Genomic DNA, 115,343 nt, shown 5'->3' with positions numbered 1-115,343 from the left:
AAGAAGACGTTCATTACTTAATGAATGAGGATGAAGATCCCCATAAGGCATATGCTCAAAGCTACGATATTATCTTGAACGGTCTCGAATTGGGTGGGGGATCAATTCGTATCCACCGTCGTGATATTCAAGAAAAAATGTTTGAAGCTCTTGGATTTACTAAGGAAAGTGCCCAAGCACAGTTTGGTTACTTCCTGGATGCTTTGGATTACGGTTTTCCACCTCATGGAGGTCTAGCAATCGGTTTAGATCGATTTGTTAGATTGTTGGCCGACCGAGATAATATCCGAGATGTAATTGCATTCCCTAAGAACTCTAAGGCAGTTGAACCATTAACTAGTGCCCCAGCCCCAGTTGCTAACAAGCAATTGGAAGACTTAGGAATTTTGTTGCCGACAATGGTGATAAGGAACAAAAATAGCATCAATGAATTGGCTGATTAAAAATCGGCCTTTTTTATTACATAAATAAGCATATAATCAATATGAACAAATTCGAATGGGGATGGCTAATTAAATGGACGACGTTTCAAAGGTACTTAAGCGGCATGCATACATCACAAAAGCATCGACTTCTTTTATCTATGCAATTTTAGTATCAATTGCGGTGAATTTCTTCTGGACACCGGGACATATTTACTCATCAGGAATTACTGGTTTTGCGCAGTTGCTAACAACAATTTCTGAACGATTCTTACCAATTACGATTACCACTGGAATTGGCTTATTCATACTGAATATTCCGTTATTTTTATTAGCTTGGCGAGCAATTAGTCAGCAATTTACGGTCTTTACAATTTTCACGGTATTTTTATCAAGTTTAATGATTCAAATGATGCACCCAATACAATTGACGCATGATCCGATTATTTGTGCCATTTTTGGTGGAGCGGTAAATGGATTTGGAACGGGTCTTGCTTTGAAGAATGGAATTTCAACTGGGGGCTTAGATATTTTAGGTATTGTGATTCGGGATCGTACGGGGCGGTCCATTGGTTCAATTAACATCACGTTTAATGTATTTATTATTTTAGCTGCTGGATTAATGTATGGTTGGCCATATGCATTTTATTCTGTTTTGAGTTTAATCGTGAATGCTAAGGTTATGGATATGACATATACTAAGCAACAACGGATGCAAGTTATGATTATTACTTCACGACCAAATACGGTTATCGATAGTGTTCAAAATCATTTGCGACGAGGAATTACTATCGTGCACAATGCTGAAGGAGCTTATCAACACGATTCAAAGACGATTTTATTCACTGTTATTTCAAGGTATGAAATGGGTGAATTAGAGGAAGCACTGCTCGAATCTGATCCGAATGCATTTGCATCGTTGTCGGATACGGTTAAAATTGTCGGTCGATTCTACGATCCAATGCCTTAATTCTAAAGAATTATCTATGATTACAGTTGAGTAAAATATCGCAAACTCGATATGGTATAATACTCGGGTTAACGAATCTTAAAAGAAATTGGTGAGTATGGTGAAAGTGATTTATCTCTTTTTAATTAGGGTCATGTCGATTTTGAATCTATTTAAAAAAAGAGAAACATTGTTTACTTTATGAGTTTTGATAATAACGTAGACTTCATAAAAAAATTAGCTGCAAATAAGCCTAAGAACAGTCGCCTCATGGTATATTATCGTAGTAATACTGAGGCAGCGGCGACCGATTTGGCCGCATATGGAATCATTACTAGACCATTTAAAGACAATTTGAATTTTGTGGTTAGCAAGATTCCTAAGGTAATGAGTGCTAGGTTAATTTTTTGCGACAACTACTATGCTTTTTTAGGAGGGATTGTTAAGACTCCCAAAATGAAAGTCATCCAGCTTTGGCATGCAAACGGGGCAATTAAAAAATTTGGTTGGGAAGATCCAACAACTGATGAAAGAACTAATTCTGATAAGAAACGGTTCCAATCAGTATATGATAAATTCGATGATTATATTGTCTCATCTGAAGCGATGGGTAACGTGTTTCAGACAAGTTATCATGCTAAAGCAGAGCAAATGAAACTATTAGGTTACCCTCGTTCTGATGATTTATTTGATGAACAATCAAATGAGGCCTCTCGCGAAAGAATCTATCGTTCGGCGCCTGAATTAAAAGGTAAACGAGTAATCTTATATGCACCTACATACCGTGATGATGGAACGTTTAAATTACCTCATGGGGTCAGTAATGCCTTGACCAGTGATCCGGATTCAATTGTCGTCATTAAGCTTCATCCGGTGGTTCAAGACCGTGAGGATAAGGTTCGAGAAGTTCGAAATCCACGGATTCGCTTCTATCATCAATTTTCGACTAACGATTTACTAACGGTTACGGATACATTAGTAACGGATTACTCATCGGTGGTGTTCGACTTTAGTTTGCTTAAGAATGCCAAATCAGTTATTTTCTTTATGTATGATTTGGAAAGCTATCGAAAAAATCCAGGCATTCAAAATGATTTCTTAGATTGGTTACCAACTAAGCCAATTCTGACAGTTAAGGAACTTGCTGAAGAAGTTGTTGTTGACCAACCGTCAGATTTCCGGAACTTTAATAAGCAATGGAACACCTATAATGATGGGAATGCCGCTAACAGAGTGATTGAACATTATATAAAAATATTTTAATTCTTAAATTTAAGGAGAACTTGTTTTGAAAGAAGCATGGACATTAATTAAAGAGCAAATTCAGAATATTGGAATTATTTTCAGAATTTCGCGCTATGAAGATAAAGCAGAGTATCAAAGTCATTATTTAGGTTTAATGTGGGAATACCTTTATCCATTGATTCAAATCGGAATATACTGGATTGTTTTCGGGGTTGGATTGAAGCATGGAAATGCCACGCATGGAATTGGCTACTTACCATGGATGGTTATCGGAATTACTCCTTGGTTCTTCATGAACCGAGTTACTTTAGATGCTTCTAAGAGTATTTATGAACGGGTTGGAATGGTTTCGAAAATGAAATTTCCAGTTAGTATCCTACCTACAATTAAAGTGGTAAGTAACTTAACTACTTTTTGGACTATGTTAGTGTTCACTATTTTAATTGGGTTACTTAACAAAGTATATCCAACGATTTCTTGGTTTGAATGGATTTACTACTTCATCTGTATGATTGCTTGGTTAATTGCTTTTGGAATCTTTAATTCAACAATTTCGGTATTGATTCGGGATTACAAAATCCTCCTTCAATCTTTAATGAGAATGTTATTCTACCTATCAGGGGTATTGTTTAACTTTCAAACTAATGCCTTTCCGGCACCCATGGTCAGAGTGTTAGAGTTAAATCCGTTCTTCTATGTGGTTAATGGCTTTAGAGAAGCAATGTTTAATCAAGGTCATTTCTGGGAACAAGGAACCTTGAATCTTGTTTTCTGGGGATTCGTCCTGTTCTTCTTATTGGTGGGATCACATCTTCACTACAAGTTCCGATCACGATTTGTTGACCTTATATAGGCAGGTAATTAATATGGGTAATAAATTTAAACAACTATTAAAACTTATTGCTCGGCTAGTGCTCATCGTTATTAACGATGGGTTTCTTTGTATGCCGATAAAAAAGCGCCGCGTGGTCTTTGAAAGTTTCAATGGTAGGGACATTAATGATAATCCTTATGCCATTTACCAAGAATTGGTGAATATTGATGCTAACTATCAAGATAGTGCATATTTTAGTGTGAAACCCTCTGAGTATCGGCGCCTATCAGTGACTCACCCAGAAATTAAGCTAATTCGACGGTTTACCCCTGCGTGGGCGGTATTAATGGCCACCTCTGAATACTGGGTGATGAACTCACGATTGCCATTATGGTGGCATAAAAATCGTCGCACTCACTATATTCAAACTTGGCATGGTACGCCATTAAAAAAGCTGGGTCGAGATATTGATAATGTGGAAATTCCTGGAACCACCACAGCTAAATATCACGAACAATTTCAGCAGGAAGCCAACCGTTGGGATGCGCTAATCGCGCCTAATCAATATTCTCAAGATATCTTCAAATCAGCTTTTGACTTTAAAAATCAATTTTTAAACATTGGTTATCCAAGAAATGATGTATTATACACGCAAAATCGATCAGACAAGGTTGCTGAATTAAAGCAAAAATTATTAGGTAAACTTCCAAACACGGTTATCTTGTATGCACCAACTTGGCGTGATGATGATTATAAACAAAAAGGTGTCTATAATTTTGAGTTGCCATTTGATTTGAAGGACTTTTTTACTGAAGTTGGCGATGACACTCAGCTAATTATTAGACCACATTACCTAGTTAAGGATAAAATTAACATATCTGGTTATGAGGACCGCGTAACCGTATTAGCCGATAATGACATTAACGAATTATACTTAATTGCTGATTTGTTGATCACCGATTATTCTTCTGTAATGTTTGATTATGCTAATTTAAAGCGTCCAACGTTATTTTATGCTTATGACTTAGAGCACTATCGCGATGAATTGCGAGGCTTTTATTTTAATTATCAAGCGGATAATTTGTCTGGTCCGCTGGTGACAACCAGAATTGAATTATCCAAAAAGCTTGCCGAATTTAAAAAATATCGACAATTTCCAGGATATGAACAACACATGAACAAATTTAATGACCAATTTTGTGCTTGGGAAACAGGCCAAGCATCATCTAAGGTTGCGCAATTAATTTTGAATGGAGGAAAGTAGTCAATGGATAGTAATACTTTTTTAATTGGATCACATGTCAGTATGAACGGTAAAGAAATGTTTTTGGGGTCTGCTAAACAAGCGCATGAATTAAAAGAAAATGTGTTCATGGTTTATACAGGGGCTCCGCAGAACACAGTTCGTAAACCAATCGAAAAGTTAATGGGAGCAGAGGGCCAAGCGTACATGAAAGATAATGGGCTGGTGGCCTCAGTTGTTCACGCACCGTATATTATTAACTTGGGAAATACCCAAAAGCCTGATAGTTTTCAATTCGGTATTGATTTTTTACATGAAGAAATTAGACGAGCTCAGGCAATCGGGGCCAGTCAAATTGTGCTTCATCCAGGAGCTCATGTTGGGGCAGGGGCCCAAGCAGCAATTGCCAACATTGCTAAAGGTTTAAACGAAGTGATTGAGCCTGATCAAACCACCCAAATTGCCATTGAAACGATGGCTGGTAAAGGAACCGAGGTGGGCATTACTTTCGAACAAATTGCTGACATTATTGATCAAGTTCAAGACAACGATAAGTTATCAGTCACGTTTGATACTTGTCATACCAATGACGCAGGTTATAACGTGAAAGATGATTTTGATGGTGTGCTTGCTGAATTCGACAAAATTATTGGAATTGATCGTCTAAAAGTGGTTCATTTAAATGATTCTAAAAATCCAATGGGTAGTCATAAAGATCGGCATGAAATTATTGGGTTAGGAACGATTGGCTTTGATGCTTTGAACTATATTGCACATCATGAACAATTAAAAAGCGTTCCCAAGATTATGGAAACGCCAATTTTGAAGGACGAAAACGATAAAAAAATTCGTTATAATCCGCATGGTTATGAAGTTAAGATGTTACGTGAACAAAAGTTTAATCCAGATATTCTCCAAGATATGATGACCAACCAACCATTTTAATCGGGATTTAAAGCAGTTTCATCGAGGTCAAGGCTCTCTAAGATAATGGTTGAGGTTTCCTCGATGGATTTGTTAGAGACATTAATTGATAAACAGCCAAGGTCCCGATACAGTTTTTTAGCAAAATTTAACTCTTTTTTGATGTACTCAGGATCGGAGTATGGAGTATTAGCATCCATTCCGTATGAAATCATCCGTTGTTTTCTAATTCGGCTTAATTTTTCGGGAGTATTGATTAGGCCGAAAATCCGTTTAGTTTCAACCTGCTTTAATTCTTCAGGAATTTGCATAGTTGGGCCAATAGGTAGATTGGCTACTTTGAGGTTATGATTAGCTAAGTAGAGTGAGAGCGGTGTTTTAGATGTTCTGGAGACACCTAGAAGAACGATGTCTGCTTGGAGCAACCCCTTAGTGTTTTTGCCATCATCGTTTTCGACGGCAAATTCAATCGCGGAAATTCGTTCAAAGTAATTTTCATTTAAATCATGAATTAATCCAGGGACATGGGCAGGTTCTTCACCAGTGGCAAGGGCGAGCATATGCATTGGCTGTTGAACGCAGTCAAAGTTATACATGTTGTTTTGTTTACAGAATTCAGCCACTTGCTTGCTTAATTCAATGCTGACTAAAAGTATGAAAAATAATGGCTTGATTTTGTTTGGCCAGTTTTAAAATTCCTGCCAGCATTGATTCGGTTTGGACGAATGGGAAACGTCTAATTTCAGTAGTCAGATTTTGAAATTGTGACGCAGCAGTTTGAGCAATTGTTTGTGCAGTGCCACCACTAGAATCAGAAATAATGTAAATATTTTGTTTAGTTGTCATAGTTCTGCTCCCTTGAGATATTTAATAAATAAATTTTACCATGAAAAGGCTTTTTTTCAGAAACAATTGACGCAGTTTGATAAATTATGTATAATTATTTTCGAACCGTTTTGGTATTACAAAATATCAAAACTAAACTTTGAGCTCGGAGGGAGGGAATTTCACATGGCAAAGACAGTCGTTCGTAAAAACGAGTCTCTTGATGATGCTCTTCGACGCTTCAAACGTACAGTTTCAAAAAGCGGTACACTACAAGAATATCGTAAACGAGAATTTTATGAAAAACCAAGTGTTAAGCGTAAGTTAAAGTCTGAGGCGGCACGTAAACGTAACAACAAGAAGAAACGTCGTTTCTAAATTGCAACTAAGATAGATGAAGGCTAATATTCATTAGTCTTCGATCTTTTTTAATGTTAAAATTTAGGTATAATTTGAAAAGAGGAAATGCAATGTCAATCAAAGAACAATTAAATTCCGAACTTAAAGAAGCTATGAAAGCTAAGGATAAGGAAAAGTTATCCGTTATTCGGGGATTGAAAGCGCAGATTACTAACGCTGAAGTAGCAAATAATAACCAAGAGCTAACCGATGAACAGGTTGGTCAAATCGTCCTTAAAGAAATTAAGCAAATTAATGAATCAATTGCTGAGTTCAAAAAAGGTAATCGGGATGATTTGGTTGCTGAGCAGGAAAACAAATTAAAGCTTACTGAGGTCTATGCACCGGCACAGATGTCAGAAGACGAGGTAGCAAAAGTGGTTTCAGAGACGATTACTGAAGTCAGTGCAGAATCTATGGCTGATTTTGGTAAGGTAATGGGAGCAATTATGCCTAAGGTTAAAGGCAAGGCCGACGGGAATTTGATTAATAAGCTCGTTAAGGCACAGCTCCAAAGTTAATAATTGGAAAGGGAGCCGTAATTATTGGCAGAAGAACAAGTAGTAACTAAAGAATTTATCGTTGCGGATCAAAATAATTTATTAACAATTGTTGGCGCTCAAGATGAATACATTGCAATTATTGAGAGTGGCCTGAATGTTTCAATTAATGTATTTGGAAATAGTTTAAAGGTATCGGGTGATGAGACGGCGGTTGATACTTCGCTATTAATTCTTAAAAATATTTTGGGATTGATTGAAAAGGGCATCAGTGTTAATTCAAGCGATTTTGTTAGCGCCCTGAATATGGCTGAAAATGGCACGTTAGAGTACTTTAGCGATTTATATGACCAAGTCCTTATCAAAGATGCAAAGAACCATGCTGTGCGAGTTAAAACGTTTGGTCAGCGTCAATACGTCCAAGCTATCAGGAATCATGATATTGTATTTGGCGTTGGGCCGGCCGGACTGGTAAAACCTATTTGGCAGTGGTCATGGCTGTGGCTGCCTTGAAGAAGGGAATTGTCGACCGAATTGTGTTGACCAGACCAGCTGTTGAAGCAGGTGAAAGTTTAGGCTTCCTACCTGGTGACTTGAAAGACAAAGTCGATCCTTATTTAAGACCAATCTATGATGCATTACACGCGATTTTAGGAACCGAACACACAGAGCGACTCCTTGATCGGGGGATTATCGAAATTGCACCATTAGCGTACATGCGAGGTCGGACTTTGGATAATGCATTTGTGATTTTGGATGAAGCTCAAAACACGACTAATTCACAGATGAAGATGTTCTTAACTCGGCTAGGATTTGGTTCCAAAATGATCGTTAATGGTGATATCTCGCAAATTGACTTACCAAGAAATGCTAAGAGTGGCTTGGTTTCCGCGCAGAAAATCTTGGCTAACATTGATCAAATTGAATTTGTTAACTTTAGTTCCAAGGATGTTGTTCGACATCCAGTTGTTTCCAAAATTATTAATGCCTACGAAGATAACGCTGGGTAATCAAATAGGAGTATTCAATGGATTTAGAAATTTATGATAAGACTGCAGATAAAGTTGCTGAGGATAAATTAAAGTTAATTCGAGACGTTTTGAACTTTGCTGGTGAGTATATTCATTTACCAGACAACACTGAAATGTCAGTTACTTTGGTTAATAATGACGAAATTCAAAAGATTAATCGTGAATATCGTAACGTTGATCGGCCAACTGATGTAATTAGCTTTGCGATTGAAGATGAAGGCGATGAGGACTTACCAATTATTTTGGATGATGAATTAATGGCTGAAATCCCTCAAAATATTGGTGATATCTTCGTATCAGTTGATAAGGTTGCCGAACAAGCTGATTATTTAGAACATTCGTTTGATCGTGAGTTAGGATTCTTAGTAGTTCATGGATTTTTACACTTGAATGGTTATGACCACATGGAAAAAGCGGATGCCGACGTGATGTTCCCACTTCAAAAAGAGATATTAAATGCTTATGGGCTTAAGAGATAAGCGACAAATTGAAAAGAATAAGACATTTTTTCAATCGGTTGGTCACGCAATTTCAGGAATCTGTCGGCTAGTTCTGGAAGAACGAAACTTTCGGTTTGACCTAATTATCGCCACGTTTGTGCTAATAATGGGAGTTATCTTTCAAATTAGTTTGAACGATTGGCTGTGGCTATTTGCAGCGTTTTTTGCGGTAATTGGTTCAGAAGTCTTAAATAGTATCGTTGAAAATGTTGTGGATTTAATTGTTGGCCGTCAATATAACGAGTTGGCAAAGCGGGCTAAAGATATTGGTGCTGGTGGAGTACTGCTTTCGGCGCTATTCGCTGTTATTGTTGGTTGCTTAATATTCATTCCCAAAATAATCGAATTAATTAAATAGTGAGGTAAATTATGGATAATCCAAATTTTAAATCAGGATTCGTAGCGATTGTAGGTCGCCCAAACGTCGGTAAATCAACTTTTTTAAATCGAGTAGTTGGCCAAAAAGTCGCCATTATGAGTGATAAGGCCCAAACAACTAGAAACAAAATTCAGGGAGTTTACACTACTGATGAAGCCCAAGTGGTTTTTATTGATACTCCAGGGGTACACAAACCAAAGGATCAACTGGGCAATTTCATGGTTGATTCCGCTTTATCGACTTTAAAAGAAGTCGATGCCATTTTGTTCATGGTTAATGCAACTGAACGACGTGGAGCTGGTGATAATTTCATCATTGATCAATTAAAAAAAGTTGACCAACCTATCTACTTGATTATTAATAAAATTGATCAGATAACTCCTGATGATTTACTATCAGTTATCGAGCAATACAAGACGGCATTACCATTTAAAGAAGTCTTTCCAATTTCTGCCCTTGAAGGTAATAACGTTCCTCAAATGGTTGATTCTTTAGTTGGTGAGCTACCTAATGGCCCGCAATACTATCCAGCCGATCAAATTACCGATCACCCAGAACGATTTGTTATTTCAGAATTAATTAGGGAAAAGGTCTTCCAATTAACTCGTCAAGAAATTCCAACTTCTACCGCCGTGTTTGTTGAGCGAATTAAGAACGAAAATGATGTCTTGAATATTCAAGCAACTATTATTGTTGAACGTGATGGTCAAAAGGCAATTGTCATTGGTAAGGGTGGTACCATGCTGAAGAAAATTGGTACCCTTGCTCGTCAAGATATTGAAAATCTTATGGGAAATAAGGTCTATCTTGAACTCTGGGTTAAAGTGCAACCCAAGTGGCGGGATAAGCAATCATTATTACAATCATATGGTTATCGAAAAGATAATTACTAGCACGATGGAGGTAAATGATCGTGGCAAATATCGGCGCTACAGACTTACCGGCATCTTAATGTATCAAAACCCTATCGGGAGCGTGATATATTAGCTAAATTCATTACGAAGCAATTTGGTAAAAAGATGTTTATGGTTCGAGGGGCAAAACGCCAAAACTTTAAGAATCGAGCGGCGGTATTGCCATTTACTTATGGAACATTTAATGGGATTATTAAGCCAGAAGGATTATCTTACCTGAATGCTGGAAATACGATTGCTCATTATCAGAAGATTAGTGATGATATTGAGATTAATGCTAATGCAACGTATGTGATGTCATTGGTTGACTTTGCCTTTCCTGATAGTGTTCCAATTACGGATTGGTTTGATAAGTTATCGATGGGCTTAGCGTTAATGAACGATGGTTTTGATGCTAGCATTATTACGAATATTTTTGAAATTCAGCTGTTAGAAGCGTTTGGAGTGGCTCCTAATTGGGTGGATTGTGTTGTTTGTCATCGAAAGGATCTGCCATTTGATTATTCTGAATCAATGGGCGGATTACTATGTTCCAATCATTGGAACGATGATCCGTATCGGCTACACTTAGACCAACGGACGGTTTATTACTTGCGGTTGTTTTCTGTGGTTGATTTACGTAAGCTAAACAAAATTGATGTTAACGATGATACTAAATCGCGTCTGCGTCAGGTAATTGACCAAATTTATTCGCGAAGTGTGGGTTATGTACCTAAAAGTAAAAAATTTTTAGATCAATTAAGTAACTTTAAGCTATAGTGTCCGTTGACATTTAATTGACGGTAAACTATCATTATTTTAGTTAAATATTTCGACGTAAGAAAGAATTGAAATCGTGGTTTTTGAAGCGAGGTCAGGATAGTGTAAGCTGACTAAAAATCCTTGGCGCTTTCGGTAGTCGAAAATTAAGTGCTGGTATTTACCAGAATTAGGGTGGAACCGCGATAATATCGTCCCTATGTTGAGTGAGCTATATTTAGTTTACTTTTCATAGGGATTTTTTGTGGCTAAATTTAGGAGGAAATCGTATGACTGAAAAATTGTCTGTTCAACAAATTATTTTAAGATTACAGCAATATTGGTCTGCTCAGGGATGTATGTTAATGCAGGCTTATGATACTGAAAAAGGTGCCGGAACTATGAGTCCCTACACATTTTTGAGAGCAGTTGGGCCAGAGCCATGGAATGCTGCATATATTGAACCATCAAGACGGCCAGCTGATGGCCGATATGGTGAAAATCCTAACCGACTTTACCAACATCACCAATTTCAAGTTTTGATGAAGCCATCTCCTGAAAATATTCAAGAATTATATTTAGGTAGTCTTCGCGAATTAGGAATCAATCCATTGGAACATGATATTCGTTTCGTCGAAGATAACTGGGAAATCCTTCAATGGGTTGTGCTGGTGTTGGTTGGGAAGTTTGGCTTGACGGAATGGAAATCACACAATTTACTTACTTCCAAATCGTTGGGGGTCTCGAAATGGATCCCGTTGCTTCTGAAATCACATATGGTCTTGAACGACTATCCTCATATATTCAAGATGTTAACTCAGTTTTCGATCTTGAATGGTCTGATAACGTTAAGTATGGTGATATTTTCAAGGAACCTGAATTTGAACATTCAAAATATAGTTTTGAAGAAAGTAATCAAGAAATGTTAATGAACTTCTTCAACGAATATGAAAAAGAAGCGCATCGATTATTAGATATGAATTTAGTCCATCCAGCCTATGATTATATTTTGAAGTGTAGCCATACCTTCAATCTTTTAGATGCTAGAGGTGCAGTTTCAGTTACTGAACGTGCAGGATTCCTGTCTCGAATTAGAAACATGGCTCGGATGGTCGCTAAAGAATTTGTTGAGGAACGTCGTAAACTTGGCTTCCCGCTAATCAAAGATGAACAAAAACGTCAAGCTTTATTAAAAGATGGGGAGGAAAAATAATGGCTAAGAATTTCTTATTAGAAGTTGGGTTAGAAGAAATGCCAGCTCACGTTGTCACTCCTAGTATTAACCAGTTGGCAAAACGGGCCACAGATTATTTGAAAGAACAACGGATTGAATTCGGTGACATGCAGACTTTTAGTACTCCTAGAAGATTAGCTTTAAAAATTAATGGTTTAAGTGATAAGCAACCAGATATCGATGAAACCGTTAAAGGTCCCGCTAAAAAAATCGCTTTAGATGCTGACGGTAATTGGACGAAGGCAGCCATTGGGTTTACTAAGGGGCAAGGCGCTACTGTTGATGACATTACTTTTAAAGAATTAAAAGGTGTGGAATATGTTTATGTTGAGAAGCATATTGCTGGTAAGACCGTTGAAGAAATTTTAGCCGGTCTTAAAGATGTGATTATGGCCATGACCTTCCCAACCATGATGAAGTGGGGCGAATATTCTTTTGAGTTTGTTCGGCCAATTAAGTGGTTGGTGGCTTTGTTAAATGATAAAGTAATTCCAATATCAATTTTAGACGTCACTTCTGATCGGGTTACTCGGGGCCATCGATTCCTAGGCAAGTCCGTTGAATTAGCAACTTGTGACGATTACGAAGAACAACTAACGGCTCAATTTGTCATCGCAGATGCTGCTCGTCGGAAAGCTTTAATTCGCAAACAAATTGCTAAGATTGCTACTGATAACAACTGGACAATTAATATTGACGAAGATTTGTTGGAAGAGGTTAATAATCTGGTTGAATGGCCAACGGCATTCTTTGGTAACTTTGATAAAAAGTATCTAACAATTCCTGACGAAGTATTGATTACTTCAATGCGAGATCACCAACGGTTCTTCTATGTAACTGACAATAATGGGAAATTATTGCCTTACTTCGTTTCAGTTAGAAATGGTAATGATAAAGATATTCAAAACGTATCTGCTGGTAACGAAAAAGTGCTTACTGCCCGGCTCGAGGATGCAATGTTCTTCTATGAAGAGGACCAAAAACAAACGATTGACCAATTCGTCGATCGATTGAAGACGGTTAGTTTCCACGACAAGATTTCAACTATGTATGAAAAGATGCAAAGAGTTGAAGTGATCGCAAATTACTATGGTCAAAAATTAGGCCTGACTTCAAGTCAGTTAGACCATCTTAAACGAGCAAGTGAAATTTATAAATTTGACTTGGTAACAGGGATGGTTGGCGAGTTTGCTGAACTTCAAGGAATCATGGGCGAAAAGTATGCATTGTTAAATGGTGAGGATGCCGAAGTTGCCGCTGCAATTCGGGAACATTACATGCCAATTTCTGCCAGCTCAGCATTACCTGATAGCGAAGTGGGTTCAGTCTTAGCCATTGCTGATAAGCTTGATTCGATTATTACTTTCTTTGCTGCTGGGATGGTTCCAAGCGGTTCAAATGATCCATATGCATTACGTCGTCAAGCTTCAGGGATTGTGCGAATTGTTGCAGATAAGCAATGGAGCTTTGATTTAGAAGCCACTCTTCATGAAGTTATTAAATTGATGGGTGATAAGCAAGTTGCTCCTGAATTAGACATGGATGCTCAAGTAGCAATCATTACTGACTTCTTCAAGGATCGAATCCGACAATACCTAAATGATTTGGGAACTAGATATGATATTAGTGCGGCTGTTACAAGCGGTTCGGCTACCAATATTTTATTTAACATTGAAAGTGGTAAGGTGCTTACTGAACATGCAGCTGATGATCACTTTAAAGAAAGTGTTGAAGCTTTAACACGAGTTTTGAGAATTGCTCAAAAGGGTGATTTAGCTACTGATGATCGAAATGTTGATCATAATCTATTTGAAAATGATTCAGAGACTAAGCTAAATGATGCCGTGAACGGTATTGAAACTGATTTTATGGCTATTAGTGCTAACGAAGCTTTTGAGCGGTTGGTTTCATTGCGAGAGACCATTAACAGTTACTTCGATGAAACGATGATTATGGCTAAAGACGAAGCAGTTAAAAATAATCGTTTAAAACAACTCACGATTATTGCTGACCTCATTATGCACGTCGGAAATCTTGATGAACTGGTTGTTAAAGGTTAAGTCGTTTTAATTGTGCAATACTAACTAGTATGGTAATATTTAATATGTGTCGCAAAGATTAAGTCGCACTTTTTAAGTGCGACTTTTTCATGGATTAGAGAGCTTTAAAGATGGGAGGCGAGGTAATTGGCAATGATCCCTGAGGAAGTGATTGAGCAGGTTCGTTCACAAGTTAATATTGTTGATGTTGTGTCACAATATGTTCAGCTTACTCAATCTGGGAAAAATCTGTTTGGCCTATGTCCTTTTCATGAGGAACGGACCCCATCTTTTTCGGTATCCGAAGACAAACAAATTTTTCATTGCTTTAGCTGTGGTCGTGGTGGGAACGTATTTAAGTTCCTGATGGAACTTGAAAACTTAACTTTTCCCGAAGCTGTTCGTAAGGTTGCTGACCTTCAAAATATTCATTTAGATGAAAAGTATGCTAGTGATGGTAATCAGCAATCCAAGCGAGAAAATTCAGTTGCGTTCCAATTAATGGATATCCACGAACAAGCAGTAACTTTGTACCATCATATTCTGGTGAACACCGAGTTAGGACAACCCGCTTTAGAATATTTAAAGCATCGGGGCTTAACTGATGAAACGATTGAAAAGTATCATCTAGGATTTGCACCAGGGCAACGATTGTTGAAGCCGTTTTTTGATGAAAAGAAAACTGATTTCCAGTTGCTTAGAAAATCAGGATTGTTTTCGGAGAATGATAATGGCGATTTATATGATCGGTTTGTTGACCGAGTAATGTTTCCTATTAGAAACGATAATGGTAAAACCGTCGCCTTTTCGGGCAGATTGCTTAGTAAACAACCAGATTTACCTAAGTATTTGAATAGTCCCGAAACTGAGATCTTTAATAAGCGGAAAGTATTGTTTAACCTTGATTCAGCGCGACTGAGTATTAGGAAAAACGAACCTGCCATCCTGTTAGAAGGATTTATGGATGTTATCTCTGCTGATCAGGCGGGAATTCATTCAGGAATTGCTTCAATGGGGACTAGCTTGACGGATGAACAAGTTTACGACATTTCGCGAATCACTAATGAAGTCGTGGTTTCTTATGATGGAGATACTCCCGGCCAAAAGGCGATCAAACGTGCGATTGACAGTTTCGCTAATAACTCTAAAATCGCGGTTAAAATCGTTACAGTTCCTGATAATTTGGATCCGGATGAATTCATTCGTCAGCGTGGGACTGATCAATTCATGGAATTGGTAAAACATGCTGCTTCACCAATCGATTTTGAACTAAATTATCTAAAAAAGCAGTATAATCTAGAGTCAGAAGTTGATTCTGGAAACTATATATCTGAAGCATTGACGGTAATTGCTAAGGAAGCATCACCAATCACTCGTGATTTGTATTTGAACAAAGTTGCTAGTGAGTTTAATGTTTCAAAAGAATTACTTAGCAGTCGGCTAGAAACTCTAACTGCTACTAATCAACGCCAGCAGTCACACGATGATAATAATTACCAGCCAAATATTGCTGTTGCTCCGATGAACCGGTCTGAACAAGTTAGTCGCAAATGGAATTTGATTCAATTTGCGGAAGCGAGATTGTTAAATCGAATGTTGCATGATCATGATATTTGGTTGAAAGTTCAAGGGATCGAAAACTTCGCATTTGTTGACGAAGAGTTTCAAATGCTGTATCTTTTGTCGGAAGGTTATTTCACTAAATTTGACGAGTATAATGTTGCTACCATGAGTAGTTTCATTACTGAAAATGCCTTGCAATCGTTGTTAGTGGAAATCGACTCATTGGATTTAGCTGGTGATTCCACCGATAGTGAAATCGATGATTATGTAAATTTAATTATTAATCGTGCGCCAGTTATAGATAAGATTGCAAATAAACGCCAAGAATTACAGGAAGCGGTAACGATTGGCGATGTTCAACGGCAACGACAATTGACAATTGAGATTGTTCAATTAGAACAAAAAAAACAGGCTGGTAAACATGTTTAGCATACTGGGAGGCACTTTGAATGGCAAAAAAAGATGAAACAAAAAAAAGGCGCAAAAACCGCTGAAAAGAAATTACCTTACCAAACAGAACTTAATGAAATCATCAAACATGATAAGCCAATTGGCCACGTTACTTATGATGAATTAAGTGAAAAAATTATTGAACAATATGCACTTGATGAAAAGGGCATTGAAGAATTATTAGAAAACGTTGAAGATAACGGAATCAGTGTCGTTGATGAAAACGGGGATCCAGATCCTCGGGCTATTGGGGCTGCAAAAAAGGTAACTAAGAAGGAACTTTCTGATGTGTCTGCTCCTACGGGGGTCAAAATTAATGATCCAGTTAGAATGTACTTAAAGGAAATTGGTCGAGTTTCATTATTGAGTGCGGACGAGGAAATTAACTTAGCCAAACGAATTGAAGATGGTGATGAGGAAGCTAAGCAAGAGCTTGCTGAAGCCAACTTACGACTAGTTGTTTCAATTGCTAAGCGTTATGTTGGTCGAGGAATGCAATTTCTTGATTTAATTCAAGAAGGAAACATGGGCCTAATGAAGGCGGTTGAGAAGTTTGATTACCGTAAAGGATTCAAGTTCTCAACTTATGCAACTTGGTGGATCAGACAGGCGATCACTCGTGCCATTGCTGACCAAGCTAGAACTATTCGGATTCCAGTTCACATGGTTGAAACGATTAATAAATTAATCCGAATTCAAAGACTATTCTTGCAAGATCTTGGTCGTGAACCATTACCATTCGAAATCGGGGCTGAAATGGTTATGCCAACTGAAAAGGTTAGAGAAATTTTAAAGATTGCTCAAGAACCGGTTTCTCTTGAAACCCCAATTGGTGAAGAGGATGATTCTCATCTGGGTGACTTTATTGAAGACCAAGATGCGACTTCACCTGCTGATCATGCCGCATATGAATTGCTAAAAGAACAGCTCGAAGGCGTTTTGGATACTTTAACAGATCGTGAAGAAAACGTACTTCGTTTGCGTTTCGGTCTTGATGATGGTCGGACAAGAACCCTTGAAGAAGTTGGAAAAGTATTCGGTGTTACCCGTGAACGGATTCGTCAAATTGAAGCTAAGGCGCTTCGTAAATTACGGCATCCATCACGTAGTAAACAACTTAAAGATTTCTTAGAGTAATTTAGAAAACAGGGATAGCTTAACTAAATGTTGAGCTGTCCCTGTTTTTTTGTATGGGGATAAATTATAATTGAGTTACCAAGCACATTGAGGAGTAAATAATGAATAGTACACATTTATCAGTCCGCCTGGCAACGGTTGGACAGCACGTTAAACCTGGTAGTCGATTAGCAGATATCGGCTCAGATCACGCATATTTACCAATTAACCTTGCTTTAAACGGTATCATTAACTATGGGGTTGTAGGCGAGGTTCGTGAAGGACCGTTAGAAAATGCCAAACATGAAATTACTAAAGCGGGGTTGGTAGATGTTTTACAGCCACGATTAGCAGACGGATTGGCTGCCATTCAATCTAGTGACGATGTCGATCACATTACCATCGCTGGAATGGGAGGGGCTTTGATTAGCCATATTCTTGAATCTGGAAAGGATCGATTAACTGGCAAAGAAACCCTCATTTTGCAACCAAATGTTGGCGAAGAGAACGTCCGACGATGGCTAATGCAAAATGGATACACAATCACCGCTGAAGAGATTCTTGAAGAAGATGGACATATTTATGAAATTATTGTTGGTCAGCAAATAGGAGTGGTTCCTCCATACAATTCTGAAGACTTATTCCTAGGACCCTTTCTACGTGTTGAACAAAATCAAACGTTTATCAAGAAGTGGCAACGGGAACTAATTCAAAAACAGTCAATTTTAAATAATATTGAGCAATCTCAACACACTGATCAAGATAAAGTTACACAATTTACTCACGAAATTAAAATGATAGAGGAGATCCTTAAAGGTGAAAGTTAGGCAAATTATTGAGCGGTTTGAACAGTTTGCACCTAAATATTTAGCAATGGAAAAAGATCCAGTTGGGCTACAATTAGGCTCGCTGGACGCAGATGTTTCTAAGTTAATGGTTACGTTAGATGTTAGACCCGAAGTAGTTGAAGAAGCTATTAGTAATGGAGTCGATTTTATTTTTTCTCATCACCCAATGATGTTTCGACCGGCTAAAAATTTAGATTTGTCTGATCCCCAGAACCAAATGTACGCGCAGTTATTACAGCATAATATTACGGTTTACTCAGCTCATACTAACTTGGACTTTGCTGATAATGGAATGAATGACTGGTTAGCTGATCAACTCGGTCTTAAAAAGTTGGTTGGCATGGTGCCAGGGTATATTGATCCGGTTTATCGGCTAACTGTGCAAGTTCCTAAGGTTTACGCTGCTGCAGTGAGAATGTCGTTAGTAGATGCTGGGGCCGAGGTGAACAATAAAGAATATCGTGGTTACACATATGAAATTGATGGAACGGTATTCTATGTGCCGAAGTCACTTTCTGATCCAGAAATTGGTACCGTTGGTGAACCAACTGAACAAGGGGATGCCCGGTTAGAATTCGAATTATTTAAGAGTAAAATTGATGTTGTTTTAAAAGCACTAAATGATGTTCATCCGTTGCAGCAACCGCTATACAGTTTGCTCAAGTTGGAAGACAAAGGTCATCGCTATACTATGGGGCGTGTTGGCGAGCTTGAATCTCCAATAAGCTTGGCCGAATTCACACAATTGGTTAAGGATAAGTACGGAGTTTCGGGTTTAAGGGTAATTGCTAATGATGAACAGCGACAAATTCAAAAAGTGGCAATCCTAGGCGGTGATGGTGGCAAGTTTTACCCACTTGCTAAGCGATTAGGTGCTGATGTATATGTTACTGGTGATGTTTATTATCATACTGGTCATGATATGCTAGCGGCTGATATGCCAGTTGTTGACCCAGGCCATCACATTGAAAGTATTTGTAAACCTAAATTAGCTGGAATGTTCAAGCTGTGGAAAGCACAACTGGGATGGGACATTCAAATTAGTGAATCACAACTTAACACTGATCCATTTACATTCAAATAATACTGGAGGAATCACAATGGCAAAGTATGAAGAATTAATTCCTAATTTTTTGAGTTTTATAAAGGAAAACACCCAATCAAATCCAGATTCTGAGACGATTCCATCTTCTCAAAATCAAGTTGAGTTTATTAAAAAACTTGCAAACATGCTGTCCGACTTAAAGCTAAATGATGTGCATATTAATCAACAAAGCGGTTACGTGTTCGCAACTATGCCAGCAAATATTGATGATAAAGTACCGACTGTAGGATTTATTTCTCATGTTGATACAGCTGCATTTAACTCTGAAAATATTAATCCGCAAATTATTGAAAATTATGATGGCAAGTCGGTGATAAATTTAGATAGTGCTGGTGAATACCAATTAGATCCAAGAGTATTTCCCAGTCTAAAAAAATATCAGGGCGATACTCTGATTACCACTGATGGTTCGACATTGCTAGGCGCTGATGATAAAGCTGGCGTGGCAGAAATCATTTCAATGCTTACTTATTTCCGAAGCAATCCAGATGTTAAACATGGAACCATCAAGGTTGGTTTTGGACCAGATGAGGAAATTGGAACTGGGGCTGATAATTTTGATGTTGCCGATTTTGGTGCTGATATTGCTTACACCGTTGATGGTGGTCCACTTGGTGATTTGAATTACGAAACATTTAATGCTGCTGCCGCTAAGGTTATGATTACTGGAACTGATGTGCATCCCGCTGAAGCTAAGGGAATCATGGTTAACGCGATTCAAGTTGCGATGGATTTTCATAGTCAATTACCAGACTACGATCGCCCTGAGAAAACTTCTGATCGCCAAGGATTCTTTCATATTGACGATTTTCAAGGGACAGTTGACCATGCAGAAATGAGTTATATTATTCGAGACCATGATCGTGATCGATTTGAGGCTCGTAAACGTTTATTTGCTGGAATTGCTAATCAAATGAATCGCGATTTGGTGTTGACCGCATCAAAATTGAACTTAAAGATCAGTACTACAATATGGGTGAAATCGTGGCTAAGCATCCGGAAGTCGTTGAAATTGCTGAACAAGCAATGAAGAATGTTGGTGTTAAGCCAAATGTGTTCCCAGTTCGTGGCGGTACAGATGGCTCGAAAATTTCGTATATGGGCTTGCCCACACCCAATATTTTTGCTGGCGGTGAAAATATGCACGGTCGGTTTGAATATGTTTCAATTCAGACGATGGAACGTGCTGTTGACGTAATTATTGAAATTGCAAAATTATATGTAAAAAAATAAACGTCAGGATTGGTCAAACTAAAGATAATTTGTTAGAATATATGCAATCAAGTTTGGAATACAAAGTTATTTCAAACTTTTTTAATTACAAACAAAAAGGTGATAATTAATATGAATCCAGATAATTTAACGGAAGCAGTTTCAACTGCGATATCATCTGCACAACAAATTGCAGTAACTAGAAAACAGCAAAATATTACCGTTGCTCATTTATTTAAAGCATTGGTGCAACCTGGTGAATTAGCTCGACAAATTTATTCTGAATTAGGTTTGGACGTTTCAGCGGTTGAAAAGGAACTTGATGATGAAATTGACGCAATTGCGGTCGTTGAAGGCTCATCAGTAACTTATGGTCAATCGTTATCGGCTAACCTCTATGAACTATTGCAGGATGCAGAACAGGTTAAAAATAAACTTGATGATAAGTATATTGCGGTTGATACTTTAACAATTGCGCTAATGCGATTGCATGGAGATAAGTTTAAGGATTATCTTACTGGCCAAGATATTACTGAACAAAAAAGTCCAAAATGTGGTAGAAAAAATCCGAGGTGGCCAAAAAGTAGTTAATAAGAATCAAGAAGATTCATATCAGTCACTTGAAAAATACGGAACTGACTTAGTAAAGGCTGCTAGAGAAAATAAGCTTGGCCCAATTATTGGCAGGGATAAAGAAATTCTCGAAGTAATTACGATTCTTTCCAGAAAGACCAAAAATAATCCGGTGCTGATTGGGGCACCAGGTGTTGGAAAAACGGCTGTGGTGGAAGGCCTGGCCAAGCGAATCGCTTCAAACGATGTTCCTGAAAATTTAAAGGATAAGACAATTTACCAATTGGATATGGGTTCACTAATTGCTGGTGCAAAATATCGTGGTGAGTTTGAAGAACGTCTCCAATCGGTTCTTAAAGAAGTTCGAAAATCAGATGGGCAAATTATTATGTTTATTGATGAAATTCATAATATTGTTGGTGCTGGTAAAGCCGAAGGCAGTATGGATGCTGGGAACATTTTGAAACCAATGCTTGCTCGGGGCGAATTACATTTAATTGGTGCAACTACTATTGATGAGTATCGTCAGTATATGGAGAAGGATAAGGCCCTAGAACGGAGATTCCAACGAGTTTTAGTCGATGAACCAACAGTTCTTGATACCATTACTATTTTAAGAGGACTTCGTGAAAGTTTAGAAATTCACCATGGGGTTCGCATTCATGACAATGCGTTGGTGGCGGCAGCTCAACTGTCAGATCGGTATATCACTGATCGGAATCTTCCTGATAAGGCGATTGACCTGGTTGATGAGGCATCGGCTGAAATTCGGGTTGAGATGAATTCACAACCGTCGGAATTGGATTCTGCTAATCGACAGTTAATCAGATTAGAAGTTGAAGAGGCTGCGTTGAAGCAGGAAACTGATGACGCATCTAAAAAGCGATTAGCAAGCGTTCAAAAAGAACTAGCGTCCATTAAAGACCGGGTTAATGAGCTAAACGCTCGCTGGGGATCAGAAAAGAAATCAATCCAACACATTAGTGATGTTAAACGCCAATTGGATCAAGCGAAAAACGATTTGGTCAATGCTGAAAATAGTTATGACTTAAATAAAGCAGCAGTGTTACAACATGGGACAATTCCCGATTTAGAAAAAGAAATCAACGAGCTTGAAAATAGTGATCAACACGATGACTGGTTGGTATCTGAATCAGTTACTAGCGATGAAATTGCTGGTGTGGTTAGTCGTCAAACCGGGATTCCGGTTAATCGATTGGTTGAAGGTGAACGTCAAAAACTGCTTAAACTAGCTGATAATTTACATCATCGGGTAATTGGTCAGGATGAGGCAGTTACTGCGGTTTCCGACGCTGTCTTGAGATCGCGAGCAGGTTTAGCTGATCCTTCAAAGCCATTAGGTTCGTTCTTATTCCTTGGACCAACTGGAGTCGGTAAAACCGAGTTGGCTAAGGCGTTAGCCGAAGATTTGTTTGATTCAGAAGATCACATGGTTCGAATTGATATGTCTGAATATATGGAAAAGGAATCAGTTTCAAGACTGGTTGGGGCAGCTCCTGGTTATGTCGGTTATGAAGAAGGCGGTCAACTCACGGAAGCCGTTCGAAGAAATCCATATACTATCGTATTATTCGATGAAATTGAGAAGGCTCATCCTGATGTGTTCAACATCTTACTTCAAGTTTTAGATGACGGTCGGTTGACCGATAGTCAGGGGAGAACCATCAATTTCAAGAATACGATTTTGATTATGACTTCTAACCTTGGTTCAGATATTTTGTTATCGGGAACTGATGAATCAGGTAAGGTTAGTGAACAGGCTAAGGAACAAGTCAATGCCTTGTTACAGGCTAGCTTTAAACCAGAATTTTTAAATCGGATTGATGATGTAATTACATTTGCACCTTTAACTAAGGAAAATATTAAGCAAATCGTACAAAAAATCATTGATTATTTATCTGACCGAACTAAGGCTCAGTCGATAACTTTGAAGATTTCTGATGCTGCTAAACAATGGATTGCAGATAATGGATATGATCCCCAATATGGTGCTCGACCAATGCAACGATTTGTGACTAGCAGGGTTGAAACACCGATCGCTAAGATGATGATTGGGGATGAAATAGAACCAGATAGCACGGTCTTAATTGATTTAGAAAGCGATCAACTAACATTTAAAAGTTAATAAAAATGCATAAAAAAAGTGGACCAATAAGGTCCACTTTTTTATTATTAAGATTTAGATACTCTGCTAATTAGTAAAATACCGTTTGTTGCGATAAAAGCAGTTAATGCTGCAACACAACCGATTTGACCGATACTGTAAGGCATTAATTCAAGTGCGGAAGCAATATATCCAATTACTTCACCAAAGATTAATGCCCAAAAAACAGTTACAATATTACAAATAAAGAACCTTTTTAACATTTTGCCCACCTCGCTAACAAAGGTATAATAGCACAATTGGCGCAGAAAATAAATAAAATCTGCGCGGGATGGATATTGATTCCTCTGCTATAATTATAATAATAAAAAAGGAGGCGTCCCGTTTGAGTTTTGTTCCGCTACGAATTAAAACAGCATTTAGTCTATTAAGAAGTCCAATTCGACTTACCGATTTGATTGAACGAGCAAAAGAATTAGGATACAGTAGTTTAGGAATCAGCGATCTGAATGTCATGTACGCGGTCCCATCATTTTATAATTTATGCTTACAAAATGGGTTAAAACCAATTATCGGCTTGACGCTCGACTTACCAGGGATGATTTTGTCCGATCAAACATATCCGCTAAGTTTGGTTGCTGTTAACAACGAAGGGTATCAAAATCTATTAGCAATTTCAACGTTAGTTAACACTAATGACGCAATTACCATCTCCCAATTAAAAAATATGTTATCTGGAACGGTGATTATATTACCCGCTTTAGGAGAAGTTAATGACTTAATTGTTCAAGGTAAACAACAACAGGTTGCAGAGATCATTACTAAGTTGACTAATATGGGCCAATTGCCAACAGATATTAAGTTAGGAATTGACTTTCATCAATCAGCCACTATTGTTGACACTTTGAGTAAGCTGGCTGCTGATAATGGCCTTAAATTGATTGCGGATGTCGAAGTTGATTATTTGAATAGCGATGATTTGTTCTTAAGTCGGGTGCTGGAATCGATTGCTGCCGGCACTAAGATTGAAAATGTGTTTGAAGCTAGCCGGAAACGAGGAGAATATTTTCTAAGACCTGTCGAAGAAATTGAGCAATACTTCACCGATATGCATCTTCAAGGGGCATTACAAGAATTGAATCGCCTAGTTTCTGATGCTAACGTGACGATTGATGTGCAAGAGGCTAAATTACCAAGATTTACAACTCCCAACAACTTGTCTTCTGAGGATTATTTACGACAAATTTGTGAACAAGGCTTGCAAAAACGATCTAAAACAGATGGTATTCAAAATGAGACTAATTATACCGATCGTTTAAAACATGAATTATCAATTATTCATTCCATGGGATTTGATGACTATTTTTTGATTGTTGAAGATGTGATCAGTTTTGCTCACCGGAATAATATTATTACTGGTCCAGGTCGAGGATCAGCGGCTGGATCACTTGTAGCCTATGTGTTAAGAATCACCGACGTTGATCCTATTAAGTATGATTTACTGTTTGAGCGATTTTTAAATCCTGAACGGATGCAGATGCCGGATATTGACCTAGATATTCCAGATACTAGGCGAGATGAAGTAATTCAATACGTTGGTAATAAGTATGGTCATGAACGAGTTGGCCAAATTATTACCTTTGGCACATTAGCGGCGAAGCAAGCAATTCGGGATGTTGGCCGGACGTTTGGCCTATCAGTAACTCAACAAAATCAGTGGAGTCAAGCTATCCCTAATGCCCTTCATATATCTTTAAAGGATGCTCAAGTCAATTCTCAACGACTACAAAACCTAATTAGCGATTCGACAATTAATGCTGAACTGTTTAGAGTTGCTAGTCAATTAGAAGGGCTGCCACGTCATTATTCCACTCATGCAGCAGGGGTCGTTTTAAGCGACGATCCATTAGTTAATCATGTTCCTTTGCAAAATGGAAATGAAGGGTTATTAATGTCCCAATACCCTAAGGAGTATGTTGAAATTTCCGGATTATTGAAGATGGATTTTTTAGGATTAAGAAATTTGTCAATTTTAGCCGATGTTTTAGGTGAGGTTAAAGATAATTCAGGAATTGAAATCAACCCATCACAGATTCCGTTAAATGATCCAGCTACCATCAAATTATTTGCGGAAGCAGATACTACAGGAATTTTTCAGTTTGAATCAAGCGGGATTAGGAATGTCTTAAGAAAGATCGCACCAACAACATTTGAAGATGTGGCCCTAGTTAATGCTTTATATCGGCCTGGACCTATGGAAAATATTGATGAAGTAGTTAAGCGTAAACATTCTGAAGAACCCATTGACCACATTGATGATTCACTAAAAGACATTTTAATGCCTACGTATGGCGTGATCGTTTATCAGGAACAGGTAATGCTAGTTGCTAACACATTGGCAGGATTTTCGCTTGGACAAGCCGATATGTTGCGACGGGCGATGAGTAAGAAAAAAATTAACGTGATGGAAGAAATGAAGGTCGCATTCATTAATGGTGCTAAACAACGCGGTCATTCTGAAGTAGTTGCTGTTAGAACCTTTGAATACATTGAAAAATTTGCTAATTATGGATTCAATAAATCTCATGCATTTGCCTATAGTAAAATGGCGGTTGAATTGGCTTATCTGAAGGTTCATTATCCTGGCGAATTTTACGTTTCATTATTAAGGTCCGTTCAAAATAATGATGTCAAGGTTAAGCAATACATTGCAGATGCTAAAAAGCGTCACATTCAGATTGTCGCACCTAGCATTAATCTTAGTCAGGATAATTTTATGATTACTGATAAGCAAATTAGATTTGGTTTAAGCAGTATCAAAGGAATTCGGAGTGATTTTGTCAAGGAAATCATTTCAGAACGTCAAACCAATGGTAAATTTAAGTCCTTTCAAAAATTTTGTCAGTCGAATTGATGAAAAATTCAGGAAAATCGACGCGATTGAAGCCCTAATTTATACAGGTTGCTTTGACGAATTTGCTAACAATCGAGCTGAACTACTTGCGGCAGCACCGGAATATATTGATTCCATCAATCTGGCAGGAAATTCACTTAGTTTATTTAAAGCACTAGAACCGAAGATGCCTCATTTGGATGATTTGCCTCTTACAGATAAGCTAACTAAAGAAAATGAATTGCTAGGAGCTTATATATCTGGTCATCCAACCGAAAGGTTTCAAAACTTAAGTAAGTTCGTTAAAATCGTTTCAGTTTCGGAATTAACTGCCACTATGAAGGATATTAAGGTCCTATTATACGTGACAAGAGTTAAGGTGATTAGAACTAAGACTGGTAAGCAAATGGCCTTTATTTCAGGTACCGATGCGTTCGGCGAGTTATCCGTTACGGTATTTCCGCAATTATTTAATCAAATTCAATCATGGTTAAAAAAAGATATCGTTTTGTTGGTAAGCGGAAACGTTGAAAAACGGGATGCGCTTGAATTGATTGCTAATAAAATTGTTCCTGCATCAAATGCATTGTCAGATTTCCAACGTAATCAACCTAAAATTTGGTATTTGCGGTTAACGAATGGTGTCGATAAGCGTGAATTGTTTGACCTAATCAAGCAATTGTCAAATCAAGATAAAATTTCACCAGTAGTTATTTATGACGCTGAAACGAAAAAGCTCACTAAATTAGAGAGAAATTTATGGTTGCCGACTGGTGAAGCAGTTAGTGAAGCACTCATCGACATTTTAGGGATTGATAATGTTGTTTATAAGTAAATTTATAATTCAATTTCTAATGGTGAAAGCCTTTTCTTTGTTGCTATTTATGGGTTCATATTTTTAGCTGAATAATGGCTGTTAAAAATGAGCAGACATACCGGTTTAAAAGTGATAAAATACTGGTTGAAATCAATTTGGAAAACTAATTCGTGTTGGTTATTGATAATCCACGAATTGGGTGTCCATCAAACAAGGAGAGATATTTCTTATGAAGAAAACTAAAGATCGTAAGTACGCTTGGTCCCGCAAGTACTGACGTTGACACTATTGCTCAACTAATCGAAGCAGGCGCAAACGTTTTCCGATTTAACTTTTCACACGGTGATCATGAAGAACATGAAGGCCGCATGAACAACGTCCATGAAGCAGAAAAGAAGACTGGTAAGACAGTTGGATTTATGCTTGATACAAAGGGTGCTGAAATTCGTACTACTGTACAACAGGGTGGTAAGCTTGAATTCCATACTGGCGATACTTTCCGTATCTCAATGGATGACAGCATCGAAGGTACTAAAGAAAAAATCGCAATCACTTACCCAGGATTGTTTGATGATGTTCATGAAGGTGGTCACGTACTATTTGATGATGGTTTGTTGGACACATTGATTGAAAAGAAAGATGACGCTACTCATGAATTAGTTGTTACTGCTCAAAACGATGGTCTTCTTGGATCACGTAAGGGTGTTAATGCTCCAGGTGTTTCAATTAACTTACCTGGTATTACTGAAAAAGATTCAAGCGACATCCGTTTTGGTTTGGATCATAACATCGACTTTATCGCTGCTTCATTCGTGCGTAAGCCTGAAGATGTTATGGATATCCGTGAATTGCTTGAAGAAAAGCATATGGAACATGTTCAAATCTTCCCTAAGATCGAATCACAAGAAGGAATCAACAACTTTGACGAAATCATCAAGGTTTCTGATGGTTTAATGATTGCTCGTGGAGACATGGGTGTTGAAATTCCTGCTGAAAACGTACCTTTGGTACAAAAAACTTTAATTAAAAAATGTAACGCATTAGGTAAGCCAGTTATTACTGCTACTCAAATGCTTGACTCAATGCAAGAAAACCCACGCCCAACTCGTGCCGAAGCATCTGATGTTGCCAATGCTGTCTTTGATGGTACTGATGCAACTATGCTTTCTGGTGAAAGTGCTAACGGTGATTACCCAGTTGAATCTGTTGCTACTATGGCCAGAATCGATGTTAAGTCAGAAAATGCATTTGCTGACTTTGGTACTCCTCGTCCAAAATTCGATGCTAGCGATGTTACTGAATCAATTGGTGACTCAGTTGCTCGAGTTGCTAAAGAACTTGGTATCCACACTATCGTTGCGGCTACTCGTTCAGGATACACTGCACGTATGATTTCTAAGTACCATCCAGATGCAGATATCTTAGCAATCACTTTCGATGAAAAAACTCGTCGTGGATTAATGATTAACTGGGGTGTTCATCCAGTACTTGTTGACGAAGTTAAGAGTACTGATGAAATCTTTGAACTTGCTTCAAAGAAAGCCGTTGAAACTGGTTTAGCTAAGGAAGGCGATCTAATCATCGTTACTGCCGGTGTTCCAGTTGGCGAAAGTGGTACTACTAACTTGATGAGAGTTCAATTAATTGGCTCAAAGTTAGTTCAAGGCCAAGGTGTTGGTGACAAGACTGTTATCGGTAAGGCCGTTTTAGCTAAGAGTGCTTCAGATGCTAACAACAAAGTAACTGAAGGTAGCATCTTAGTAACTAGCTCAACTGACAAAGATTACTTGCCAGCTATTGAAAAAGCCTCAGCAGTTGTTGTTGAAAATGGTGGTTTAACATCACACGCAGCGGTTGTTGGAATTTCTATGGGAATTCCTGTAATTGTTGGTGCATCAAATGCTACCAGCAAGATTTCTGATGGTGAATTAATCACGGTTGACTCACGTCGTGGAGTAATCTACCACGGTGCTTCAAGCTCAATCTAAAGAACTGTTAGTTAAAACTAGAAAGTGGAACGGAGATTTTCTCCGTTCCACTTTTTTGTTGCCTATATGCTACAATTGCTTTAAAGTAGTGTAATTAGCACTCACATGAAAAAGCGTGTAGAATGAACTTAATAATGTCTTGAATGGAGATTTATATGAACGAATTATTAGCAAATGTTTTAACTGGCAAGGTAACTGATGAAAATGATGACAGCTATTTTGTCCAAATTGAGGGAACAACCTTCATGTTATCCAAGGAAGAGATCGAAAAGCCTCTTAAACTAGGTTCAATGTTTACCGGATTTACTTACGAAAATGAACAGCATAAATTACAAGTAACCCGACAGGTTCCGGATATTAGACGGGACCATTATGGCTTTGCTACCGTGGTGAAGCAACACCACGGTTTGGGAGTCTTTGTAAACATTGGTTTACCTAATAAGGATGTTGTAGTTTCTTTGGATGAATTACCAACAATGACTAATTTATGGCCTAAGGAAGGCGATAGATTGATGATTGATTTGGAAGTTGACAACAAGGGCCGGATTTGGGGTCACCTTGCTGATGAAGAAATTTTTCAGGCAATTTCTCAACAACCCAAAAAGGTGGTTAATAATAAACCCATCAAGGGAACTGCTTATCGATTAAAGATGGCCGGTACTAGATTGTTAACTGATAACTATGAACTAGCCTTTTTACATCCTGATGAGCGAGTTCAAGAACCCCGTTTAGGCGAGGTAGTTGAAGGCCGAATAATTGGCCAATTGCGGGATCAAACTGTAAACATGTCTACTAAACCTAAGGCATATAAGGCAATTGACGATGATGCCGCAATGGTGTTGGCCGTTTTGCAACACAGCACCAATGGAGAATTACCATATTCTGATAAGAGTGAGCCTGAATCAATTAAAACTTTCTTTGGCATCAGTAAGGGTGCCTTCAAACGGGCACTAGGGCATTTGTTAAAGGAACGGTTGATCACCCAAGAAGATGGAAAAATCATTTTAAAAGATAGGGATTAAGATGAATGAGTTAGTTCAAGATTATTTGCATTATTTGCGGGTTGAGAGAGGATTGTCAGATAATACAATCAACAGTTATCGTCAAGACTTAACTGAAGCCGTGACCTTTTTGCGCTAACCAAATCGCAGATTGGGGTAATCGATCAATATGATATCTTGAATTTACTTGAGGATTTGCAAAAGCAGCATAAATCACGGAATACGATTATCCACATGGTGTCTAGTTTGCGGAAGTTTTTTGCCTATCTATATCAATTTAATCAAATCGATAGTGACCCAATGACCAAGATCGACGCACCTAAGCAGGCTAAAACCCTTCCGGATGTGCTTTCGGTTGACGAGGTAAATAATCTTTTAGAGGCTCCAGATGTGACTAAAAAACTAGGCCTTCGGGACAGAGCGATTTTAGAAGTATTGTATGCAACCGGACTGCGGGTATCTGAATTAATTAATTTAAAATTAGTGGATCTTCATTTACCAATGAGTTTAATTCAAACAATTGGTAAAGGGAATAAGGAACGAATCATTCCAATCTCTGATATTGCTAAGGAGTGGCTTGAACGGTATCTTGATGAAGTGAGGCCAGGACTGCTCCAGGGTAGAACTAATACGGCAGCTATCTTTTTAAACGCTCGAGGTCATCAGTTAACTAGACAAGCAATTTGGCAAATGATTAAGAAATATGCTGCTATTGCGGGGATTGAACACCATGTGACTGTTCATACACTTCGCCATTCATTTGCAACACATTTATTAGAAAATGGGGCTGACTTGCGAATTGTGCAAGAATTACTTGGACATTCGGATATTTCAACCACCCAAATCTACACGCATGTTTCAAAAAACATTTGGCGAACGTTTATCGACAATATCATCCACGAAGCTAGGAGGATCAAAAATGCTTTATCAATATCGTAAGGACTATGAAAAAATTACGATGGGCTTACTTTCTCTGATAACGGAATTTCCTAATATGGATTTAGTCAATCAGGAAATGGACTGGTATGACCAGGCGGATCAACGGCAAATTTTTCTTTGGCAAAATGATGCTCGCAATTGGGCAGGGTTACTAGGAATTGAGGAGTTATCTAATCAAGTCGTGATTCATCAGCTATTGTTGACCCCGCAAAGTCAAAGCCAGGCTAGTTGTAATCGGATGTTAGATGAATTGGCCGCTTATTTTAATGATAAGCAAATCGTTGGTAGTTTTAGTACTCACAACATTTTAAAAAGTTGGGAGAAGACTAAAGTATGAGTGACCTAGGCTTACCTGAACTACACTTAACGGATTTCGATGGCCCATTAGAGGTGTTATTGCACCTAATTCAGCAATCTAAAATGGATATTTATGATATTCAAATTGCTGAAATTACAGATCAGTATATGGAGTACATTTATGATGCAAATCGCTTGGATTTAAATATCGTTGGTGATTACCTGATAATGGCTGCTAAGTTAATGCTGATTAAATCAAAGATGCTACTACCAACGCCACAAGTTGATTTTGATGATGATGAAGACGATCCACGAGAAGACTTAGTTCAACAGTTGCTTAATTATCAACGGTATAAAAAAGTAGCAACTTTTTTAGGCAGAGTGAATCCAAGCGACGGCAAAGTTATACTAGGTCATTGGTAACCGTTGACGAGCAACCTGCTTCTTTGCTTGAACCATCACCATTCAATAGATTAGATCTAATGGCAGCATTTGTGGATGCACTGAAACGTCTTCGATATAACCAACCAATGTCCACGGTTGTTCATGAATGGAAATATACTATCGAAAGTCAAACTGAGGCCATCAGACAAATTATGGGACATTCGAGTAGCATTACTTTCAATGAACTGACCGAACTGGCAGCCACTTCGGAAGAAGTAATTACTGACTTTTTAGCAATTTTAGAGATGGCCAAGTATCAAGAAATTAAATTATCGCAAACTAATCGATCTGATCCAATAAAAATAACCAAGGGAGATGTTTAGCTTGCCAACCACGTATGCGAAAATGCAAGCCCTGATCTATTCCGCTGGTGACGATGGTATTTCATTATCTCAAATTGCCCACAGTGTTTCCTCGTCTAAACCTGCTTGTCGTCAACGATTGACTGAAATGGGCGAGTCACTAGCAAATGATGATAATTCAGGGTTAATGTTAATTGTAAGTGACGAAGTTTACCGGTTTCAGACCAAACCTGAATTTGAAGAGTTTGTGGCTGACTTTATCATTGACAATAAGCCCAGAGTTTTGTCACAGGCCGCATTAGAAACAGTTGCAATTATTATGTATAATGAACCAATTACCAGAATTGAAGTTGATGAGATTCGGGGTGTGAATAGCTCTGCAATTATACATCGATTAGTAAACCAAGGATTAGTTGAAGTTGCGGGAATCAAAAAAGAAATCGGTAATCCCAAAACGTACCAGACAACTAATTATTGTTTGGATTATTTTGGGTTAAAGTCTAAGACGGACTTACCTGAATTACCTAAGGATGAGATATTAACCGAAGATACAAGTGATTCTTTAATGACACGTTTTAATCGGGAAATTGACAGCAAGTAAAGGTAGGAAATTAATAGATGGAAAGATTACAAAAAGCAATTGCTCAAGCCGGAATTGCCTCAAGAAGAAGGGCTGAAATGTATATCACTAATGGTGAGGTTAAGGTGAACGGAGTTGTTGTTAAAGAACTCGGAACCAAGGTCTCTGCGAGTGATACCGTTGTGGTCAAGGGAATTGAAATTCAAAAAGAAGAACCAGTTTATTATTTGTTTTATAAGCCTCGTGGCGTAATTACTACGGTTTCAGATGACAAGGGACGTAAAACGGTTCTCGATTTTTTTGAAGATGTTGAATACCGAATTTACCCAGTTGGTCGGCTAGATTATGATACATCGGGAATATTGTTGTTAACTAACGACGGTGATTTAGACAATAAGTTAACCCATCCTAAGTATGAAGTTGATAAGACGTATGTTGCTAAGGTTAAGGGGACCATAACGATTCCTGATCTTAAACAATTACGCGATGGTGTCATGATTGATGGAAAAAAGACTGCCAAGGCATCAGCAAGTTTGGTTAAACCTGGGGACGATGGCAAATCATCAATTGTGTCATTAACAATTCATGAAGGTCGTAATCATCAAGTTAAAAAAATGTTTGACGTTGTTGGGCATCCAGTCCAAAAGCTTAGTCGGACAGACTATGGATTTTTAAACTTAAATGGGCTCACGCCTGGTGAATATCGTCGGTTGAAGCCCCATGAAGTGGAACAATTAAAGAAACTTACAAATGATAAGTAACATTTGATTGACTTTAACGATAGATTTGATATATTTTAATTAATAAAATAATTTGGTTAGTCTTCAGGGCAGGGTTAAATTCCCGACCGGCGGTGATAGTCCGCGACCCGCAGCAATGCGGTTGAGCTGGTGTAATTCCAGTACCGACAGTATAGTCTGGTATGCAGAAGATTGTATTAATACAATTTGGTCCTGACATTCGTGTCGGGATTTTTTTGAAGATTGCCATTGTTAAAAGGGAGTTTTTACAATGGAAAGAAGTACAAAGCACCAAATGGTAATTTCACGAACGGTTCAGTTATCGGTCTTATCGGCCTTTTCGTATATTCTGATGTTCATTTCGATGCCGATTATTCCGTTTGTACCATGGATGAAAATTGATTTGAGTGATATCCCAATTCTAATGGCTACGGTGGTCTTTGGCCCCGTGTCAGGAATTATTGTTGCCGGAATCAAGGCTGTCTTATATTGGATTACTACGGGCGCTTCAATAATTAATTTTATTGGTGTAGCTGCGGCATTTATTTCATCACTCACTTTGATTTTGGGATATGAGCTGGTTGCCAGATTAACTCGTAAATTTAAAAAATGGGCCCAAAACTTAACTATGATAATCTCAATGACGCTATCAATCACGATTGTAATGACCGTCTTAAATTGGCTGTTTGTTTTGCCCCTATATATGCAATTGATGAATATGAAGTTATCTGTGCCACTTAATGTCGTTCTTCTGTATGGGGTAGCACCGTTTAATATCATCAAGGGAATTATTGTGACAATTATATTTTTATTACTAAAAGATCACTTATTACCAGCGTTTAAACGAAATCACTAATTACGCAAAACAATTACCCAAATAGGTAATTGTTTTTTTAGGAGAATTATGAAAGTTGAAATGCTAATTTTAATATTCTGTTCAGTCACGGAGCCGCGCAGAATTAAGGCCATTTTTAATGTCTTAATTGGTAAAAAACGGTCTCTAATTTGTACTGGGGTTTCAATTATGGTTTGTTAGACTATTTGGATGGGTTTCATGGTTTCAAAATTGATAATCTTGATGCTGAGATTAAACGAATGAAGCAGGCGGGGCTGATTTTTGAGCCAGCACAAAACTTTATTCAGTTAACTTCTGATGGCGAACTGAAACGTGAAGCTTTGCTTGAACGAATTGGCGACACTAATTTATTAATGATCGCCGGTCACTATGATGTTTCGTTATTTAAAAACGAATTATTTTAGCTACTCAAGTTGTTTCTGAGTATAGTTATCAAAATACCCATTACTATCCGCAATCGGTTGATTTATTGAATGATAGTTTGATTAAACGATGGTTTATTAATAACAAATCTACTGATTTGATTGAATTGATTAAACATGGGTGGCAGCGGACTTGAAATAATGCCTCCGCAATTGGCCAATCACTATGCGCAAACTTTAATTGGTCATGCTCGTTTCGGGCAAACAACTAAGCAAATTGCTGATCAAACAGGATTTGAGCCTGATGAGGTTTGGCTTTGGTTGTATATTGGTGATTGTTTGATGGTCCGAGAATTCGCTAACTTACATAATCCGGCCTTAGAACTATTGTTTCAAGGAATTGAAAAAGATCAACTTTCTCATAGTGCGTTATTAACGCGCGACATGTTTTTAAGATCGCGTAATCAATCATTAGCCGAAATTGCTAGTAAGCGACAGGTGAAAATTACGACCGTCAAAGAACATTTATTGGAATGCGCTATATTACTAACTGATCCTAGACCATTGTTTAAACTTGTATTATCGCGACAAACAATTGTCGAATTGGATAAACGAGCCCCACAATTAGTGACTGAATGGAAGTTTGATCAAACATTAGAAAAGCAATTAAACATTGATTTTTTTGAATTTCGAATGTATCAGATAATGAGGAGCCGTGAAAATGGCAGTTGATTTATTAAAAACATTGCATCAAGAATTTGGGTTCACGGATTTTCGTCCAGGACAGTTAGAAGTTCTTACTAAATTGCAACATGGAGATGATGTGTTCGCAATCTTGCCCACTGGTGGCGGTAAAACGCTGATTTATCAATTGTTTGGCAAAATTAATTCTGGCACGGTGGTGGTAGTTTCACCATTAATTTCCTTAATGCAAGACCAAGTTCAGCGCATGCAGTTCTTAGGCGAAAAGCGAGTAGTTGCGTTGACTTCAACACTTTCTTTTTTTGAAAAGCAGACGGTCTTACACCACCTTTCTCAATATAAGTACATTTATATTTCACCAGAAATGTTGTCAAATCCGAATGTACTTGAATTTTTCAAAAAATATCGATTGGATTATTTGTGATTGATGAGGCGCACTGTGTTTCCGAATGGGGACCTGACTTTCGACCAGAGTATCAAGATCTTGGCAGCATTAGGCAGCATTTAAAAACCCCGCTAACGTTAATGATCACAGCCACAGCAACAGCTGAGGTGCAACAGGATGTCATTGACAAGCTAGGATTTAATATGGGAGAGGTTGACGTGGAGGCCCAACCCGTCAATCGATCCAATATTTTCTTAGCTGCAAAGATTGTGTCCAATGAGCAGGCCAAAATTACGACTTTAAAAGACTTCTTAGCCACAGTCAAGGGCAAGGGAATTATTTACTTTTCAAGTCGGTCCAAGGCTGAAGCGGTTGCAGCACAGTTGACAGCAGCTACTCGGCTAAAAGTGTTAGCGTATCATGGAGGAATGAGTAATGAAGACCGTTACTCAGTCCAACAACAATTTATGAATGATCAAATTGATGTTATTTGTGCCACTAGTGCTTTTGGAATGGGAATTGATAAACCAGACATTCGGTTTGTAGTGCATTTTCATATTCCTGCTAACTTACAGAGCTATATGCAAGAAATTGGTCGATGTGGTCGAGATGGCAAGAAGGGGATTGCATTGGCGTTATTTAGTGATGATGATCGTTTTATTCACTTGGGTTTACTTGATAAGACTATTCCAACAAATAATGAAATTGAATATGCGTATGCACACCCAGATATAGAATTTAATGATGATTCCTATCGGGTTCTTCAATATTATATTCAGCATCAGGTCCCCTTAAATAAAGTTAAGGAGATTTACGAACGTCGAAAAAATCAGCGGCTGGTCGAATTGAGTCAAATGATTGATTATATTACGTCAGTTACGTGTCGACGGGAAAAATTATTAGCGTCATTTCAAACCGGCTTCACTGCGGAATCGGATTTTTGTTGTGACTTAGATAGTGAATTCTGGGTGAACAAGCAACGATTTGTTAACGACCATTTAATTAATGTCACTAAACCTACCTTGGATTCATCAGTTGAAAATTGGCATCAGGTTATTGAACAACTATTTTTATCAAAAAATTAATTACAGCTTTGATTTAATTAATGATAAAATTTGTTATAGACATCTAAAGGAGGAGAAAATATGGGGCTTAAAAAACGAAAAGCCATCCGAAGAAAAAGAACCGTGGAATCAAACTTTTTCTGAAGATCGTGATGAAGATGGTAATCTTTCAAGAGTCAAACTCCGTAAGGAAAACAGTAACCATAATTTAATTACTATTATTGTAGTTGCATTGATTGTCATAATTTCATTAATTGCACTAACCTATGGAATGTTTAGACAAAATGCTATGGGTAGGAATGATAATGGAAATACTAATTCATCTTCTGTAGCAATGATTTCCAAGGCTGAATCAAAAAAAAATCAACTTCAGCTAGCAAAAGTGAATCAAAACCTCGGGTAACCAACAAAGAAACGACAACTGGTAACAAGTCAAAGTCGAGTTCCAACGCTAATACAACAACGACTGCCAATGCTTCTAGTTCTCAAACTAGTCGTTCAACTTATCCAAATAATGATCAAACAAGTCAAAGTAATGCTAGTTCGCAAAGAAATTATAATGTTGACAATAGCGGCCAAACGCAGCAAAATAGTCAGTCGGGGTCAAATAGTTCATCTACAACTGATTCGACTAACTATGGAAACACTGCTAGTAATTCACAGACTAACTCAGGTAGTAATTCTAGTAGTTCAAATAGCGATTATGCCACGGTTCAAGCTGGCCAAGGAGTTTATCGAGTAGCTGTTAATCATGGCTTGACTGTAGATCAGCTAATGAAGATGAATGGCTTGAGTTCAAGTTCCCAATTACACCCGGGTCAAAAACTACGGGTAAAATAATTAAGGATTGGAAAATTAAAAATGCACAAAAATGGGTTACAAGTAGCAATTGATGGACCGGCATCAGCTGGTAAGAGCACCGTTGCCAAATTAGTTGCTAAACAATTTGATTACATTTATGTTGACACTGGAGCAATGTATCGAGCAATCACCTATAAAACAATTAAGAGTGGAATATCTTTAGACAACGAAGCCGCCATTTCCGAAATCGTCAAATCAACTGAAATCAGTTTTTCTCCAAGTGAAAACGGCCAATTGGTTTTTATTGATGGTGAAGATATTACCGAAGCCATTCGTCAGGAAGACGTCACTAACTCAGTTTCGGCAGTTGCCGCAATTAGTACAGTTAGAGAAGAACTAAGTGCGGATCAACAACGAATTGCGGCCAATGGCGCAGTTGTTATGGATGGACGCGATATTGGTTCAACCGTTCTGCCTAACGCTGAAGTGAAGATTTTTTTAATCGCCAGTGTTGAAGAACGAGCTCAGCGTCGTTACAAAGAAAACATCGAAAAAGGAATCAATACTCCGCTCGATGAGTTACAATTAGAAATTGAAGCACGGGATTATAAAGATTCCCATAGAAAAATTTCGCCATTAACTAAGGCGGAAGATGCAGTGGAAATTGATACCACATCACTTTCCATTGAAGAAGTGGTCGAAAAAATTGCTTCTGTAATAAAAGATCAACTCAATTCTAACTAATTGGTGATTAAACTAGCATTTATAACCAATATAAGATAAACTTAGGGATAGAGTTGTTTCAAGGAGGAAATGTTTGATGAGTGAAAACGCCAATAACGAAAATAACGATTTATTAGATGCATTAAATAGTGTAAGTGAGGTTAACGTTGGAGATGTTGTCAGTGCTGAGGTTTTAGCCATTGATGATAACCAACAACTTATCGTCGGTATCGAAGGTGCCGGGGTTGAAGGAGTAGTTCCACAACGTGAACTTGCTTCTGATCAAGATGTTAAAGATATTAAAATCGGTGACAAGCTACAATTAGTTGTTACTTCAAGAATCGGTAGTGACAAAGAGGGTGGAAGCTACCTTCTTTCATCACGTCGTTACAAGCTCGTAAGGTTTGGGACGAATTAGTAGAAAAAGCTAACAACAAAGAAACTATCACTGCCAAAGTTACCCAAGTTGTTAAGGGTGGGTTGGTTGTTGATACCGGTGTTCGTGGATTTATTCCTGCATCAATGATTTCTGATCACTTTGTTGATAATTTGAATGATTACAAAGATCAAGAATTAGAATTAGAAATTATCGAAATTGATCCTGCCACTAACCGTCTAATCCTTTCACATCGTTCAGTTCTTGAAGCTAAGAACGCTGCTAACCGTGAAAAGTTAATGTCAACTCTTCACGAAGGTGATGTTGTTGAAGGTAAGGTTGCCCGTTTAACTGATTTTGGTGCCTTTGTTGACCTTGGTGGAATTGATGGATTAGTTCACGTTTCACAAATTGCTTACGAACGAGTAAACAAGCCTTCTGACGTACTAAAAGTTGGCCAAGAAGTTAAGGTTAAGGTTCTTTCAGTTGATTTTGACAAGAACAGAATTTCTCTTTCAATTAAGCAAACATTGCCAGAACCATGGGATAACATTGAAGAAAAAGCCGCTGCTGGTGAAGTTCTTGACGGAACTGTTAAGCGTTTAACAGACTTTGGTGCCTTCGTTGAAGTTTTCCCAGGCGTTGAAGGTTTAGTTCATATTTCACAAATTGCTCATGAACACATTGCTACACCAGGTGATGTTTTGAGCGAAGGTGAAACGTTAAGGTTAAAGTTCTTGATGTTGATCCTGAAAGAAAAACGGTTGGCTTTATCAATTAAAGCTTTAACTGAAGCACCTAAGAGCGAAGATAACGACAAACGTTCTAACAAAAAGAACAATGCTGTTAGCGACAACTCAACTGCAGATGCTCCAGATGAAGAATCTGGTTTTACTTTAGGTGATATTATCGGTAACGAACTTAACGATTCAGAAAACAAATAAACAAGTACGAGTTAAAAGGATTATCCTCGTTTTGCGGGATAATCTTTTTCTTTCGTAAGGAAAGGAGGAATATATTATGAAAATGCCTACTGTTGCATTCGTTGGTCGTCCAAACGTTGGAAAATCAACAATTTTTAACCGAATTGCTGGAGAACGAATCTCAATCGTTGAAGATACTCCTGGAGTTACTCGTGATCGAATCTATGCTCACGGTGAGTGGTTAACTACTAAATTTGCAATGATCGATACTGGTGGTATTCAGATTGATGATCAACCATTCTCTGCTCAGATTAGAAGTCAAGCTGAAATTGCTATTGAAGAAGCCGATGTCATTGTATTTATTGTGGATGCCAAATCTGGTTTAACTGATGATGATGAGCAAGTTGCACGGATTCTTTATCAAAGTGATAAACCAATTGTTTTAGCGGTAAATAAGGCCGACAATCCTGAAACTCGGGAAGATATCTATGATTTTTACGCTTTGGGGTGGTGATCCTCTGCCTATTTCTGGTGTTCATGGATTGGGAATTGGTGACTTATTAGATAAGATCGTTCAAAACTTTCCAGATTTATCTGGTGAAGCTGAAAATGGTGATATTCGTTTTAGTTTAATTGGGAGACCTAATGTTGGTAAATCCTCAATCGTTAATGCATTGCTTGGTGAAGATCGAGTGATTGTATCAGATATCGCTGGAACAACTCGTGATGCCATTGACACCCGATTTGAGGCTGATGGCATTGACTTTACTATGGTTGATACTGCCGGGATTCGTAAACGGGGTAAGGTGTATGAAAACACTGAAAGATACTCAGTTATGCGGGCAATGAGTGCAATTGATCAAAGTGATGTCGCCCTTTTCGTAATTAACGCTGAGGAAGGTATTCGGGAACAAGATAAACGAGTTGCTGGGTATGCCCATGATGCTGGTAAAGCTATCGTCATCGTTGTTAACAAATGGGATACTTTGAAGAAGAATAATCACACACAGACTGATTTGAAAAATAATTCGTGATGAATTTCAATACATGGCATATGCACCAATTATTTTTGTGTCCGCTAAGACTAAGCAGCGGATTGAACAATTGCCTACGCTGATTAAACGGGTTTATGATAATCATGAGCGCCGCATTCAATCGTCTGCATTGAACGATGTTATCATGGATGCAATTGCAATTCATCCAACACCAACGGTTAATACTAAGCGGTTACGAATCTACTACGCAACCCAAGTGGCAGTTGGTCCGCCAACCTTTGTTATCTTTGTTAATGACCCTGAATTGATGCATTTCTCATACTCTCGATTCTTAGAGAATCAGATTAGAGATCATTTTGATTTTACTGGAACGCCAATTCATCTTATAAAGCGTAGCCGTAAGTAATTTTCGGCTTTCGAAGGTGGATTTGACTTAAAATGATTATTTTAAGATAATTTTAGCGTAAAACATTGCAATGACGGTATTCTTATGCTATCTTTGAAAAAGAAATGATGTTGGAAACAGCGTCGTTTTAGCAATCCTGATTCTTTAATGAATCCAGTTTGTGATGTTTTACATACCTATCTTCGAGGGAGGTGAATACACTTATGGCAAACAAAGCAGAACTAGTAAGCTCAGTTGCAACTGCAACTGGTTTAACTAAGAAAGATGCTACAGCAGCTGTAGATGCAGTTTTTGATTCTATTCAAGCTAGCTTAGCAAAAGGTGATAAGGTTCAATTGATCGGTTTCGGTAACTTTGAAGTACGTGAACGTGCTGCCCGTAAAGGACGTAACCCTCAAACAGGTCAAGAGATCCAAATTCCAGCAAGCAAAGTACCAGCATTCAAACCTGGTAAAGCGCTTAAGGATGCTGTAAAATAGTGTTCATCTGGTAAGTCAGATCGACAATTGTCGAACTGGCTTTTTTTATTTTAAGGAGGCCATTATGAACTATTCACAAACTGCCCTTGATTTTTTAGAGAAGGGTCAATTAGATGATTTTGAAAAGAATTATAAATTAGCCTTAAAAAACGATACTGATGAATATTTATTTTCATTAGCTGAAGAACTGTACTCATACGGATTTTCAGACCATTCAAAAGAAATTTACGAGCAACTACTAAAAAAATATCCTGATGATGATACGCTTAAGGTAAACCTAGCTGAACTTGCCATTGATTCAGATGACGACGATAAAGCACTGGAATATCTATCATTTGTTAGTCCAGAATCCGACGAATATGTTAGTTCTTTGATGGTATCAGCCGATTTATACCAGACCCAGGGACTTATTGAGACTAGTGAACAAAAGCTCCTAGAAGCGCAAATGTTGGCTCCTGAAGAGCCGGCAATTTGGTTGGCCTTGGCCGAATTTTACTTCGCAACCCGGCAATTTCAGAAAGCCATCAGGTATTACCTTGATTTAATCAAATCAGGAGTTACAGAAATGTCAGCAATTAACTTAGTTGAACGGTTGGGAGTCGCTTATGCTCAAACTGGTAAATTCGAACAAGCTATTGGGTATCTAGAACAGATTAAAACTATTAATATGAACTCAGATGTTAAATTTGAATTAGGTTTCACTTACTTTAGTTTAAATGAATATCAAAAGGCCATTGACGTGTTTGAAGAGATTCGAGAGGATGAACCACAATACAGCTCACTGTATCCGTACTTGGCCGATGCATACATTGAACAAAACCAGGTCGACAAGGCCCTAATAACGGTTCAAGAGGGGTTAGCTAATGATCAATACAATGAGCAGCTATGGGTCAAAGCCAGTGAAATTGCTAAACAGGCTGGTCAGATGGAGTTAGTTGGGGAGTATTTGACTAAGGCTCACGAAACTGCTCCAGATGATCTTTCAATTTTAAGTCGTTTATCAGATTGGTATGTTGATAATGATAAGGACGACGAAAATATTGAATTATTGAAACCAGTGGCTGATCAAGAAATGTTTGATGCACATCTGTCGTATAATTTGGCAATATCCCTCAATCATAAGGATGATATCAAAGGAGCCACTACTAACTTTCAAATTGCAGAAAGGGAGTTGGATACGGATACCAAATTTTGAAAGATGCCATTTTCTTCTATCGTGAAAGTGGCAATCGGGAAAAAGAAATCGAGTTGCTAAAGCAGTATTTGAAAGTTGATCCAGAGGACTTTGAAATGCAATCAATGCTTGATGAAGAGCTTGATTACTAAATTTATTAGATACAAAAAGTGGTAATTAAACTTTTACATTTAAAGTTTAATTACCACTTTTTTACTTATATTAATTTATTTACTAAACAAGTTAAATTTCTTAGGTCGTTTATAAGTGAACCCTTCACCAATTGCCTCATGCACATTGATGATCGAAATAAATGCTTGCTTATCAATCGTTTCAATAATTTGTTTCAGACTGTGTAATTCGCTTGGAGAAACAACGGTATAAATAACTTGTTTTTCAACCCGAGAATAGCCACCTTCAGCATTTAAATATGTCACTCCACGTGAAAGCTCATCCATCAAGGCGGCAGCAATATCTTCAGAGTGATTACTGATAATGATGATTCCTCGAGCAGTGTAAGCACCTTGTTGAGTGAAGTTAACGATTTGTGAGAAGATGTAAATATAAATTAAGGTGTAGGCCATTTGGCGGATATCTAAGTAAATTAATGATGATAACAGGACTAACACATCAATTACTAATAATGATTGCCCCATTTGAATGCCACGGAATCGCTCAAATAATCTCGCGATAATATCAATTCCACCGGTCGTCCCACCAAACCGATAAACTAGTCCAGAACCAAAACCGCCGAATAATCCAGCACCCAGTGAAGCTAGTAATAAATCATGTTGTAAATTAATGTGAATAGGAATTCTTTGCCAAATCCATAAGAAGAATGACAAAGCTAATATGCCATATAGGGTGTAGAACATATCACGCTTTCCCAGAAACTTCATGCCGATTAAAAATAGCGGAATATTGACAATAATTGTTGAGTAGGCTGGATTGAAATTAAATAATGCCTTTAAAATCAGTGTAATACCAGTCACACCACCATCAGCTAATCTGTTAGCGATGTTAAAGTAGATGATCCCAAAAGAATATAACGCAGTTCCTAATGCAATAACTAATAAGTCAACTATTGAAACGCGGGATTGGAAGATGTTTTTAACTTTGCTCATTATAAACCCCCTTGAATTTTCGATTAACCGTTTTATATTAACAGCAGAAAGATGTGGTTGTCTATCTTTTTTATCATAGCGCATTCTGTTAGTATTGTTTAGTGAGTAAATTAATGTACGGATGGCGATTATTTTGAAGATAAATAAATTTCCAATTGAATTTGAAGAAGCATTACCAATTCTTAGAAAAATTGAAAAGGCCGGATTTGAGGCTTATTTTGTTGGTGGGTCAGTCAGAGATACCATCCTAGGCCGAGAAATCCACGATGTTGACATTGCAACGAGTGCCTATCCTGAAGAAGTCAAACAGATTTTTAATCGGACGGTAGATACAGGAATTCAGCATGGAACAGTAATGGTTCTCGATCATGGTAATGGTTATGAAGTAACTACCTTTAGAACGGAATCTACCTATCAAGATTACCGTCGACCTGATGAGGTTACTTTTGTCAGGTCGTTAGAGGAAGACTTGAAACGCCGCGATTTTACTATTAACGCGCTAGCTTTGAGCGAAGATGGAACAATTACCGACCTGTTTTCTGGTTTGGATGACATGAAAAATCACCTTATCCGGGCGGTAGGAATCGCTGACGAACGATTTAATGAAGACGCTTTGCGCATGATGAGGGCAATTAGATTCTCAAGTCAACTAGATTTTGATATTGAAAGTGAAACTGAGGGCGCAATTTATCGACACTCACACTTATTAGAAAAAATCGCAATTGAACGGATTCATGAAGAATTCGTTAAAATGATGAAGGGAACACGGCCGAATTTGGGACTTACAAAGATGATTGAAACTCAACTATCTGAGCATGTACCAGGCTTTAAAGGACAACAAGTCATTCTGAAGCATCTAAGTGAGCTAAATCTTCAAAAAATGGATGAAATTAAAATTTGGTCCTTGTTTGCTTTTGGCTTTAAATACAATAAACCATCAACTACTAAGTTTATGCGAAATTGGAAAAGCTCAAACCAGTTAACAGATGAAGTGGTTAAAACCACATTTTTATTAAACCAGGTTCAAAATAATCAGGTTGGTAATATTGAACTATATGCAGCTGGCAAGATTGCTGTGGTTGCTGCAGATCATTTATCTCAAATATTTGATTTGGCAATTCAGCCAGGTGAATTAACTATTGAATATGATCATTTACAAATTAAAACTAAGCGGGACTTAGCAATTTCTGCTAAAGAGCTGATTGCTGATGAGATTTTGACGCCAGGTCCGCAACTTGGACAGGTCTTGAACCGTTTAGAAACTTTAGTCATTAATAATGAACTAACTAATAACTATGACGAATTATTAATGGCTGCTAAATCAATTAAGAATGAAGGAAGCAACTAAATGGAAACAATGCGGGTCGAAAATTTAACTAAAACGTATGGAGAGAAAACCCTATTTGATAATTTGGGTTTTATTATTAATGAACACGATCGAATTGGATTAATTGGGACCAACGGTACTGGTAAAACGTCACTTTTAAACGCAATCTCAGGGCGTGACAATGATTCTGTTGGCGATATTATCACTTCAAATCATATTCAATTGCTTATCTAACCCAAAATCCAGATTTAGATGACCAATTATCAATTATGGATGCCGTCTTCAGTGGATCTCAAAAAATTTACCAAACAATTAAGAACTATGAACAGGCAGTTAATGAGTACTCAGCTCATCCTGACGATGAATCTGCAATTAACCGTTATGAAAAAGCCGAAGCTAGAATGAATGAGGACGATGCTTGGAATGTGCAAAGCGATGTTAAGACGATCTTAACGCAATTAAAAATTAATGATTATGATAAAAAAGTTGGTGAATTATCTGGAGGCCAAAAACGGCGAGTAGCACTTGCTCAGGTACTAGTAGAATCACCTGATTTGCTACTGTTAGATGAGCCCACTAATCACTTGGATTTTGATTCAATTGATTGGCTTGAAAAATATTTATCTGGTTATAAGGGCGCCATCATGTTAGTAACTCATGATCGGTATTTTCTTGATCAAGTGGCAACTAAGATTTTTGAATTATCATTTGGAAAGCTTTATGAATATACTGGTAACTATCAAGACTATGTTGAGCAAAAAGCAACTCGGGTTCAAACTGAAATGGATGCTGAGCATAAAGCGCAACAGTTATATAAATCAGAATTAGCATGGATGAAGGCTGGCGCAAAAGCTCGTTCAACTAAGCAACAAGCCCGGATTAACCGTTTTAATGAGCTTAAGGAAAATGTGGGTAATCTTCAAGTTGATGAGGATGTGACCGTCTCCTTAGGTCAATCACGTCTTGGAAAAGAAGTTATCAACATTAAAGATGCTAATTTAACAATTGATAACAAGCCGATTTTAAAAGATTTTAGTATTTTAATCCAAGGAAATGAACGGATTGGTATTTCTGGAGAAAACGGTGCAGGAAAGACTTCGCTCCTCAATGCCATCGCTGGTGATATTCCGTTAGATTCAGGGATTATTAAAATTGGTGAAACGGTTAAGTTGGCATACTATCGTCAGATTACTGAACCAATTGATGAAGATAAACGAGTCATTTCATATCTTAGTGATATTGGGCAACAAGTAACGAATAACAATGGTGAAAAAATTAGTGTTGCCGAACTACTTGAAGAATTTTTATTTCCTAAATTTATGCATGGTACATTAATTCGGAAACTTTCAGGTGGGGAAAAGCGCCGGTTATATTTACTTAAACTACTAATGGAACAACCAAATGTCTTATTATTAGATGAACCATCAAATGATCTGGATATTTCAACGTTAACGGTCTTGGAAAATTACGTTAACCATTTTCAAGGAACCGTGATTACGGTTTCTCATGATCGCTACTTTTTGGATAAGGTTGCTGATCGCTTATTGATATTTGAAGGTGACGGTAAGGTGTCCGAACACCGGGGCCAATTTAGTGAATACTTGGCGTCATTAGCTCAGACCCGGGTTGCTGACAAGAAACGTATTAAGACAAAACGAAATGATAATGCTCCACAAGAATCTGCCAAACCTAAGGCTAAAAACTAAGTTGACTTACATGGAGAAAAAAGAGTATGCCACCATCGAAGGCGATATTGATAAGCTGGAAAACCAAAAAAGCAAACATCCAAGAAGCGATGAATACAGTTGATGGTAGTGATTATGGAAAATTATCAGATCTTCAGAAACAAAATGATGAACTTGATGTTAAAATAAACGACAAGATGGAACGTTGGGAATATCTTTCTCAATTTGATAACTAATATTATTGGAGGCTGTTTTATGCTTGAAGATGCTTATTTAGACTTAGTTCGCTATGTGTTAGAAAACGGTAATAAGAAAACCGATCGAACCAATACCGGAACTCTCAGTACTTTTGGTTATCAAATGCGGTTTGATCTCGCGAAGGGCTTTCCACTGTTAACTACTAAGAAGGTTCCATTTGGATTAATTAAAAGTGAGCTATTGTGGTTTTTAAAGGGTGATACTAACATCCAGTATTTGTTAAACCATAAGAATCACATTTGGGACGAATGGGCTTTTGAAAAGTATGTTGCCTCTGAAGACTATAATGGTCCCGATATGACTGATTTTGCTCATCGGGCGTTAAAAGATACTGAATTTAATGAAGCGTACCAAGTTGAAAAGAATAAGTTCTGTGATCAGATTGTTAATGATGATGAATTTGCAAAAAAATATGGTGATTTGGGTCTAATATATGGAAGTCAGTGGCGAGCATGGCAGACATCTACCGGCGATACTATTGATCAAATACAAAATGTAATTGATATGATTAAAACTCATCCAGATTCTAGAAGATTAATTGTGTCCGCCTGGAATCCTGAGGATGTTCCATCAATGGCGTTGCCACCATGCCATACAATGTTTCAATTCTATGTAGCTGATGGAAAATTAAGTTGCCAGTTATACCAACGCTCAGGCGACATTTTTCTTGGCGTACCATTTAATATTGCCAGTTATGCTTTATTAACAATGTTGATTGCTAAAGAAACTGGTTTGGAACCAGGTGAATTTGTCCATACATTAGGGGATGCACATATTTACTCTAACCACATTAAACAGGCTAAAGAATTACTAACTCGGACGCCAAGACAAGCACCTCAGTTATGGTTAAATCCAGATAAAATTAATATTGATGATTTTGAAATGAAAGATATTAAAGTTGAAAATTATGATCCATATCCAGCAATTAAGGCCCCTGTTGCTGTCTAGAAGGGAAGATTAAAATGATATCATTCATTTGGGCGGAAGACAGTCATGGTATTATTGGTAATCAGGGTAAGTTGCCTTGGCACTTACCTGATGATATGAAATTTTTTAAGCAAACTACCATGAATCATCCGGTGGTATCGGGTACAAAAACTTTTAAGAGTTTTAATCGACCTTTACCTGGAAGGGATAATTACGTCATTTCATCACATAATGATTTTCCAGATGGCGTGACTGTTCTGCCAGACATTGAGAGCTTTTTATCACTCGTGACGGCTAATCCTGAAAAAAATTATTTTGTGCTTGGTGGTGCAAATATATTTGCTCAACTGATAAATCAAGTAGACATGCTTTATCGAACTAAAATTGAGGCTGAATTTTCAGGCGATACGGTGATGGCTGATGTTGACTATTCTCAATTTGAATTAGTTTCTGAAACCACAGGTATTGTTGATGAAAAAATAAGTATCCCCATACCTTTCAAATTTATTCAAGAGTCAAGTAAGTTAAGTAATCGCCATGCGTCATCGGTGGTTTTTTGCTATAATAACAATTAGGATTTATATTTTTAAAAAGAAACGAGTGGCTAATATGGCAAACGTTAAAATTGTTACAGATTCATCTGCACAATTGAGCGAAGAAGAAATTAAAGATTTTGGGATCACGGTGATTCCGCTAACAGTTATGATTGATGAAACCGTCTACGTTGATGGTGAAACAATCACTAGAGAAGAGTTCGTTAAACAAATGATTACGGCTGATAATTTACCTAAAACTAGTCAGCCACCTGTTGGAAGATTTGTCGATGCTTTTAACGATTTAGGCAAGGATGGTAGCCAAGTGTTATGTATCAACATGATGGAAGGCTTAAGCGGAACTGTTAACGCTGCCAGACAAGCTGCGACATTGTCAACTTCTGAAGTAACCGTATTGGATAGTGGCAATACTGATAGAGGCCTTGGCTTTCAAGTCGTTAGGGCTGGCGAGATGGCTAAGGCTGGTAACACAGTTGATGAAATCTTAGTTGAATTAGAAAAAGTTCGAATTCATACTAAGATGTACATGGGCGTAATGAACCTCGACAATATCGTTAAGGGTGGTCGTCTTCATCCATTCGTGGGAGCTATTACAAACTTGTTGAATATCAAAATTGTTCTATCAGTTTATGATGGCGATTTAAAAGTGGTTTCTAAAGTTCGAGGAATGAAATCAATGAAGAAATACTTTAATAATGCAATTGATGACATTAAGAAAAATGGCGCCATTCAAGCCATCAACATCTCTTACGTTAATTCAACAGAATTTATTTCAGAAGTCGCTGATAAGGTAAAGCAAACCTTTACGGATGTACCATTTCTTTATCGAGTAACATCACCGGTTATTACAACTCATGCTGGTGAAGGGGCCTTTGCTTTGTTTTATTTAGAAGACTACTAAAAATTGGTTGGAAGACTGATACAAAACGGAGGTTTTGTACCAGTCTTTGTTTTGTTATTGGCAACGTTAAAGTTTTTTATAAAATTAAGGAAGATTCATGAAAAAGAAATTTAATTTAATTATTGTCTTATTGACGATTATTATTATCGGCTTAGGCGGTTGGTCAGGGTATAATCACTTTAAGAAGGCTACGCCCAAGCCAACTCCAATTAATATTACAGCTGTTGGAGATTCGCTTACACAAGGTGTCGGCGACCCTGACAATCGAGGCGGTTATGTGTACATGATTCGCCAAAAAATCAAGTCTAACTACCCAAGAACAAGGGTCACAGTTGCTAATTTTGGTATTGCAGGGGAGACAACCCAACAGATCGATAGTCGCGTTAATGGAAGTCAACGATTGCAGAAACAACTTAAGCAAGCCAACACGATTGTAATGACTTTTGGTGGGAATGATTTAATGCAATTTTGCGCAAATATGACGGCTAATAATAATGGTATGATGAATTCTCAACTAAGTTCATTTGAACGCACATACTCAATGCGGGCTCGCCAACTGATTAAAGATGTCCGGCAGTATAATCCTAAAGCTAATATTTTTGTGTATGGAATTTATAATCCGGTTTATGTTTACTTGCCACAAGTTAAGTTTATTAACCAGGCTGTGAGTGATACCAACAGGACAACTAAGCAGATGGTTGCCAGCCAAGCCAATACATTTTTTATTCCCATTAGCAATGAGTTATCGGATGGACAATATCAGACGAAGGCTCAGCATAAACAATTGGAAAAACAAGCCGCAAAGCAACCTAGTTTATCAAATAATTTAACTAATACTGATATCTTAGGATTATTTGGGGGCGCTGGATCAGCAAAGAATGATTTGATATCTAATATTGATCATTTCCACCCTAATAAACAAGGGTATCGAATTATGACGAATAGATTATATCAGGCCATGAAACAACAGATGCCTGAATTAAGGAGCTAGGATGAAACGATCGAAGACACAACGAAAACCGTATAAAATTGCTTTTTTTACGTTGATTGGTGTAATTTTAGCAGGAATTATTTTGATAATTGGTTTAATATTTGCGGACGGACAACCGGCCCCTGCAAATCATTATTCAAGTAAGCAGGGAATTGATTTAACCCTAAATAAAAATCAGATTAATGAACTTGCAGATGTTTACTTAACCAAAGCGCAAAAAACTCAATCTGATAAGGTTCAGTACCGATTCCAGTTACAAGGTAAAAACGGAATCGTGTACGGTAAAATTAAGTTGTTAGGTGCTGATGTTCCCTATGCATTAGAATTTTCGCCAGCGGTTACTGAGAATGGTGATATTGAATTGCATGCTAACAAGTTATCTATTGGTAGACAATCATTGCCTTTAAGCTTAGTGTTGCTATATGTAAAGGAAAGTTACCATTTCCCAGACTGGGTTACAATTAACCCCGCAAGTAAGCAGGTTTATTTAAATACTACTAACTTGAATGGGAAGGATGGACTTAATTTTAAGGCAACTAAAATTGACATGAACGGTGCCGGAAAATTTAAATTTAAAATATTGTTACCAGCAAGGTAATGGAATGGGGCTGTTAACGCATGAGAAGAACGTTTTATGAATTTCTGATGACTAAACGTCATCCAGGAAATAACGATGAAGTCGCAGAATTTGCGAATAATGCTTTTTATGATCAATCGTTTCCTAAGCAGTCAAAAGATTTTGACGAGATTTCTAAGTATTTGGAAGAAAATGCGGGCTATTTACCAAGTATGGATATCTTCGACAAAGCATTTAGTGAATATAACGAACAATAATGGAGGTTAACAATGGGTGTTAACATACAATGGTTTCCAGGCCACATGGCCAAAGCCATCAGACAGTTTGAAGAGAATATTTCCTTGGTTGATGTGGTATTTGAAATTTTAGATGCGAGAATTCCGCTAACTTCAATGAATCCAGAAGTCAAACGGATTAGTGGTGATAAGCCACATTTATATATCATGACTAAACGCGATTTAGCTGATGAAGTAACTGTTAAGGAATGGCTAAACTATTTGCATCGATTAATCAACCAGCAATGGCTGTTGATGCTAAGACGAAATTTGGTCCTAATGCCGTGCTTGATAAAATTAATCCGATTTTAAAGGATAAATTGGCTCGTGAAGAGGCTAAAGGAATGAAGAGTCGACCAATTCGCGCAATCAGTGTAGGGGTTCCTAACGTGGGTAAATCAACGGTTCTTAATCGTTTGGTTAATCGAAGAGCTGCACAAGTCGGTAACCGTCCCGGAGTTACTAAGGGACAACAATGGCTTAAATCCAGTGATAAATTAGAGTTACTGGATACTCCAGGGATTTTGTGGCCTAAATTTCAAAGCCAAGAAATCGCTAATAAGTTGGCTTTGACGGGAGCAATCAAAGAGAACGCTTATTCATCTGATGATATTGCGCTATATGCTCTTGGAAAATTTAGGGAAACAATGCCAGCAGGTTTGATGACCAGATATCGGTTGACGGAGGCTGATTTGAGTTATCAGATGTTGACTTATTATTAAAAATTACCCAGAATGTTGGAATGCGTGATGATTATTTAAGAGCTAGTGATCGTATTATTCTAGATGCTCGTGCTGGGAAGCTAGGTGGGTTTACGTTAGATACGCTGGCTGATTTAGAGGCTAAAGATGACGCAAACGATTAAAGAAATCGCCGACCAACTGGCTAATGTGACTAAAGTTAATGATCCATTATTTAAGAAATTAGCAGATGACAACCGTAAAGGGGTCATTCAGTTAGTAAGCCGGGCACAACGACGAATTAGAAAGTATGAGCAACAGGTGGCAGAATTTCAACATCGGTTTAAGTTTGAGCAACAATTGTGGCAACAAGGTAGCGAGCTTGTTGCTGGTGTTGATGAGGTTGGCCGAGGACCATTGGCCGGACCGGTAGTTGCCGCGGCAGTTATTTTACCTAAGGATTTTAGCTTAATTGAAGTTAATGATTCAAAACAATTGAGCTCCAAAAAACGAGAAATTTTAGCACCACTAATCAGAGAACAAGCCGTTGCATTTGGCTTCGGTGTGATTGATAGTCATAAGATTGATGAGATTAACATTTATGAGGCGGCTAGATTAGCTATGAGGGCAGCAGTGTTAAATTTAACTCTTAAGCCTGATCAATTAATTGTTGATGCCATGAATGTCCCGGTTGAGATTCCACAATTAGATATGGTTAAAGCGGATGCTCAGAGTATCAGTGTGTCTGCAGCAAGTATTATTGCTAAAGTTTATCGAGATGAATTGATGTCGGCTTATGCGCGTGATTACCCAGAATATGATTTTGAACATAATGCTGGTTATGGGACCAAGCCGCATCTTGCGGCACTTAAGAAATATGGACCAAGCCCCATTCATCGCCATAGCTTTTCGCCGGTTTCAGAGATGATTTAAATCATTTGCGTATTTATTATCTAAAAAGGTGATAACATGCGATTAAATGATTTTTTATTTTTGATTAAGGGAAGTACGGGGATTAGCTTAAAAAATGAAGTACTTCTTTACCAGTTGGTTGAACGGTTCAGCGAATCGGAACTTGATGGTTTGGATGGACAAGAAATTGCAAACTTGCTTAAGCTAACGCCCAAAATGACAGCACAATTTATTCCATCCTTTACAAAACTGCAAAACCAATTCATACCAGAATTAACCGACCATTGGTTGGCTATTAATGATCCTTGTTATCCAGAACCACTTAGAGAGGCTTACTTGCCGCCGATTGGCTTATTTTATCGAGGAAATTTACAATTATTGCAGACAAAGATGCTAGGTGTAGTGGGAAGTCGTGTGCCGACTGATTATTCACGAACAGTGTTAAAACAGATAATTCCGGAGTTGGTTTGCCAGAAACTAACTTTAGTATCAGGCTTAGCTAAAGGCGTCGATACGATTACCCATCGACTAACCGTGGCTAATGGTGGTAATACCATCGCGGTGATTGGCACAGGGTTGGCTCAATATTATCCAAGTGAAAATCGATCCATGCAAGATTATATTGGGTCAAATCATTTATTGTTAAGTGAATATTTGAGCAATGTTGGCCCTCGAAGGCATCACTTTCCAGAACGAAATCGAATAATTGCAGGGCTTTGTCAAGGAGTTCTGGTTAGTGAAGCAAAGAACCATTCCGGCAGCTTGATTACGGCTAATTTGGCCTTACAAAATAATCGCGAGGTTTTTGCGATTCCAGGACCAATCAATTCGCCGTTATCCGTTGGTACAAACGAATTAATATTGGCTGGAGCAAAGCCCGTTCTGCAATCGAATCATATTATAGAAGAGTTATTATATTGACACGAATATCCAAGTGCAATATGATATTGAAGATTTGTGAATAATAAAAAAAGTTAATAAACTAAAAATCAATAACAAATATTTGAAGGGAGAAACTATGGCAACAAAGACAAAATCTAAGTCTAAGACCAAACGAAAAGCTCCTCAGAAAAACTTGGTAATTGTTGAGTCACCCGCAAAGGCGAAAACAATTGAAAAGTATCTAGGTCGTTCATACAAAGTTATCGCTAGTAAAGGCCACGTTCGAGATTTACCTAAAAGTAAGATGGGGGTCGATATCGAGAATGACTACGATCCTCACTACATCTCTATTCGTGGCAAAGGCGATACTATTAAGGAATTAAAATCTGCCGCTAAAAAAGCTAAGAAGGTTTACCTCGCGGCCGATCCAGACCGTGAAGGGGAATCAATTGCTTGGCATTTATCACATGTTCTGGATTTAGACCCTGATGATAAGAATCGAGTAGTATTTAACGAAATTACCAAAGATGCGGTTAAAGAATCATTCAAGAACCCTCGGGGAATTGATATGAACTTAGTAGATGCTCAACAAGCTCGTCGAATTCTTGACCGATTGGTGGGATATTCAATTTCACCGCTGCTATGGCAAAAAGTAAAAAAAGGGCTTAGTGCTGGTCGAGTTCAATCAATTGCACTCTGGCTGATTATCCAACGAGAACGTGAAATTGAAAATTTCGAACCACAAGAGTATTGGACAATTGATTCAAAGTTTAAAAAGGGTCGGTCTCAATTTGCGGCTAGTTTTTATGGCGTTAAGGGTAAAAAGAAAGAGCTACCTAATAATAAGGCTGTTGAGAAAATTCTTGGCCAAATTGATAAGGATGCTCCGTTTGAAATTACCAAAGTTACTCGTAAAGAACGAAAGCGTCAACCTCAAGCACCTTTCACTACTAGTACGCTTCAACAAGAAGCTAACCGAAAATTGAATTTTAGAACTCGGCGCACAATGATGGCGGCCCAACAGCTATATGAAGGAATTAACATTGGTAAGGAAGGTAGCCAAGGTTTAATTACTTATATGCGGACGGATTCTACGAGAATTTCAGTTATTGCTAAACATGAAGCATCAACTTTCATTCATGAAAAATATGGTGAAGAATATGCGGCTACTAAGCCTATTAAGGGAAAGATGCCTGAAGGGGCCCAGGATGCCCATGAAGCTATTAGACCAACTTCAGTGTTTAGAACCCCTCAAAGTTTAAAAGAGTATCTAAACAATGATCAATTTAAGTTATATCAGTTAATCTGGTCACGGTTTATGGCTAGCCAAATGACGCCTGCAGTTATGGATACAATGGCTGTAACAATTGAGCAGAATGATGTTATTTTTAAAGCTAATGGTTCAAAAATGAAGTTTGATGGTTTTCTAAAGGTGTATGGTGACGGTAAGGAAAAAGATAATATTTTGCCAGATCTTGATGAGGGTGACGAGGTTAAGCTAGCTAATACTAATCCTGATCAGCACTTCACTCAGCCACCTGCAAGATACAGTGAAGCGACGTTGATTAAAACGCTTGAAGAAAACGGTGTTGGTCGACCATCTACTTATTCACCAACTCTTGAAACTATTCAAAAGCGTTACTACGTTAAGTTAGTTGGTCGACGATTTGAGCCAACTGAACTGGGTGAAATTGTTAACGACATTATCGTAAAGTATTTCCCCGATGTTGTTAACGTGGACTTTACGGCTAATCTTGAAGGCGATTTAGATAAAGTCGAAGATGGTATTGAAGATTGGGTTAAGGTCGTTGATTCCTTTTATAAGCCATTTTCTGAAGAAGTAGATTCGGCGACTGAGAAAATGGAAAAGATTCAAATTAAGGATGAACCTGCAGGCTTTGACTGTGATATCTGTGGTGCGCCAATGGTGATTAAATGGGGCGTTATGGTAAGTTCTATGCTTGTTCACGCTTCCCCGATTGTCGTAACACCAAGCCAATTGTGAAGGAAATCGGAGTAATTTGTCCTAAGTGTCATCAAGGTCAGGTTATTGAACGTAAATCAAAGAAGAACCGAATTTTTTACGGTTGTTCACGCTTCCCCGATTGTGATTTTGTATCGTGGGATAAACCAATCGGCCGAGATTGTCCAAAAGATGGACATTTCTTAGTTGAAAAGAAGGTTAAGGGTGGCGTTCAAGTAATTTGTCCTAACGGCGATTATGAGGAAGCAGCTCAGAAATAATTTAAGTAACTATAAAAAGCGCGGAAGATTTCAAATCTTCCGCGCTTTTTGTGTATTGTTATAAATTCAAATCTTGTTTGTAGTTAATTGGTGAAAAGTTAGTTGAATTGGTAATTAGCTTACTAATCAATTTATTATATTCGTCGATTCCAGCTTGAGCATTATCGGCATTGACCTTAGTGATAAAAGCCGTTAATTCTTTACCAACTAGGGTCTTGATGGTTTTGTCTGCAGCTATAATATTTTGACTAAATTTAATGCGGAGATTTTGTTGGGTTGCACTTAAAAAGCCGCCTAATTCAAGATAATGCGGATCAACTAAGACCCCAGCTTGTTTGTAAACCCAGTAGGCTTTACTTGGATTAAATTCTCCTGGGGTATTCTGGTAAGCAGCGGGCGTATCATCGGCACCGGCATAGAATGGTACGAAAACGCTTTGGGCGCCAACCCCCATTGAGAGCCATTGAATGTTAGCCTCGCGTGGCATTTCGGGTCTAATTTGTAAGATATGAGCTTCTTGAGTCTTGGCTACACTCACTGGTCGGAAGCGATGTTTACTTTCCTCATTACCTTCACCAATTGGGTCGAATTCAGTTCCTTGGTAATGAGAGCTTAAGAAGTCTTGCACGTCATAAACACTTAATCTTCGGTCGGCCTTATGCAAGAATGGAATATCAAATCGGTTGGTTTATGTTGTTCGTCTGAAGAGAACATTTTAACACCATACCAAACTCGTGGTGTGTTGTAGTAAGTATCAGATAAATCAGCAGTTCCAAAGATATTTCTGAAATTGAATGTGTTATTTAATGGATCTGGATTAAGGTGGTTATCCGCAACGAATGTTTGCAGGTTGTCGGACCACATAAAGTTTTCCGGATCATTAAAATCGATATCCTGAATGGCCATTTGGTTAGCAACAACCACATAGGAGTCATCAGGAATTCTCATAGCGACCCAGTTATGGCCACCACCAGTTTCCATATACCAAGCTTCATCATTATCAGCAAACAAAATGCCATTTGATTCGTCAGTTCCAAAGCGTTCGATGATGCCGCCAAGGCGTTGAATTCCTTCACGGGCGGTTTTAACGTAAGGAAGGGTTACTGTAATCATTGCTTCTTCGCCGATTCCATCTTTGACTAGTGGATCAACGGAAAGGACTCGGTCGTTTGTGTAAGTACTCTCAGTAGCACTCATTGCTACACCATACTGATTAAAACCATTTTCTTCAAATAATCCATACTTAGTTGTCCATTCTGGAGTAGCCGTATATTTAGCCTGATGGCTTTCAAGCGGCAACTCAAAGCCATTATCAGTTGATTTAAAAAGTGGTGCAGTAGTAAAGGTTTGTTCTGGATGAACCACATAGTTCTTGGGCCATGAGGTTTTACTATCTTCATTTCTAGCAATCATAATCGAACCGTCCATGCTAGCGTTCTTACCAACAATCATACTGGTACATGCTGAGTAGTTTCTAATTGGTTTCATGTTAACCTCCAATTTTTTAATAAGAGTATTGTAACATCAATTCATTCGGAAAGGACTACTTTTAGCACACATGGTTGTTAAGTCACTATAATTACAGTATAATTTTTTTAAATTCACAAATGGAGGAACCAAAATTATGCCAATCGTAAATATTGATTTAATTGCTGGTCGGAGCCAAGATCAACTTAAGGGACTTATTGAAGATGTTACTAGTGCGGTAGTTAAAAATACCGGAGCCCCCGCAGAACACGTGCATATTATTTTAAATGAGATGCAACCTAACCGTTATAGCGTTGGTGGTGTACTTAAAAGTGATGAAAAGTAAGAATTAGATCCGGTGACGGGTCTTTTTTTATTTGATTAAATGGTGTAACCGTTCCCGATATTGTATAATTAATTGTGATATAACTCGAGTAAATAAAAGACTGAAACGGAGATAAACTATGAGTGATGAACAATACATAATGGCTGTGGACGAGGGAACCACGAGCACACGAGCAATTTTGTTCAATAATGCGGGTGAAATTGTTTCTAAATCGCAACGAGAATTCCATCAGTATTTTCCTAAATCAGGTTGGGTTGAACATGACGCCAATGAAATTTGGAACGCAGTTCAATCGGTTATCTCCGAATCATTGATTGGTGCAGATATTCCTCCTTATAAAGTCCGAGGAATTGGAGTTACCAACCAACGGGAAACAACCATTATCTGGGATAAAACTACTGGAGAACCAGTTTACCACGCGATTGTGTGGCAATCTAAACAAACTGCTGAAATTGCTAATAGTTTAAAAGCGGCCGGACTTGAGACAATGATTCATGAAAAGACTGGTTTGGTAATTGATTCGTACTTCTCGGCGACTAAGATTATGTGGATTTTAGATAATGTTCCCGGAGTAAGAGAACGGGCTGAGCGGGGCGAATTGTTGTTTGGAACAATTGATACATGGATTCTATGGAAGTTAACTGGTGGTAAGGTTCACGCTACTGATTACACTAACGCTAGTCGAACGATGTTATTTAATATTCATGATTTAACCTGGGATAAAGATATTCTTAATGAATTGAACATTCCTGAATCATTATTACCCGAGGTCAAACAGTCATCAGAAGTTTATGGGTATACAGCGGGCTATACTTTTCTGGAGTTCAGGTGCCGGTGGCAGGTATTGCTGGAGATCAACAGGCAGCTTTATTTGGACAAATGGCATTAGAACGGGGAATGGTAAAAAATACGTATGGAACTGGTGCCTTTATCGTGATGAATACTGGTGAAGAACCTACCATTTCTAGTAATGGGTTATTAACCACTATTGCATACGGGTTAGATGGTAAAGTGAACTATGCGTTAGAGGGAAGTATCTTCGTCGCAGGATCGGCTATTCAATGGTTACGTGATGGGATGCAAATGGTCAATAAATCAGCTGAATCCGAAGATTTGGCCGTTGAGGCTGGCACAACTGATGGAGTTTACGTGGTACCCGCCTTTACTGGACTTGGAGCACCATTCTGGGATCAAGATGCTAGAGGAGCAGTGTTAGGCTTGACTCGAGGAACCAACAAAGCTCAATTCGTCAGAGCTACCTTGGATTCATTAGCATATCAAACCAGAGATGTGGTGGATACCATGGCTACGGAAACAGGAATTGATATCAAAGCATTAGCCGTTGATGGTGGGGCTGCAAATAATAATTATTTGATGCAGTTTCAAGCGGATATTTTAAATACGCCAATTAAGCGGGCTTCTATTTCTGAAACAACTGCTTTAGGCGCAGCTTACCTGGCTGGTTTAGCAGTTGGCTTCTGGGATAATGTTGATGAGATTAGACAAACCGTCAAGGTGGGGGACGAATTCGATCCCCAAATGTCCGAGGATAGAAAAGAAAAATTATATTCAGGTTGGCGGCGAGCAGTTGCTGCAACCAGAATGTTCCACCCTGAAGATTAAGCAAATAAAAGCAGGATAAAGTAAAATTTATCCTGGCTTTTATATCATTATTTAATTAAAGTCCAACGGCAATACCCATGTGATCACGAAGATATTTCGCGACCCCGTCTTGATCATTGGTGAAGTCGGTAATGTCAGTGGCTAATTCTTTAATGCTTGGAATGGCGTTTTTCATTGCAATTCCATGACCAGCATAACTAATCATTGATTGGTCATTAGCTTCGTCCCCAAAAGCAAAGATGTCTTTTTGGCTAACTCCATAATAATCAGCCAATATCTTTAACCCAGTTGCTTTTTGGATTCCTTTAGTGGTTACCTCAACGATTGGATGTGGTCCCCCCCATGGAGCCACGTCTACTGAGTCTCCAAATTTGGCTTCAGTATAATCAATAAAAGTTTGTTTAGCATCAGACTGCAATTCAACCGTGATGCTAATGGGATTATCAGTTAGTGTATGCTGATTAAGAATTTCGTCAGACTTAATTACACTAGGAAAGAATCCGAGATTACTTTTAGCTCCATGGTTAGCAAGGAACATGTTGCGGCCCTCAACAGCTAGGAGATTAATTCCTAATTGTTGGCTGTGTTCTAATAGGTCCATGACAATATCTTTTTCGATGGTATACTGATACTCCAGTTCCCAACGATTATGTGGTAAAATACCCAAGTTACCGTTAAAGTTAATCATTGGGGTTTTTAATGATAAGTCATCATAAAAATTTTCAGAAATCCGATTTGGCCGACCAGTGACAATGCTAACAATATAGCCTTCATCTTGAGCGGCCTTGATAGCTTGTTTGGTCATTTGTGAGATTTCCGGCTTGTCGTTTAATGTCGTCCCGTCTAAGTCAAGTGCGATTAGTTTTTTGCGATAAGTATCACTCCTTAGTCCATATGGCGTTAATACTAACGTAAATCATGGATAGGGTCAATTAGTCTGAATAATATTTAAATTTTTTAAGGAGTCAAAGACATTGGAATTACCAGTAGATTTTAAACAAAAATACACAGAATTATTAGGACCCGTCGAGGCCCAGCAATTCTTTGATGGATTTGACTTAGAACCCCGCCACGGTTTTCGAGTTAATCCATTAAAAGATAATCATGATTACTCAGCCATTGTCGACATGCGTTCCGTCGCTGAACACTGCGAATTTGGTTACTTTGGCAAGGTCGATGGCAAGTCGGTGGCTCATCAGGGAGGTCTAGTATACAGTCAAGAACCAAGTGCGATGTATGTTGGTGAGGTGGCCCATCCTAATCCTGGAGAGCGAGTCCTTGATTTATGTGCCGCTCCAGGGGGCAAAACGACCCATTTAGGCAGCTTTATGCAAAATCAAGGGGTATTAGTTGCCAATGAGATAAACGGTAAGCGAGCTAGTATTTTAGCCGAAAACGTTGAAAGATTCTCTTTGAGAAATGCAGTAATTACGAATACTACCCCAGAAAAAATTGCTCAAACCTTTCCGGAATATTTTGATAAGGTCTTGGTTGATGCTCCATGTTCAGGTGAGGGCATGTTCAGAAAGGATCCGGCTGCTATGGATTATTGGAGTCTTGATTATCCGAAGCAATGTGCTGATCGACAACGTGAGATTTTAACTGAAGCAGTTAAGGTAATCAAACCTGGTGGGCAGTTGATTTACTCGACGTGTACTTTTGCCCCGGAAGAAGACGAAGAGATTATTTCTTGGTTAATAGAAAATTTCGATTTTTCAATCGAGCCGATAAAAAAATATCCTGGAATGGACGATGGCCGACCAGAATGGGGAAATGGCGATGATGGTCTTAAGGACTGTGTACGGTTATTTCCATATCATTTTAACGGAGAAGGACATTTTATTGCCAAACTCGTTAAGGGTAAAAGTGAAATTAATAATAAACTAAAACCATTTTGGAAGAATAAGCATTTAACTCGTCCTAATAAGGATGAACTGATGCTTTACAAGCAATTTTTAAATGATAATGAAATTGACGTTAAGTTTGATGACTTAGTTGTTTATAAAAACTTATTGTTTGCTAGCAACGATAAGTTACCTGACCTAAGTAAAGTGAAAGTTGTGAGAGTTGGTATGCCTCTCGGTGAGTTCAAAAAGGGACGGTTTGAGCCTAGTTTTGCGCTTGGGTTAGCCTTGACGGCCGCCGAAAATCACCATCAATTAACGATTAGTCATGATCAATGGGCAGCATATGTTCACGGAGATGTTTTACAACTGATGAACAACATGAAAAGGGTTGGTATCAGTTGGTTTGTGACGACTTGCCAGTTGGATTTGGAAAACTCGTTGGCTCGACAGTGAAGAACTTTTTTCCTAAAGGATTGAGATTTCAAGTGTAATAGTAAATTAAAAGCGTAACGACAATTCGTCGTTACGCTTTTTGGTTGAATTAAATTAATAAAGACCACTGTTGCGTTGCTGTTTGAAATTCAATAATTCAGAACTGAAAATTTTATCGGTCTGTTTAAGATTTGCAATGTTTTTAGAATTTGTTAAAACCATGATGGTCTTTAGACCATAAATCCAATCGTTAATTTGATTAATTATCGCTTCATCATCTTCATTACTTAATAGTAGGTGAAGCACTTCTCCAGACATACCAACCAAATCGGCGCCAAGGGCAAAGCACTTAGCAATGTCTAATGGCGTTTTAACACCGCCAGAAGCAATGACGTTAACATCGAGATTGATGGGATCGGCTTCGAGCAATGATTCCACCGTTGAAAGCCCCCATGATTGCATGTAGGCCATTTCTTTGTTTGCGCGACGGAAGTTTTCGATGCTGGCAAAATTAGTACCGCCGGAGCCGCTAACATCAATGATTTTAACGCCCAGGTTGGCTAACTCAGTGATGGTTTGTTGGCTCATCCCAAAACCGACTTCTTTAACAATAACCGGTACGGTAGCTTGGGCAAGAATGGCTTTTAAATTAGCAATGAAATTAAAGGTTCGATCACCTTCCGGCATAATCAATTCTTGAGCGGAATTAATGTGGACCTGCAGCATATCAGCTTGCAGCATTTCAACAGCCTGTTGGGCATCGGTAGCATCGTGATTAGCACCAATATTGGCAATTACTAAACCATCGGGGTTAACTTCTCTAACGGTGGTAAATGATGCGCGTTGTTTAGGATCATTGATGGCAATGCTTTGTGAACCAACGGCCATTGCTAGTCCCGTTTGTTTAGCAATGTTAGCTAACCGATGATTAATTTTTTGAGATTGCTGACTCCCCCCCGTAATTGCATTGATGTAAAACGGTACGTGAAAATTAAGGTTCTCAAGCTGAGTACTGATATCAATGTCGTCAACACCATACTTGGGAAGTGAAGTTGGAATTAGTCTAACCCCTGAAAATTTAGATGAATCATCAGTGTGAAAGTGTTCTGCGAGTGATAAATGTTCATCTTTACGATGTGATTGTTGTGAAACCATTATATCTCCTCCTAAAAACTAAGATCATTAATTTCGTGAACGGTTAATGGTAGCGGGGTGATGTCATTTTCGCGCCATTCGTTGATTAAATTATCGGTGGTTAAATTGCGATTAATAATGACGATGCCACAATCACCACCACCGGCCCCGGAAGACTTGGCAGCCGCCCCATTGTTAACGGCAATATCACACATTTGTTTTAACATTGGAGTTTCAATTTGAACTTGGGTGAATTCAGCTAAAGAATTAAGAATTCGCCGATTTTCTTTGATACCGGTTTCGATTTGACTAATTTTTCCATTAGCAAAGCCAACTAGCAAGTCTTCAATACATTGTTTACTGGCAGCTAAAAATTTTAGATAGGCTTTCTGATTACTAGTTTTTTTGATAGTGACTTTGTCGACTAGGTGAGAAGTAGAGGCGGGCGTACCGGTCCAACCGATAATCAATTTTAAATCAGTCGGTGGAGTTAATTCGGTAATTTTTAATTCTGGCCAAGGTTGGTTGATAATGGCTGCTAAATCAGTGGTGTTACGCATCGCTAAGAGCCAATCTCGATCAAATGAGCGATATTCAATCCAACCCCCATAAACACTAGCGGCGATGTCACCAAGTGATCCATTACCTTGCACTTCAAGGTGAGCAATAGCGGCTAGTTTGAATAGCTTAGTCTTAGTTAATGGTAAATCATAGAATTGGCACAACGCCTTAATCGTAGCAACTGTGACGGCTGCAGAAGAGCCCAAACCATATTTTCGGCCACTAGGGCTATCAAGCTGACTATTAACGAATAGGTCATAAACTGCCATGTGCTTACCTAATAGTTGAGCATATTCTTCAGTTAATGAAATTGCCGAAAGGATATAGCTAAATGTATTGTCACGGTTATCAACCACCATTTGGGAACCATTTCTGCGCCAACGGATGGCACCGTCTTGATACTGGTGAGAAACAATTTTACCAAAGCCTTCACTACGTTCAATTTGAATAGTTACAAATTGGTCAAGGGCCACAATGATTGATGGATAGCCAGGTTCAACAACTGCATACTCACCGGCGATATATAGTTTTCCTGGGGCTTTTGCTGTAATCAAGCCATCAATTCCTTTCATGTTCTAAGATTTCGATTCCCGGTCCGGGATGTGCCACTGAGATTCTACTAGGTCCAAATTGATCGACTAAATGGTCCTTAATTAATGATAAATTAGCCGTTTGGGTTAATACTTTGACGTTTGGACCAGCATCAATTGTGTAATAGCATTCAATACCATCGGCGCGAAGAGCTTGTATCGTTTCAATTACTTCTAGCGTCCCTGGTTCAAAGTATGTAAATGGAGGGAGTGAACTTAGCGTTAGCGCGTGCATACGCATGGCATTTGCTTCACTAATCTGACCAAATAATGCAAAATCATTGGTCATTAGGGCGTGTTTTAAGTTAACCAGGTCTCGCGCTACGACGTTCTGCCACTCTGAATAATACGGTGAGGTGTTGGCTGATAATTGCATCCCTTGACTGCTAGATATAGTTTTACTTTGTGAATTAATATTGACGGCGATGACGGCGATGTCGGTTAAGGTCACATCAGTCATGGGGACTGCATAAGAATTATCATCATTATCTCCCGGGAGCCATTCAACGAAGTTACCAAAGATTGACCGACTAGCTGAACCAGATCCTAAACGGGCTAATTTAGATAGTTCCTGATGAGTTAGGCTTAGCCCAGCGGCGGTCGCGCTGGCGCCGGCTAAAGCGGCAAAAGCAGAGGCGGATGAAGCAAATCCAGCCGAGGTTGGGACGAAATTTTTCGAATCTATAATTGCAAATTTTTCAGAGCCAGCTAACTGACGGACTCGGTTTAAAACTCGGCTAACCTTAGTTAAGTTAGTCTGAATTTTACCATTGACTAGTAATTGATCTGCCGTTAACTGCGGATCAAAAGTAACCTTAGTCTTGGTATAAAATTGGTCAAGGGTTAATGAAATACTTCCAGTATAGGGGATGGTAATCTGTTCATTAACTTTTCCCCAGTATTTGATCAACGCAATATTAGTATGAGCAATTGCGGTTGCGGTATTATTAGCCGATGTTGTCATCTGCATCCTCCACGGTATAACCATAATTTTTAAATGATTGAATCCAGGTTGAAGTCGCGCCAGCATCTCGCAAAATATTAGCTACATGTTGGGCTTGCTGACTAGAAGCAACTAAGGCAATCATACATCCCCCCATGCCGCTGCCAGTTAACTTGGCCCCATAAGCCCCATTTGCGATTGAAAGATCGACAAACTTATCTAGCACAGGGGTACTAACACCTAACCTGTTTAGATGATGATGGCTGGTAGTCATTAGCTCGCCAACTAATTTTGAATCGGCTCGTTGAAGAGCAGTTTTAGCTTGGTGAGCGATATGACCTAGGTCGGTGATTAAAGGTTGTATCTCGTCCGCTTCGTCAATTAAGTTATCAGCAATTAAGTTAACTGCTTCAGCGGTTTTGCCTTTAATACCACTGTCAGCAATTACCAGATAATCAGTGGTTAAATTGAATTCAATCTGTTCATTTTCTTGATGTTTAACAAACCAGATGGGATGTTCAGAACTAACCGTTGCGGTGTCAATACCACTCGGATTACCATGGGTAATTTGCTCCTCAACGTTGGCGATTTGTAATAGATTATCGCGTGAAATGGGTTTGTCAAAATATTTAAATAAGGCCTTGGTAATAGCCACCGCAGTGGCGGCTGATGAGCCCATTCCTCGTTCTGCGGGAATCTTACTATCAATTTGTATGGTGAACGAAGCATTGGTTTGGTTAAGGGTCGTTAAGATCCAGTTAATTAACCGTTTGATGCCAAGCAGGTTTTCACTAAGTTGCTGAATTTCCCCATCAAAATATCGGCTGCGAAGCCATTGACCAGAATTAGCAGGTATTACGGTAGCATTCACGTCAACAGAATAGAGTGGCAAAGCAATGGCTGGGTGACCATAGACGACACTATGCTCACCGAATAAAATTATTTTAGCAAAACTATTTGCTGAAACTGTCTTTTTCAATATAATCGCTCACTTTCAAACAGTATAATTTTATCATAAATCAATTAATATTTTGTGAATAACCGGAGACTTTAACGTTTCGTAATAACTATGCTGACTAGCTATAGGGGTCTGTAATGTAGTATTATAGACAATAGTAAATAAGCGAAAATAAAAGTAACGGTGAATTTAATGAACAATAATTCGATATATTCAGTCGTAGATATTGAGACGACCGGGACGGACCCGAATAACGCAGACAGAATTATTCAATTTAGTTGTTATCAGGTTCAAGACAATCAAATAATTAACGAATTTACAACGGATATTAATCCTCAGCAAACTATTTCCTCTAGGATTAGTCAGTTGACCGGAATTGACCAGGCTCGAGTCAATGCAGCACAGTCCTTTGATTCTCTCGCAGGTAAGATTTATCAGTTGCTTAGCGGCACGATTTTTGTAGCCCATAATGTCAATTTTGATTTTCCATTTTTAAACAGTGAGTTCCAACGAGTAGGCTACCCCGAATTAGAATTGGAAGCCATCGATACCGTTACCTTGAGTCAACTGTTACTGCCAACTTTGACCAGCTATCGATTATCGGACATGAGTAAGTATTTCAATATTTTTCATGATCATCCACATTCGGCTAACGGGGATGCTTATGCAACGGCCAGATTGTTAATTGTTCTATTTAAACAATTGCAAGCATTACCAGCGATGACTTTGTCGCAAGTGGTTCGGATACATCCCAAGTTACCGTTAGATACATTTACGGTATTACAACAGATGGATGCTAGTAACCGAACGCAAGCTACGACTCCCGATTTACCAGATTATTTGTATATCTCCAATGGACTGGTATTAAGAAAAAAGGAATTAATTGAAAAAAACGTTAGGAATCCAGAATTTGAGTTTCCTAAAAATAAAACGTCAAAAGAAAAAATTATTGCCGGATAATATGGAATCCCGTCCACAGCAAAACACAATGATGAACATGATTTATAATAATTATGCTGATAGTAGTCAACGAGAACCTAAAAATTTGATTATTGAAGCGCCAACTGGAATTGGGAAAAGCCTAGGATACTGCCTGCCATTCGCTTATTTGACTGGGGAACGGCAAGTAGTCATCAGTACTGCAACCAACTACCTGCAACAGCAGCTTAAGGATCAGACAATTCCAATGATCAATGAAAGTCTGCCATTTAATACATCAACTGTCATTATGAAGGGCAGTAGGCACTACATTGATCTCAGTCGATTTAAGCAGTTGCTTTATAATGCTGAAGCTCATCCACATAATATCTTTCTTAAGGCGCAAATCTTAATTTGGTTGACGATGACAAAAACTGGAGATCTGGATGAATTACATTTAAATGGTGATCAAAATTCATTGTTAGAGTCAATTAATCATCTGAATGCACAAGAGCTGAATAAGGATAATCCGTTCTATGGGGATGACTTTCTTCGGTTTAATATTCAAAATTCTAAGCGGGCTAATTTCTTAATCGTGAACCATAATTATTTATTATCCAATTGGCAGTCTTTTGCTCAGATGACTAATAAACCTTATCTCTGTGTTGATGAAACCCACCAATTCCTTGGTGTGGTTCGTTCAGAGAATAAGCAGCAACTTGTGCTTGGTAATTTGTTAGCTGATTTTGATCGTTCATCAATGGGACTAAGATATTCGTTAACTGATGAACTGTTTACAAATAACCAGGCATTAAATAATCTGAAACAGAAAATTGTTTGGTTACTTAGTTCCACTAGGGCCAGCGTTAACGAAACGTTTTCGACAATTTTTAGTCAGGTAATTGCGAACGCTAACTATAAGCGAGCTAATACTGAATTACACGTTAATATTGGTTCCAATAATCGGTCTCGTTATTTAGATTTGTTAACTAATCTAAAAAATGAGATTGAACCTCAAATCAAGAAACTTGGTAAGTTAAGTAAAAAATTGCGTCGAGAGTTAACCGTTGATAATCAAACCATCGCTGAATCGGATAAACAAATGATTAGTAGTTGGTTAGGTCAACTAACCCGGTTGATTACTGACCTAGGTGACTTAGCAATGATGATTAACCTATATATCAATCATTTTGAGGAACAGGTATTTTGGATTACGGTAAAAGATATTTCAAATTATGAGAGTTTAGCATTTAATTGTGCATTATTTGAAACTAATCGGTACCTGAAAAAGACAATCTACGATAATTTTATGCAGCCTACGTTTACAGGGGCAACGATCTTTTCATCCCGAAAGGCTAAATATATTTTTGATACGCTAGGACTAGACCGGAGTGAAACAGTTTCAAAACGCTTAAAGAGCGATTTTAAGGCAAACGACAATGCAATGATGTTTTTAGTTGATAGCTATCCTGATGATCAAGAAGTAAGCAGTGATCAGTACTTTAAGTACTTAAGCTCGTCAATCCAACGAATCTATAAGAATTCGCCTCGCCAAACAATGGTTTTATTTAATTCACTCGATGCAATTCGCAAGACTTACCAATTTATGGCTGAAGATGGCTTTACAGAAACTCATAACGTTTTAGCCCAAGGGGTTAATGGTACCGCCAATAAGATAAGTCGAACCTTTGGCCAACAAGAGCCGGCTATTTTGCTAGGAGCGGGTACCTTCTGGTCAGGTGTTAACTTTCCAGGTGATTTGTTAGAGACGTTGATTATTGCTCAATTACCATTCGACGTACCGAGTGATCCATATAATAGTGCTCTTTACCAACGAGCACGAGCTAACAAGCAAAATCCGTTTTATTCTATTAGTTTGCCCAATGCGACTTTGAAGATGCGACAAGGAATCGGACGATTACTACGGACCAAGGACGATATTGGCACGGTATTTGTATTGGATTCTCGAGTGGTGTCTAAACATTACGGCTCAATTATGATGGCTAATATGGATAGCACTATTCCTATTGAAAGCGGGAGTCTAGATGAATCGATTTTGAGAATGCTAAGTTTTTATGAAAAACATTAGTCAATAAAAAATTAGTCAAAAAATATTTGCTATACTATTAAAATAGCTAAAATTGATGGGAGTATGATTATGCAACGCCAAAGAAGAATGAAAAAGCCTAACCGCAGAATCTGGATTATTTCAGGCATCGTAGTGTTAGTGATTCTATTCAGCGGGTTTATCATTTTTCATCAAGCAGAACGACCAATTGCTAACGCTAAGAGTGAAGCAATCGAAATCGCACAAAATTCTGCCAAAATGGAAAAAGTGACCGGGTTCTATAGTGAGAACCTCGGTAAACATACGTATTATACGGTTGCAGGAAATGATAGTAAGGGAAAATCCATTTATGCAATTATTGCTAAAAAAGGTGGTAAGGTAACGATTGTTAATCAAAAGGCAGGGATGACCGTTAGTCAAATTAGAAATTTGATTGAACAACGACAACAGCCCAAAAAGATTAATAGTATTGCCATTACCCTAATTAAATCTAACCCTTATTGGATTGTTAGTTATACTAACAAGGATAACAAACTATGCTTTGCAACCATGTCTTACAAGACGGGGACCATTAAGAAATTAATCGAAAATATCTAAAGGAGGCACCATCTAATGAAATTCTCTAAACGGTCACTAGCAGTTAAGCCATCCGCAACCGTTAAGGTCTCTAATCAAGCTAAGCAAATGCAAGCTGACGGAATTGATGTCATTAATTTAGGTATTGGTGAACCAGATTTTCCAACGCCTGAGTCAATTGATCAGGCCGCAATTGCGGCAATAAATTCTGGCAATGCTAGTTTTTATACTCCAGCAAGCGGGTTACCAGCGTTGAAAGAGGCGATTTCTCAACGGATCAAGGAAGATTTTGATGTTTTTTATACACCGGATAATATCAGTGTTACGAACGGCGCTAAGATGGCGTTGTACACATTGATGCAGGTATTGGTGGATGAGGGGGATGAAGTATTGATTCCTCAGCCGGGGTGGGTTAGCTATGAACAACAAATAATTCTAGCTGGAGCAACTCCGGTCATGGTGACAACTAATGATGAATTTAAAGTTACAGAGGAAAGTTTGAATCACGCAGTTAATAAGAATACTAGGCTGTTGATTATTAACTCACCGCAAAATCCAACGGGAACAATTTATTCAAAAGAAGAATTAACGGCTATCGGTAATTGGGCCATCATGCATAATATTGTTATTATCGCGGATGATATATACAGCAGTTTAATTTATAACGGAGCAAAATACACTTCGTTAATTCAGTTAGATGACAATATTGCTGCTCAAACTATTTTAGTTAGTGGGCTATCAAAGGCGTATTCAATGACTGGTTGGCGAATCGGCTATATCGCTGGCGCCCCAGAGCTTATTAGTAAAGTAAATGCTATGTTATCCCATGCTACTGGCAATCCAGCTGCAGTTAGTCAATATGCTGCAATTGAAGCTTTAACTGGTAATCAGAGTATGGTTGAACATATGAGGCAGGCTTTTGAGGATCGGTTGAATAAAATTTATCCGCTATTACAAAACATTCCGGGATTTGATTTACCAGTTAACCCCAGGGCGCATTCTATCTCTTTCCAAATGTTGAAGAGGCCGTTAGATTAGCTGGCCTTGGATCATCAGGAGAGTTGGTCGAAAAGCTCCTTGAAGAGGCTCACGTAGCCACAGTTGATGGCGCTGCTTTCGGGTTACCTGGATATCTAAGGTTGAGTTATGCCGCAAGTCTTGATAATCTTATTGAGGCGGTATCTCGAATTAACGAGTACATGCAAAGTTTTATTAAATAATTGTTGGAGGAAAAATCGTGAAAGAAATCAATATGATTGACGCACCCAAGTACGTTGACGAAAGAGTCAAAATTGGTGTGTGGTTGACTAATAAACGATCAAGCGGGAAAATTGCGTTTTTACAATTACGTGATGGAACAGCATTTTTCAAGGAGTTGTTGTAAAAAGTAAGGTAGCTCCAGAAATTTTTGAATTAGCCAAGGAAATTCGGCAAGAATCCAGTTTATGGGTTACGGGTGTTGTTCATGAAGACGCTCGTTCTAAATTTGGTTATGAATTAGAAGCTGAAGATATTGAGGTTGTTTCTGAATCAAATGACTACCCAATCACTCCAAAGGAACACGGCATTGATTTCTTGATGGATCATCGTCACCTATGGTTACGTTCAAGTCGTCCTCATGCAATTATGAGAGTTAGAAATGAAATTATTCGCGCAACTTATGAATTCTTTAATCGGGAAGGTTTCACTAAAGTTGATTCACCAATCTTGACTGGTAGCGCCCCTGAAGGAACTACCGATTTATTCCATACTGAATATTTTGATCGTGATGCTTACCTATCACAGAGTGGTCAATTATATGCTGAAGCAGGTGCAATGGCATTCGGCAAAGTATTTACCTTTGGACCGACTTTTAGAGCCGAAAAATCAAAGACTAGACGTCATTTAATCGAATTCTGGATGATTGAACCAGAAATGGCATTCATGCACCAGGATGAAAGTTTGGAAATTCAAGAACAATATATTGCGTTCTTAGTTCAAATGTGATTGATAACTGTGCCACTGATCTTGAGACTCTTGGCCGCGATGTTGAACAACTTAAGAAGTACACTAAATTACCCTACCCACGAATCAGTTATGATGAAGCGATTGAAATCTTACAAAAAAATGATTTTGATGTTAAGTGGGGAGCTGACTTCGGTTCACCAGAAGAAACTTTCTTAGCTGATCAGTTTGAACAGCCAGTTTTTGTAATGAACTATCCTAAGGCCATCAAGCCATTTTACATGAAACCACATCCAACTAGAGATGACGTGGTTATCTGTGCCGATTTACTTGCTCCTGAGGGCTATGGTGAAATTATCGGGGGTTCAGAACGGGCAGTTGACTATGATTATTTATTAGATCAAGTTAAACAAGCCGGCTTAGACCCTGAAGAATATTCATGGTATCTTGATCTGAGAAAATACGGTAGTGTTCCACATTCTGGCTTTGGATTAGGGTTGGAACGAGCTATTACATGGATTACTGGTGAAGATCATGTCCGTGAAGCAATTCCATTCCCAAGATTGTTAAACAGAATTTACCCATAGACTTTGTAAAGGACATTATCCTTAGATGAATCAAGGTGATTTTTTGACTGATAGTAGCCTTAAAAACTTTTTTTCAGGGTTCAACAAATATTAACAATCTCTTACTTCTGAACTATTCAGAACTAGGCTTATCGAATGAAGAATTATTAATTTATATTTTAATTAAACGAGATAATGAATTAGTAGTTCCAATGCCGAACGTTGAACGATTGGTATCGCAAACGGGCTTTTCCAAGGATAAAATTTATCAGCTGTTTCATAGTTTAATTGAACATAAAAATGCGGTTATTACTACTGTTAAGCGAGGAAAAGATCAACTTGATGCTTATGATTTTTCACCGATGTATCAAAAAATCATGAATTTAGTTAGTCATCAAGATACTTTACCAGATGATCAGACTGACACCACAGTTAAACAAGTGGCTACAGTTAATTATGACCGTTCCAACCTGTTTACGGATGTGGAACGAGAGTTTGGTCGGACATTGTCACCAATTGAAATGGAGACAATTAGTGGATGGCTTGATATTGACCATTATTCAGTTGAAGTTATTATGCTAGCGCTAAAAGAGGCAGTTTTAAACCAAGTATACAATCTTAAGTATATGGATCGGATTATGCTTAATTGGGATAAATTAAATCTTAAGTCAGTGACGCAAATTCAAAATTATCTTAATAATCGTGAATCCGGTAGTAGCCAAACTGGTCATAATGATCAAAATTATGCTGGTCCGGAAATTCCGTTTATCGATTTAAATAAATAAGGACAACAAAAAAGCTAGGGTGAATTTCACTCTAGCTTTTTTGTCTTGTTATTAATATTAAATTTGGTGATTATTGATCACTATTATCAACGGCTGTATTGTTGGCTTGAGCATTACTGTTAGCCTGACCGCCGGTATTAGGATCATTGCTGTTTGTGTTGTTATTGTTATTAGTTGTACTGCTATCTGAGGTATTACTATTGGAACTATCACTAGTATCCCCAGTTGAAGAATCACTACCACTATCTGTAGTGTTTTGATCGGTTGAAGATGAACTATCTGAATTATCATCTCCATCATCACCTGAACCAGCTCCACCAGCAGGTTGCTGAGTAGTTGTTCCAGATTGCGATGCACCACTAGTTGATCCAGAAGTGGTTCCTGAAGTGGTAGTTTCACCATCGTTTCTTGGTGAAGTTACGGTACCGTCAACTGAATCACTAACTGAACTGGAACTATTATCGACAGTAAAGCCGCTGGTAGTTTGGTTCGAACTATTATCAGTTTGAGTTCCTGGATAACCAGCGACGTAATAGTTATCGCTACCATTAGATCCAACGTCAGACGGTTGAGTCCAATCAGTATTGGGCTTGTCCTGGGAAATATAACCCATTACGTTTTTGTAAATTTGTTGGGCAATAGTTGTTTGAGATTGAGTGATATAGGAGTTGGCTTTAAATTGTCGATCATAACCGGTCCAAATAGCTAGGGAATAATTCTTTGTGTAACCAGAGAACCAAGAATCCATTGAGGAATCAGAGGGAACTTGGTTAATAAAATCACTAGGATATTGAGTGGTACCAGTTTTACCAGCTTCATACAAACCATCGACTTTCGCAGCTGTTCCTGAACCGCCTTCTGAATCCATGACGCCTTTAAGCATATCAGTAATCATAAATGCGGTAGCGGGGGACATTGCTCGTTTACCCTTGGCTGTATATGTTTTGGTTTTACCATCCGCTTGAACAATTTTATTAATCAAGTAAGGTTTATGGTAAACTCCACCATTTGCAAATGCAGCATAAGCAGCAGCTAACTGTTCCGACGAGACATATAAACCAATTCCGTTTTGCAATTCTAGTTCTTTATCAAAGGACATGCCAAGATTCTTTAGGAATCCTTGGGCCTTAGGAACACCAACATTTTCTAGTGTTCTTAGAGCAGGAATATTTCGCGATTCAACCAAAGCCTTTCGCATGGTGATAGTTCCTTGATATTTATTATCAAAATCCATTACTGATTTATCGGTACCCGGATAAACGTATGGGGTATCCTTAACGGGTTGATAAGTAGGGTATTTTAAATATTCAATTGCTGGACCATAATCCATAATTGGCTTAGCAGTTGAACCTGATGAGCGATCAGTTTGAACAGCTCGATTAAGCCCAAATGAAACTTTAGTTTTTCGAGCTCCTTGCATCGCAACAACTTTACCGGTCTTAGAATCAACTAGAGTAGCTCCAACTTGAAATCTTTTACTTGGGTAAATAATCGATGGATCACTGTTTGAGACTTGATAAAGCTTTTTTTGAGCACTTAAATCAAGGTTAGTGTAAACTTTCAAACCACTGTTTGCCTTGTACCCACGCTTATTAAGTTCCAGTAATGTTTGCTTTAAATAAGCATCAGTGTATTTACTTAAACGCTCGCTAGTTGAAGTTTTTTTATGGGTTTTCGCAAGGCCAGACTTGACGCTAGTTGCTTGAGCTTGCTGACCCTGTTCGCTAGTGATGGCTTTGTTCTTAACCATTGCGTTTAAAACTTCATTGCGTCGTTCGGTAGCATATTTTGGATACTTATATGGATTATACAAAGTAGGCGATTGTGGCATTCCAGCTAGTAATGCCAATTGGGGAAGCGTTAATTTAGCAAGTGATTTGTTAAAGTAATACTCTGAGGCAGTTTGCATTCCGTAAACTCCATTGCCCATGTAAACCTTGTTGATATAAAATTCTAAGATTTTATTCTTAGAATATTTATTTTCAACTTGAATTGCTAACCAAGCTTCTTGAGCTTTTCGTTTCATGGTTCGATCAGAAGCAGCGGTTGAAAACACTGATAATTTAACCAATTGCTGAGTTAGGGTACTTCCACCTTGAAGTCCTAATGAGGACCCCGTAACGTTGGCCATGGCAGCTCCCATGATTCTTATTGGATCAACTCCATGATGCTTGTAAAAGCGACGGTCTTCAATTGAAACTACCGCGTGTTTTAAAGTATCAGGGATTTTATCGGAAGTTACGTAATCTCGATTTTGACTTCCTAATCGGGAAATTACTTGATTATTCGCGTCGTAGATCTTAGTTGAGTTATCACTTGATAATGCAGCTCCTGTGAGTTTGGGGGCTGTGGCCGCGTAGTAGGTGAATAGGCCGGCTCCTAAGACAAATAAGATAACAACGGCCCAAATAATGATCTTAATCGTTCTTCTAAGCCAAGTTCTTTTTTTCTTTGGCTTCGGTAATTGAGATCTTCTATTGGGTCCTGTTTGTTTCGGATTGTTCTGTGACATAAGTCTCTCCTTACTAAAAAAATTACTCCATTAATTGATTAACAGCATCTAAATATGGAATTAATGGATTAATACCATATTTTACTTGATAGCCAATTTTTATCAATGGTGGCCTTGGGAATGGATTTTCTGCCTCCAGATGACTGTAAATCCCAAAAATGGATTAAATCAGAGGCCTTCAAAACAAAGACGGATTGATTATACACGAATTTTATAATGGCGAAACAAATTCCGTTTTGCTGAAGGCACATCCGTAGATGTTCAATTTGATGTTCATGGAAGTTTTTCAGTGGGAATGATGTTTTATTTTGAGTCTCCTTTGCATCAAAGTCAATATATTTTCCCCGATAAACTCCATTGTAGTCGGTTGTAGATGCCTTGCGAAAATATGCTTCTTTGATTTTGGCAGCACTTCGCTGGGGATAATCTACTGAAACAATTTGAATCGGGGTAGGCTTTTTATGGATGACAGCGATATTATTACGTAAATAATATTGATTGCTTTTGTTGATTTCATCTTCTAAAGTCATACCTCGATTCGAAAAGGTCGCTGGTCGTTGCACCAAAGCGGCTTTTTTGAATTTACTATCATTAAATGGTTTTCCGCTTGGATAATTAACCGTCATTAATAAAGCATCCTTTCCAATAATACATCATTATATGATATCCCTAAAAATATCACACTAATAATGATATTATAACAATAGAAAAAAAAGTTTTTGAAATAATTATAGATATAGGTGGTAACTTGAGTAGATTGTGGGTAACTGGTTATCGAGGTTATGAATTAGGGGTCTTCGATAATAAAGATCAGAAAAAAACGATAATTGATTATGTATTAAAAAATGAATTAATTAGTGAAATTGAATCAGGAGTTGACTGGATTATCACTGGTGGTCAGATGGGAATTGAACAATGGACAATTCAAGTGGCTAACGAATTAAAGCAGGAATTTCCAGATGAGTTTCAAACGGCCATGATATTACCATTTGCTGAATTTGGTAGTAACTGGAATGAAGCTAACCAGGCAACCTATAATCAAACTAAGTTAATGGCAGATTTTACGGCTGAAGTAAGTAATCAGCCATATCAATCACCGAAACAATTAAAAAATTATCAAGAATTTATGATTAGCCATACAGATAGTGCATTGTTAGTTTATGATTTAGACAATCCTGGAAAAACGCAGTACGATTATAACAGGATAAAAGAATTTGCCGACAAGCGTCCTTACCCATTTAGAATGATCAGTTTTGATGACCTTCAAAATTCTGCTGATGAGTATTTTGAAAGTTTAAATAATGGTTTTCAAGATGAGTAATGTGTGGTATCATTAATTTTAGTTTGTTGCAAAGTATTGATGAGGTGTTCCGAAAAGATGGATAATATTAACTATACTCCAAAGGATATTCTACAAAAAGAATTTCGCCAAAAGATGCGCGGATATGATCCTAACGATGTTGATGCATTTTTAGATGACATCATCAAAGATTATGAATCATATAGTAAGCAGATATCTGATTTAACTGATCAGAATGAAAAATTGCGGGTTCAAGTAGATGAACTAAATAAGCAAGTTTCACTTTCTGCTAATCAGGGTGGCGTTTCTGCTGGATCTAGTCAGGTTACTAGACCAGCTGCAACCCAAGCAATGTCTAGTGCAACAAACATGGACATTTTAAAACGACTTTCAAACCTTGAAAGAAGAGTTTTTGGTTCACAACTTGATAGTGGTAACAATACAAACGAGTCTCATAGACTCTAATATAATATGGTGTAGATTCTGAGTAATCGCGGTTATCTTTATGGTAACTGAGGAAAGTCCATGCTCGCACAGGCTGCAATGCCTGTAGTGTTCGTGCTCGGTGAAAAAATAAGCCGGGGAACTTTAACGAGTTACGGCGGATTTAAGGCTAAGGTCGTAAGGCTATGCTGGCGATCCTTAAGGTGCCACAGAGACGAGTAATTAGGGAAACTTAATTGTTGGAACGCGGTAAACCCCTCGAGCGGGAAACCCAAACTTTGGTAGGGGAGCTTCACACACGGAAAACAAACCAAGTGTGGGGGGAAAGCATTAGTGCTTTCGAGATAGATGATTACTACTTGTCATTCCTGTCCTGGGGAATTGATAAGCACAAAACATGGCTTACAGGAATTTACACCATTCAGGAATTTGTGGGAGCTTGCTCCCACTTTTTTATTACCTAAAAATATTTAAAATGAAATTGGGATAGATAGATATGAAATTTAATTTAATTGCAACTTGTGCTGCCGGTGTCGAATCGCTTGTAGCTAATGAACTAAAAGATATGGGTTATACTGTTCAAACTGAAAACGGTCGAGTTAGATTTAGTGGTGATGAGACTGATATTGTTAGAACTAATTTATGGCTCAGAGTGGCTGATCGGGTTAAAATCATCGTCGATGAATTTGAAGCGAAGTCATTTACAGAATTATTTGATCAGACGACTTCAATTCCATGGGAAAAGTATTTACCTATGGACGCTGAATTTCCAGTTGAAGGAAAGTCGCAAAATCGACCTTGCACAGTGTTCCAGATGTTCAAGCAATCGTAAAAAAGCGATTGTTAATTCGTTATCAACTGTTTATCATCGGACGACCCGGTTACCTGAAACGGGCGCAAAGTATCCTTTGGAAGTTGCCATCAATAAGGATCATGTCATTTTAACTTTGGATACTACTGGATCTTCATTGTTCAAACGTGGTTACAGAGTTGAAAAAGGAACGGCGCCACTAAAAGAAAACTTGGCAGCCGCATTAATTCTTTTGACTAACTGGCACAAAGATATGCCATTTTGGGATCCGTTCTGTGGTTCAGGAACATTGCCAATTGAAGCTGCACTGATTGGCAGAAATCTTGCTCCTGGATTTAATCGAGACTTTGCGTTTGAACAATTTGGCTTCATGGATAGTCAAATTATCGAAAATGAACGTGATAGAGCTGATGATTTAGCTGATTACGATACACCATTGGAAATCCACGCATCAGATATCGACGGTTCAATGATTGAAATTGCTAAGACTAATGCTCGAGAGGTTGGTTTGACCCAGGATATTCAATTTAAGCAAGTTGCTATTGCAGACTTTAAGACTGATCTAACTGGAGGCGTTATGGTCGCTAATCCACCTTATGGGGAACGGATGAGTGAACAGGAACAGGTTCACCAGCTATATCGTCAGATGGGTAAAGCATTTGCTCCACTAACCGATTGGTCAAAATACATCATCACTTCAGATTTAGATTTTGAAAATACTACGGTGAAAAAGCTACTAAGAAACGTAAATTATATAATGGAGCTTTAAGAACGGATTACTTCCAGTTCTGGGCTCAAAGTAATCACAATCGTAAGTAGGAGGGTCTTGTGAAGACAGTTGGAATTATTGGTGGCGGCATTATTGGTGCCACTGCCGCATACTATTTGGCCCAACAAACTAATTTACAAGTGACGTTATTCGATGATGCGCATGGTCAAGCCACCAAGGCGGCCTCGGGAATCATTTCACCTTGGTTATCTAAACGACGCAACAAACGCTGGTACAACTTGGCTTCATATGGGGCAGAGTTGTACCAACAATTAGTTGCTGACGCTAATTTAGATGAGAGTATCTATGAGCAGACGGGCACAATTGTAACTAGAAAAGATAGCAATGCGGTTAATGAGTTGTATGAATTAGCGGTTAGCAGATCCATGAATAGTAGTGCAATTGGAACTATCAAAAAAGTAACGTCGGCAGATATTATGGCGATGATGCCCATTGTTAATTGTACCGAATCAGGAATTTATGTATCTGGTGGGGCAAAAATTAATGGGCAGAAGTTAGTTGACCACTTAATTTCGGCAGCTGAGTCCAAGGGTATGAGCACTATTCGAAAACGGGTTATGTTATCTTCAGATAACGAAGTGACATTTGATAATAATCGAATTAAGTTTGATTCATTAGTTCTGGCTCCAGGTGCATTTTTAAAAGAATTGTTAATGCCATTAGGTTACAAAGTCGATATTCGCCCACAAAAGGGGCAGTTAGTTGATTTTAAATTAGCTGATTGGGATACAGATCGGCTACCAGTAATGATGCCAGAATCAGAGAATGACATTATTCCCTTTAAGGGCGGAATTATCACAATTGGGGCAACTCATGAAAATGATCAGGGATTTGATTTGGAACCTACGGACCCTGAAATTTTAGCGTTAACTCAAAGTGGTGGTAAATTTATTCCCCAACTTAATTCAGCAGCACAGATTGCTATTCGCGTTGGGACGCGAGGTTATACATCTGATTTCGCACCATTTTTCGGTCAATTAACACCTGATTCGAAAGTATTTGTGGCGGGTGGCTTGGGTTCTTCGGGGCTCACAACGGGACCAATCATTGGCAAATGATTGCTGATTGGATTTCTGCACAGTCGGAACCACAGAACTTAAGCACATTTACTAAACCAGTTGATAACTATATTCGTTCTAAATGATGGAGAGCCTGTAATGCTAAATTATGGGCTCCTTTATTTTCTCTATCGGGAATCCACTCAGTAATCACGGTCCCTAATTTAGCTTCGAGTTCAAGCAACTGATCGACATACAATTGATAGTGTTTGGCGTATTGCTTGTTAATGGCTTCGGCTACAATTTTACTATCAGTGTAAAAGAAAATTAATTCCTCAGAATTTACTGGTTTAATTTGTTGATGACCAATTAGTGCTGCTTGAAATTCTGCTTCATGATTATCAGTTGTTGTTAAAGGTTTTGTTAGTTGAATTTGATCAGAATTTTGGAGAATTAGGATGCCAGCTGCACTTTTTTGATATTTTTGGTTTACGGCAGCATCAGTATATAGTTTAATCATTATTAAGGTGTCACTTTCTAAGGAGTTTAAAAATATGATAACGCAAAAAAGACGATTTTTATATCAACCCAATCCATTAAGTAGCATTATTTGTTGGAGTTGGACTTTAGTGGTGTTTTTTATTGGGGTAATTATCTGGTTAGAAATTACGCATTTTCAGTGGATTACGTTGCTGTGTTTTGCCATATTCGCATTTATTTGTTGGTCGGAAATTCATTTTCGGAAAATTACCATTGAATCAGGAACGTTAAAAGTTGGCAGAATTATTAATCCACAGTGGTTAATAACTGATTTAAGTGAGATTACCAACGTCCAGACTAATAAGTATCAGTTGGGGTTTGTAGCCCATGGCAAAATTTATAGCTTTATCCTGCCACCAAACTCAGTAATTGAAATTAGTGGTTTGATTGCCAATGCTCGCAAAGATAAATAGGAGGAATTAATTTGAAAACAGATGTAGAGATTTCCCAAAATGCAGAATTATTACCAATTAGTGAAATTGCCGCCAAAATTGATATCGATGACCAGGATTTAGAACCGTATGGTCACTATAAAGCAAAAGTATCTTTAAATAACGTGGATGATAATTTGGGTAAGCTAGTGCTTGTAACGTCAATTAACCCGACTGCTGCTGGGGAAGGTAAGACCACACTAACTGTTGGATTAGGTGATGCATTGACCGAGTTAGGTAAAAATGCTGTATTAGCCTTGAGAGAGCCTTCCATCGGACCAGTTATGGGCATGAAAGGCGGCGCTACAGGCGGGGGTTATTCGCAAGTTATTCCAATGGAAGATATTAATCTCCATTTTACTGGTGATTTCCACGCCTTAACAGAAGCCCATAATACATTAGCTGCTTTGATTGATAATCATATTCACCATGGGAATGAACTGAATATTGATCCTCGTCAAATTGAATGGAAACGGGTATTAGATGTTAATGACCGGGAACTAAGGCAAACTGTTGTTGGCTTGGGTGGTCGTACCTCTGGAGTTCCTCGCCAAGATGGTTTTGATATTACGGTTGCGAGTGAGTTGATGGCCATTTTATGTTTGGCTACTGATCTAAACGATTTAAAAGAACGAATCGCCAACATTTTAATTGGTTATACATATGATCGTGAACCAGTTTATGTTCGTGATTTAAAGGTCCAAGGTGCACTAACATTGTTGTTAAAAGATGCGATTAAGCCAAACCTAGTGCAGACAATTGAACATACCCCAGCCTTTATTCATGGGGGGCCATTTGCTAACATCGCGCATGGATGTAATAGTATTTTAGCAACTAAAGCGGCAATGCATTATGGAGATATTGCCTTAACTGAGGCCGGTTTTGGTTCGGATTTAGGTGCCGAAAAATTTATGGATATTGTTACACCTAAATTAGGTAAGACCCCAGATTGTGTGGTCGTTGTGGCAACAATTAGAGCTTTGAAACTAAATGGTGGTATGAATAAATCTGAGTTAGCTAATGAGGACTTACAAGCGCTAGAAAAGGGTGCTGTTAATTTATATCGGCATGTTCAGTCAATGCGTCAATTCGGGGTGCCAGTAGTGGTCACAATTAATAAGTTTGGAACAGATACTGATGCCGAAATTGAATTATTATCTAAGTTAATTGGTGATAATCTTGGAATTCAAACATATGTTTCAGAAAACTTTACTCAAGGTGGTAAAGGGGCCATTGAGTTAGCTAATGGGGTTCTTGAGGCAATTGAACAACCTAGTGATTTCACTTCAGTCTATAATGCTGATGATGAACTTGAAATTAAGATAAATAAGGTTGTTAAGAAAATTTATGGTGGTGCTAGGGTCGAATTATCAGGAAAGGCTCAAACTCAGTTAAAGAGAATTAAAAAACTTGGTTATGATAAATTACCTGTATGTATGGCTAAAACTCAGTACTCATTTACAGATGATCCTAAAAATTAGGCGCACCAACCGACTTTACAATTCACGTTTCTGAATTATCAATTCGTTCAGGAGCAGGTTTTATTGTCGCATTAACTGGTAAAATTCTAACAATGCCTGGATTACCATCTCATCCAGCAGCTTTAAATATGGATATCGATTCTGATGGTAAAATTACCGGTCTATTTTAGAAAGGAATATTATGCCATTTATTTATATAATAATTAGTGTGGGGTTGATTGGAATTGATCAATTGGTTAAATTTTGGGTTGTTAGTAGTTTGCAGCTAGGGCAAGTTAATTCTGTAATTAATGGTGTTATTTCAATTACCCGATTGAATAATGATGGAGCAGCTTGGAGCATGCTGACGGGACAACGATGGTTATTTGTCGTAATAGCGCTAATTGCTGCTGCTTTCATCATTTACTACTTGTTTAAATTTAACGGACACGTGGTGTATCAAATTAGTTTGACGCTATTATTAGCTGGTACATTAGGTAATTTGATTGATCGTATTATCCAAGGATATGTCGTCGATATGTTCCAATTAGACTTTATTAATTTTCCAATCTTTAATTGTGCGGATATGTTTTTAACGATTGGAATTATAATCTTAGCATTCAAAATTATAAGGGATTAACTAAATGATAAAATTAGATGTAACCGATCAGACTGGTCGAATTGACAAAGTGATTGCCGAATTAGAACCAAAAATATCTAGGTCCAGAGCCAAAAAAGCTAAGTGATGAAGGAAACGTTTCTGTGAATGATTTAGTGGTTAAGCCAAAATATAAGGTGGCCACTGGTGACGTGATTACCATTGTTAATGAAGAGCCACAAGAAATCGATTTAGTGCCTGAAAAGATGAATTTAGATATTGTATATGAGGATAATGACGTTATTGTAGTGAATAAGCCTTCTGGAATGGTGGTTCATCCTTCGGCTGGTCATGCAACCCATACCTTAGTGAACGGATTGTTAGCTCACAGCCCGCTGTCGACGATTAATGGCGAATTTCGACCGGGAATCGTTCATAGGATTGATAAAGATACTTCAGGATTACTAATGGTCGCTAAAAATGACCATGCACATGCGGAGCTATCTAAGCAACTTAAGCAACAGAAGAATCTAAGAAAATATGTGGCATTAGTTTATGGGACGATCAAGGAAGATCATGGTGTAATTAATGCCCCAATTGGTAGATCTAAAACTGATCGTAAGAAGCAGGCAATTGTTGATGATGGTCGCCCTGCAGTTACGCACTTTACAGTAATTAAAAGATTCGAAAAATATACTCTGATTGAGTGTCGATTAGAGACGGGACGAACTCACCAAATTAGGGTACACTTGAAGTATATCGGTCATCCACTACTTGGGGATCCATTATATGGACCTAAAAAAGTTTATGGTGATCATGGGCAATTTTTACACGCCCAAGAATTAGGATTTGAGCATCCCCAAACTGGTAAACTAATGATTTTCTCAGCACCATTGCCAGATTTTTTTGAAGATAAGCTCAAGAAATTAAAAACCAACAGAAATTCCGCTGCAATAGAAATTTTTAATATAAATATTCTGAACTAGAATTTACTTTTTAAGGAGCAAACACGATGGGGAAAATTATATTAGATAAAATGGCAATGCAAAGAGCATTAACAAGAATTACGTACGAAATTGTCGAACGTAATAAGGGTGTTGATGACCTAGTTTTAATTGGTATTAAAACTAGAGGAATCTTTTTGGCGACTAGAATTGCCAATCGCTTACAACAATTAGAAAATGTTACTATTCCAGTTGGTGAATTGGATATTACTAATTATAGAGATGATATTGAACATGATTCAATGAGTACTGATGTACGAATTGCGAACAATGGAGTTGACTTTTCAGTAGAAAACAAACGAGTAATTCTTGTTGACGATGTATTATACACTGGCCGCACCGTCCGAGCAGCTCTTAGTGCTGTCATGGACCTAGGTCGACCAAAATCAATCAATTTAGCAGTTTTAGTTGATCGTGGTCATCGTGAGTTACCAATTCGAGCCGATTTTGTGGGCAAAAATATTCCTAGTTCTCAAAAAGAAAAGATTCGGGTTTCAGTTGAAGAGATTGATGATCGCGACGCGGTTGAACTTACTAAATAATTTATTTATAAACGAGGTGTGGTATGGCAGATAGATATTTGATTCTTGAAGATGGCACGTCATACCGTGGTAGAGCTTTTGGGGCAGCTTCAACAACAACTGGTGAAATTGTCGTTAATTCCACGATGAATGGCTACCAAGAAATAATTTCTAATCAAATTTATCATAACCAAATCATTGTATTTACCCAGCCATCAATTGGGAATACTGGACTCGCTCAAAATGCTTATGAGTCAGTTTTACCAACGGCTAAGGGTGTAATTGTTCGAGAATATGAAAATTTAACCACTGATCAATTTAAACGCATTTCGCTAGATCGTTATTTGAAACTTCATAAAATTCCTGGCCTTTACGATATTGATACCAGAGAGTTGGTTCATCATCTTCATCGATTTGGAAATATGAAAGCCAGCATTGTTGATGTTGATGACGCACACGCGTTTGATCAACTGCATGCAACAGTGTTGACTAATCAACAGGTTTCTCAAGTTGCCACTGCTAGACCATATGCCAACCCAGGTGATGGAGATAATGTAATCGTTGTGGACTTTGGCTTAAAAAGTGGAATTCTTCGCGAGTTATCAAAGCGAAACTGTAATATTACAGTAGTCCCAGCTGATTTCTCAAGTGAACGAATACTGGACTTAGATCCTGATGGGGTTGTACTATCAACTGGCCCTGGAAATCCTGCTAGTTTAGCTGATGGGGTCTTGGACATGATCAGAGAGGTTCAAGAAACGGTGCCAATGTTTGCAATCGGTTTGGGTCATGAATTGTTTGCAATGGCCAATGGGGCTACTGTTGAAAAATTGCCAATCGAACATCATGGGAGTAATCACCCAATTCGGGAAATTATAACTAATGAGATTTTTTATTCAGGTCAAGAACAAGGGTACGTTGTCGATTCACAATCGATTGATCATGATAATCTTTATATTACTCATATCGACTTAATCAATGGCACGGTGCAAGGGTTAAGACATCGAGATTATCCGGCGTTTTCAGTTCAATTTTCACCTGATGGAGCGCCAGGACCCAAGGATAGTGTGGACTTATTCGATGACTTTATAGAAATTATGGCCAGAAGAAGGGAAAACAATGCCTCTAGATATTAAAAAAGTTTTGATTATCGGAAGTGGACCAACAAATGTTGGCATCGAAAATGAATTTGATGCATCTGGTTTGGAACGATTGACGGCATTGCGAAAAACTGGGGCTAAAATTTTACTAATTGATAACAATCCATTTTCAGTCATGGCTGAAGAAATCCAAGCAGCTGATGTTTTTGTATTGGAAGTTAACTTTACTAATGTGGTTAACATTATTGAGCGAGAACAACCGGATGCCATTATGCCAACCAATGGTGGCCTTAAGGCAATGCAAATTGCTTGGCAGTTATCTGAGAGTGGAGTTTTAGAAGAGAATAATGTTTCATTGGTAGGAGTTAGAGATGCTAACTTGTCAAAGGTTGTTGAAAACATTGAATTGAAACGTACGCTGTCGGACATTAACGAGCGAACAATTGAATCAGTAATCGTTGCTAATGAAGATGAGGCCCTTGATTTTGTTCGTAAAGTTGATTTTCCGGTAATTGTTAAACCAATTTCACCTAATCATGATACTAGTAGATTTATTTGCAATAATACTGAAGAACTTGAAGAGGCCTTAGATGTTAGTTTTAAACGGACTTACATTAAACGCTGTTCCATTGAGCAAAGTATTGTTGGCTACAAGGAAATAGAAATGGTTGGGATTCGAGACGCTCAGGGAAACAAAATTTTAGTTTCTGGTTTAGAAGACATGGATCCTATTGGAATTCACTCAGGTGACTCAATTATTTTTGCTCCAACTCAAACGTTACTTAATGAAGAATACCAACGATTAAGAACAGCCACTTTTAGAATTATGGATGCACTTGGAATCACTGGGACGTGTCACGTCCAATTCGCTCAACATCGAATGGAAAATAGTCATTTTGTTACTAAGGTTAGTCCGTACTATACTCGTAACACGGCACTAGCTGCTAAAGTGACTGGCTACCCACTTTCATATGTTGCGACATTTCTTGAATTGGGCTATTCATTAACGGAGATTAAGCTGCCTAGCCGATATAATAAGTTTATGGGAATCATGGAACCAACAACGGACCATATCGTGGTTAGAGTTCCAATTTGGCCATTTGAAGACATCGAGGATGTCGACCAGCATTTAAATACAATTATGAAATCCGTTGGGTCAACAATCGGAGTTGGCCGAACTGTTGAGGAAGCCATTATTAAAGCACTGCACAGTTCACAGCTATCACCTAGAGATATTTTACCAAGTGTCTCTAAGGTTAACGATGACGAATTGATTAATCAATTAATTCATCCATTGGCTAGCCGCATGCTAATTTTAATGGAGGCCTTAAGGCGAGGATTCTCAATCGATGAATTGTCTGAACTGACTAAGATTGATAAATTTTACTTTTATAAACTAAATCAATTACTAAAAGCTCAAGACTATGTAATTAATCATCCATTGTCAGAACATTCAATCGAAGTGGGGCACCGCTATGGGTTTGGTGATGGTATGTTAGCTGAACTTTGGCAGGTAAGTATTTCAACCATTATTCGAATGAATGATAATGTTAATCATAAGATCACCTTTAAGGGGATTGAACCTACTGGTGGCGAATTAGTCGACAACACTAACGTTTTTTATTCAAGTTATGAGAATGAAAACGAGAGTAAGCCGTTTGAAGATGGTAAGATTGCTTTAGTGATAGGCCGTGGCGGAAATCAGCTCGGACCCAATACGGGGGCTGATTATTACACTGCGCAAATATTGCTTCAACTCAGAAAAACGGGATACAAAACAATAATTATGAATACAAATCCTAACGCTGTTTCATTGGCGCCAAGTATTAGCGACAAACAGTATATTGAGCCAATTCAACTGGGGAATATTTTAAGCATTGTCAAACTCGAACGACCAGATGTAATTTTTCTACCAGGAAATCGACATTTCTTATCAAATCAATTGAAAAAATTCGAGAATTTGAATGTGGTTATTTTACCGCCAGATCAACACACATCAGTGTTTAATGATACTGCTGTATCTAATGCGGTTGATTTTTTTGTTGATGGTGATCAGGTTATTCCGATTACAACAGTAAGTTTTTCCAATCCCCAAGGGAAAAATAAGTTGCGTTTTTTAACGCAATTACAAATTCCCATGACTAACTGGAAGCAGGATGCGTCGAAGTTGGTTAACATGGCTATCAATGAGTTGAATCCTAGTGATTGGCAAGGACTAGTTCAAGTGCTTTATCATAAGACGGATAACAACTTTGAATTTGTTGGTATCCGGCCAATGACGATTACCGAGACTACATTTTTAAGCAAGGTTACCGGTATTAATTGGATTGCGGTTTTGGTAAGAAAATATCTTGGATTAGATAATACATTATTGATCGAAGAGGAATTGCGCTCATTTACACATAAACGATTTGCTTATTTGAATGCAGTATTTCCATTTGAAGCATTACAGTCAAATCTGACAGATGGCACAATCGCTCAAGAATCGGGTGCTAAAATTAGCTATCAAAATTTTGAAAATTATGAATTAGATTAAAAATAAAAAATCCGTGATCTTACTTACGTAATCACGATTTTTATTTGTTATCTGCGTAATTTAGCAACTAATTCTGGATTAGGATCAATCAAGAGGGTTGTCTGGTTATCGTAAATTACATAACCGGGTTTTTGTTCCGTTCGGCTTTCGAATATTTTTCACCTTAGTGTAGTCAACTGGAACTTTAGTTGAATTTTGAGCTTTAGAGAAGTAAGCTGCCAGGTTAGCGGCTTCAACAATGGTTTCTTCACTAGGGTCAAAGCTCCGAATAATTACATGAGATCCTGGAATATCCTTGGTATGCAACCAAGTTTCACGTTTATCCGCAGTATGCATCGTTAACTTTTCATTTTGGAGGTTATTTTTACCGACCAAAATTTCAGTCCCATCAGTGGCCGTATAATGTTCAGGCTTACTAATCTTTTGACGATTCTTCTTAGCCTTTTTATGCTGATCATGATTTCTAAGATATCCTTCTTGCTCTAACTCAAGTCGAATATCAACTAAGTCTTCGGGATTAGCAAGCTCAATTTGGCTTTGAATGTTTTCAAAGTAATTAACTTCAGCTTGAGTAATCTCAATTTGTTCATGAAGGTATTTCACGGCGTTCTTCAGTTTTTGATATTTTTTAAAATATTTTTGGGCATTTTCAGAAGGGGAAATGCTGTTATCTAAACTGATCTTGATGGGCTTGTTTTCATCATAAAAATTAGGTAATTCAATTTGATTATCACCACGTTGAATCTTGTTCAGGTACGTTGTGAGAATCTCACCTTGAATTCTAAATGAATCAGCATGTTCGGTTTGCTTTAAATCTCTATCAAGATTCTTGAGCTTATTGCGGTTCTTTTTTTAGTTGTTTGCGCACAACAGCAATTAATACCGATCCTTGTTCCCGAACACGATCGCGTTGAGCCTTAGATGCATAAAATGCATCTAATAATTCGCTTAAAGTTGGAAAAGTTTTATTTTCAACTGTATCGGGATATGGAAATGCGGTAAAATTGATTTTGTTATTATCAAGTTCACTAAGAACAGGGGAAGGTTCATCAAATTGCTTAAAGAAGTTATTGAAATTATCTTCCAACCCGCCGTCTTGATGCAACCAAGTTGCTAAAGCAAGGGAGGTATCAGTGCCAAGACCTTGTAAGGTGTTACGCAATTGTTCAGCTAAAACATCGACGTTGGGGTATTGGATAATTAACTTTTGAATCATTTCAAAGTTAGTTATTGTAAATGGATTCAATAAATCTTGCTTTGGTGGGTTAACGTAAGTTGATCCAGGAAGCAGGGTTCGGTAACGATTTACGTCTGAACCAACTCGCTTAATAGCGTCAATTACCTTATTAGTAGCTTCATCAACTAAGATAACGTTACTATGTCTGGCCATGATTTCAACGACTAGCATTAATGATGTTTGATCACCGATTTCGTTACGACCAGAAAAGTGAAATTGTAGCACCCGGTCATTATCTAATTGGTTAACTTTAGTTAAGATGGAACCACTAAGGTGTTTGCGAAGGACCATTGTAAAGTTATTGGGCACTGCAGGATTAGCTGCTGGTATTTTAGTTATTTGGACCCGAGCATAACTAGGATTAGCAGATAGTAGTACAGTGTGGTTCTTACTATGAGCTCTGATTGTTAATAATAGTTCGTTGGGATATGGTTGGTTGATTTTACTAACTCGGCCAGTTACTAGTAGCGAGGTTAGTTCTTTTTCCATTGAATGTGTGAATGAACCATCAAATGACATAGTTCCACTTCCTTTCTATGCATAAAAACTGCAACCTCTAGTATAGCCTAAATTTGAGTGACTGCGAAGCGATAATGCTGGTTTTTGATAATTGATGATGTTAGGAGGCGTCTTATGAAAGAAATTCTCGAAGGATTAATAGATTCTGCTAATGCATATACTGAAAAATCTGTTAGAATTATTAGACAAGGTAAATTGACAATGGCTGAATGGCGTTTACTCCAACAAATTATTGCCGGAAATAATACTCAGGAGAAGTTATCTGTAGCTACGACTTTGGATATTTCCACGCTATCTAGACAGTTAAAGCGACTTCTTGATAAGCAAATGGTTGATAAGGTCGCTATCGGGGTGGATAAACGCCAGTTGGTTTATTCTGCTAATGAGGAGGGCGTACGCGTTAGCCGTAACCTAACTAAGCAGCTTGAAGAATTAAAGACAATAATCTTTGAGCGTTGGACTGATGAAGAGACAAGATTGTTAAAGATATTAATTAATCGGTTGAATAATAGTATTAACCGAAGCTAAAATATTATTGGATGGGTGAAAAATGAAAACTGCAATTGTAACAGATAGTACAGCTTACCTCTCTAAAGAGGAAGTTGAAAAATATAATATAACCGTTGTACCAATCCCGCTAATTATTGATGGTCGAGAGTATAAAGAAGGAATAGATATTACCAATGAAGAGTTTTATGAAAAACTTGCTACCTCAAAATCTTTCCCAAGTACGTCACAACCACCTGTTGGCGAAATGATTGATGTTTATAACTCACTTGCAAAACAGGGATACGACGCGGTCATTAGTATTCATTTAGCAAGTACGATTTCAGGTATGTATAGTTCATTAGTTACCATCGCTCCAACCATCGAAAGCATCAAAGTCATTCCTTATGATTCTCAAATCACAGTTAAGTTAATGGGCTACCTTGCGATTCAGGCAAGTAAGATGGCTAAACTAGGTCGTACTCCTGAACAAATCATTGCGTATTTGAATGATTTAAGGTCAACATATGACGAATTATTTGTTGTTGATGACTTGCAAAACTTAGTTCGTGGTGGTCGATTATCCAATGCTTCTGCGTTTATTGGTGGTTTACTAAAAATTAAACCGTTGTTAACATTTGATAATAATAGTCACGAAATTATTGCTATTGAAAAAATAAGATCTAGAAAAAAAGCGCTTAAGCGGGTTGAAGAAAAATTTGCTGAAGCACAAGCAAGCCTTAACTATCCATTGAGAGCGTTAATTTTAGATGCTAATGATCCTAAGTCGGGTGAAGAATGGGCTAAAACCATTCATGAACAGTATCCGGATATCCCCATTGAGCGGAGTTATTTTGGACCCGTAATTGGCACTCATTTAGGTGATAAGGCGCTAGCGCTAGCTTGGCTAAGAGATTTCGAAAAAGATGAGCTTTAATTATTAAACGTTTAAACAACCATAATCAATTTGTGGTTGTTTTTGTTTGTTATGCTATACTAATCGTTGAATTAAAATTTTGGGGTAGGATATAGTGCGTTAAGTGTCGGAGGAACGGAATGTGAACTCTGAACGAAAAGTAATTTTACTTGCGATGCTATATCCGCATTCGCCATTCGAATTTAGTGAACCGTGGATTCTAAATTTTGGTGAGCTCCGTTTAGGAGATGCATTATTATGATTTCAGTACTATTTAGGTTTCCAAAACTTCGTACATTAGATATGACAATGCTAGGAATTATCATGGCGTTGGGATTAATTGCTGATCGATTAACATTTGGTACCAGGTCCATTCAGATTGGGTCCGGGTTTATTGTAGTGGTGGTAGCTAGCTATTTGTATGGTCCGATTTGGTCTGCCACAATTGCTGGTTTGACTGATGTGATTGGCACATTAATTTCTGGTCAAGTATATAACGTTGGTTTCACTATTTCTGCAATTTTTGGAGCCTTAATATATGGTTGGTTACTGTATGATAAGCCAGTTAGATTAGCGAGGGTGGTTATTGCGCAAATACTAATTGCCATCTTTGTTAATTTGATTCTGAATACGATTTGGATTTCGTTGGGGTCAACTTATCAAGCGCCGACACAAATTTTAATCTTATTGTTTGACCGACTAATTAAACAAATAATCATGACGCCAATCCAAATTGCTATAATTTACACCATCCTTAAATCATCACAGTTTATAAAAATTAAAAGAAAATATTATTAAATAAGACATCATGACGGATTAAATCCCTATAGGATATGGTAAATATCTTATAGGGATTTTTTAAATAAATGATTCGCGCTTGATGTGACTAAATCAAGATATTGTATAATGCAATTTACATATTTGTAGCATACAACTATTGGGTAAAAAATCATTATTGTAATGGGCTGAAGATCGTTAGCCAAATGTTTTGCAAACTTGTTGTTTCAGTAACATAATATATTTTAAATAGTAAAACATTCATACTTAATCATGGATATTAATTATGAATAATGAGGTGAATTAATTGAAAGCAGCAGTTTTAAATGAATATGGTAAAGTTCCAGTTTATCAGGATATCGATGATCCGATAGTAAAAGATTCAAATCAAATGATTGTCACACCAGTTGCGTCATCAATTAAACGGCTTGATATTGGTAAAGCAGCCGGAAAGCATTACACTAATTTTGATCCTTTGCCTGCAGTTATGGGTATGGATGGTGTTGCCAAAACTGACGATGGTAAGCTCGTATTTGCAATGGGCTTATCTGGCATGATGGCTGAAAAGGCATTGGTAAATAAAAACCAATTAGTTCCTGTGCCAAATCAGTTGGATCCAGCGCTTGCTGCAGCAATGCCCAATGTCTTAATGGGTTCAGATATTGCTTTAACAATTCGTGGAAAAATTAAGGCAGGCGATGTTGTGTTGGTTAATGGTGCAACTGGTTCAACAGGTATGATGGCCGTTCAGATGGCAAAATATCGCGGTGCTAGCAAGGTAATTGCAACTGGAAGAAGCGAATCTAAGCTAGCTGAATTAAAATCATTAGGCGCAGATGATGTCGTTTTATTAACTGACTCTGATAAAGATATCGAAAGGCAGATTAAAGAACTCTATAAAGATAATCCAATTAGTGTAATCGTCGATTATCTTTGGGGACATCCAGCAGAAATCATTTTTAATGCACTTAGTCGGATTAAATTGGTAAAGCCGTTAGTTTACGTAACAATTGGACAGATGGCTGGAGCCGAAGTTACTTTGACGTCACAATTATTTAGGAGCCGTGATTTAACGTTAGTCGGTTCAGGAATTGGTAGTTTTGATAATCAAGAATTTATCACATACTTGCAGTCAGAATTACCTAAGTTATATGATTACGCTGCAGCAGGTAATTTACAACTAAACGTGAATAAGTTCGCATTAGCAGATATTTCTGAAGCATGGGAAGCAACCGGACGACCAGTGATAATGATTTAGGCAGTTTAATAAACTAAAATCTAAAGATCGAATTTCCTTGATCTTTAGGATTTTTTGTATAGAGGGGATATTAAAGATTGTTGGAAAAATCTACTTTACATTTTTAACTTTACATAATATATATTATACGAAGTATAGATATTTAAAAAACAACGGTGGTTCAAGGCGGATTTCCATCATGTATTAGTTGTTTGAACAATTAACCAATTTAACCAATTCCGATAACAATATAATTTTGTGGTTGTTTAAAATAATCAATGCGAACTTGATTGAATATCAATGTTTGAATCTTGCGTATCTTAGCCTGAAAAATATATTTCAATCTTTAATGCGTAGTGATCATTACCAACATTTATTGCAACATTTAAAGACCAGTTCTTATTAATTATATTCATTAATAAACGGTTTAATCCATTACACATATTTGGGAATTTATTAAATGGATAAGTCACGGTCCACAAGATAAACTGTTCGTCAGAATCCGTTTATATAACGTCCAGATCGAGTTAATTTACGTAATCCTGGCAAGTGTTGTTAAAGCGTCATCCTTAGTAATTTGCTCGATCGTACTAAGATATCCACTAGTAAATTTAATCGATTACTAAGAAATTACGATCTACCAATTAAATAATGATATATTCAATCAAAGACATCTGTTGAACTACATAATTGATTGAGAATCTAAATAAATATATATTAACTTAGAATAAGTCAAGCTAATGATTTCTAGAAGAATGATGAAGATAAATTGAATTAAAGCGGTTTGCTGAACTAAAAGGAATAAATTGTCAACCTATCTAATGTTATATAAATATTGGCGTTGCTCGCATTTCATGCTACAATAAAACTTAGTAAAATATAAGTTTTATCAAGTTATAATTTATAAATAAAATGGCCCCACCAAAAACCACAATTTTTAAGGAGTTTATAAAATGCAAAAAAATGATTATATTCATCATAATGAACAATTAATTGCCAAGCTACCCTCGTACGTCAACGATTATTACATTGAAAAATCAACTATTCCATTATCTCCAGCCACTCTGTATCAGTATTTGAATGAATTCATCCGGTTCTTTGAATGGATGATCAATACCGGCATCACCTCTGTTAATAAGGTCGCCGATATTCCATTAAACGATCTTGAGCAATTAAAAAACAAGATATGGAGCTTTATAAGTCTCATTTATTGAACAGAACTAAGGAAAATTCTGTTGATAAACGAAGCACATTGTCGCACAGCACGGTAAATCGCTCTTTAAACGCGTTATCGGCTTTGTTTAGGTACTTAACAGAAGAATCTGAAAATGCTGATGGTGAGCCTTATTTTTACCGTAACGTAATGAAGAAAATCAGTTTAGTTCAGGACAGTGAAACCTATCAAACTAGAGCCAATAATATTAAAGATAAGTTGATGCTTGGAGATACGGATGTCCATTATTTGGATTTCATTCAAACCGAATACCCTAAACAAATTAATGGTAAACGAGTTATTAAAATGTACGAACGCGACCGAGAACGTGATGTTGCCATCAATGCATTATTACTTGGAACTGGAATTCGCGTATCAGAGCTAACCAACGCGAATTATAAAGACTTAAGCCTTGCTAAAAATACGATTTCTGTTCGCCGTAAAGGCGGTAAATGGGACGCGGTTCCAATCGCTAGCTGGGTAATCAAATATATTGAACCATACTTATCAATTAGAACCCAAAGATACAAAGCAACACTATCTACCCCTGCCCTCTTTTTAACAAAAGGGGCTGAGGAGCCAAGAAGAATCTCAACTGCCACAGTAGAATTGCTTGTAGGTAAATACTCTCAAGCATTCAACAGCGTTCGAATAACACCCCATAAGCTCAGACACACTTTGGCTTCTAAATTATACTTACAGACTAACAATGAACGACTAGTTGCGACTCAATTAGGGCAATCGTCCACCAAGGCAACAAGTTTATACACTCACATCGTCGATACTAAGCAAAGAGCTGCACTTGATCAGCTTCATGAAGATAACGAGTAATAAAAAAGCACTGATTAGAGTAACTTTCCCTAATCAGTGCTTTAAATTTAATCTAATTAATTATTCCAATGCCGTTGCTTGAATTGTTCTCGACCACCACGTTCTTCTAGTTCGAACCGGAGCGGATCTTTCTTATAAAATTCCTGATGCTCTTCTTCAGCATCATAGAATGGTTGGACATCTTCAATCTTAGTAACGATTTGATCATCAAACATTTCACTATCTTGGAGTGCTTGTTTAGATTTCTCAGCAATTCTTCTTTGTTCATCATCTTTAACAAAAATTACTGGCCGATAGTTGTCACCACGGTCTTGGAACTGTCCCATGGCATCTGTCGGATCGGTTTGTTGCCAGTAAATTTTAACTAAGTCTTCATAGCTAATAACTTCTGGATCAAACGTAATTTTTACGGCTTCAGTATGACCAGTAGTGTGGCTGCTTACTTGTGCATACGTGGGATTGGCAACATGGCCACCCGTATATCCGGAGACAACCTTTTCAATCCCTGGCATTTCATCAAACGGCTTCACCATGCACCAAAAACACCCGCCGGCAAAAATAGCTGTATCTGTCAAATCAACCAACTCCTTCAATTATTAATTACTTGTTAAATAATTGTAAATATTGTTCATAGCCAGCATCTTTTAACTCAGATACCGGAACAAATTTTAACGCTGCTGAATTAATACAGAAGCGATTACCGCCCTGATCTTTAGGACCATCAGGAAAGACATGGCCTAAATGTGAATTGGCCTGCTTACTTCTAACTTCTTCTCGAATCATACCATGAGAAGTATCAATATTGTTATTGATCATTTCTTTATCAATTGGTTTAGTAAATGATGGCCATCCACAACCAGCATCATACTTATCAGTAGATGAAAACAGTGGCTCACCTGAAACTACATCTACGTAAATACCATCCTTGTAGAAGTCATCATACGCTCCTGTAAATGGCGCTTCGGTTGCAGCTTCTTGGGTTACTCGATACTGTTCATCAGTTAACTTATCTCTTAAATCTGATTTGTCCATTATCTGACCTCCATAAATGACAATTAAGTTGCACACAACTAATTATCATTATAATTGAAGTTCACAAATAGTAAATAAAAGAGGCTGCAAAAGCAGCCTCTTTTACAATTACTTAACCATTACATCGGTTAATTGAGGAACAACTTGTTTCTTACGAGAAACAACCCCTGGAAGATCAATCATATCATCAGTAATCTTCTTGTTAAATGCTGACTCAACTGCATCTTTAGGTCCACCATAGACAATCATCTTAGAATCACTATTTAACACGTTAGTAACTAACACTAAGAACAAGTCATATCTTTCGCTATCTGCTTCAGTGGCCATTGCCTTTAAGATATCAGCCTTACGTTTTAGAATATCATCAAAATCGACAACGTTAATTTGATCGATACGAACGTTTTTACCGCCTAACTCAAATGACTTAGCGTCTGAACCAATTAATTCTTGGTCGCTTTTAGCGTCAGTATTTGTACCTGCTTTAAGCATTTCAATACCATACTTATCAAAATCGATATCAGCAATTTCAGCCAATGTCTTCAAAGCAATTTTATCATCATCTGTAGTTGTTGGTGATTTTAATAATAAAGTATCAGAAATAATTGCTGAGAGCATTAAACCAGCGAGTTGAGCAGGAATTTCAACTTTATTTTCATCAAACATCTTAGTTAAAATCGTACTGGTACAGCCAACTGGTTCAGCACGGTAGAACAAAGGTGCAGTCGTGTTGAAGTTAGCAATTCGATGATGGTCAACTACATGGGTAACCGTCAATTTTTCAATATCACTAACACTTTGTTGAAATTCATTATGATCAACTAGCATAACGGAGTCAACTTCTGAAGCGGCTTCTGAAATCACTCGTGGAGTTGTTTCTTCGAAATAGTTCAATACAAATTGTGTTTCAGGATTTGGTTCACCTAAAGCAACTGCTTCAGTATCATAACCAAGTTTGTTTTGTAAGTATGAATATGCCTTTGCGGCAACAATTGCATCCGTATCAGGATGAATGACCAAAAATTAATTCTTTACTCATTATAAAAATCTCCCTATTCTTTTTCAGTTAATCTCGAAATGTAATCTTTTTCTTCAGGGTAAGCATTGAACTTATCTAAAAAGCGACCAATTCGAGGAATTTCGTTCTTGTTTTTACGATACACAAATTCCAGATCGAAATCAACATTTGGTTCTAATTCAGCGGTGTAAAGACCCTGCTCTTTTAACTTTTCTAAATCAACATTTAACATGTATGACTTAGGTAATGCGGTGTTTAAACCAGCGTTAACTGCAAAAGTTAAAATTTGTTCCGGCATAGTAAATCTGGCCTTGACTTTAGGAGCATCCACCATATTATTTTTAAATATTTCTTTAATTGCAATGCTTAGATAGTATTCAGTTGGATAAACTACCCAGCCGCGATCATTAGCGTCCTTAAGCTTAATCTTCTTTTTGCTAGCATTCTTCTCATTATGATGAATTAACCAGAGATCATCAGAGATAATCTTTTGAGAGCTATAAGGTTTCCAATTTTTAATTGATTCATCAGGCAAATACATAATTGCTAAATCAATTTTATTGTTTTCCAAACTTTCCCAAATTTCTTTTCTAGTTAACATATGGAAGTTAATAACTAAATCAGGATTTTCTTTATAAAGTTCCAAAGCAAATTGTTCGAATACCTTGGTTTCAATTGAAGCTAAGATTCCTAAATTAATTTCACCATTAGTAGAACTAGTAGCTTGTTGAATCTCATCTGTAGCCTGGTTTAAGATATCATAAATTTCATGAGTAGCCTTTAGCATAATGTAACCTGCATCGGACATTTTAAGTTTCTTACCAACAGAATAGAAAAGGTTAGTTCCAACAGTTCGTTCAAGTTTTTTAATTTGTTGAGTTAACGCAGGTTGAGTAATTCCCAAGATTTGAGCTGCTTGCGTATAATTCATTGTTTCTGATAATTGTAAAAAGTAAGTTAGCGTTTTTGATGAAAAAATATTTTCTTGTGTAGTTTTCACGTTGACTCTCCTTGAAATAAAATTAACATCATAAATAATTGTTATAACTACTATAATGCCAAAATAATAGATTATCAAATATTTATTCTTAATCTTAACCTTTTTTCATTAAATGATTGATATTTCCTGGGTCTTTTGCCGGATTACCATCGGTGTTCCCTCGGTTTGGACATCAACTACAAATGAACCATTAGAGTATCGGCCACCTAATGAGTAATCACTAGGAATAATATCGTGAAATTTTCGTCTCGTAGTAATGACTTCCAATGGGTCACTTGCGGATGCAAGAACAGTAAAGTCAACAATTTCGTGTGGCTCAGCTTTCAAAGTTCTTAGGATGTTTATCCCCTTGCGAGCTCTAGAAGTTACCGGAACTTCAGTCACCGCCATCTTCTTAAATGAACCTCGTTGAGTGATAAATCCTAATGTATCGTTTTCGTTGACGATTGCTAAGTTCGTCACTGTATCACCATCAGTCAATGCCATTGACTTTACTCCGCTAGTTCTAGCACCGTAAGTTGCTACTTCATCAATTGAGAATCTAAGTGCTAGACCATGTCTAGAAGCAAGTAATAGCTCTTGATTAGTTTGTTGATCATCAATGAAGTCAACTGCTATAACTCTTGCATCATCAGACTTCATCTTAACGTAAGTATAGGCGTGTTTTTTATAAGTTCTCCCAGGAGTTAAGTCACTGAACTCAACTCGTTTGATATAACCATCATTGGTGGCGATTAAGAAGCACCCAGCGGTCTTCAAGTCAGAGAAGCTGTAGGTGGCAATGATTTCTTCGTTAATGTCTAACCCAATCGATTGAGAAATATGCTCACCCGTGTCTTTCCACTTAACATCAGTGATTTCAAATACTGGGCGATAAATTAAATTGCCCTTGTTAGTGAACATAAACAGATGATCACGAGCGTTAATTTGTTTGGTAAAAATGGCATAGTCATCATCTTTTAATCCAGACTCATCTGCTGAAGCAGTAAATGAGCGCAAACTACTCCGTTTAATGTATCCGTCATGTGATACCAAGACCATAACATCTTCATCTGGAACAATAACATCAGTACTAATCTTAATATTAGCGACCTTTTCTTGAATTTCAGTTTTTCGATCATTTCGATATTCTTTACCGATTGCCTTTAACTCCTTGGCCAAAACACGGTTAAGTTCCTTGTCATCGTTCAAAATCTTAGTGTATTCATCGATTTCTTTAGAAAGTTTATCCGCTTCATTTTCAAGTTCGGTAACGTCAGTATTTGTTAAACGATACAATTGTAAGGCAACTATTGCGTCTGCTTGAGTTTCAGAAAAATCGTATTCGTGAACTAAATTATCACGTGCATCGCGCCGATTCTTGCTAGCCCGAATGGTTTTGATAACTTTATCAAGAATTGACAAGGCCTTAATTAATCCTTCAACAATATGCTGACGACTAGCGGCCTTGTTTAAATTATACTGAGTTCTTTTTTTAATGATTTCCTGCTGAAACTCTAAGTATGACTTTAAAATAGTTTGTAATGAAAGCCTTTCAGGACGCATCTGGTTAATTGCAACCATATTAAAGGTATATGAAACCTGTAAGTCAGTATTCTTGAACAAGTAGTTCAAGACTCCTTGACTGTCAACATCACGCTTAAGTTCGACCACGATTGAAAGACCTTCACGGTCACTTTGATCACGAACTTCAGCGATTCCCTCAATCTTTTTGTTTAATCTAATTTCGTCAATTCGCTTTACCAATTGAGCTTTATTAACTTCATAAGGCACCTCGGTAATAACAATTTGTGACTTATTACCTCGTAGATTTTCGATAGTGGTTTTTGAACGAATGACGATTTTTCCATGTCCCGTCTCATAAGCCTTTTTTATGCCGTCAATCCCCTGAACGATTCCACCAGTGGGAAAGTCAGGACCTTTAATAAACTGCATTAAATCATCAAGTTTAGCATCAGGATGCTTTTGTAAGTACAAAATTGCATCGATCACTTCGCCTAAGTTGTGAGGTGGAATATCCGTTGCGTAACCGGCTGAGATTCCAGTAGAACCATTTACTAATAAGTTAGGAAATCTTGAGGGTAATACGGTTGGTTCATATTCAGTATCATCAAAGTTTAATACCCAATCAACTGTATCTTTATCAATATCGCGTAGCATTTCGGTAGAAATCTTGCTAAGCCGGGCTTCAGTATACCGCATCGCGGCAGCCGAATCTCCATCCATTGAACCGTTATTACCATGCATCTCAATTAACGGTTCTCTTAATTTCCAATCCTGACTAAGTCTAACAATGGCCTCATAAATCGAACTATCACCATGGGGGTGAAAATTACCCATTACATTACCAACAGACTTGGCCGATTTTCTAAATCCCTTGTCGTAAGTATTACCATCTTTATTCATGGCATACAAAATTCTTCGTTGAACGGGTTTTAAACCATCTCTAATATCTGGGAGCGCCCGTTCTTGAATAATTGACTTTGAATATCTTGCAAAGCGGTCTCCCATGACCTCTTCAAGCGTTATATCTTCAATTTTACTCAATCAATGTGCCTCCTACTGATCTGAAGTATTGTCTAAGATACTTCCATCTTCTTCAAGGGTAAATTTAACATTGTTCTCTATCCAACGACGGCGAGGCTCAACTTTATCACCCATCAGTGTTGTAACTCTGCGTTCTGCTAATGCAGCATCATCAATTCTAACGCGAATTAAAGTTCTGGTATCTGGATCCATGGTTGTTTCCCAAAGTTGGTCAGCATTCATCTCTCCAAGACCTTTGTAGCGTTGAAGACTATAACCTTTGCCAAAATCTTTCGCTAGTTCATCAAGTTCTTCATTAGTCCATGCGTACTGCGTCCGCATTTTTTTACCACTGCCTTTTTGAAGTCGATAAAGAGGTGGTAATGCGATAAATACATGACCATTCTCAATCATTGGCCGCATATACTTGTAGAAGAAGGTTAACAAAAGAATCTGAATATGAGCACCATCATCATCGGCATCAGTCATGATAATAATTTTGTCATAATTAGCATCTTTAATCTCAAATCGGCACCAACTCCCGCACCAATCGTGTAAATCATCGTGTTAATTTCTTCATTCTTCATGATATCTTCTAGTTTGGCACGCTCTGTATTAAGTACTTTACCACGAAGTGGCAAAATTGCTTGATAACGCCGATTTCGGCCTTGCTTTGCTGATCCACCAGCAGAATCACCTTCGACTAAGAACAATTCATTCTTACTGTAATCTTTGGATTGAGCAGGTGTTAACTTACCAGATAATAAACGTTCCTGTTTTTTCTTGTGTTTACCATTTCGACTCTCATCACGAGCCTTACGAGCTGCTTGGCGTGCTTGACGAGCTCGCAGCGCCTTATGTACCAAGGTTTGGGCGAACTCGCCGTTTTCCATTAAATAGTATCCCAATTGTTCGGAAACGACGCTATCAACGATTGCTCTGGCTTCGGGAGTTCCTAATTTCTCTTTAGTTTGCCCTTCAAATTGAAGCAATTCTTCAGGAACCCGTAATGAGATAACTGCTGATAAACCTTCACGTACATCAGCACCATCAAGATTTTTATCTTTTTCTTTTAAAAGGTTAACCTTACGCGCATACTCATTAAAAGCCTTAGTCCAAGCGTTTCTAAGACCTGATTCGTGGGTACCACCGTCTTTAGTTCTAACATTGTTTACGAACGATAACAGGGTCTCAGAGTAGCCGTCATTATATTGGGCCGCTACTTCAACTTCAACACCTTGTTTAGAACCATCAAAGTACATGACATTACCTAAGGTGTGCTTATCCTCATTAAGGTAGCCAACGAATTCTTTGATTCCGTCTTCAAAATGATAAGTTTCTTCAGTTTCCGGATCAGTCCGTTCATCTGTTAGTGTAATTTTGGTTCCTTTTAACAAGAACGCTGCCTCACGCATGCGTTCTGCAATGGTACCAAAATTGTACACTGTGCTGGTAAAAACTTTTGGATCTGGTTTAAACGTTACCGTTGTCCCCGAGGTTTCCTTGGTTTTACCGATTTTTTTTAAATGGTTTCGATACGTGACCACCGTTTTCAAAAACTTCTTCGTACCGATAACCATCACGAATAATATCTACTTTAACGTATGATGAGAGTGCATTAACAACACTTGCCCCCACACCATGCAATCCACCGGAGGTTTTATAGCCACCTTGACCAAACTTTCCACCAGCATGCAATTGAGTAAAGATAACCTCAACCGTTGGCTTTCCGGAGCTGTGCATACCAACTGGCATACCTCTTCCATGATCAACCACCGTAATGCTGTTATCCTTATGAATAACAACATTAATTTCTTTACCAAAACCAGATAACACTTCATCAACAGCGTTATCGACAATTTCATAAACCAAATGGTGCAATCCTCTTGAATCAGTCGATCCAATATACATTCCCGGACGCTTGCGAACGCGTCTAGTCCCTCTAAAATTTGAATTGAGGAATCATCGTAACTTTGGCTTTGCTTTGACATTTATTCTGACTCCTTTACTTGCAATCTATTTCATAATACCTTAAAACAATGGCTTTGAAAACGAATTTTATTGGCTTAACTTTAGAATAATGCTAAAATAATTCTTGCTTGTGAAAACTAAAAATTGATAATTAATGAGGTTTTAAAGTGAATAATAGTACATACGAAATTATATTGATGTTGATCTTAGCATATTTATTAGGTTCCATACCAAGTGGTGTCTGGATTGGAAAACTCTTTTTTAATATTGATATTCGCAGACACGGATCCGGAAACATCGGTACCACTAATACCTATCGGGTGTTAGGACCAATCGCCGGTAGTATCGTAATGATTATGGATATTTCAAAGGGGGTAGTTGCTACCTTACTACCAACATTCTTCGGTAACCACTCCCTTACCCCACTTATCTTTGGCTTAATGGCCATATTAGGTCATACCTTTTCAATTTTTGATAAATTCAAAGGTGGTAAGGCTGTTGCGGTCAGTGCGGGGATGTTGTTAGCATATCAACCAATTTTATTTATTATCGCGCTTTCAATGTGGTTACTCTTGATCTTCGTATCGAGCACGGTTAGCTTTGCTAGCATCGTGGCCTTCATTATCATAACTATCGTCATTTACTTTACACATGACATTCTCCTAAGTATTTTAGCTTCGGCGTTAACAATTTTTATCATTTACCGTCATTGGCCTAATATTATTAGGATGCTTCATGGAACAGAAAACAACGTCGTTTGGTTTATACTATTGGTTCTACAAACGAAATAAGCGTTAATCGTTAATTTAATCGCCATAAAAAATCAGTGGAATTAATTCCACTGATTTTTTATACCTTTAGTATCACTATGTTACAGAACGCCTAGTAACGGATAACTAATCATAACACAATTAAGCTAAAACTGAACATACGTTTCGGTAAGTTTAGTCAAAAAATCCGACTTTGACTTTCAAATTAGCATTTGAAAATCAAGTCGGTCATTTGCATTTAGCAATTCATTTTAAAAAAATGTTAGTTCGTACTTACCAGTAAACTAGCTTGGGGTTGAAGTCTATTAGTAGCAAATTTGTCCTTAAGTTCACCATCGGCATCCACAGTATCAGCTAGCCCCCACCAAGGTTCAATACAAACAAATGGGGATTCTTTAGGGTACGGTGACCAAATACCAACATATTTAGCATTATCGATATGCACTGAAACGCCTGTTTCACTAATCCCATTTCCCAGCAACAAGGTTGCCTCATCACCATTAAGCTCAAACACCTGCGCATCGTGCTCAAATAGCTCGTGGTTTAACATTAACGGATGTCTTAAGTTAACGATAGAGGTGTCGTTAGGATCGCTGTAAGGAGGCTTTAAAGGTATCTTAGTGTAATCCTTTTGCGGAGCAATTGAATATGATAATCTTCAAAACCGCCCTCATATGGATTAAATGGCACATTAAACCCAGGATGGGCTCCAAGTTGAAAAATCATTTCTTGGTTATCCAAATTAGTTACCGTCATTGAAACATTTAGTTCATGGTCTTGCAATTCATACTTAACGGTTAATTTGAACGAAAATGGATAATTTATCAGTGTATTGGCACTAGCTGTTAGCGAGAGTGTTACGTCGCTGTTTGTTTGTGACTCAACCTCAAACTCATTATCTCTGGCAAATCCATGCTGCGTCATTTGATACGTATTTCCAGCGTACTTATACCGGTCGTCCTTTAACCGACCAACGATTGGAAATAGGATTGGCGCATGGCGTCCCCAGTATTGTTTATCAGCTGTCCAGATATATTCAGTATCACTAGACTTAACACTAGTTAATTCAGCCCCTAAGGGATTGATTAGTACCGTTAAATAATCATTTGTAAGTTTAATCATCGTTTCCCCGCACCCCTAATTTAATTTTAAAGGATATATCTTGAAAGATCTTTATTACCAGCTAGTTTACCAACCTTGTCATCAACATATTGTTCAGTGATGGTAATTTCACCCATTTGCATGTCAGGTCCTTCATAAAGAATATCTTCAAGTAATTTTTCAAGAATTGTGTGCAATCTTCTAGCACCAATATTGTCAGTATTGTGGTTCACATCTGAAGCAATTTCCGCAATTTTATTAATGGCTTCAATAGTGAACGTGATATTGATATTATCTGTGCCAATCAAAGCAACATATTGTTTAGTTAGTGCATTAGTTGGTTCAGTTAAAATTCTGACAAAGTCTTCCTTACTCAAGTCATCAAGTTCAACCCGGATCGGGAATCGACCTTGAAGTTCCGGAATTAAGTCAGATGGTTTACTAGTAGCAAATGCTCCTGAACCGATAAATAAGATGTGATCGGTATTAATCGTACCGTACTTAGTATTAATTTGAGAACCTTCAACGATTGGTAAAATATCACGTTGAACCCCTTCTCTAGAAACTTCACCAGAATTGTTTGAATTACCACCAGTGATTTTATCAATTTCATCGATAAAGATAATCCCTGTGTTTTCAGCTCTAGTAATCGCATCATGATAAAGATCAGCTTGATTGATCAACGTTTCAGCTGCTTGGTGAGCTAAAATATCACGAGCTTCTCTGACTGTCACCGTTCGCTCGATTTGTTTTTTAGGTATTAGCCCGGACAAAGTATCATTTAAATCAATTCCCATTTGGTTCATCATACTGTTTTGACCAGCTGGGTTACTTGATGGATCATCCACTTTGATTTTAACTTCGTTATCTTCTAATAAACCAGCTCTAAGCTTTTCTGAAGTAGACATTCGTTCTTCACGAATATCGCTAGTGATCTCTTCTTCAGGCGCATCATTAGTAGGCATTTCACCCTTTTGCATTGCTGAAAACATGCTCATTAGGTTTTGCATGTCGTTTTTATTATTTTGTTTTTTCTTTGCAGGAACTAGTAACTTAACCAGTTGGTTATTAGCCTCTTTTTCAGCATCAACCCGAACATTTTTATATGCTTCTTCGCGTTGAAGATTAACTGAATTTTCAACCAGGTCACGAACCATTGATTCAACATCAGAACCTACATAACCAACTTCAGTGAATTTAGTTGCTTCAACTTTAACAAATGGGGCTTTAACAATTTTAGCCAAGCGTCTAGCAATTTCAGTTTTACCAACCCCAGTTGGTCCAATCATTAATAGATTTTTAGGAGAGATCTCATCCTGCATGTCTTTAGATAATTGCATTCTACGGAATCGATTTCTTAATGCAACCGCAACTGCCTTTTTGGCATCGTTTTGGCCAATGATGTATTGGTCTAATGTTTCAACAATTTGTTTTGGGGTGATTTGTGATTCGTCCACGTTTTATTCCTCCTACAACTCTTCTGAAATAACATTTTGGTTAGTAAAGATATCAATAGAACCAGCAATATGAATTGCCGCTTCAGCAATTTCTTTGGCACTCATATTTTCAGCATGATGCTTCATAGCGGTAGCAGCAGCTAGTGCGAAGTTACCGCCTGAACCAATTGCAAGAATATCATCATCTGGTTCGATAACTTCACCAGATCCAGACACTAGAAGCAGGTCTTTATCATTCATAACGATTAACAGAGCTTCCAATTTTTGTAAAGCTTGATCTTTCCGCCAGTCCTGAGCTAATTCAACAGAGGCCCGCTTTAAATCGCCGTCATATTGACCAAGTTTAGCTTCGAATCGTTCCTCTAAGTTAAAGGCATCGGCCACACTGCCGGCAAATCCAACAACGACTTTCCCATTAAAGATTCGACGAACCTTGTGAGCTGTTCCTTTCATGATTACTTTTTCACCCATAGTTACTTGTCCGTCACCGGCCATTGCAAGGTGACCATTGTGCCGAACAGCACAAATTGTAGTTGCTTCAAATTTTACTGGCATAAAAAATTAAACTCCTATTCTTGATTTTTATTTGAACGGGGAAAGAATTGATTATAATCATGCACCAAATGTGATTTAGTAACATGAGTATAAATTTGGGTCGATGACAAACTAGCATGCCCTAATAATTCTTGGACTGTCCGCATATCAGCACCATTATTTAACATTGCCGTAGCAAAGGTGTGTCGCAGCATATGAGGATGAATATCGGAACTGAGACTGCTTTTTTTTATGATGTCATCCAATACATATTCAATTCCTCTAGCGCTAATTGGCTTACCGTAATGATTAATAAATAAATACTGATGATCTTCGTGATGATTAACCATAAGTCGTTCCCTTACTGGAAGGTACTTAGTTAAGGCATCTTTAGCATGTTCACCAAAAGGGACGTAACGCTGTTTGTTTCCCTTTCCGAAGATTAACATCATTTTATTAGCAAAATCGATTCTGTCAAGGGTAAGTCCGGCACATTCACTAACTCGAATTCCGGTAGCGTAGAATACCTCTAGTAACGCTAAGTTTCTAGTACTTAAAGGATTGTCTTCATCTTCGGCCACACTATTAAATAACGCCTGCATTTCTGATTGATAAAAGAACCGCGGCAATTTTTTATTCTCGGCTTTGAGATGAACGTATTCAAACGGATTCGCTGACGACAGATCATTTTTTATTAGATAATTATAAAACGTTCTGAGGGCTGATACCTTTTGAGCTACCGAATTTTTCGAATAGTTATGATCATACAAACTGGTTAAATAAGCTTCCACATCATAGGCATCAACCTTTAGCAGGGATGCATCTTCTTGGTTAGTTTGATTTAAAAAAACGATGAAAGCTTGAATATCTCGTTGATAAGCAGAAACTGTATCATCAGAGTACTTCCGTTCGTTTTTTAAATACTTTAAAAACCAAGTTAAATTTTGATCAACAGCACTAATCATACTGACACCCCCTTGTCCTCAGTTAATAATAACAGATTATTAATCTTAGATTGGTTCCGTTTTCAAAAATTTAAAAATTATCAAGAAAAAAAGGCCGAAACCCAATAAATTGGATTTGACCTAATTTTGCGATAAAGATTATCTTGAACGACGTGATGCAGGGATACGAGCAGCTTTTCCTTGTAATGCACGCAAGTAGTAAAGTTTGGCACGACGAACACGACCATGACGAACTACTTCGATTTTGTCAACACGTGGTGAGTGTAATGGGAAGATACGTTCAATACCAACACCGTTACTGATCTTACGAACAGTATAAGTTTCTTGGATACCTGAACCCTTACGCTTGATTACAACACCTTCGAACAATTGGATACGTTCACGTGTACCTTCGACAACCTTAACGTAAACTTTAACAGAATCACCGGTACGGAATTCTGGAATGTCGCTACGTAATTGGTCATTGTTAAGCTTTTCGATTAATTGATTTTGTCTCATGACTAAATCTTCCTTTCAATAGCATTCATTATCTGTTCGACAGCGGAATGTTGTTTTACGGTTTGCACCAGATGTTAGTGTATCATAAATTATAATTATCTGTAAAGAGAATTTTCTTGTCATGATAATTACTACTTTTGGTTTTGCTCTTCTTCCACACGCACGTCTGCTAGCAAATGTTTTTGTAAATCAGTTAGCTTTTGATGATCAATTAAATCAGGCCGGCGAGTGTATGTTCTTCTTAATGATTCTTTTTGGTTCCATTCGAAAATTTTCTTATGGTCTCCACTAATTAAGACATCAGGTACTTTCATACCTCGAAATTCTGCTGGACGAGTATATTGAGGTCCTTCTAGTAAGCCAGTTGAAAATGATTCAGTAACTGCAGACTCATTGTTTCCTAATACACCATCAATTAACCGTGAAACGCGTCGATCATTACCATTGCCGGTAATTCACCACCAGTTAATACATAATCGCCCAAGGAATACTCATCAGTGACAATTGAACGAATTCTTTCATCATAGCCTTCATAGTGACCGCAGATGAAGGTTAAGTGCTCAGATTTTGCTAATTCTTCTGCATCCGTTTGTTTAAACTGCTTACCAGCAGGATCCATTAGAATTACTTTGCCATCTGGAATGCCCTTGGCATGAGCCTCTTGTTGCGTATGCTCGAAAGCATCTAAAATTGGTTGTGCTTGGAGTAGCATACCGGCACCCCCACCAAATGGATAATCATCAACGTGATTATGCTTATCAGTCGTAAATTCTCGAAAGTTAGTGACATTGAAATCAATAATCTGGTTTTCAATTGCCTTACCGATAATAGAATCATGCATTGGGCCAGTAAACATTTCTGGAAATAGACTTAATACATCAATCTTCATCATCTAACCCCTCTGGAACTTCAACTTGAATTTCACCCTTATCGAGATCAACACTTTTAATGACTGAATCAATTTTAGGTAGCAAAAGATCGGATTTATGATCTCGTTTAACTACCCAGACATCATTGGCCCCCGGAGCGAGGATTTCCTTAACTGTTCCAATAATATCTCCACTCTCAACAACGTCTAAACCGATAATTTGATGATAGTAATATTCCCCGTCAGCCAAATCATTATCTGACAAACTAGATTCATCTACCTTCAAAATAGCAGGTTTGAACTTAAGAACGTCGTTAATTGAGTCATAGCCTTTAAAATGTAAAATGATAAAGTTCTTTTGACTTCTAACCCCATCAATTTCTAATTGAATCATGGAATGAGTTTGTTCATCATCTACAAAAACACGGTTTCCTTTTTTAAATCTTTGGTCTGGAAAGTCCGTTGTTGAAATGACCCGAACCTCTCCTTTAATTCCTTGAGTATTAACTAATTTACCAACGTTAAAATAATTCAAATTATATCTCCTATATTTCTATCAATAGATAATAAAAAGCTCTTAAACAAAACCACCGTTTCGAATAAGAACTTTTTTATTTCTTGCCATCATCAACGACAAGACGCACTTTTTTTGAACCTGAAACAGGGACACTGTAAACCAGCGTTCTGATTGTTTGAATTACGTGACCATGCTTACCGATTACCCGGCCAACATCATCATCGCTTAAATGAAGATGATATTCATTAAACCGATCAGTCTCCTGATGACTAATTTTAATATCATCTTTATCATCAATCAGTGGTTCAATTATAGTTTTTATTAATTCATCAACATTAACCATGTCGTAGAATCACTCACTTTACTATTTTGAGTATTTAGCTTCGTGATACTTCTTCATGATACCAGCATCAGATAAGATATTACGAACAGTATCTGATGGTTGTGCACCATTGTTTAACCAGTTAAGAATTGATTCTTCTTCCAAAGTTACCTTTGATGGTTGAACTAATGGGTTGTATGTTCCAACGTTTTCGATGAAACGACCGTCACGAGGGCTACGTGAGTCAGCAACTACGATACGGTAGAATGGACGCTTCTTTGAACCCATGCGCTTTAAACGAATTTTAACAGACATGTTTATTCCTCCTATAATCTTTTAACGTATTATAATATACCAACAAATTGAACGGTTGTAAAGGTTTTTTTCTTTACACCATAAAACCCTTGGTAAATATTGGTAATTACTTGTGTTTCTTTTTTGATTTTAATCGTTTTTTCTTATTCTTACGAAGCTTACGACTCATTTGTTTCATAGCCAAGTTAGACATTTTTGAACCAAGACCACCGCCACCCATACCAGTGGCGTTCATCATGTTCTCCATACCTGACATGTTACCTTTAGAAACCTGATTCATCATTTTTTTCATTTTGATTAAACTGCTTGATCATCCGATTAACTTCTTGGATTGGGCGACCAGATCCGGCAGCAATTCGACGTCGACGTGAAGGATTCAACACATCGGGATCTTCTCGTTCTTGATTAGTCATTGAGTACACAATTGCTTTAATGTGTTCCATATCCTTAGGGTCCATATTGACGTTTTGAAGAGCCGGATTGTTAGCCATACCAGGGATCATCTTCATGATATCTTCTAAAGGCCCCATTTTTTGAATTTGACTGATTTGGTCAAGAAAATCATTAAAGTCAAAACTATTTTCTTGAATCTTTTCAGTTAACTCTTGAGCCTTCTTTTCATCATAATCTTTTTGGGTCTTTTCGATAAGCGAAAGCATATCTCCCATACCCAAGATTCTTGAAGCCATTCGATCTGGATAGAAAATATCCAAATCACTCATCTTTTCGCCTTGTCCAACAAACTTAATCGGTTTATCAGTCACAGCTCTGATTGATAAGGCGGCACCACCACGAGTATCGCCATCTAATTTAGTTAAAACAACCCCGGTTACATCTAAAGCATCGTTAAATCCTTCAGCAGTGGCAACGGCATTTTGTCCAGTCATTGCATCAATGACCAGCAGAATTTCATCAGGTTTTACTTCAGACTTAATATTTTGAAGTTCACCCATTAGAGCTTCGTCAATTTGTAGTCGACCAGCCGTATCGATAATTACGTAATCGTTGTGGTTCTCAATAGCTTGAGCTACCCCTCGTTTAGCAATTTCCACTGGGTCAACATCAGTACCTAATTGGAATACCGGTACGTCAATCTGTTCACCAACAGTCTGCAATTGATCAATCGCAGCAGGTCGGTAAACATCATCTGCAATCAATAATGGTCGAGCATTCTGCTCGTCTTTTAATTTAAGGGCCAATTTACCAGCGGTTGTGGTTTTACCAGCTCCTTGAAGACCAGACATCATAATGATAGTAGGAATCTTAGGCGCTTTGTTCAACGGAACAGCTTCCTCACCCATCATCTTGGTTAATTCTTCGTCAACAATCTTAATGATCTGTTGCGAAGGATTTAATCCGTCAAGAACATCGGCGCCCTTAGCGCGATCTTGAACTGTTTTAACAAAATTTCTTACAACGGTAAAGTTAACATCGGCTTCCAATAAAGCCAGTCTAATTTCCCGCATCGTTTCTCTTAGGTCAGCCTCGCTAATCTTACCTTTACCACGAAGCTTCTTCATTGCGTTTTGAAGACGCTCTGTTAAGCCTTCAAATGCCATATTTACACCACTCTCATTCTTCTTCAGTTGTTTCTAACGAACTGATTAGTTTGTTTAATTCTGTATCATCAGGATAATTCAATTGCACATATTCCTGAATTTGATCTAATTTAGAATTACGATCTGTGTAATTCTTGTATAAGTTTAATTTTTGTTCATAGCTAATTAAGATTTTTTCTGACCGCTTGATGTTATCATAAACGGCCTGCCGGCTAACATTAAATTCTTCGGCGATTTCACCTAGGGAATAATCATTAGCATAATAAAGCTCAAGGTAATTAGCTTGCTTCCCGGTTAAAAGCGGTTCATAAAACGCAAACAAGGAATTAATATAGTTGTTTTTTTCTAGTTCCATAATTGCTTCCTTTCCGGTTCCACATTAGTTTACAGTACCGATTTTTATTGAGCAAGTCAATATCAATAAAAAAGCGAGAATTAGCCAATTAACGTCAACTAATTCTCGCCTGTCATCAACAAACATTGGTTAAAATAATTAATCTTTAAATAGTCCTTTAAATAAACCATATACAAAGTTATTAGCGTCAAAATCAGCTAAGTCCGTTACTTCTCACCAAGACCAACTAATTTAACTGGTAAATGAAGTTCGTTTCTAATTGCTAACACGATTCCACCTTTGGCTGTACCATCTAGCTTAGTTAACACAATTCCAGTAACATCAGTTGTTTCTTTAAATGTTTTTGCCTGAGTCATTGCATTTTGACCAGTCGTCGCGTCCAAAACTAACAACACTTCATGCGGTGCATCGGGGATTTCTCTAGTTAATATTTTCTTCATTTTAGCTAACTCATTCATCAAATTAACCTTATTTTGAAGTCTTCCTGCAGTGTCCACCATTAAAATATCATAATTTTCCGCTTTGGCTTTCTTAACTCCATCAAATACAGAAGCCGCTGGATCAGAGCCTGCTTCTTTTTTTACAATATCTACACCGTCACGTTGAGCCCAAACATTCAATTGTTCAATCGCACCAGCTCTAAAGGTATCAGCCGCAACTAATAAAACCTTCTTACCTTCATCCTTAAAGCGTTTAGCAAGCTTACCAATAGTGGTAGTTTTCCCAACTCCGTTAACCCCAACAAATAGTAAAACGGTTGGTCCGCTAGCTGCCAAATGAATGGTATTATCTTCACCATTTCCTTCAGCGTCATACAGTTCAATCATTTTTTGAACTATAACGTTTTGGACATCCTTTGGTTTTTTAGCATTTTGAAGTTTTAACCTCGTCTCGTAACTCATCAGTAAGTTGAATTGCGGTTTCAAACCCAACATCAGACTCAATTAACATATCTTCGAGATGTTCAAAAATTCCTCATCGACACTTCTAAAGTTAGCAAACAAGGCATTTAATCTTTGACCAAATGTTGATCGACTCTTAGCTAATCCGTGTTCGTACTTAGTAGCTTTGTCATCTTGAGGATGCTCAACTTCCTCTTCTAATTCTGGTTGAGATTGTTCATCGTCAGTAGGTTCTTCTAGTTCAATCTTTGGCTGGTCAGCTTGGTCCACAACATCATCTGATTGTTGTTTAACAATCGCTTCATCGTCATGATGCTCAGCTGGTTCAGTCACTGATTCTTGAGAAGCAGCTGAATGCTCTTCCTCAACTACAGTATTCATTGTTGGCTTGTCGTCAATAATTGTCTTATTTTCTTTCTGTGTAGCTGATTCAGAACTAGTAACTTCGTGGTTTACTTCAGTTAATGAGGATAAATTAGGGTGATCTGAAGTATCTTTTGAAGTCATTGAATTTTGAGGTTGTTCACCACTGGTTACAGCTGAATTAAAAGTCGATGTTTTGTTAATTTCAGTTTTTTCTGGTTCAGTCAGTTCAGAAGTTTTTTGAGGGGTATCACTGACAGTTGCCATCTTTTTATCAGTCTCATGTCCGACTCCATTATTATCTTCTGATTGTCTATTAGTGACTATCTTAGTGGTATCTTGATCTTCTTCAATTGGACTGTTATCAGTAGTTGATTGATCAATATTTTCTTGATTATTAGCTGGTTGCTCCTGCTTTTCAGGTGCTTTAACTGGCTCTTCGGTTGGTTTTTGTTTATCGGTTTCTTTAGACCGACGTTTAAAAATATCAAAAAGTCCCATTATTTTACCTCTTCCTGAGTATTATCTAAATTGACGGAAATCACTTTTGAAACTCCAGATTCTTGCATCGTAATTCCATACAATTGATCTGCGTAAATCATGGTTTCTTTTCGGTGAGTAATAACAATGAACTGAGTATCTGCGCCATATTGTTTTAAATATTGAGCAAAACGATCAGCATTAAATGGATCCAATGCAGCTTCTGCCTCGTCTAGAATACAAAATGGCACCGGTCTAACCTTGATTAATGCAAACAACAAAGTGATGGCAGTTAAGGCTTTTTCACCACCGGAAAGTAGATTCAAGTCCCGATAGGTTTTTCCAGGTGGTTGAACCATGATGTCCATACCCGTATTTAACAAATCATCCGGATCAGTTAACACCAATTTAGCTTCGCCACCGCCAAACATTTCAACAAATACCTTAGCGAAGGACTTAGAAATATCCTTAAAAGCAGCGGAAAACTTAGTGCTAATTGTTTGATCCATAGATGACATTGTTTTTTGTAGCTTATGCTCGGCAGCAACTAAATCCTTTCGTTGAGCATCTAAGAATTCATATCTAGTCGTAACATCCGCAAACTCTTGGATGGACGCAACATTTACAGGACCAATTTCTTCAATACCTCTTTGAAGCATGTTAATTCTACTAATTAATTCGGCGATGTTGATTTTAGAAATGTCAAAGTCAGCGATAGCTGCCTCGTCAAGCTCATAATTGTCCAATAATTTGGCTTGGTTATTAGCTACTTTTTGCTTATCAAGCTTAACCTGTTCGTTTAACGTCTTGGCTTCATTATCCACATTATTCAAATTAATATTTTGCGTAGCTAAACTATCATTCAATGAATTAACCTCTTGATTTAGGTTAGTCATTTGCTGTTTAACATCTGCTAACTCCTGTTTGGTACGCTGTTCAATTAGCATATTGTCAGCGATTCGCTTTTCTAACGCTTGCTTAGTTGGTTGGTCACTAAGTTTAGCCGTTAATTGCTGCCGTTGCTGAGTAGCTTCGGTAATCACCTGGTCATTATTATCCAAACGATCTTGCGTAGCATTTACTTCTTTACTAACTTGATGTTGCTCCTGCTGTAACAAAACAAGTTGCTCATGTAGTTCATGCTGCTGTGACTGCTGGCTGGCTTCTAGGGATTGGGTATCAGCTTGCTGCTTTAACAATTGATTAATCTTTTTATCAGTTGCTTGTAGTGTGCCTTGAATAGCATTTAATTTTGAGCGTAGGTCACTCTCACTACTAGTCTCATTATCCGCCATTGTATTTTGATAGCCAAGTTTTAAAGTTTTTAACTGACGATCCAGCTGCTCAAAAATAGTCTGCTTTTGCTCGATTATCCGAGACTGCATCTCTACTTGTTGACTAGCATCACGTTGTTTATCTTGACTGGTACTAACTATTAAAGCAGTTCGATCCACCTGTGCCTTGAGCTTTGATAACGTCAGTTCCTTACTAGCCAGCTTTTGATTCATGTCAGCTACCACTTGACTTAAATTATCTAACTCTGCTTGTTGACTCAAAATACTTTGATTAGCCTTTTTAGCTGCCCCACCAGTTAGCGAACCACCGGGGTTAACTACTTGACCATCTAGCGTGACAACTCGATAACTATGATTAATTTGATTACTAATTGTCACTGCTGATTTCAAATCATTGGCAATGATTGTCGTTCCGAGCAGAAATTCAATAATTGCTTTAAATTTATTATCAAAACTGACCAAATCACTAGCCACGCCAATAAATCCTGCAAGACTCCTAATATTTGATAACACCGATTCAGCTATGTACTTAGCTCGGATAGTTTTTAATGGCAATAAGGTCACTCGACCCAATTTATGCTTCGTTAAAAATCGAATTGCTTGCGCGGCTACATCGTTAGTTTCAACAATTATATTTTGCGATTTACCGCCCATAGCGGTATCAATGGCGAGCACATAGTTCTTATCGATTTTAATAAATTCAGATACGGTACCATAAATACCAGGAAATTCATTTCGATGCTTAAG

85 protein-coding genes, 1 other RNA gene, 29 pseudogenes and 2 riboswitches (2 of these 117 cut by a window edge) are annotated in these 115,343 nt (G+C 37.8%); of the genes and pseudogenes, 83 read left to right on the top strand and 32 right to left on the bottom strand.

Features of this window, described 5'->3' with window-relative positions:
• The 6 genes from aspS to NBRC111893_RS04930 all read left to right on the top strand — a co-directional run.
• On the top strand, window positions 1-443 hold the end of the coding sequence (aspS, locus tag NBRC111893_RS04955; RefSeq protein ID WP_125008213.1) for an aspartate--tRNA ligase. Its footprint begins 1,372 nt before the window's first position; 443 of the gene's 1,815 nt are visible here — the last part of the coding sequence; its start codon lies off the left edge, out of view; the stop codon is at window positions 441-443.
• Between the two features lie 73 nt (window positions 444-516).
• Window positions 517-1,392 (top strand): YitT family protein, encoded by an 876-nt coding sequence (locus tag NBRC111893_RS04950; RefSeq protein WP_125008212.1) that lies wholly within the window; start codon window positions 517-519, stop codon window positions 1,390-1,392.
• Between the two features lie 180 nt (window positions 1,393-1,572).
• On the top strand, window positions 1,573-2,634 hold the full coding sequence (locus NBRC111893_RS04945; RefSeq protein WP_125008211.1) for a CDP-glycerol glycerophosphotransferase family protein: 1,062 nt from the start codon (window positions 1,573-1,575) through the stop codon (window positions 2,632-2,634).
• A gap of 25 nt (window positions 2,635-2,659) precedes the next feature.
• Entirely contained in the window at window positions 2,660-3,469 is an 810-nt protein-coding gene (locus NBRC111893_RS04940; RefSeq protein WP_125008210.1) for an ABC transporter permease, read from the top strand.
• Between the two features lie 13 nt (window positions 3,470-3,482).
• Window positions 3,483-4,694 (top strand): CDP-glycerol glycerophosphotransferase family protein, encoded by a 1,212-nt coding sequence (locus NBRC111893_RS04935; RefSeq protein ID WP_125008209.1) that lies wholly within the window; start codon window positions 3,483-3,485, stop codon window positions 4,692-4,694.
• A 3-nt stretch (window positions 4,695-4,697) separates the two neighbouring features.
• Window positions 4,698-5,618: a deoxyribonuclease IV gene (locus NBRC111893_RS04930; protein ID WP_125008208.1), complete on the top strand. Its 921-nt coding sequence runs from the start codon at window positions 4,698-4,700 to the stop codon at window positions 5,616-5,618.
• On the opposite strand, the pseudogene NBRC111893_RS04925 reads toward NBRC111893_RS04930, so the two are convergent.
• A pseudogene (locus tag NBRC111893_RS04925) lies at window positions 5,615-6,443 on the bottom strand (pyruvate, water dikinase regulatory protein). The gene NBRC111893_RS04930 and the pseudogene NBRC111893_RS04925 overlap by 4 nt on opposite strands.
• A gap of 165 nt (window positions 6,444-6,608) precedes the next feature.
• Between NBRC111893_RS04925 and rpsU the strand changes: the two are divergent.
• From rpsU to clpB, 15 genes and pseudogenes are all read left to right on the top strand, one after another.
• Complete coding sequence (gene rpsU, locus NBRC111893_RS04920; protein ID WP_003553874.1) at window positions 6,609-6,800, top strand: 30S ribosomal protein S21; 192 nt, start codon at window positions 6,609-6,611, stop codon at window positions 6,798-6,800.
• Window positions 6,801-6,892: 92 nt separating this feature from the next.
• A complete protein-coding gene (locus NBRC111893_RS04915; protein WP_125008207.1) occupies window positions 6,893-7,342 on the top strand; it encodes a GatB/YqeY domain-containing protein in 450 nt (149 codons plus the stop codon).
• A 24-nt stretch (window positions 7,343-7,366) separates the two neighbouring features.
• Window positions 7,367-8,331, top strand: a pseudogene (locus NBRC111893_RS04910) (PhoH family protein).
• Window positions 8,332-8,348: 17 nt separating this feature from the next.
• A complete protein-coding gene (gene ybeY / locus NBRC111893_RS04905) occupies window positions 8,349-8,831 on the top strand; it encodes an rRNA maturation RNase YbeY (RefSeq protein ID WP_125008206.1) in 483 nt (160 codons plus the stop codon).
• Entirely contained in the window at window positions 8,815-9,210 is a 396-nt protein-coding gene (locus NBRC111893_RS04900; protein WP_125008271.1) for a diacylglycerol kinase family protein, read from the top strand. The genes ybeY and NBRC111893_RS04900 overlap by 17 nt, the downstream gene beginning before the upstream one ends.
• Before the next feature lie 11 nt (window positions 9,211-9,221).
• Window positions 9,222-10,124, top strand: coding sequence for a GTPase Era (era, locus tag NBRC111893_RS04895; RefSeq protein WP_125008205.1), 903 nt, complete (start codon window positions 9,222-9,224; stop codon window positions 10,122-10,124).
• 58 nt (window positions 10,125-10,182) lie between these two features.
• Window positions 10,183-10,904, top strand: a pseudogene (recO, locus tag NBRC111893_RS04890) (DNA repair protein RecO).
• Window positions 10,905-11,173: 269 nt separating this feature from the next.
• Window positions 11,174-12,096, top strand: a pseudogene (gene glyQ, locus NBRC111893_RS04885) (glycine--tRNA ligase subunit alpha).
• Window positions 12,096-14,177: a glycine--tRNA ligase subunit beta gene (gene glyS / locus NBRC111893_RS04880; RefSeq protein WP_125008203.1), complete on the top strand. Its 2,082-nt coding sequence runs from the start codon at window positions 12,096-12,098 to the stop codon at window positions 14,175-14,177. Before glyQ ends, glyS begins: the two are co-directional and overlap by 1 nt.
• 132 nt (window positions 14,178-14,309) lie before the next feature.
• Window positions 14,310-16,148, top strand: coding sequence for a DNA primase (gene dnaG / locus NBRC111893_RS04875; protein WP_225417605.1), 1,839 nt, complete (start codon window positions 14,310-14,312; stop codon window positions 16,146-16,148).
• Between the two features lie 33 nt (window positions 16,149-16,181).
• The gene (rpoD, locus tag NBRC111893_RS04870; protein WP_125008201.1) at window positions 16,182-17,306 is read left to right on the top strand and encodes an RNA polymerase sigma factor RpoD; all 1,125 of its coding nucleotides are present in this window, start codon (window positions 16,182-16,184) and stop codon (window positions 17,304-17,306) included.
• Between the two features lie 101 nt (window positions 17,307-17,407).
• Window positions 17,408-18,112, top strand: coding sequence for a tRNA (adenine(22)-N(1))-methyltransferase (locus NBRC111893_RS04865; protein WP_125008200.1), 705 nt, complete (start codon window positions 17,408-17,410; stop codon window positions 18,110-18,112).
• Window positions 18,102-19,217: a Nif3-like dinuclear metal center hexameric protein gene (locus NBRC111893_RS04860; protein ID WP_125008199.1), complete on the top strand. Its 1,116-nt coding sequence runs from the start codon at window positions 18,102-18,104 to the stop codon at window positions 19,215-19,217. The genes NBRC111893_RS04865 and NBRC111893_RS04860 overlap by 11 nt, the downstream gene beginning before the upstream one ends.
• Before the next feature lie 16 nt (window positions 19,218-19,233).
• Window positions 19,234-20,471, top strand: a pseudogene (gene pepT / locus NBRC111893_RS04855) (peptidase T).
• A 111-nt stretch (window positions 20,472-20,582) separates the two neighbouring features.
• Window positions 20,583-23,169, top strand: a pseudogene (clpB, locus tag NBRC111893_RS11970) (ATP-dependent chaperone ClpB).
• A gap of 47 nt (window positions 23,170-23,216) precedes the next feature.
• Here clpB and NBRC111893_RS04845 read toward each other — a convergent pair.
• The gene (locus NBRC111893_RS04845) at window positions 23,217-23,411 is read right to left on the bottom strand and encodes a DUF2929 family protein (protein ID WP_125008198.1); all 195 of its coding nucleotides are present in this window, start codon (window positions 23,409-23,411) and stop codon (window positions 23,217-23,219) included.
• 122 nt (window positions 23,412-23,533) lie between these two features.
• Between NBRC111893_RS04845 and NBRC111893_RS04840 the strand changes: the two genes are divergently transcribed.
• From NBRC111893_RS04840 to NBRC111893_RS11965, 21 genes and pseudogenes are all read left to right on the top strand, one after another.
• Window positions 23,534-26,062 (top strand): DNA polymerase III subunit alpha, encoded by a 2,529-nt coding sequence (locus NBRC111893_RS04840; protein WP_225417587.1) that lies wholly within the window; start codon window positions 23,534-23,536, stop codon window positions 26,060-26,062.
• Window positions 26,019-26,876, top strand: a complete 858-nt coding sequence (locus NBRC111893_RS11185) for an OB-fold nucleic acid binding domain-containing protein (RefSeq protein WP_225417585.1) — start codon at window positions 26,019-26,021, stop codon at window positions 26,874-26,876. Before NBRC111893_RS04840 ends, NBRC111893_RS11185 begins: the two co-directional genes overlap by 44 nt.
• A gap of 227 nt (window positions 26,877-27,103) precedes the next feature.
• Entirely contained in the window at window positions 27,104-28,846 is a 1,743-nt protein-coding gene (gene pyk / locus NBRC111893_RS04835; RefSeq protein WP_125008197.1) for a pyruvate kinase, read from the top strand.
• Between the two features lie 155 nt (window positions 28,847-29,001).
• Window positions 29,002-29,868: a CvfB family protein gene (locus tag NBRC111893_RS04830; protein ID WP_125008196.1), complete on the top strand. Its 867-nt coding sequence runs from the start codon at window positions 29,002-29,004 to the stop codon at window positions 29,866-29,868.
• A 1-nt stretch (window position 29,869) separates the two neighbouring features.
• Window positions 29,870-30,755, top strand: a pseudogene (xerD, locus tag NBRC111893_RS04825) (site-specific tyrosine recombinase XerD).
• An 11-nt stretch (window positions 30,756-30,766) separates the two neighbouring features.
• Window positions 30,767-31,123, top strand: coding sequence for a reductase (locus tag NBRC111893_RS04820; protein WP_125008195.1), 357 nt, complete (start codon window positions 30,767-30,769; stop codon window positions 31,121-31,123).
• A pseudogene (locus NBRC111893_RS12110) lies at window positions 31,120-31,850 on the top strand (segregation and condensation protein A). Before NBRC111893_RS04820 ends, NBRC111893_RS12110 begins: the two are co-directional and overlap by 4 nt.
• Entirely contained in the window at window positions 31,843-32,430 is a 588-nt protein-coding gene (gene scpB / locus NBRC111893_RS04810) for an SMC-Scp complex subunit ScpB (protein ID WP_125008194.1), read from the top strand. Before NBRC111893_RS12110 ends, scpB begins: the two are co-directional and overlap by 8 nt.
• Before the next feature lie 17 nt (window positions 32,431-32,447).
• Window positions 32,448-33,170, top strand: a complete 723-nt coding sequence (locus NBRC111893_RS04805; RefSeq protein WP_125008193.1) for a pseudouridine synthase — start codon at window positions 32,448-32,450, stop codon at window positions 33,168-33,170.
• 55 nt (window positions 33,171-33,225) lie between these two features.
• A riboswitch (FMN riboswitch) is annotated at window positions 33,226-33,346 on the top strand.
• 74 nt (window positions 33,347-33,420) lie between these two features.
• Window positions 33,421-34,005, top strand: coding sequence for an ECF transporter S component (locus NBRC111893_RS04800; RefSeq protein WP_125008192.1), 585 nt, complete (start codon window positions 33,421-33,423; stop codon window positions 34,003-34,005).
• A 149-nt stretch (window positions 34,006-34,154) separates the two neighbouring features.
• Window positions 34,155-34,409, top strand: a complete 255-nt coding sequence (locus tag NBRC111893_RS04795) for a hypothetical protein (protein WP_125008191.1) — start codon at window positions 34,155-34,157, stop codon at window positions 34,407-34,409.
• A 135-nt stretch (window positions 34,410-34,544) separates the two neighbouring features.
• Window positions 34,545-35,099, top strand: coding sequence for a helix-turn-helix domain-containing protein (locus NBRC111893_RS04790; protein ID WP_125008190.1), 555 nt, complete (start codon window positions 34,545-34,547; stop codon window positions 35,097-35,099).
• Window positions 35,089-35,493 (top strand): DEAD/DEAH box helicase, encoded by a 405-nt coding sequence (locus NBRC111893_RS11180; RefSeq protein ID WP_225417580.1) that lies wholly within the window; start codon window positions 35,089-35,091, stop codon window positions 35,491-35,493. The genes NBRC111893_RS04790 and NBRC111893_RS11180 overlap by 11 nt, the downstream gene beginning before the upstream one ends.
• A complete protein-coding gene (locus tag NBRC111893_RS04785; RefSeq protein WP_225417579.1) occupies window positions 35,490-36,539 on the top strand; it encodes a helicase-related protein in 1,050 nt (349 codons plus the stop codon). Before NBRC111893_RS11180 ends, NBRC111893_RS04785 begins: the two co-directional genes overlap by 4 nt.
• Window positions 36,490-36,921: a hypothetical protein gene (locus NBRC111893_RS11175; protein WP_225417578.1), complete on the top strand. Its 432-nt coding sequence runs from the start codon at window positions 36,490-36,492 to the stop codon at window positions 36,919-36,921. Before NBRC111893_RS04785 ends, NBRC111893_RS11175 begins: the two co-directional genes overlap by 50 nt.
• Before the next feature lie 458 nt (window positions 36,922-37,379).
• A complete protein-coding gene (gene cmk, locus NBRC111893_RS04775) occupies window positions 37,380-38,063 on the top strand; it encodes a (d)CMP kinase (protein WP_125008189.1) in 684 nt (227 codons plus the stop codon).
• 76 nt (window positions 38,064-38,139) lie between these two features.
• Window positions 38,140-39,362 (top strand): annotated as a pseudogene (gene rpsA, locus NBRC111893_RS04770) (30S ribosomal protein S1).
• Between the two features lie 76 nt (window positions 39,363-39,438).
• Window positions 39,439-40,742 (top strand): annotated as a pseudogene (gene der, locus NBRC111893_RS04765) (ribosome biogenesis GTPase Der).
• Between the two features lie 203 nt (window positions 40,743-40,945).
• A complete protein-coding gene (gene hbs / locus NBRC111893_RS04760; protein WP_125008188.1) occupies window positions 40,946-41,221 on the top strand; it encodes a non-specific DNA-binding protein Hbs in 276 nt (91 codons plus the stop codon).
• 64 nt (window positions 41,222-41,285) lie between these two features.
• Window positions 41,286-42,416: a tetratricopeptide repeat protein gene (locus NBRC111893_RS04755; protein WP_305775320.1), complete on the top strand. Its 1,131-nt coding sequence runs from the start codon at window positions 41,286-41,288 to the stop codon at window positions 42,414-42,416.
• On the top strand, window positions 42,413-42,547 hold the full coding sequence (locus tag NBRC111893_RS11965) for a hypothetical protein (protein WP_305775319.1): 135 nt from the start codon (window positions 42,413-42,415) through the stop codon (window positions 42,545-42,547). Before NBRC111893_RS04755 ends, NBRC111893_RS11965 begins: the two co-directional genes overlap by 4 nt.
• A gap of 75 nt (window positions 42,548-42,622) precedes the next feature.
• Here the strand turns inward: NBRC111893_RS11965 and NBRC111893_RS04750 are convergent, their stop codons facing one another.
• Window positions 42,623-43,519, bottom strand: a complete 897-nt coding sequence (locus NBRC111893_RS04750; RefSeq protein WP_125008187.1) for a YitT family protein — start codon at window positions 43,517-43,519, stop codon at window positions 42,623-42,625.
• A gap of 121 nt (window positions 43,520-43,640) precedes the next feature.
• On the opposite strand from NBRC111893_RS04750, the gene NBRC111893_RS04745 reads away from it, so the two are divergent.
• The 12 genes and pseudogenes from NBRC111893_RS04745 to topA all read left to right on the top strand — a co-directional run bounded on the left by NBRC111893_RS04745 (window position 43,641) and on the right by topA (window position 55,732).
• Entirely contained in the window at window positions 43,641-44,867 is a 1,227-nt protein-coding gene (locus NBRC111893_RS04745; RefSeq protein ID WP_125008186.1) for a CCA tRNA nucleotidyltransferase, read from the top strand.
• Window positions 44,868-46,767, top strand: a pseudogene (locus NBRC111893_RS04740) (ABC-F family ATP-binding cassette domain-containing protein).
• A 19-nt stretch (window positions 46,768-46,786) separates the two neighbouring features.
• Complete coding sequence (locus NBRC111893_RS04735) at window positions 46,787-47,737, top strand: thymidylate synthase (protein ID WP_125008185.1); 951 nt, start codon at window positions 46,787-46,789, stop codon at window positions 47,735-47,737.
• 14 nt (window positions 47,738-47,751) lie between these two features.
• The gene (locus NBRC111893_RS04730; protein WP_125008184.1) at window positions 47,752-48,291 is read left to right on the top strand and encodes a dihydrofolate reductase; all 540 of its coding nucleotides are present in this window, start codon (window positions 47,752-47,754) and stop codon (window positions 48,289-48,291) included.
• Window positions 48,292-48,325: 34 nt separating this feature from the next.
• On the top strand, window positions 48,326-49,171 hold the full coding sequence (locus NBRC111893_RS04725; protein ID WP_125008183.1) for a DegV family protein: 846 nt from the start codon (window positions 48,326-48,328) through the stop codon (window positions 49,169-49,171).
• Between the two features lie 97 nt (window positions 49,172-49,268).
• On the top strand, window positions 49,269-50,162 hold the full coding sequence (locus tag NBRC111893_RS04720; protein ID WP_125008182.1) for a GDSL-type esterase/lipase family protein: 894 nt from the start codon (window positions 49,269-49,271) through the stop codon (window positions 50,160-50,162).
• Between the two features lies 1 nt (window position 50,163).
• Window positions 50,164-50,760, top strand: coding sequence for a YpmS family protein (locus NBRC111893_RS04715; protein WP_125008181.1), 597 nt, complete (start codon window positions 50,164-50,166; stop codon window positions 50,758-50,760).
• 20 nt (window positions 50,761-50,780) lie between these two features.
• Window positions 50,781-50,996, top strand: coding sequence for a YozE family protein (locus NBRC111893_RS04710; RefSeq protein ID WP_125008180.1), 216 nt, complete (start codon window positions 50,781-50,783; stop codon window positions 50,994-50,996).
• A 12-nt stretch (window positions 50,997-51,008) separates the two neighbouring features.
• Window positions 51,009-51,879, top strand: a pseudogene (gene ylqF / locus NBRC111893_RS04705) (ribosome biogenesis GTPase YlqF).
• On the top strand, window positions 51,863-52,627 hold the full coding sequence (rnhB, locus tag NBRC111893_RS04700) for a ribonuclease HII (protein WP_125008179.1): 765 nt from the start codon (window positions 51,863-51,865) through the stop codon (window positions 52,625-52,627). The pseudogene ylqF and the gene rnhB overlap by 17 nt, the downstream one beginning before the upstream one ends.
• A 36-nt stretch (window positions 52,628-52,663) precedes the next feature.
• On the top strand, window positions 52,664-53,527 hold the full coding sequence (dprA, locus tag NBRC111893_RS04695) for a DNA-processing protein DprA (RefSeq protein ID WP_125008178.1): 864 nt from the start codon (window positions 52,664-52,666) through the stop codon (window positions 53,525-53,527).
• A 97-nt stretch (window positions 53,528-53,624) separates the two neighbouring features.
• Window positions 53,625-55,732 (top strand): annotated as a pseudogene (gene topA, locus NBRC111893_RS04690) (type I DNA topoisomerase).
• 58 nt (window positions 55,733-55,790) lie between these two features.
• Here the strand turns inward: topA and NBRC111893_RS04685 are convergent.
• Window positions 55,791-57,220 (bottom strand): annotated as a pseudogene (locus tag NBRC111893_RS04685) (C69 family dipeptidase).
• Window positions 57,221-57,356: 136 nt separating this feature from the next.
• On the opposite strand from NBRC111893_RS04685, the gene thmT reads away from it, so the two are divergent.
• Window positions 57,357-57,545 (top strand): 2-hydroxymuconate tautomerase, encoded by a 189-nt coding sequence (gene thmT / locus NBRC111893_RS04680; protein ID WP_125008177.1) that lies wholly within the window; start codon window positions 57,357-57,359, stop codon window positions 57,543-57,545.
• 118 nt (window positions 57,546-57,663) lie between these two features.
• Window positions 57,664-59,168, top strand: a pseudogene (gene glpK / locus NBRC111893_RS04675) (glycerol kinase GlpK).
• Window positions 59,169-59,223: 55 nt separating this feature from the next.
• Here glpK and NBRC111893_RS04670 read toward each other — a convergent pair.
• Window positions 59,224-60,027, bottom strand: a complete 804-nt coding sequence (locus NBRC111893_RS04670; protein ID WP_125008176.1) for a Cof-type HAD-IIB family hydrolase — start codon at window positions 60,025-60,027, stop codon at window positions 59,224-59,226.
• Window positions 60,028-60,142: 115 nt separating this feature from the next.
• Here NBRC111893_RS04670 and NBRC111893_RS04665 point away from each other — a divergent pair.
• Window positions 60,143-61,243, top strand: a pseudogene (locus NBRC111893_RS04665) (RNA methyltransferase); the annotation flags it as partial.
• 104 nt (window positions 61,244-61,347) lie between these two features.
• Complete coding sequence (locus NBRC111893_RS12105) at window positions 61,348-61,506, top strand: methyltransferase RsmF C-terminal domain-like protein (RefSeq protein WP_369689704.1); 159 nt, start codon at window positions 61,348-61,350, stop codon at window positions 61,504-61,506.
• Between the two features lie 55 nt (window positions 61,507-61,561).
• On the opposite strand, the gene fni is transcribed toward NBRC111893_RS12105, so the two are convergent.
• From fni to mvk, 4 genes are read right to left on the bottom strand one after another with little or no spacing between them, the layout of a single operon-like run.
• Window positions 61,562-62,602: a type 2 isopentenyl-diphosphate Delta-isomerase gene (fni, locus tag NBRC111893_RS04660; protein WP_125008175.1), complete on the bottom strand. Its 1,041-nt coding sequence runs from the start codon at window positions 62,600-62,602 to the stop codon at window positions 61,562-61,564.
• Between the two features lie 11 nt (window positions 62,603-62,613).
• On the bottom strand, window positions 62,614-63,696 hold the full coding sequence (locus NBRC111893_RS04655; RefSeq protein WP_305775321.1) for a phosphomevalonate kinase: 1,083 nt from the start codon (window positions 63,694-63,696) through the stop codon (window positions 62,614-62,616).
• 4 nt (window positions 63,697-63,700) lie between these two features.
• The gene (gene mvaD, locus NBRC111893_RS04650) at window positions 63,701-64,696 is read right to left on the bottom strand and encodes a diphosphomevalonate decarboxylase (RefSeq protein WP_125008173.1); all 996 of its coding nucleotides are present in this window, start codon (window positions 64,694-64,696) and stop codon (window positions 63,701-63,703) included.
• Window positions 64,680-65,654 carry a mevalonate kinase gene (gene mvk / locus NBRC111893_RS04645; protein WP_125008172.1) on the bottom strand — a complete coding sequence of 325 codons (975 nt, stop codon included), beginning with the start codon at window positions 65,652-65,654 and terminating at the stop codon, window positions 64,680-64,682. Before mvk ends, mvaD begins: the two co-directional genes overlap by 17 nt.
• Before the next feature lie 171 nt (window positions 65,655-65,825).
• On the opposite strand from mvk, the gene NBRC111893_RS04640 reads away from it, so the two are divergent.
• The 6 genes and pseudogenes from NBRC111893_RS04640 to NBRC111893_RS04615 all read left to right on the top strand — a co-directional run bounded on the left by NBRC111893_RS04640 (window position 65,826) and on the right by NBRC111893_RS04615 (window position 72,490).
• On the top strand, window positions 65,826-66,593 hold the full coding sequence (locus NBRC111893_RS04640) for an exonuclease domain-containing protein (RefSeq protein WP_125008171.1): 768 nt from the start codon (window positions 65,826-65,828) through the stop codon (window positions 66,591-66,593).
• Between the two features lies 1 nt (window position 66,594).
• Window positions 66,595-68,640, top strand: coding sequence for a helicase C-terminal domain-containing protein (locus NBRC111893_RS04635; RefSeq protein WP_125008170.1), 2,046 nt, complete (start codon window positions 66,595-66,597; stop codon window positions 68,638-68,640).
• A gap of 69 nt (window positions 68,641-68,709) precedes the next feature.
• Window positions 68,710-69,216 carry a cell wall elongation regulator TseB-like domain-containing protein gene (locus tag NBRC111893_RS04630; protein WP_125008169.1) on the top strand — a complete coding sequence of 169 codons (507 nt, stop codon included), beginning with the start codon at window positions 68,710-68,712 and terminating at the stop codon, window positions 69,214-69,216.
• A gap of 15 nt (window positions 69,217-69,231) precedes the next feature.
• Window positions 69,232-70,415: pseudogene (locus NBRC111893_RS04625) on the top strand (pyridoxal phosphate-dependent aminotransferase).
• Between the two features lie 17 nt (window positions 70,416-70,432).
• Window positions 70,433-71,726: pseudogene (asnS, locus tag NBRC111893_RS04620) on the top strand (asparagine--tRNA ligase).
• A gap of 47 nt (window positions 71,727-71,773) precedes the next feature.
• Window positions 71,774-72,490, top strand: a complete 717-nt coding sequence (locus NBRC111893_RS04615; RefSeq protein ID WP_125008168.1) for a DnaD domain-containing protein — start codon at window positions 71,774-71,776, stop codon at window positions 72,488-72,490.
• 70 nt (window positions 72,491-72,560) lie between these two features.
• Here the strand turns inward: NBRC111893_RS04615 and NBRC111893_RS04610 are convergent, their stop codons facing one another.
• Together NBRC111893_RS04610 and recU are read right to left on the bottom strand one after the other, a co-directional pair.
• Complete coding sequence (locus NBRC111893_RS04610; protein ID WP_125008167.1) at window positions 72,561-75,002, bottom strand: PBP1A family penicillin-binding protein; 2,442 nt, start codon at window positions 75,000-75,002, stop codon at window positions 72,561-72,563.
• Window positions 75,003-75,024: 22 nt separating this feature from the next.
• Window positions 75,025-75,628 (bottom strand): annotated as a pseudogene (gene recU / locus NBRC111893_RS04605) (Holliday junction resolvase RecU).
• Window positions 75,629-75,750: 122 nt separating this feature from the next.
• Here recU and NBRC111893_RS04600 point away from each other — a divergent pair.
• The 5 genes and pseudogenes from NBRC111893_RS04600 (at window position 75,751) to NBRC111893_RS04580 (ending at window position 79,405) form a co-directional block, all read left to right on the top strand.
• The gene (locus tag NBRC111893_RS04600) at window positions 75,751-76,323 is read left to right on the top strand and encodes an SLOG family protein (protein WP_125008166.1); all 573 of its coding nucleotides are present in this window, start codon (window positions 75,751-75,753) and stop codon (window positions 76,321-76,323) included.
• 57 nt (window positions 76,324-76,380) lie between these two features.
• Window positions 76,381-76,767 carry a cell division regulator GpsB gene (gpsB, locus tag NBRC111893_RS04595; RefSeq protein ID WP_125008165.1) on the top strand — a complete coding sequence of 129 codons (387 nt, stop codon included), beginning with the start codon at window positions 76,381-76,383 and terminating at the stop codon, window positions 76,765-76,767.
• Between the two features lie 14 nt (window positions 76,768-76,781).
• Window positions 76,782-77,156, top strand: an RNA gene (gene rnpB, locus NBRC111893_RS04590) — RNase P RNA component class B.
• An 86-nt stretch (window positions 77,157-77,242) separates the two neighbouring features.
• Window positions 77,243-78,376: pseudogene (locus NBRC111893_RS04585) on the top strand (THUMP domain-containing class I SAM-dependent RNA methyltransferase).
• Window positions 78,377-78,385: 9 nt separating this feature from the next.
• Window positions 78,386-79,405: an NAD(P)/FAD-dependent oxidoreductase gene (locus tag NBRC111893_RS04580; RefSeq protein WP_125008164.1), complete on the top strand. Its 1,020-nt coding sequence runs from the start codon at window positions 78,386-78,388 to the stop codon at window positions 79,403-79,405.
• A gap of 67 nt (window positions 79,406-79,472) precedes the next feature.
• Here NBRC111893_RS04580 and NBRC111893_RS04575 read toward each other — a convergent pair whose 3' ends face one another.
• The gene (locus tag NBRC111893_RS04575) at window positions 79,473-79,865 is read right to left on the bottom strand and encodes a ribonuclease HI family protein (RefSeq protein ID WP_125008163.1); all 393 of its coding nucleotides are present in this window, start codon (window positions 79,863-79,865) and stop codon (window positions 79,473-79,475) included.
• Between the two features lie 34 nt (window positions 79,866-79,899).
• On the opposite strand from NBRC111893_RS04575, the gene NBRC111893_RS04570 reads away from it, so the two are divergent.
• The 7 genes and pseudogenes from NBRC111893_RS04570 (at window position 79,900) to NBRC111893_RS04540 (ending at window position 87,535) form a co-directional block, all read left to right on the top strand.
• On the top strand, window positions 79,900-80,298 hold the full coding sequence (locus tag NBRC111893_RS04570; protein WP_125008162.1) for an EbsA family protein: 399 nt from the start codon (window positions 79,900-79,902) through the stop codon (window positions 80,296-80,298).
• An 11-nt stretch (window positions 80,299-80,309) separates the two neighbouring features.
• Window positions 80,310-81,967: pseudogene (locus tag NBRC111893_RS04565) on the top strand (formate--tetrahydrofolate ligase).
• A gap of 11 nt (window positions 81,968-81,978) precedes the next feature.
• Window positions 81,979-82,416 carry a signal peptidase II gene (gene lspA, locus NBRC111893_RS04560; RefSeq protein WP_125008161.1) on the top strand — a complete coding sequence of 146 codons (438 nt, stop codon included), beginning with the start codon at window positions 81,979-81,981 and terminating at the stop codon, window positions 82,414-82,416.
• A 4-nt stretch (window positions 82,417-82,420) separates the two neighbouring features.
• Window positions 82,421-83,360 (top strand): annotated as a pseudogene (locus NBRC111893_RS04555) (RluA family pseudouridine synthase).
• 26 nt (window positions 83,361-83,386) lie between these two features.
• Window positions 83,387-83,920 (top strand): bifunctional pyr operon transcriptional regulator/uracil phosphoribosyltransferase PyrR, encoded by a 534-nt coding sequence (gene pyrR, locus NBRC111893_RS04550; protein ID WP_125008160.1) that lies wholly within the window; start codon window positions 83,387-83,389, stop codon window positions 83,918-83,920.
• Between the two features lie 23 nt (window positions 83,921-83,943).
• Window positions 83,944-85,035 carry a carbamoyl phosphate synthase small subunit gene (locus NBRC111893_RS04545; RefSeq protein ID WP_125008159.1) on the top strand — a complete coding sequence of 364 codons (1,092 nt, stop codon included), beginning with the start codon at window positions 83,944-83,946 and terminating at the stop codon, window positions 85,033-85,035.
• Window positions 85,019-87,535: a carbamoyl phosphate synthase preATP-grasp domain-containing protein gene (locus NBRC111893_RS04540; protein ID WP_125008158.1), complete on the top strand. Its 2,517-nt coding sequence runs from the start codon at window positions 85,019-85,021 to the stop codon at window positions 87,533-87,535. The genes NBRC111893_RS04545 and NBRC111893_RS04540 overlap by 17 nt, the downstream gene beginning before the upstream one ends.
• A gap of 47 nt (window positions 87,536-87,582) precedes the next feature.
• Here NBRC111893_RS04540 and NBRC111893_RS04535 read toward each other — a convergent pair.
• Window positions 87,583-89,291, bottom strand: a pseudogene (locus tag NBRC111893_RS04535) (NFACT RNA binding domain-containing protein).
• A 114-nt stretch (window positions 89,292-89,405) separates the two neighbouring features.
• Here NBRC111893_RS04535 and NBRC111893_RS04530 point away from each other — a divergent pair.
• The 6 genes from NBRC111893_RS04530 to xerS all read left to right on the top strand — a co-directional run bounded on the left by NBRC111893_RS04530 (window position 89,406) and on the right by xerS (window position 94,751).
• Window positions 89,406-89,819 carry a MarR family winged helix-turn-helix transcriptional regulator gene (locus NBRC111893_RS04530; RefSeq protein WP_125008157.1) on the top strand — a complete coding sequence of 138 codons (414 nt, stop codon included), beginning with the start codon at window positions 89,406-89,408 and terminating at the stop codon, window positions 89,817-89,819.
• 22 nt (window positions 89,820-89,841) lie between these two features.
• Window positions 89,842-90,714, top strand: coding sequence for a DegV family protein (locus NBRC111893_RS04525; protein ID WP_125008156.1), 873 nt, complete (start codon window positions 89,842-89,844; stop codon window positions 90,712-90,714).
• Between the two features lie 78 nt (window positions 90,715-90,792).
• Window positions 90,793-90,891: riboswitch (THF riboswitch) on the top strand.
• Between the two features lie 60 nt (window positions 90,892-90,951).
• Entirely contained in the window at window positions 90,952-91,491 is a 540-nt protein-coding gene (locus tag NBRC111893_RS04520) for a folate family ECF transporter S component (protein WP_125008155.1), read from the top strand.
• Window positions 91,492-91,777: 286 nt separating this feature from the next.
• Window positions 91,778-92,728, top strand: coding sequence for a quinone oxidoreductase family protein (locus tag NBRC111893_RS04515; protein ID WP_225417576.1), 951 nt, complete (start codon window positions 91,778-91,780; stop codon window positions 92,726-92,728).
• Between the two features lie 932 nt (window positions 92,729-93,660).
• Window positions 93,661-93,921: a site-specific integrase gene (locus NBRC111893_RS12100; protein ID WP_369689703.1), complete on the top strand. Its 261-nt coding sequence runs from the start codon at window positions 93,661-93,663 to the stop codon at window positions 93,919-93,921.
• Entirely contained in the window at window positions 93,918-94,751 is an 834-nt protein-coding gene (gene xerS, locus NBRC111893_RS04510) for a tyrosine recombinase XerS (protein ID WP_369689702.1), read from the top strand. Before NBRC111893_RS12100 ends, xerS begins: the two co-directional genes overlap by 4 nt.
• A 56-nt stretch (window positions 94,752-94,807) precedes the next feature.
• Here xerS and msrA read toward each other — a convergent pair whose 3' ends face one another.
• From msrA to parE, 6 genes and pseudogenes are all read right to left on the bottom strand, one after another.
• A complete protein-coding gene (msrA, locus tag NBRC111893_RS04505; protein ID WP_125008154.1) occupies window positions 94,808-95,326 on the bottom strand; it encodes a peptide-methionine (S)-S-oxide reductase MsrA in 519 nt (172 codons plus the stop codon).
• 25 nt (window positions 95,327-95,351) lie between these two features.
• On the bottom strand, window positions 95,352-95,783 hold the full coding sequence (gene msrB / locus NBRC111893_RS04500; RefSeq protein WP_125008153.1) for a peptide-methionine (R)-S-oxide reductase MsrB: 432 nt from the start codon (window positions 95,781-95,783) through the stop codon (window positions 95,352-95,354).
• Window positions 95,784-95,891: 108 nt separating this feature from the next.
• Window positions 95,892-96,819, bottom strand: a pseudogene (locus tag NBRC111893_RS04495) (manganese-dependent inorganic pyrophosphatase).
• A 13-nt stretch (window positions 96,820-96,832) separates the two neighbouring features.
• Entirely contained in the window at window positions 96,833-97,798 is a 966-nt protein-coding gene (locus NBRC111893_RS04490; protein ID WP_125008152.1) for a LysR family transcriptional regulator, read from the bottom strand.
• Window positions 97,799-97,906: 108 nt separating this feature from the next.
• Window positions 97,907-100,345: a DNA topoisomerase IV subunit A gene (gene parC, locus NBRC111893_RS04485; RefSeq protein WP_125008151.1), complete on the bottom strand. Its 2,439-nt coding sequence runs from the start codon at window positions 100,343-100,345 to the stop codon at window positions 97,907-97,909.
• A 12-nt stretch (window positions 100,346-100,357) separates the two neighbouring features.
• A pseudogene (gene parE / locus NBRC111893_RS04480) lies at window positions 100,358-102,315 on the bottom strand (DNA topoisomerase IV subunit B).
• Between the two features lie 147 nt (window positions 102,316-102,462).
• Between parE and plsY the strand changes: the two are divergent.
• Complete coding sequence (gene plsY, locus NBRC111893_RS04475) at window positions 102,463-103,086, top strand: glycerol-3-phosphate 1-O-acyltransferase PlsY (RefSeq protein ID WP_191984819.1); 624 nt, start codon at window positions 102,463-102,465, stop codon at window positions 103,084-103,086.
• A 230-nt stretch (window positions 103,087-103,316) separates the two neighbouring features.
• On the opposite strand, the pseudogene NBRC111893_RS12285 reads toward plsY, so the two are convergent.
• The 13 genes and pseudogenes from NBRC111893_RS12285 to smc form a co-directional block, all read right to left on the bottom strand.
• Window positions 103,317-104,187, bottom strand: a pseudogene (locus NBRC111893_RS12285) (aldose 1-epimerase family protein).
• 26 nt (window positions 104,188-104,213) lie between these two features.
• A complete protein-coding gene (gene hslU, locus NBRC111893_RS04465; RefSeq protein WP_125008150.1) occupies window positions 104,214-105,623 on the bottom strand; it encodes an ATP-dependent protease ATPase subunit HslU in 1,410 nt (469 codons plus the stop codon).
• 12 nt (window positions 105,624-105,635) lie between these two features.
• Entirely contained in the window at window positions 105,636-106,178 is a 543-nt protein-coding gene (hslV, locus tag NBRC111893_RS04460; protein ID WP_125008149.1) for an ATP-dependent protease subunit HslV, read from the bottom strand.
• A 14-nt stretch (window positions 106,179-106,192) separates the two neighbouring features.
• Window positions 106,193-107,122, bottom strand: a complete 930-nt coding sequence (gene xerC, locus NBRC111893_RS04455; RefSeq protein ID WP_125008148.1) for a tyrosine recombinase XerC — start codon at window positions 107,120-107,122, stop codon at window positions 106,193-106,195.
• 138 nt (window positions 107,123-107,260) lie between these two features.
• Entirely contained in the window at window positions 107,261-107,620 is a 360-nt protein-coding gene (gene rplS, locus NBRC111893_RS04450) for a 50S ribosomal protein L19 (RefSeq protein WP_125008147.1), read from the bottom strand.
• 131 nt (window positions 107,621-107,751) lie between these two features.
• A pseudogene (gene trmD, locus NBRC111893_RS04445) lies at window positions 107,752-108,509 on the bottom strand (tRNA (guanosine(37)-N1)-methyltransferase TrmD).
• Window positions 108,499-109,023 (bottom strand): ribosome maturation factor RimM, encoded by a 525-nt coding sequence (rimM, locus tag NBRC111893_RS04440; RefSeq protein WP_125008146.1) that lies wholly within the window; start codon window positions 109,021-109,023, stop codon window positions 108,499-108,501. The pseudogene trmD and the gene rimM overlap by 11 nt, the downstream one beginning before the upstream one ends.
• Before the next feature lie 76 nt (window positions 109,024-109,099).
• On the bottom strand, window positions 109,100-109,348 hold the full coding sequence (locus NBRC111893_RS04435; protein WP_125008145.1) for a KH domain-containing protein: 249 nt from the start codon (window positions 109,346-109,348) through the stop codon (window positions 109,100-109,102).
• Between the two features lie 21 nt (window positions 109,349-109,369).
• Complete coding sequence (rpsP, locus tag NBRC111893_RS04430) at window positions 109,370-109,642, bottom strand: 30S ribosomal protein S16 (RefSeq protein ID WP_125008144.1); 273 nt, start codon at window positions 109,640-109,642, stop codon at window positions 109,370-109,372.
• 106 nt (window positions 109,643-109,748) lie between these two features.
• Window positions 109,749-111,201: pseudogene (gene ffh, locus NBRC111893_RS04425) on the bottom strand (signal recognition particle protein).
• A gap of 13 nt (window positions 111,202-111,214) precedes the next feature.
• Window positions 111,215-111,556, bottom strand: coding sequence for a putative DNA-binding protein (locus NBRC111893_RS04420; RefSeq protein ID WP_125008143.1), 342 nt, complete (start codon window positions 111,554-111,556; stop codon window positions 111,215-111,217).
• Between the two features lie 138 nt (window positions 111,557-111,694).
• A pseudogene (gene ftsY, locus NBRC111893_RS12095) lies at window positions 111,695-112,704 on the bottom strand (signal recognition particle-docking protein FtsY).
• 617 nt (window positions 112,705-113,321) lie between these two features.
• On the bottom strand, window positions 113,322-115,343 hold the 3' portion of the coding sequence (smc, locus tag NBRC111893_RS04410) for a chromosome segregation protein SMC (RefSeq protein WP_125008142.1). Its footprint extends 591 nt past the window's final position; the window shows 2,022 of its 2,613 coding nt (coding positions 592-2,613); the start codon falls outside the window, past its right edge; its stop codon occupies window positions 113,322-113,324.

The sequence above is a fragment of the Lentilactobacillus kosonis genome (assembly GCF_003864335.1).
In the GTDB taxonomy this organism is placed as follows: domain Bacteria; phylum Bacillota; class Bacilli; order Lactobacillales; family Lactobacillaceae; genus Lentilactobacillus; species Lentilactobacillus kosonis.
The sequence above is the reverse complement of the archived record's forward strand: the minus strand, read 5'-3'. Positions and strand labels throughout refer to the sequence as shown.

Bases quoted from the DNA above. Each gene is read 5' to 3' on its own strand.
- NBRC111893_RS04950 (WP_125008212.1), top strand. From the start codon at position 517: ATGGACGACGTTTCAAAGGTACTTAAGCGGCATGCATACATCACAAAA.
- NBRC111893_RS04945 (WP_125008211.1), top strand. From the start codon at position 1,573: ATGAGTTTTGATAATAACGTAGACTTCATAAAAAAATTAGCTGCAAAT.
- NBRC111893_RS04935 (WP_125008209.1), top strand. From the start codon at position 3,483: ATGGGTAATAAATTTAAACAACTATTAAAACTTATTGCTCGGCTAGTG.
- NBRC111893_RS04930 (WP_125008208.1), top strand. From the start codon at position 4,698: ATGGATAGTAATACTTTTTTAATTGGATCACATGTCAGTATGAACGGT.
- rpsU (WP_003553874.1), top strand. From the start codon at position 6,609: ATGGCAAAGACAGTCGTTCGTAAAAACGAGTCTCTTGATGATGCTCTT.
- NBRC111893_RS04915 (WP_125008207.1), top strand. From the start codon at position 6,893: ATGTCAATCAAAGAACAATTAAATTCCGAACTTAAAGAAGCTATGAAA.
- ybeY (WP_125008206.1), top strand. From the start codon at position 8,349: ATGGATTTAGAAATTTATGATAAGACTGCAGATAAAGTTGCTGAGGAT.
- NBRC111893_RS04900 (WP_125008271.1), top strand. From the start codon at position 8,815: ATGGGCTTAAGAGATAAGCGACAAATTGAAAAGAATAAGACATTTTTT.
- era (WP_125008205.1), top strand. From the start codon at position 9,222: ATGGATAATCCAAATTTTAAATCAGGATTCGTAGCGATTGTAGGTCGC.
- glyS (WP_125008203.1), top strand. From the start codon at position 12,096: ATGGCTAAGAATTTCTTATTAGAAGTTGGGTTAGAAGAAATGCCAGCT.
- dnaG (WP_225417605.1), top strand. From the start codon at position 14,310: ATGATCCCTGAGGAAGTGATTGAGCAGGTTCGTTCACAAGTTAATATT.
- rpoD (WP_125008201.1), top strand. From the start codon at position 16,182: ATGAAACAAAAAAAAGGCGCAAAAACCGCTGAAAAGAAATTACCTTAC.
- NBRC111893_RS04865 (WP_125008200.1), top strand. From the start codon at position 17,408: ATGAATAGTACACATTTATCAGTCCGCCTGGCAACGGTTGGACAGCAC.
- NBRC111893_RS04845 (WP_125008198.1), bottom strand. From the start codon at position 23,411: ATGTTAAAAAGGTTCTTTATTTGTAATATTGTAACTGTTTTTTGGGCA.
- NBRC111893_RS11185 (WP_225417585.1), top strand. From the start codon at position 26,019: ATGGTAAATTTAAGTCCTTTCAAAAATTTTGTCAGTCGAATTGATGAA.
- NBRC111893_RS04830 (WP_125008196.1), top strand. From the start codon at position 29,002: ATGAACGAATTATTAGCAAATGTTTTAACTGGCAAGGTAACTGATGAA.
- NBRC111893_RS04820 (WP_125008195.1), top strand. From the start codon at position 30,767: ATGCTTTATCAATATCGTAAGGACTATGAAAAAATTACGATGGGCTTA.
- scpB (WP_125008194.1), top strand. From the start codon at position 31,843: ATGTTTAGCTTGCCAACCACGTATGCGAAAATGCAAGCCCTGATCTAT.
- NBRC111893_RS04805 (WP_125008193.1), top strand. From the start codon at position 32,448: ATGGAAAGATTACAAAAAGCAATTGCTCAAGCCGGAATTGCCTCAAGA.
- NBRC111893_RS04800 (WP_125008192.1), top strand. From the start codon at position 33,421: ATGGAAAGAAGTACAAAGCACCAAATGGTAATTTCACGAACGGTTCAG.
- NBRC111893_RS04790 (WP_125008190.1), top strand. From the start codon at position 34,545: ATGGGTGGCAGCGGACTTGAAATAATGCCTCCGCAATTGGCCAATCAC.
- NBRC111893_RS11180 (WP_225417580.1), top strand. From the start codon at position 35,089: ATGGCAGTTGATTTATTAAAAACATTGCATCAAGAATTTGGGTTCACG.
- cmk (WP_125008189.1), top strand. From the start codon at position 37,380: ATGCACAAAAATGGGTTACAAGTAGCAATTGATGGACCGGCATCAGCT.
- hbs (WP_125008188.1), top strand. From the start codon at position 40,946: ATGGCAAACAAAGCAGAACTAGTAAGCTCAGTTGCAACTGCAACTGGT.
- NBRC111893_RS04755 (WP_305775320.1), top strand. From the start codon at position 41,286: ATGAACTATTCACAAACTGCCCTTGATTTTTTAGAGAAGGGTCAATTA.
- NBRC111893_RS04750 (WP_125008187.1), bottom strand. From the start codon at position 43,519: ATGAGCAAAGTTAAAAACATCTTCCAATCCCGCGTTTCAATAGTTGAC.
- NBRC111893_RS04745 (WP_125008186.1), top strand. From the start codon at position 43,641: ATGGCGATTATTTTGAAGATAAATAAATTTCCAATTGAATTTGAAGAA.
- NBRC111893_RS04735 (WP_125008185.1), top strand. From the start codon at position 46,787: ATGCTTGAAGATGCTTATTTAGACTTAGTTCGCTATGTGTTAGAAAAC.
- NBRC111893_RS04730 (WP_125008184.1), top strand. From the start codon at position 47,752: ATGATATCATTCATTTGGGCGGAAGACAGTCATGGTATTATTGGTAAT.
- NBRC111893_RS04725 (WP_125008183.1), top strand. From the start codon at position 48,326: ATGGCAAACGTTAAAATTGTTACAGATTCATCTGCACAATTGAGCGAA.
- NBRC111893_RS04720 (WP_125008182.1), top strand. From the start codon at position 49,269: ATGAAAAAGAAATTTAATTTAATTATTGTCTTATTGACGATTATTATT.
- NBRC111893_RS04715 (WP_125008181.1), top strand. From the start codon at position 50,164: ATGAAACGATCGAAGACACAACGAAAACCGTATAAAATTGCTTTTTTT.
- NBRC111893_RS04710 (WP_125008180.1), top strand. From the start codon at position 50,781: ATGAGAAGAACGTTTTATGAATTTCTGATGACTAAACGTCATCCAGGA.
- rnhB (WP_125008179.1), top strand. From the start codon at position 51,863: ATGACGCAAACGATTAAAGAAATCGCCGACCAACTGGCTAATGTGACT.
- dprA (WP_125008178.1), top strand. From the start codon at position 52,664: ATGCGATTAAATGATTTTTTATTTTTGATTAAGGGAAGTACGGGGATT.
- thmT (WP_125008177.1), top strand. From the start codon at position 57,357: ATGCCAATCGTAAATATTGATTTAATTGCTGGTCGGAGCCAAGATCAA.
- NBRC111893_RS12105 (WP_369689704.1), top strand. From the start codon at position 61,348: ATGGGCAGCATATGTTCACGGAGATGTTTTACAACTGATGAACAACAT.
- fni (WP_125008175.1), bottom strand. From the start codon at position 62,602: ATGGTTTCACAACAATCACATCGTAAAGATGAACATTTATCACTCGCA.
- mvaD (WP_125008173.1), bottom strand. From the start codon at position 64,696: ATGACAACATCGGCTAATAATACCGCAACCGCAATTGCTCATACTAAT.
- NBRC111893_RS04640 (WP_125008171.1), top strand. From the start codon at position 65,826: ATGAACAATAATTCGATATATTCAGTCGTAGATATTGAGACGACCGGG.
- NBRC111893_RS04635 (WP_125008170.1), top strand. From the start codon at position 66,595: ATGGAATCCCGTCCACAGCAAAACACAATGATGAACATGATTTATAAT.
- NBRC111893_RS04630 (WP_125008169.1), top strand. From the start codon at position 68,710: ATGCAACGCCAAAGAAGAATGAAAAAGCCTAACCGCAGAATCTGGATT.
- NBRC111893_RS04610 (WP_125008167.1), bottom strand. From the start codon at position 75,002: ATGTCACAGAACAATCCGAAACAAACAGGACCCAATAGAAGATCTCAA.
- gpsB (WP_125008165.1), top strand. From the start codon at position 76,381: ATGGATAATATTAACTATACTCCAAAGGATATTCTACAAAAAGAATTT.
- NBRC111893_RS04575 (WP_125008163.1), bottom strand. From the start codon at position 79,865: ATGATTAAACTATATACTGATGCTGCCGTAAACCAAAAATATCAAAAA.
- NBRC111893_RS04570 (WP_125008162.1), top strand. From the start codon at position 79,900: ATGATAACGCAAAAAAGACGATTTTTATATCAACCCAATCCATTAAGT.
- lspA (WP_125008161.1), top strand. From the start codon at position 81,979: ATGCCATTTATTTATATAATAATTAGTGTGGGGTTGATTGGAATTGAT.
- pyrR (WP_125008160.1), top strand. From the start codon at position 83,387: ATGGGGAAAATTATATTAGATAAAATGGCAATGCAAAGAGCATTAACA.
- NBRC111893_RS04545 (WP_125008159.1), top strand. From the start codon at position 83,944: ATGGCAGATAGATATTTGATTCTTGAAGATGGCACGTCATACCGTGGT.
- NBRC111893_RS04540 (WP_125008158.1), top strand. From the start codon at position 85,019: ATGCCTCTAGATATTAAAAAAGTTTTGATTATCGGAAGTGGACCAACA.
- NBRC111893_RS04530 (WP_125008157.1), top strand. From the start codon at position 89,406: ATGAAAGAAATTCTCGAAGGATTAATAGATTCTGCTAATGCATATACT.
- NBRC111893_RS04525 (WP_125008156.1), top strand. From the start codon at position 89,842: ATGAAAACTGCAATTGTAACAGATAGTACAGCTTACCTCTCTAAAGAG.
- NBRC111893_RS04520 (WP_125008155.1), top strand. From the start codon at position 90,952: ATGATTTCAGTACTATTTAGGTTTCCAAAACTTCGTACATTAGATATG.
- NBRC111893_RS12100 (WP_369689703.1), top strand. From the start codon at position 93,661: ATGCAAAAAAATGATTATATTCATCATAATGAACAATTAATTGCCAAG.
- msrB (WP_125008153.1), bottom strand. From the start codon at position 95,783: ATGGACAAATCAGATTTAAGAGATAAGTTAACTGATGAACAGTATCGA.
- hslV (WP_125008149.1), bottom strand. From the start codon at position 106,178: ATGCCAGTAAAATTTGAAGCAACTACAATTTGTGCTGTTCGGCACAAT.
- xerC (WP_125008148.1), bottom strand. From the start codon at position 107,122: ATGATTAGTGCTGTTGATCAAAATTTAACTTGGTTTTTAAAGTATTTA.
- rplS (WP_125008147.1), bottom strand. From the start codon at position 107,620: ATGAGACAAAATCAATTAATCGAAAAGCTTAACAATGACCAATTACGT.
- NBRC111893_RS04435 (WP_125008145.1), bottom strand. From the start codon at position 109,348: ATGGTTAATGTTGATGAATTAATAAAAACTATAATTGAACCACTGATT.
- rpsP (WP_125008144.1), bottom strand. From the start codon at position 109,642: ATGTCTGTTAAAATTCGTTTAAAGCGCATGGGTTCAAAGAAGCGTCCA.
- NBRC111893_RS04420 (WP_125008143.1), bottom strand. From the start codon at position 111,556: ATGGAACTAGAAAAAAACAACTATATTAATTCCTTGTTTGCGTTTTAT.